The 108,924-nt window shown below is 38.3% G+C and carries 109 protein-coding genes, 1 tRNA gene, 3 pseudogenes, 1 riboswitch and 3 other annotated features (1 of these 117 only partly in view); of the genes and pseudogenes, 26 read left to right on the top strand and 87 right to left on the bottom strand.

What is annotated here, in order from left to right; all coding sequences use genetic code 11:
* Positions 1-150 precede the first annotated feature (150 nt).
* The 7 genes from M3600_RS09980 to M3600_RS09950 all read right to left on the bottom strand — a co-directional run bounded on the left by M3600_RS09980 (position 151) and on the right by M3600_RS09950 (position 7,946).
* Complete coding sequence (locus M3600_RS09980) at positions 151-531, bottom strand: hypothetical protein (protein ID WP_233313701.1); 381 nt, start codon at positions 529-531, stop codon at positions 151-153.
* A 213-nt stretch (positions 532-744) separates the two neighbouring features.
* Entirely contained in the window at positions 745-2,571 is a 1,827-nt protein-coding gene (locus M3600_RS09975) for a glycoside hydrolase family 2 protein (protein WP_251645674.1), read from the bottom strand.
* Between the two features lie 8 nt (positions 2,572-2,579).
* The gene (locus M3600_RS09970) at positions 2,580-4,328 is read right to left on the bottom strand and encodes a glycoside hydrolase family 2 protein (RefSeq protein WP_251645672.1); all 1,749 of its coding nucleotides are present in this window, start codon (positions 4,326-4,328) and stop codon (positions 2,580-2,582) included.
* Entirely contained in the window at positions 4,328-4,765 is a 438-nt protein-coding gene (locus M3600_RS09965; protein WP_233313698.1) for a hypothetical protein, read from the bottom strand. The genes M3600_RS09970 and M3600_RS09965 overlap by 1 nt, the downstream gene beginning before the upstream one ends.
* The gene (locus M3600_RS09960; protein ID WP_237941507.1) at positions 4,765-5,610 is read right to left on the bottom strand and encodes a carbohydrate ABC transporter permease; all 846 of its coding nucleotides are present in this window, start codon (positions 5,608-5,610) and stop codon (positions 4,765-4,767) included. The genes M3600_RS09965 and M3600_RS09960 overlap by 1 nt, the downstream gene beginning before the upstream one ends.
* 18 nt (positions 5,611-5,628) lie before the next feature.
* Positions 5,629-6,552: a carbohydrate ABC transporter permease gene (locus tag M3600_RS09955; protein WP_233313696.1), complete on the bottom strand. Its 924-nt coding sequence runs from the start codon at positions 6,550-6,552 to the stop codon at positions 5,629-5,631.
* Positions 6,553-6,677: 125 nt separating this feature from the next.
* Positions 6,678-7,946, bottom strand: coding sequence for an extracellular solute-binding protein (locus M3600_RS09950; RefSeq protein WP_251645670.1), 1,269 nt, complete (start codon positions 7,944-7,946; stop codon positions 6,678-6,680).
* Positions 7,947-8,162: 216 nt separating this feature from the next.
* Here M3600_RS09950 and M3600_RS09945 point away from each other — a divergent pair, with 216 nt between their 5' ends.
* Positions 8,163-9,098 carry an ArsR/SmtB family transcription factor gene (locus M3600_RS09945; protein ID WP_233313694.1) on the top strand — a complete coding sequence of 312 codons (936 nt, stop codon included), beginning with the start codon at positions 8,163-8,165 and terminating at the stop codon, positions 9,096-9,098.
* A gap of 170 nt (positions 9,099-9,268) precedes the next feature.
* On the opposite strand, the gene M3600_RS09940 is transcribed toward M3600_RS09945, so the two are convergent.
* On the bottom strand, positions 9,269-9,907 hold the full coding sequence (locus M3600_RS09940; RefSeq protein ID WP_396953800.1) for a YitT family protein: 639 nt from the start codon (positions 9,905-9,907) through the stop codon (positions 9,269-9,271).
* A gap of 208 nt (positions 9,908-10,115) precedes the next feature.
* Between M3600_RS09940 and M3600_RS09935 the strand changes: the two genes are divergently transcribed.
* Entirely contained in the window at positions 10,116-10,562 is a 447-nt protein-coding gene (locus M3600_RS09935) for an Lrp/AsnC family transcriptional regulator (RefSeq protein ID WP_251645667.1), read from the top strand.
* Between the two features lie 44 nt (positions 10,563-10,606).
* On the opposite strand, the gene M3600_RS09930 is transcribed toward M3600_RS09935, so the two are convergent.
* The 4 genes from M3600_RS09930 to M3600_RS09915 all read right to left on the bottom strand — a co-directional run bounded on the left by M3600_RS09930 (position 10,607) and on the right by M3600_RS09915 (position 14,064).
* Complete coding sequence (locus M3600_RS09930; protein ID WP_233313691.1) at positions 10,607-11,389, bottom strand: HAD family hydrolase; 783 nt, start codon at positions 11,387-11,389, stop codon at positions 10,607-10,609.
* A 130-nt stretch (positions 11,390-11,519) separates the two neighbouring features.
* On the bottom strand, positions 11,520-12,713 hold the full coding sequence (locus tag M3600_RS09925; RefSeq protein ID WP_396953802.1) for a class I SAM-dependent rRNA methyltransferase: 1,194 nt from the start codon (positions 12,711-12,713) through the stop codon (positions 11,520-11,522).
* A 119-nt stretch (positions 12,714-12,832) separates the two neighbouring features.
* Positions 12,833-13,441: an ATP-dependent Clp endopeptidase proteolytic subunit ClpP gene (gene clpP / locus M3600_RS09920; RefSeq protein ID WP_282581435.1), complete on the bottom strand. Its 609-nt coding sequence runs from the start codon at positions 13,439-13,441 to the stop codon at positions 12,833-12,835.
* The gene (locus M3600_RS09915; RefSeq protein WP_233313688.1) at positions 13,438-14,064 is read right to left on the bottom strand and encodes a sigma-70 family RNA polymerase sigma factor; all 627 of its coding nucleotides are present in this window, start codon (positions 14,062-14,064) and stop codon (positions 13,438-13,440) included. Before M3600_RS09915 ends, clpP begins: the two co-directional genes overlap by 4 nt.
* 212 nt (positions 14,065-14,276) lie before the next feature.
* On the opposite strand from M3600_RS09915, the gene M3600_RS09910 reads away from it, so the two are divergent.
* Positions 14,277-14,936, top strand: a complete 660-nt coding sequence (locus tag M3600_RS09910) for a DUF3885 domain-containing protein (RefSeq protein WP_251645688.1) — start codon at positions 14,277-14,279, stop codon at positions 14,934-14,936.
* A gap of 36 nt (positions 14,937-14,972) precedes the next feature.
* Here the strand turns inward: M3600_RS09910 and M3600_RS09905 are convergent, their stop codons facing one another.
* Positions 14,973-15,464, bottom strand: a complete 492-nt coding sequence (locus tag M3600_RS09905; protein WP_251645665.1) for a hypothetical protein — start codon at positions 15,462-15,464, stop codon at positions 14,973-14,975.
* A gap of 146 nt (positions 15,465-15,610) precedes the next feature.
* Positions 15,611-15,943 (bottom strand): PadR family transcriptional regulator, encoded by a 333-nt coding sequence (locus M3600_RS09900; RefSeq protein ID WP_251645663.1) that lies wholly within the window; start codon positions 15,941-15,943, stop codon positions 15,611-15,613.
* A 198-nt stretch (positions 15,944-16,141) separates the two neighbouring features.
* Between M3600_RS09900 and M3600_RS09895 the strand changes: the two genes are divergently transcribed.
* Positions 16,142-17,005 (top strand): YitT family protein, encoded by an 864-nt coding sequence (locus M3600_RS09895; RefSeq protein WP_251645654.1) that lies wholly within the window; start codon positions 16,142-16,144, stop codon positions 17,003-17,005.
* Between the two features lie 90 nt (positions 17,006-17,095).
* On the opposite strand, the gene M3600_RS09890 is transcribed toward M3600_RS09895, so the two are convergent.
* The 6 genes from M3600_RS09890 to M3600_RS09865 all read right to left on the bottom strand — a co-directional run bounded on the left by M3600_RS09890 (position 17,096) and on the right by M3600_RS09865 (position 24,467).
* Complete coding sequence (locus M3600_RS09890) at positions 17,096-17,995, bottom strand: AEC family transporter (protein ID WP_251645652.1); 900 nt, start codon at positions 17,993-17,995, stop codon at positions 17,096-17,098.
* A gap of 34 nt (positions 17,996-18,029) precedes the next feature.
* A complete protein-coding gene (locus M3600_RS09885; protein WP_251645651.1) occupies positions 18,030-19,277 on the bottom strand; it encodes a glutamate-5-semialdehyde dehydrogenase in 1,248 nt (415 codons plus the stop codon).
* Between the two features lie 14 nt (positions 19,278-19,291).
* The gene (gene proB / locus M3600_RS09880) at positions 19,292-20,380 is read right to left on the bottom strand and encodes a glutamate 5-kinase (RefSeq protein WP_237941516.1); all 1,089 of its coding nucleotides are present in this window, start codon (positions 20,378-20,380) and stop codon (positions 19,292-19,294) included.
* Positions 20,381-20,451: 71 nt separating this feature from the next.
* Positions 20,452-20,668 (bottom strand) — a binding site (T-box leader).
* Positions 20,669-20,725: 57 nt separating this feature from the next.
* Positions 20,726-21,502 (bottom strand): Cof-type HAD-IIB family hydrolase, encoded by a 777-nt coding sequence (locus tag M3600_RS09875; protein ID WP_285854767.1) that lies wholly within the window; start codon positions 21,500-21,502, stop codon positions 20,726-20,728.
* A gap of 154 nt (positions 21,503-21,656) precedes the next feature.
* Complete coding sequence (locus tag M3600_RS09870; protein ID WP_251645649.1) at positions 21,657-22,637, bottom strand: DMT family transporter; 981 nt, start codon at positions 22,635-22,637, stop codon at positions 21,657-21,659.
* Between the two features lie 117 nt (positions 22,638-22,754).
* Entirely contained in the window at positions 22,755-24,467 is a 1,713-nt protein-coding gene (locus M3600_RS09865) for an ABC transporter ATP-binding protein (RefSeq protein WP_233314744.1), read from the bottom strand.
* Between the two features lie 274 nt (positions 24,468-24,741).
* Between M3600_RS09865 and M3600_RS09860 the strand changes: the two genes are divergently transcribed.
* A complete protein-coding gene (locus M3600_RS09860; RefSeq protein ID WP_233313679.1) occupies positions 24,742-25,653 on the top strand; it encodes a LysR family transcriptional regulator in 912 nt (303 codons plus the stop codon).
* A 44-nt stretch (positions 25,654-25,697) separates the two neighbouring features.
* Here M3600_RS09860 and M3600_RS09855 read toward each other — a convergent pair whose 3' ends face one another.
* Positions 25,698-26,294 carry a DJ-1/PfpI family protein gene (locus M3600_RS09855; RefSeq protein ID WP_251645647.1) on the bottom strand — a complete coding sequence of 199 codons (597 nt, stop codon included), beginning with the start codon at positions 26,292-26,294 and terminating at the stop codon, positions 25,698-25,700.
* Positions 26,295-26,313: 19 nt separating this feature from the next.
* A complete protein-coding gene (locus M3600_RS09850) occupies positions 26,314-26,823 on the bottom strand; it encodes a GNAT family N-acetyltransferase (RefSeq protein WP_233313677.1) in 510 nt (169 codons plus the stop codon).
* 173 nt (positions 26,824-26,996) lie between these two features.
* Between M3600_RS09850 and M3600_RS09845 the strand changes: the two genes are divergently transcribed.
* Positions 26,997-27,302, top strand: coding sequence for an antibiotic biosynthesis monooxygenase family protein (locus M3600_RS09845; protein WP_233313676.1), 306 nt, complete (start codon positions 26,997-26,999; stop codon positions 27,300-27,302).
* 52 nt (positions 27,303-27,354) lie between these two features.
* On the opposite strand, the gene M3600_RS09840 is transcribed toward M3600_RS09845, so the two are convergent.
* Genes M3600_RS09840 through M3600_RS09830 form a run of 3 tightly spaced genes read right to left on the bottom strand, consistent with a single transcriptional unit; the run spans position 27,355 to position 29,586 of the window.
* Positions 27,355-28,614 (bottom strand): FtsW/RodA/SpoVE family cell cycle protein, encoded by a 1,260-nt coding sequence (locus tag M3600_RS09840; protein WP_251645645.1) that lies wholly within the window; start codon positions 28,612-28,614, stop codon positions 27,355-27,357.
* A gap of 4 nt (positions 28,615-28,618) precedes the next feature.
* Positions 28,619-29,026, bottom strand: coding sequence for a PadR family transcriptional regulator (locus M3600_RS09835; RefSeq protein ID WP_237941520.1), 408 nt, complete (start codon positions 29,024-29,026; stop codon positions 28,619-28,621).
* A gap of 2 nt (positions 29,027-29,028) precedes the next feature.
* Positions 29,029-29,586 (bottom strand): sigma-70 family RNA polymerase sigma factor, encoded by a 558-nt coding sequence (locus M3600_RS09830; protein ID WP_396953799.1) that lies wholly within the window; start codon positions 29,584-29,586, stop codon positions 29,029-29,031.
* A gap of 183 nt (positions 29,587-29,769) precedes the next feature.
* Between M3600_RS09830 and M3600_RS09825 the strand changes: the two genes are divergently transcribed.
* Both M3600_RS09825 and M3600_RS09820 read left to right on the top strand, forming a co-directional pair.
* Positions 29,770-30,024 (top strand): type B 50S ribosomal protein L31, encoded by a 255-nt coding sequence (locus tag M3600_RS09825; protein ID WP_233313675.1) that lies wholly within the window; start codon positions 29,770-29,772, stop codon positions 30,022-30,024.
* A gap of 94 nt (positions 30,025-30,118) precedes the next feature.
* Complete coding sequence (locus M3600_RS09820; protein WP_233313674.1) at positions 30,119-30,478, top strand: hypothetical protein; 360 nt, start codon at positions 30,119-30,121, stop codon at positions 30,476-30,478.
* 53 nt (positions 30,479-30,531) lie between these two features.
* On the opposite strand, the gene M3600_RS09815 is transcribed toward M3600_RS09820, so the two are convergent.
* The 3 genes from M3600_RS09815 to M3600_RS09805 all read right to left on the bottom strand — a co-directional run bounded on the left by M3600_RS09815 (position 30,532) and on the right by M3600_RS09805 (position 33,106).
* A complete protein-coding gene (locus M3600_RS09815) occupies positions 30,532-31,863 on the bottom strand; it encodes a metal-dependent hydrolase family protein (protein ID WP_237941522.1) in 1,332 nt (443 codons plus the stop codon).
* A 101-nt stretch (positions 31,864-31,964) separates the two neighbouring features.
* Positions 31,965-32,525, bottom strand: a complete 561-nt coding sequence (locus M3600_RS09810) for a TetR/AcrR family transcriptional regulator (protein WP_245399980.1) — start codon at positions 32,523-32,525, stop codon at positions 31,965-31,967.
* Positions 32,526-32,665: 140 nt separating this feature from the next.
* On the bottom strand, positions 32,666-33,106 hold the full coding sequence (locus M3600_RS09805; RefSeq protein WP_237941524.1) for an Lrp/AsnC family transcriptional regulator: 441 nt from the start codon (positions 33,104-33,106) through the stop codon (positions 32,666-32,668).
* A gap of 167 nt (positions 33,107-33,273) precedes the next feature.
* Here M3600_RS09805 and M3600_RS09800 point away from each other — a divergent pair, with 167 nt between their 5' ends.
* Positions 33,274-34,038 (top strand): SDR family oxidoreductase, encoded by a 765-nt coding sequence (locus M3600_RS09800; protein WP_233313670.1) that lies wholly within the window; start codon positions 33,274-33,276, stop codon positions 34,036-34,038.
* A 140-nt stretch (positions 34,039-34,178) separates the two neighbouring features.
* Positions 34,179-34,892 (top strand): DUF554 domain-containing protein, encoded by a 714-nt coding sequence (locus tag M3600_RS09795; RefSeq protein ID WP_233313669.1) that lies wholly within the window; start codon positions 34,179-34,181, stop codon positions 34,890-34,892.
* A gap of 67 nt (positions 34,893-34,959) precedes the next feature.
* On the opposite strand, the gene trpA is transcribed toward M3600_RS09795, so the two are convergent.
* The 8 genes from trpA to M3600_RS09755 form a co-directional block, all read right to left on the bottom strand.
* Positions 34,960-35,739 (bottom strand): tryptophan synthase subunit alpha, encoded by a 780-nt coding sequence (gene trpA, locus M3600_RS09790; RefSeq protein ID WP_233313668.1) that lies wholly within the window; start codon positions 35,737-35,739, stop codon positions 34,960-34,962.
* A 1-nt stretch (position 35,740) separates the two neighbouring features.
* Complete coding sequence (trpB, locus tag M3600_RS09785) at positions 35,741-36,943, bottom strand: tryptophan synthase subunit beta (protein WP_233313667.1); 1,203 nt, start codon at positions 36,941-36,943, stop codon at positions 35,741-35,743.
* 14 nt (positions 36,944-36,957) lie between these two features.
* A complete protein-coding gene (locus M3600_RS09780; protein ID WP_237941525.1) occupies positions 36,958-37,572 on the bottom strand; it encodes a phosphoribosylanthranilate isomerase in 615 nt (204 codons plus the stop codon).
* A 14-nt stretch (positions 37,573-37,586) separates the two neighbouring features.
* Positions 37,587-38,363: an indole-3-glycerol phosphate synthase TrpC gene (trpC, locus tag M3600_RS09775; RefSeq protein ID WP_237941526.1), complete on the bottom strand. Its 777-nt coding sequence runs from the start codon at positions 38,361-38,363 to the stop codon at positions 37,587-37,589.
* Position 38,364: 1 nt separating this feature from the next.
* Positions 38,365-39,387, bottom strand: a complete 1,023-nt coding sequence (gene trpD, locus M3600_RS09770) for an anthranilate phosphoribosyltransferase (protein ID WP_251645638.1) — start codon at positions 39,385-39,387, stop codon at positions 38,365-38,367.
* Positions 39,384-39,974 (bottom strand): anthranilate synthase component II, encoded by a 591-nt coding sequence (locus tag M3600_RS09765; protein ID WP_237941527.1) that lies wholly within the window; start codon positions 39,972-39,974, stop codon positions 39,384-39,386. Before M3600_RS09765 ends, trpD begins: the two co-directional genes overlap by 4 nt.
* Complete coding sequence (gene trpE, locus M3600_RS09760; protein ID WP_233313662.1) at positions 39,971-41,362, bottom strand: anthranilate synthase component I; 1,392 nt, start codon at positions 41,360-41,362, stop codon at positions 39,971-39,973. Before trpE ends, M3600_RS09765 begins: the two co-directional genes overlap by 4 nt.
* 79 nt (positions 41,363-41,441) lie before the next feature.
* Positions 41,442-41,676: a binding site (T-box leader), on the bottom strand.
* 45 nt (positions 41,677-41,721) lie between these two features.
* Positions 41,722-41,984: a binding site (T-box leader), on the bottom strand.
* A gap of 59 nt (positions 41,985-42,043) precedes the next feature.
* A complete protein-coding gene (locus M3600_RS09755; RefSeq protein ID WP_233313661.1) occupies positions 42,044-42,682 on the bottom strand; it encodes an MOSC domain-containing protein in 639 nt (212 codons plus the stop codon).
* A gap of 167 nt (positions 42,683-42,849) precedes the next feature.
* Between M3600_RS09755 and M3600_RS09750 the strand changes: the two genes are divergently transcribed.
* On the top strand, positions 42,850-44,145 hold the full coding sequence (locus M3600_RS09750; RefSeq protein ID WP_267913275.1) for an MFS transporter: 1,296 nt from the start codon (positions 42,850-42,852) through the stop codon (positions 44,143-44,145).
* An 83-nt stretch (positions 44,146-44,228) separates the two neighbouring features.
* On the opposite strand, the gene M3600_RS09745 is transcribed toward M3600_RS09750, so the two are convergent.
* The 3 genes from M3600_RS09745 to M3600_RS09735 all read right to left on the bottom strand — a co-directional run bounded on the left by M3600_RS09745 (position 44,229) and on the right by M3600_RS09735 (position 47,836).
* Positions 44,229-46,103 carry a PTS fructose transporter subunit IIABC gene (locus M3600_RS09745; protein WP_251645635.1) on the bottom strand — a complete coding sequence of 625 codons (1,875 nt, stop codon included), beginning with the start codon at positions 46,101-46,103 and terminating at the stop codon, positions 44,229-44,231.
* A gap of 78 nt (positions 46,104-46,181) precedes the next feature.
* Entirely contained in the window at positions 46,182-47,087 is a 906-nt protein-coding gene (gene pfkB / locus M3600_RS09740) for a 1-phosphofructokinase (RefSeq protein ID WP_233313659.1), read from the bottom strand.
* Positions 47,084-47,836, bottom strand: a complete 753-nt coding sequence (locus M3600_RS09735; RefSeq protein ID WP_233313658.1) for a DeoR/GlpR family DNA-binding transcription regulator — start codon at positions 47,834-47,836, stop codon at positions 47,084-47,086. The genes pfkB and M3600_RS09735 overlap by 4 nt, the downstream gene beginning before the upstream one ends.
* Before the next feature lie 273 nt (positions 47,837-48,109).
* Between M3600_RS09735 and M3600_RS09730 the strand changes: the two genes are divergently transcribed.
* Positions 48,110-48,460, top strand: a complete 351-nt coding sequence (locus tag M3600_RS09730; protein WP_233313657.1) for a hypothetical protein — start codon at positions 48,110-48,112, stop codon at positions 48,458-48,460.
* A 166-nt stretch (positions 48,461-48,626) separates the two neighbouring features.
* On the opposite strand, the gene M3600_RS09725 is transcribed toward M3600_RS09730, so the two are convergent.
* The 13 genes and pseudogenes from M3600_RS09725 to M3600_RS09665 all read right to left on the bottom strand — a co-directional run bounded on the left by M3600_RS09725 (position 48,627) and on the right by M3600_RS09665 (position 59,505).
* On the bottom strand, positions 48,627-49,178 hold the full coding sequence (locus M3600_RS09725) for a GNAT family N-acetyltransferase (RefSeq protein ID WP_233313656.1): 552 nt from the start codon (positions 49,176-49,178) through the stop codon (positions 48,627-48,629).
* A gap of 36 nt (positions 49,179-49,214) precedes the next feature.
* On the bottom strand, positions 49,215-49,943 hold the full coding sequence (locus M3600_RS09720) for an exonuclease domain-containing protein (protein ID WP_251645629.1): 729 nt from the start codon (positions 49,941-49,943) through the stop codon (positions 49,215-49,217).
* Positions 49,944-49,947: 4 nt separating this feature from the next.
* Positions 49,948-50,928, bottom strand: a complete 981-nt coding sequence (locus M3600_RS09715; RefSeq protein WP_251645627.1) for a DUF294 nucleotidyltransferase-like domain-containing protein — start codon at positions 50,926-50,928, stop codon at positions 49,948-49,950.
* Between the two features lie 118 nt (positions 50,929-51,046).
* Positions 51,047-52,312: an ammonium transporter gene (locus tag M3600_RS09710; RefSeq protein ID WP_233313653.1), complete on the bottom strand. Its 1,266-nt coding sequence runs from the start codon at positions 52,310-52,312 to the stop codon at positions 51,047-51,049.
* A gap of 328 nt (positions 52,313-52,640) precedes the next feature.
* Positions 52,641-52,721, bottom strand: a pseudogene (locus M3600_RS29345) (YjcZ family sporulation protein); the annotation flags it as partial.
* A 154-nt stretch (positions 52,722-52,875) separates the two neighbouring features.
* Positions 52,876-53,562 carry a thiamine phosphate synthase gene (gene thiE, locus M3600_RS09700; RefSeq protein WP_237941533.1) on the bottom strand — a complete coding sequence of 229 codons (687 nt, stop codon included), beginning with the start codon at positions 53,560-53,562 and terminating at the stop codon, positions 52,876-52,878.
* A gap of 17 nt (positions 53,563-53,579) precedes the next feature.
* Entirely contained in the window at positions 53,580-54,392 is an 813-nt protein-coding gene (gene thiD / locus M3600_RS09695) for a bifunctional hydroxymethylpyrimidine kinase/phosphomethylpyrimidine kinase (RefSeq protein WP_251645625.1), read from the bottom strand.
* Position 54,393: 1 nt separating this feature from the next.
* Positions 54,394-55,221 carry a hydroxyethylthiazole kinase gene (gene thiM / locus M3600_RS09690; RefSeq protein ID WP_251645623.1) on the bottom strand — a complete coding sequence of 276 codons (828 nt, stop codon included), beginning with the start codon at positions 55,219-55,221 and terminating at the stop codon, positions 54,394-54,396.
* A gap of 138 nt (positions 55,222-55,359) precedes the next feature.
* Positions 55,360-55,469, bottom strand: a riboswitch (TPP riboswitch).
* Positions 55,470-55,517: 48 nt separating this feature from the next.
* Positions 55,518-56,306, bottom strand: a complete 789-nt coding sequence (locus tag M3600_RS09685) for a TIGR03943 family putative permease subunit (protein ID WP_251645621.1) — start codon at positions 56,304-56,306, stop codon at positions 55,518-55,520.
* 40 nt (positions 56,307-56,346) lie between these two features.
* Complete coding sequence (locus tag M3600_RS09680; RefSeq protein ID WP_251645619.1) at positions 56,347-57,351, bottom strand: permease; 1,005 nt, start codon at positions 57,349-57,351, stop codon at positions 56,347-56,349.
* 131 nt (positions 57,352-57,482) lie between these two features.
* Positions 57,483-58,403: a CobW family GTP-binding protein gene (locus tag M3600_RS09675; protein WP_233313646.1), complete on the bottom strand. Its 921-nt coding sequence runs from the start codon at positions 58,401-58,403 to the stop codon at positions 57,483-57,485.
* 130 nt (positions 58,404-58,533) lie between these two features.
* Complete coding sequence (locus tag M3600_RS09670; RefSeq protein WP_233313645.1) at positions 58,534-58,713, bottom strand: H-type small acid-soluble spore protein; 180 nt, start codon at positions 58,711-58,713, stop codon at positions 58,534-58,536.
* A gap of 135 nt (positions 58,714-58,848) precedes the next feature.
* A complete protein-coding gene (locus M3600_RS09665; RefSeq protein ID WP_251645617.1) occupies positions 58,849-59,505 on the bottom strand; it encodes a hypothetical protein in 657 nt (218 codons plus the stop codon).
* Between the two features lie 209 nt (positions 59,506-59,714).
* On the opposite strand from M3600_RS09665, the gene M3600_RS09660 reads away from it, so the two are divergent.
* Together M3600_RS09660 and M3600_RS09655 are read left to right on the top strand one after the other, a co-directional pair.
* Positions 59,715-60,587 carry an SH3 domain-containing protein gene (locus tag M3600_RS09660; protein WP_237941540.1) on the top strand — a complete coding sequence of 291 codons (873 nt, stop codon included), beginning with the start codon at positions 59,715-59,717 and terminating at the stop codon, positions 60,585-60,587.
* 128 nt (positions 60,588-60,715) lie between these two features.
* Positions 60,716-60,949 carry a DUF378 domain-containing protein gene (locus M3600_RS09655; RefSeq protein ID WP_233313642.1) on the top strand — a complete coding sequence of 78 codons (234 nt, stop codon included), beginning with the start codon at positions 60,716-60,718 and terminating at the stop codon, positions 60,947-60,949.
* Positions 60,950-60,981: 32 nt separating this feature from the next.
* On the opposite strand, the gene M3600_RS09650 is transcribed toward M3600_RS09655, so the two are convergent.
* The 3 genes and pseudogenes from M3600_RS09650 to M3600_RS09640 all read right to left on the bottom strand — a co-directional run bounded on the left by M3600_RS09650 (position 60,982) and on the right by M3600_RS09640 (position 64,569).
* A complete protein-coding gene (locus M3600_RS09650; protein ID WP_251645615.1) occupies positions 60,982-62,277 on the bottom strand; it encodes a globin-coupled sensor protein in 1,296 nt (431 codons plus the stop codon).
* A 171-nt stretch (positions 62,278-62,448) separates the two neighbouring features.
* The gene (locus tag M3600_RS09645) at positions 62,449-63,771 is read right to left on the bottom strand and encodes a sensor domain-containing diguanylate cyclase (RefSeq protein ID WP_251645613.1); all 1,323 of its coding nucleotides are present in this window, start codon (positions 63,769-63,771) and stop codon (positions 62,449-62,451) included.
* Positions 63,772-63,938: 167 nt separating this feature from the next.
* A pseudogene (locus M3600_RS09640) lies at positions 63,939-64,569 on the bottom strand (polysaccharide deacetylase family protein).
* A 261-nt stretch (positions 64,570-64,830) separates the two neighbouring features.
* Between M3600_RS09640 and M3600_RS09635 the strand changes: the two are divergent.
* The 3 genes and pseudogenes from M3600_RS09635 (at position 64,831) to M3600_RS09625 (ending at position 67,413) form a co-directional block, all read left to right on the top strand.
* Positions 64,831-65,591 (top strand): annotated as a pseudogene (locus M3600_RS09635) (YqcI/YcgG family protein).
* Positions 65,592-65,896: 305 nt separating this feature from the next.
* Positions 65,897-67,081: an MFS transporter gene (locus M3600_RS09630; RefSeq protein WP_251645602.1), complete on the top strand. Its 1,185-nt coding sequence runs from the start codon at positions 65,897-65,899 to the stop codon at positions 67,079-67,081.
* An 89-nt stretch (positions 67,082-67,170) separates the two neighbouring features.
* Positions 67,171-67,413 carry a hypothetical protein gene (locus tag M3600_RS09625; protein ID WP_251645600.1) on the top strand — a complete coding sequence of 81 codons (243 nt, stop codon included), beginning with the start codon at positions 67,171-67,173 and terminating at the stop codon, positions 67,411-67,413.
* A 166-nt stretch (positions 67,414-67,579) separates the two neighbouring features.
* Here the strand turns inward: M3600_RS09625 and M3600_RS09620 are convergent, their stop codons facing one another.
* The 10 genes from M3600_RS09620 to M3600_RS09575 all read right to left on the bottom strand — a co-directional run bounded on the left by M3600_RS09620 (position 67,580) and on the right by M3600_RS09575 (position 80,896).
* A complete protein-coding gene (locus M3600_RS09620) occupies positions 67,580-68,122 on the bottom strand; it encodes a DUF1697 domain-containing protein (RefSeq protein WP_251645598.1) in 543 nt (180 codons plus the stop codon).
* 281 nt (positions 68,123-68,403) lie between these two features.
* Entirely contained in the window at positions 68,404-69,687 is a 1,284-nt protein-coding gene (locus tag M3600_RS09615; RefSeq protein WP_233313635.1) for an SLC13 family permease, read from the bottom strand.
* Between the two features lie 519 nt (positions 69,688-70,206).
* Positions 70,207-71,373: a sialidase family protein gene (locus tag M3600_RS09610; protein ID WP_233313634.1), complete on the bottom strand. Its 1,167-nt coding sequence runs from the start codon at positions 71,371-71,373 to the stop codon at positions 70,207-70,209.
* Positions 71,374-71,652: 279 nt separating this feature from the next.
* Entirely contained in the window at positions 71,653-72,657 is a 1,005-nt protein-coding gene (gene pdxA / locus M3600_RS09605) for a 4-hydroxythreonine-4-phosphate dehydrogenase PdxA (protein ID WP_251645684.1), read from the bottom strand.
* On the bottom strand, positions 72,605-73,939 hold the full coding sequence (locus M3600_RS09600; RefSeq protein ID WP_251645596.1) for a four-carbon acid sugar kinase family protein: 1,335 nt from the start codon (positions 73,937-73,939) through the stop codon (positions 72,605-72,607). Before M3600_RS09600 ends, pdxA begins: the two co-directional genes overlap by 53 nt.
* 9 nt (positions 73,940-73,948) lie before the next feature.
* Positions 73,949-75,112: an iron-containing alcohol dehydrogenase gene (locus tag M3600_RS09595; protein WP_233313632.1), complete on the bottom strand. Its 1,164-nt coding sequence runs from the start codon at positions 75,110-75,112 to the stop codon at positions 73,949-73,951.
* Positions 75,113-75,157: 45 nt separating this feature from the next.
* Entirely contained in the window at positions 75,158-76,057 is a 900-nt protein-coding gene (gene dapA, locus M3600_RS09590) for a 4-hydroxy-tetrahydrodipicolinate synthase (RefSeq protein WP_251645594.1), read from the bottom strand.
* 162 nt (positions 76,058-76,219) lie between these two features.
* The gene (locus M3600_RS09585; RefSeq protein WP_251645592.1) at positions 76,220-77,977 is read right to left on the bottom strand and encodes a sigma-54-dependent Fis family transcriptional regulator; all 1,758 of its coding nucleotides are present in this window, start codon (positions 77,975-77,977) and stop codon (positions 76,220-76,222) included.
* 255 nt (positions 77,978-78,232) lie between these two features.
* Positions 78,233-79,621, bottom strand: a complete 1,389-nt coding sequence (locus tag M3600_RS09580) for an MFS transporter (protein ID WP_251645583.1) — start codon at positions 79,619-79,621, stop codon at positions 78,233-78,235.
* Positions 79,622-79,696: 75 nt separating this feature from the next.
* Positions 79,697-80,896: an FAD-dependent oxidoreductase gene (locus tag M3600_RS09575; protein ID WP_251645581.1), complete on the bottom strand. Its 1,200-nt coding sequence runs from the start codon at positions 80,894-80,896 to the stop codon at positions 79,697-79,699.
* Between the two features lie 185 nt (positions 80,897-81,081).
* Here M3600_RS09575 and M3600_RS09570 point away from each other — a divergent pair, with 185 nt between their 5' ends.
* A complete protein-coding gene (locus M3600_RS09570) occupies positions 81,082-81,681 on the top strand; it encodes a TetR/AcrR family transcriptional regulator (RefSeq protein ID WP_233313627.1) in 600 nt (199 codons plus the stop codon).
* Between the two features lie 154 nt (positions 81,682-81,835).
* Here the strand turns inward: M3600_RS09570 and M3600_RS09565 are convergent.
* The 3 genes from M3600_RS09565 to M3600_RS09555 all read right to left on the bottom strand — a co-directional run bounded on the left by M3600_RS09565 (position 81,836) and on the right by M3600_RS09555 (position 83,981).
* A tRNA-Val gene (locus tag M3600_RS09565) sits at positions 81,836-81,907 on the bottom strand.
* Between the two features lie 155 nt (positions 81,908-82,062).
* Positions 82,063-83,412, bottom strand: a complete 1,350-nt coding sequence (locus M3600_RS09560; RefSeq protein ID WP_233313626.1) for an amino acid permease — start codon at positions 83,410-83,412, stop codon at positions 82,063-82,065.
* A 272-nt stretch (positions 83,413-83,684) separates the two neighbouring features.
* The gene (locus M3600_RS09555) at positions 83,685-83,981 is read right to left on the bottom strand and encodes a hypothetical protein (protein ID WP_233313625.1); all 297 of its coding nucleotides are present in this window, start codon (positions 83,979-83,981) and stop codon (positions 83,685-83,687) included.
* A gap of 155 nt (positions 83,982-84,136) precedes the next feature.
* Here M3600_RS09555 and M3600_RS09550 point away from each other — a divergent pair, with 155 nt between their 5' ends.
* On the top strand, positions 84,137-84,907 hold the full coding sequence (locus tag M3600_RS09550) for a serine/threonine protein kinase (protein WP_251645579.1): 771 nt from the start codon (positions 84,137-84,139) through the stop codon (positions 84,905-84,907).
* A 14-nt stretch (positions 84,908-84,921) separates the two neighbouring features.
* Here M3600_RS09550 and M3600_RS09545 read toward each other — a convergent pair whose 3' ends face one another.
* The 7 genes from M3600_RS09545 to M3600_RS09515 form a co-directional block, all read right to left on the bottom strand.
* On the bottom strand, positions 84,922-85,062 hold the full coding sequence (locus M3600_RS09545; RefSeq protein WP_233313623.1) for a hypothetical protein: 141 nt from the start codon (positions 85,060-85,062) through the stop codon (positions 84,922-84,924).
* 150 nt (positions 85,063-85,212) lie between these two features.
* Entirely contained in the window at positions 85,213-85,872 is a 660-nt protein-coding gene (locus tag M3600_RS09540; protein WP_251645570.1) for an MtnX-like HAD-IB family phosphatase, read from the bottom strand.
* A 202-nt stretch (positions 85,873-86,074) separates the two neighbouring features.
* Positions 86,075-86,497, bottom strand: a complete 423-nt coding sequence (fosM, locus tag M3600_RS09535; RefSeq protein WP_251645565.1) for a FosM family fosfomycin resistance protein — start codon at positions 86,495-86,497, stop codon at positions 86,075-86,077.
* Between the two features lie 190 nt (positions 86,498-86,687).
* The gene (gene kduD, locus M3600_RS09530) at positions 86,688-87,470 is read right to left on the bottom strand and encodes a 2-dehydro-3-deoxy-D-gluconate 5-dehydrogenase KduD (protein ID WP_233313620.1); all 783 of its coding nucleotides are present in this window, start codon (positions 87,468-87,470) and stop codon (positions 86,688-86,690) included.
* Positions 87,471-87,508: 38 nt separating this feature from the next.
* Positions 87,509-88,348 (bottom strand): 5-dehydro-4-deoxy-D-glucuronate isomerase, encoded by an 840-nt coding sequence (gene kduI / locus M3600_RS09525; protein ID WP_233313619.1) that lies wholly within the window; start codon positions 88,346-88,348, stop codon positions 87,509-87,511.
* 50 nt (positions 88,349-88,398) lie between these two features.
* Positions 88,399-89,412 (bottom strand): sugar kinase, encoded by a 1,014-nt coding sequence (locus M3600_RS09520; protein WP_251645559.1) that lies wholly within the window; start codon positions 89,410-89,412, stop codon positions 88,399-88,401.
* Positions 89,409-90,062 (bottom strand): bifunctional 4-hydroxy-2-oxoglutarate aldolase/2-dehydro-3-deoxy-phosphogluconate aldolase, encoded by a 654-nt coding sequence (locus M3600_RS09515; RefSeq protein WP_233313617.1) that lies wholly within the window; start codon positions 90,060-90,062, stop codon positions 89,409-89,411. Before M3600_RS09515 ends, M3600_RS09520 begins: the two co-directional genes overlap by 4 nt.
* Positions 90,063-90,223: 161 nt before the next feature.
* Here M3600_RS09515 and M3600_RS09510 point away from each other — a divergent pair, with 161 nt between their 5' ends.
* Both M3600_RS09510 and M3600_RS09505 read left to right on the top strand, forming a co-directional pair.
* On the top strand, positions 90,224-91,066 hold the full coding sequence (locus M3600_RS09510; RefSeq protein WP_311315896.1) for a sugar phosphate isomerase/epimerase family protein: 843 nt from the start codon (positions 90,224-90,226) through the stop codon (positions 91,064-91,066).
* Between the two features lie 66 nt (positions 91,067-91,132).
* Entirely contained in the window at positions 91,133-91,897 is a 765-nt protein-coding gene (locus tag M3600_RS09505) for an IclR family transcriptional regulator (RefSeq protein ID WP_233313616.1), read from the top strand.
* A 56-nt stretch (positions 91,898-91,953) separates the two neighbouring features.
* Here M3600_RS09505 and uxaC read toward each other — a convergent pair whose 3' ends face one another.
* From uxaC to M3600_RS09475, 6 genes are all read right to left on the bottom strand, one after another.
* On the bottom strand, positions 91,954-93,378 hold the full coding sequence (gene uxaC / locus M3600_RS09500) for a glucuronate isomerase (protein WP_233313615.1): 1,425 nt from the start codon (positions 93,376-93,378) through the stop codon (positions 91,954-91,956).
* Between the two features lie 9 nt (positions 93,379-93,387).
* Positions 93,388-94,524, bottom strand: coding sequence for a glycoside hydrolase family 88/105 protein (locus M3600_RS09495; RefSeq protein ID WP_311315895.1), 1,137 nt, complete (start codon positions 94,522-94,524; stop codon positions 93,388-93,390).
* A gap of 107 nt (positions 94,525-94,631) precedes the next feature.
* Entirely contained in the window at positions 94,632-96,131 is a 1,500-nt protein-coding gene (locus M3600_RS09490) for an MFS transporter (RefSeq protein ID WP_233313614.1), read from the bottom strand.
* 156 nt (positions 96,132-96,287) lie between these two features.
* Positions 96,288-97,778, bottom strand: a complete 1,491-nt coding sequence (locus M3600_RS09485) for a UxaA family hydrolase (RefSeq protein ID WP_251645556.1) — start codon at positions 97,776-97,778, stop codon at positions 96,288-96,290.
* A 50-nt stretch (positions 97,779-97,828) separates the two neighbouring features.
* A complete protein-coding gene (locus M3600_RS09480) occupies positions 97,829-99,301 on the bottom strand; it encodes a tagaturonate reductase (RefSeq protein WP_233313612.1) in 1,473 nt (490 codons plus the stop codon).
* Between the two features lie 157 nt (positions 99,302-99,458).
* Positions 99,459-100,457: a LacI family DNA-binding transcriptional regulator gene (locus M3600_RS09475; protein WP_233313611.1), complete on the bottom strand. Its 999-nt coding sequence runs from the start codon at positions 100,455-100,457 to the stop codon at positions 99,459-99,461.
* Between the two features lie 224 nt (positions 100,458-100,681).
* Between M3600_RS09475 and M3600_RS09470 the strand changes: the two genes are divergently transcribed.
* Positions 100,682-101,992, top strand: a complete 1,311-nt coding sequence (locus M3600_RS09470) for a prolyl oligopeptidase family serine peptidase (RefSeq protein WP_233313610.1) — start codon at positions 100,682-100,684, stop codon at positions 101,990-101,992.
* Between the two features lie 50 nt (positions 101,993-102,042).
* Here M3600_RS09470 and M3600_RS09465 read toward each other — a convergent pair whose 3' ends face one another.
* Positions 102,043-102,330 (bottom strand): hypothetical protein, encoded by a 288-nt coding sequence (locus tag M3600_RS09465; RefSeq protein WP_233313609.1) that lies wholly within the window; start codon positions 102,328-102,330, stop codon positions 102,043-102,045.
* 350 nt (positions 102,331-102,680) lie between these two features.
* Between M3600_RS09465 and M3600_RS09460 the strand changes: the two genes are divergently transcribed.
* The 3 genes from M3600_RS09460 to M3600_RS28910 all read left to right on the top strand — a co-directional run bounded on the left by M3600_RS09460 (position 102,681) and on the right by M3600_RS28910 (position 104,456).
* On the top strand, positions 102,681-103,025 hold the full coding sequence (locus tag M3600_RS09460) for a hypothetical protein (protein ID WP_233313608.1): 345 nt from the start codon (positions 102,681-102,683) through the stop codon (positions 103,023-103,025).
* Between the two features lie 78 nt (positions 103,026-103,103).
* Positions 103,104-104,042: an acetamidase/formamidase family protein gene (locus tag M3600_RS09455; protein ID WP_233313607.1), complete on the top strand. Its 939-nt coding sequence runs from the start codon at positions 103,104-103,106 to the stop codon at positions 104,040-104,042.
* A gap of 285 nt (positions 104,043-104,327) precedes the next feature.
* Positions 104,328-104,456 carry a hypothetical protein gene (locus M3600_RS28910; RefSeq protein WP_267913273.1) on the top strand — a complete coding sequence of 43 codons (129 nt, stop codon included), beginning with the start codon at positions 104,328-104,330 and terminating at the stop codon, positions 104,454-104,456.
* Positions 104,457-104,466: 10 nt separating this feature from the next.
* On the opposite strand, the gene M3600_RS09450 is transcribed toward M3600_RS28910, so the two are convergent.
* Complete coding sequence (locus M3600_RS09450; protein ID WP_251645554.1) at positions 104,467-104,781, bottom strand: CHY zinc finger protein; 315 nt, start codon at positions 104,779-104,781, stop codon at positions 104,467-104,469.
* A 157-nt stretch (positions 104,782-104,938) separates the two neighbouring features.
* Here M3600_RS09450 and M3600_RS09445 point away from each other — a divergent pair, with 157 nt between their 5' ends.
* Positions 104,939-105,709, top strand: coding sequence for a YhfC family intramembrane metalloprotease (locus tag M3600_RS09445; protein WP_251645552.1), 771 nt, complete (start codon positions 104,939-104,941; stop codon positions 105,707-105,709).
* Positions 105,710-105,756: 47 nt separating this feature from the next.
* Here the strand turns inward: M3600_RS09445 and M3600_RS09440 are convergent, their stop codons facing one another.
* The 4 genes from M3600_RS09440 to M3600_RS09425 all read right to left on the bottom strand — a co-directional run.
* Positions 105,757-106,347: a restriction endonuclease gene (locus M3600_RS09440; RefSeq protein ID WP_251645550.1), complete on the bottom strand. Its 591-nt coding sequence runs from the start codon at positions 106,345-106,347 to the stop codon at positions 105,757-105,759.
* A gap of 92 nt (positions 106,348-106,439) precedes the next feature.
* Entirely contained in the window at positions 106,440-108,122 is a 1,683-nt protein-coding gene (locus M3600_RS09435; RefSeq protein WP_251645548.1) for an ATP-binding protein, read from the bottom strand.
* Positions 108,123-108,300: 178 nt separating this feature from the next.
* Positions 108,301-108,621: an ArsR/SmtB family transcription factor gene (locus tag M3600_RS09430; protein WP_233313602.1), complete on the bottom strand. Its 321-nt coding sequence runs from the start codon at positions 108,619-108,621 to the stop codon at positions 108,301-108,303.
* On the bottom strand, positions 108,622-108,924 hold the 3' portion of the coding sequence (locus M3600_RS09425; RefSeq protein WP_237941562.1) for an SRPBCC family protein. It continues 132 nt past the right edge of the window; the window shows 303 of its 435 coding nt (coding positions 133-435); its start codon lies beyond the right edge, outside the window; the stop codon is at positions 108,622-108,624.

Genomic DNA, 108,924 nt, shown 5'->3' with positions numbered 1-108,924 from the left:
CGGTCATAACTTAAAGCACTTTTCAAATACTCTTGTACAATTTTCAGTTTGAAATTCCCACTATATTTAGCCATAAAAAACACCCCAAAAGTTAGATTTCAACTCTAACTTTTGGGGTGCAGCACTTACTGCCAGACTATTTTCTGTCTATTATGATAATGCACCGATTTCGGTCATTTCCTTTATCTTAGCCAAGTCTTTAGCATATAGCTCAAAACTTTCTTTATCCATTTTATCCAATGATTCATTTACCTTAAACTGAAGATAGTTGCGTTTTAATTCCATATCGATAATGGAAACGATTTTTTCTTCGTTAATGAAATCCTCCAGCTCCTGGACAAACATATATACAGTATAATCATTGATCATTACAAGCATCAGCCAACCTAGAGAATCAACATATTTCTTCTCATCTGTAACAGTAATAATATCCCCTTTATGTAAATCAATAAAAAATGTATGGTCAGGTCTAGGACAAGTACATTCTACCATATATTGAAACGGCTTAGTTACCAAGAATTGATTTTGCATATAATTACACCTTCCTAGCTCTTTTTTATTATCTGTTTTTTTGGTTATTCTCATTGTAAATGAAAATGATTATCAGTGTCAATTTATTTAAACAAAAAAATTCTCCTTTTAAAAAGGCGACAAAAAATTAGCAGTGAAGATATAAAAAACCTGAGTCTGATTTATAATCAAACTCAGGAGGTAGTCAAGATAATGGATAGATAACTAAGCTAATCAATCTTTTCGCTGTTTTAATACTACAGGAAGTCTATTTGGGTAAAATTGATTATTAATTTCCCTTAAAATAGAAAGATCACATTTAGGTTTGCGGTTATACGTAAGTATCCCATTTATTTCTTGTTCCACATCTGTTAACTGTGTATAACAGTAACCCCATAACCCTTTCGATTGGTAGATAGCCTCCATAATGCGCCGATAATCCCGGATATATTCTTCTACCGTTTCAACCGAAGTATAGCCCCAGCCTTTTTGATCATCCACTTTAAAGCCTATTCCTCCAAACTCTGTCAGCATAATTGGTTCGCCTTGATGAGAATATCCATTTGCATAAACTTGCCACTTACCGTGTGCATATGATAATAGATTTTCAACAGAAGAGAGTGCTTCTTTAAAATAACGATACTTATCCTTTTCATCATGATTTCCATGATTATAATTGTGAATAGCACATATATCTGTAGTAGTAGCTTCCCAGCCATCATTAGAGATGACAAGCCTCGTACCATCAATAGCATGCAGCATATGATACATTGTTTTGGAGAATTGTTGCTGCTTTTTGTCAGCGTGAATATTAGGAACTCCCCAACTTTCATTTAACGGAACCCAGGTGACAATGGACGGGTGATTATAATCTCGTTCTACAATTTCCACCCATTCCTTCATAAGCCTCGTAGCCGCTTTTTCTGTATACACAGGAGCAGAAGCACACTCACCCCATACTAAGAACCCTAAAGTATCCGCATAATATAAGAACAAGGGATCTTCTGTTTTTTGGTGCTTACGACAACCATTAAATCCTATCTCTTTCGCTAATTCAATATCTCTTTTAAAATCACTTGCTGAAGGTGCTGTCAATAATCCTTCTGGCCAATAACCTTGGTCCAGGACTAACTTTTGATAGTATGGCTTATTATTTAAAAACACCATCCCATTTTCACTATGTACTTTTCTATATCCGAAATAAGATTTTATAGTATCAAGTACGTGACCAGCATCATTAACCAATTCTAGTTTTACATCAAAAAGGTTTGGATTTTCAGGTGTCCACGCAAAACCTGCATCATGGAAATTGGATCGAAATATTTTATTCTGCATGATATCAATTGCTCTTTTCACATTATGACTGTTTAACTTAATCTGATCCTCTGCAATCATGATATCTTTATAACTAATAGTGTAGTTTAAGAATCTATTTTCTTCTATTAAGTTCGTAAAATCACTGATAAGAAGATCTATCGATACCATGCCATGATCAAAATCAGAGGTGAACTTTACACTTTCAATATGTTCTTTATCAAGCTGCTCTATCCAGACTGTTTGCCAAATACCAGTAGAATTGGTGTACCAAATCCCCCTCGATTCCTTTTCCCAAAACTGTTTCCCACGAGGAATGGTTTCATCATCAAATGGATCATGCACAAAAACCGCGATTGTTTGTTTTCCCTTAACTAGCTTATCTGATATGTTAAAATGAAAGGACGTATGTCCCCCTTCGTGCTCTCCAACAAATTGCCCGTTCACATAAACTTTACAATAGTAATCCACTGCACCAAAGTGTAATAACGTCTCCTTATCATGTGGATGATCTAGTTCTATTTCTTTTTTATACCATATATATTCGTGAATTGTGCGGTCATTTATGCCGCTTAACTCCGATTGATAAACAAAAGGAACGTTTATTTCTCTAGTTAGTTTCTCCTGATTAGCATACTTTTCTTTCCAGCCTTCGTTCTTATCATCAAACTCGAATTGCCATTTGCCGTTTAAATTTATCCATTCAGATCGTACAAATTGAGGTCTTGGATACTCTGCTCTACTCATATTGCCTCCTACGGTTTCAGTCTTCTTGTATTTACTTCGCTTACTCTGCTGACAGATACTTTTGGCTTTCGATCAATAGTAAGCAGCCCATTTAGTTCCTGTTGTACATCTGTGAGCTGTGTATAACAATAGCCAACCACATAGTCTAAATCCTGAATCGCATAATGAATTTCTTCAAATCGTTTGAAAAACGCTTCCTCATCCTTCACTTGATTTCCATAACCCCAGCCTTCTTCTGTTTGGAAAGCAATCCCGCCAAATTCAGAAATAATGATCGGCTGACCTTTATAGGCATAATTTTCAGCAAACGGATAGAAATCTTTGTTGAATTGCATCTTATTTGATAAAACATGTTCTTTATTTTCATAGCGTTTCGTAAATGCTTTGCCGAATTCTTCATAATCATGAAGCGTAATAATATCAGAAATGGTATGCTCCCAGCCGTCGTTCGTTATCACAGGGCGCATTTGATCATAAGTTTTCGTCATATAATAAATACTTTCGGTAAATGCTTGTTGTTTCCTATTTACATGAATATCGTGAACTCCCCAAGATTCATTGAAAGGAACCCATGTAATAACACTAGGATGATTGTAGTTTTGCTTCACAATTTCCATCCATTCTTGTGAGAAGTTCTTAACTGCTACATCATTAAATGCATATGTAGAGCCCACTTCTACCCATACTAGCAACCCATATTTATCTGCTAAATATAAAAAGCGAGAATCCTCTACCTTTTGATGTTTTCTAACTCCGTTATATCCAAGCTCTAACACTTTTTGTATGTCTTCCTCTAAAGCTTCTGTACTCGGCGGCGTCATATCAGAATCCTGCCAGTAGCCTTGATCTAGAATAAGGCGTTGATATAATTCTCTATTATTAAGCAGTATCTTATTTCCTTCTATTGATATCTTTCTCATGCCAAAATAAGAATCCACTGTATCAAGTAATTCGTTGCCTTTATATAAATGAAGCTGAAGATCATACAAATGAGGGTTCTCTGGACTCCAAGGTTTCATGGTCCAAGGATCTTTTCTTTCCAGCACACTTCCCCGCAGTGAAGCAGAACCATCTATTATATTTGCAGTAAAAGAATTAATAAACCTTCCATCAAAAAGAATCTTTGCTTCTACAGTATATCCATCTGATTCAATCGGAAGATTTTTTGTATCTATTTCAATCTGAATTTCTTGTTCATCAAATAAAGGAGTGATTTTTGCATGCTCTATATAAATAGGAGAAACATATTCAAGCCAAACTGATTTCCATATCCCTGTTGTTTGTACATACCAGCATCCAAAGTTCTCCTCTCGCCACCTCTGCTTTCCTCTTGGCTGAGAACAGTCCTTTGAATCATACACTTTAACACTCAATTTATTTTCACCGATATGAACTTTCCCCTGTAAATTTACTGAAAATGCATGATAACCGCCTTGATGCTGTGCAGCAAGCTTACCATTTACATATATAAACGCCTCATAGTCTACTCCTTCAAAATGAAGAATAGGGTGTTTCTCTAAATCCTTTATATTAAATGTTCTTTCATACCAAACTATTTCATGATGTTCTGTTTGATGAATGCCACTTGCCTTTGTTTCATAAGTGAAAGGCACTTCAATCACCGTTCCCTTAGGAAACTTTTCATACCACTTATTTTTTTCGCCTTCTTTCTTATCGTCAAAGGCGAAATCCCATTTGCCATCTAAGGAAAACCATTCCTCTCTTCTAAACTGAGGATTAGGATGTAATTCATTCATTAGTTTATACCTCCAATATGTTGATTACTTTTCATCATTAACTTCTTGATAGACTTGTTTTTAGCCAACAGTATCATCCCAGCAGACATGTATAAGACAACACTGATGATATCCATAATGATGTAGCTCATAGCTCCACATACTAAAAACCACACTGCCACTTTTACATGAACTTGATCATCTTTAATATATTTTTTTGCACAGACCAAGTTAAACATGCCGACTCCGATAAGAATGGATCCAAATATTGCGATAAATATATAGATACTTCCAACAACTGATTCCAATGCTTTCATATAAGCAAAGCTCGTGTTTTCAATTAGATTTGCACCTTCTACTTTTTTCAAAGTTCCATACACTAAGATCGTAAATAAACCATCAATTATCTGCCAAATCCCAGCTATTCTCACTAAGTTTCTTTCCAATCTTCTGTTCATTAACCTTTCACTCCAGCAGATAGAGACATAGAATCTAAGAAATACTTTTGAGCAAATAAGTAAAGAATGAAGGTTGGAACAATCGCAACAATCGCTCCTGCCATTAATAAAGTAGGCTGCGCCTGATACATCCCTTGAAGCAATTGAAGCCCTGGTGTAATCGGCATTTTTTCCACATCATTAAACACGATTGATGGCCATAAAAAATCATTCCAAGAACCAGTAAAAGAGAATAAGGAAACGACTAACAGCACTGGTTTAATTAAAGGGAGAATTACCCTTGATAATATTTGAAAATCATTCGCACCATCCATTCTTGCTGCTTCATCAAACTCTGTTGGTATATTATTCATAAATTGTCTCACTAGGAAAATATTAAAAACGCCAGCAGCTCCAGGAACGATCATGGCGATTGGAGAATTAACCCACCCTAATAGATCAATAATTTTATAAAGGGGAATTAAATTTACTACTGCCGGAAACATCATCGTTGCCATTAAAAACGCAAACAATCCATGCTTTCCTCTAAAATTTAATCTACTAAAAGCAAAGGCAGAAAGTGTAACAACAAGTAATACTAATAAAGTGTGAGAAATGGAGATAAATAAGGAATTCGTAAACCAGCGCACTAACGGCGTACTTGCATTATCTACTAAAAGAGAGGTGTAATTGGATAGCACCCATTCGATTGGTAGAAATTTAAACCCAACAGATTGTAGTTCAATTTCCGATTTAAAAGAAGTTACGATTCCCCATACTAAAGGTATAACCCAAATAACTGACATCGCGAGCAAAAAGATAAATGCAATGATTTTTGGAAATGGATTAACTCTCTTTCCACTCATTTCAAACCCTCCTTCACTTTAATTCTTCCTTTCTCTTAAGAAAAAGAACTGCAAGGATGCAACAACCATTATGCACACGCCTAGAATAACTGCCATTGCTGATGAAATTCCTGCGATAGATTGGCCTGAACCAAATGCATTTTGCTGAATATCCATTAAGAGAACCCTTGTCGAGTCAGTCGGCCCTCCACCTGTAAGCATTAGCGGCTGTCCATATACATTAAAGTGTGCAATAGTAGTAATTACTACGGTATAAAGAATTTGTCCTCTTATACTAGGAAGTGTGATTTTAATGAATTTCTGAAATGGTGATGCTCCATCAATATCTGCAGCTTCATATAAATCTTTAGCAATGCCATTTAATGCTGCTTGATAAATAATCATATTGCCGCCGATAGACCACCAAACAGTTAAAATTACTAATGCAATCCATGCATAGGGTTGTGTTCCTGTCCATACCGTTTCTAAATTCAGGATATTATTTATTGGGCCATATGTGACGTTGAACATTAAAGTCCAAATAATCACGACCGCAGAAATCGCGAATAAAGATGGTAAATAAAAAAGTGATTGAAAGAACTTCCATAAAGCAGGTTTAGTATTTAAAGCTGCTGCAAGGCATAATGGCACAAGGATACAAAACGGTACAACAAAAAGCACGAATAAAAACGTATTCTTCAAGCCTGTATGTAGCTGTTCATAAAAGATAGAATCAGATTGCAGTAATATTTCCTTATAATTATCAAGGCCAATAAACGTAGGGGAACTTATTAAATCCCATTCTGTAAAAGATATATAGATACCAAAGAAAACAGGAATCAAGAAAAAGACAGCAAATATTAGCAAATGAGGTGTTAAGAAAATCCATGGTGTAACAGACACTTTTTTGGACCTCTTATTTTTGACTTGCTTCACTTGTTTTGTAGCAGGAACAGTTTCCATCGCTCCACTCCCCCTTTTTTTCTATGTTTGAATAGAAAAAACATACTAAACTCGCAATATCAATAGTTAAAGCTTACCTTCTGCTGTATACAAAAGGTAAGCTTCTACCTTCTATTTTCTCCAAATCATTTATTCGATTTATCTTTTTCAACCTTCGCAGATACTTCTTTTTGCATTTGCGTAAGCGCTTTATCAACATCCAGCTTTCCAAAAACTACATCGCCTGCTTGAGCATCAAGCGCTTCTGAAACATAGCCATTGTACTTATAATCAAAAATTTTCAAAGTTGCTTGTTGCTCTGGTGTAGATAAGAAAAATGCTTGCGGCATCTGTTTATACTCTTCCTCTTCTAACAGTGATAACGTGGCAGGATTTTGCCCGGACTTCGCCCATTCCATTGAATTGTCTCTAACCCAATTTAAGAACTTCATGACACCTTTTGCTTTTTCATCACTGCGTGATTCATCTTTAAACATGACAAATTGATGGGAGGAAGACCAGTTAACTGTTTTTGACAAGTCATCAGATACCTGCGGTGCATTAGTTAGTCCCCAATTTATCTTGCTTTGCTTCACTTGGTTTTGCATCCAAATTCCTTCAGGCAAAAAGACTACTTTTCCTGTTAAAAACATTTGCGTAGGATCTTCCCCATCCTTTGTTGTATATCCTGTCTTCACTAATTCCTTCCACAAGTTAAACGTATCTTGAGCTGCTTGATTATCTAACGTCGGTTGTATACCATCCTCTGTTAGAACCCCACCGTTTTGTGCATACAGGGATAAAAAGTTCGGTTTTAACCAAGAGACACCGATAGATGCAATCTTATCTTTTTTTGAAACTTCGCCTACTTGCTCTATTTCAGCAAATGTCACAATATTGTCGTCTAACGCTGTCGGCAAATACTTATTCACTAGGTCTTTATTGTAATAAAGTCCAAACGTATGTATATCTAGCGGTATACTATATCGTTCAGATTCGATTTCTCCAATATTCCAAGCTTCTTGCACATAATTTTCTGCTTTAATCTCTGGGTAATCTGTTAATAAATCATTATAAGAGGTTAACATATCATTGTCTTTAAACTGCTTAATACGCTCTGCATGAACAATTGTTAAATCAGGTATATTCTTTTCGGAGTTCACAATAGTTGGAATTTTTGTATACATATCTGTTTCTTTAAGAGAGATATTCTTAATCTTATACTCTGGATTTGTCTTGTTGTATTCATCTACCATTGCTTGCATGTTTTTCCCATCAGGCCCTGTAAACGGATTCCAAAAGGTGATTTCATTTTTAGCGCTACTACTTGCACCTGAACTACTACAACCTGCCATAAGTCCAATTGCTAAACCTAACACACCTAAAAGCTTCCACCGTTTTTTTGAAGTACCCATCCGATTTCCTCCCCATTTGATTAATTTATATATTTAACCAAATAGTTAAATATATAAATATGTTCGTCTTACATTTTTAATTTAACAACAAAAGAAAGCGTTGTCAATGTTATTTTATCAGCTGTTATAGAGTTTTCTGTTGAGGTTAAACATGTGTAATGTTACAATAAAAGTACAAGCAACTATTTAATCTTTTGGTTAAGGAGATGAGCATTTATGCAAATTCAGGTTTCTAAAGATTACTTCCATGTTTATCAAGCTCTCGCTAGTGAAACGCGCATCGAGATTATCGAACTATTAGCGGTTAACCAAGCTAATATTTCAGATTTAGCTAAACAATTAAATATAAGTCCAGCTATCGTTACACGCCATGTGCAGAAGCTAGAAGAAGCTGGGATTGTAAAATCAATTAGAACTGCTGGTAAGTCAGGGTTACAAAAAATAGTGGAGCTCGCAGTAGATAATATTGACATACATTTTCCTAAGAAAATATTTAAAGAATATTCCCTGCATTTAACCGATTTAAAAATTGGCCATTATACGGATTTCCAAGCAAAACCAACATGTGGAATTGCATCAGAAACGGAAATAATCGGCAAGCCAGATGACCCTAAATATTTTATGGATACAAAAAGGGTTGATACACAGCTCCTATGGTTGTCAGAAGGATTTGTAGAATATAAAATCCCAAATCTCCTAGGTCCTAACCAAATACCAGAAATGGTAGAAATCAGCATGGAATTAGCTTCCGAATTCCCTTTATCTAACAATGTTTGGCCAAGTGATATTACTTTTTATTTAAACGGTGTAAAACTTGGTACTTATACAGTCCCAGGAAACTTTTCAGATGTGCGAGGTCGATATACCCCAAGTTGGTGGAATGATAAATTCAGTCAGTATGGCCTGCTGAAAACAATTCGCATCAATAAAATCGATACAGGTATTGATGGAGAGGCTTTATCTAGTGTAACTATCGATGACATCCAATTAGATCAATCACCATTTTTAACACTTAAAGTTGCAGTCGAACAAGATTCAGAAAAAGTAGGAGGGCTCACTCTTTTCGGGGAGCACTTCGGAAACCATAAGCAAAATATTCGAGTGGGAATCTATTATTTAGAAAAAGAAGTACAAACTTTAAAAATCCCTTAAGCGTAAATGTGTAGACTGTTTTAATAAGAGGTCTAATCCTTAGTAAGGAGAAAGAATGATTTTTAGAGGCGTGTCACAGTGATGTTACACTTCTAAAACTGCCTTGAAACAAAAAAAGCACCTTTAGGTAGACTTTTTCAAGAGCCTGCTAAAGGTGCTTTTTCCCTTTATTACATAGTACTTGTTTCCAATATCGGTTCCTTTTTTGATACTTTTACAGTAGTCTTATTATTGCGTTTTGCTATTTGTTCCTTAAAGAAGCTCATCATAGTAGACACAATTAGCACAGATAATATACTGTATAAGCCTCTCACAACCCCAATACTGTACATGCCAATAAGAATAACTACCGTGTCAAAAATAAAGTTTGTTTTTCCCATATTCCAGTTAAACTGCTTCTGCAGTGTAATGGAGAGAATTTGTGCTCCTCCTAGGGATGAGCCATTCATAAATAGAACAACAACACCTGCTCCAATAATGATTCCTCCGACAACTGAACCGATGAGCGGATGAAAAGTTAGAGGCGGGAAATACGCAGAAATCAGGGATGATAATACAGTGACTGTTGTTACTGCCAAAATCGTTGAAAATGTAAATTGTTTGCCCATTTTTTTATAGGACAACACATAAAACGGAATATTTATGACCGTGAACAAAACCGCAAACGAAATGGGCATTAAATAAGAGGCACTTAAGCTTAAGCCTGCCGTTCCGCCCGTCACAAGGGAAGAGCTTTTGAGCACATACAAGCCTAATGATGTAAAGAAACAGCCGGCAATCATGATTAATATTTTTTTCAAACAAAACACTCCTAATATGATAAAATATTGAGTTGGGTATGAGAGAGGATGGCGAAATCGCCAAAATTCACAGGTAAATTTGGTGGTTATGTTACATATTTAATGATAGAATAAGAAGGAGCATTTTTACATATCAAAAAGCATATATTAAACAAAATTAACCTTAAAAATGAAGCGAATAATCTATATATAATTTCAATTTGCAAAGGAGTTAAAAATGGATAAGGTAGACGTGCAATTATTAAAATTATTGCAGGAGGATGGAAGAATAACGGTAAGCGATCTTTCTAAACAGCTTTCTTTAAGCCGGCCAAGCGTATCAGAACGCCTCCTCCGCCTGCAAGAAAGAGGAATTATTCTTGAATTCACAGCAAGAGTCTCTCCTGCAAAGCTTGGCAGGGAAACACTTCTGTTCATTCAAATAAGTGAACTGAAGGAAGATCCCCATAAGTTTGAGGAGTTTATTAAGACAGAAGCGGATATATTGGAATGTCACCGTGTGACTGGACCGATTAGTTATACAATAAAGGCTGCTGTATCTGGAATTGATGGCATGCGGATATTGGTCGACCGGTTAATACCGTTTGGCACCATCAATACTTCGGTTGTACTGGCATCACCTGTTCCATACAGACATCTGCTGCCAAAGGAAGACAAGGAATAAAAAAAGAAGCTCATGTTAGGCAAATGCCTTCATGAGCTTCTTTTTTAGCCAATCTCTTTAAGAAGAGGAATCAGCTCCAGCAAATCTTGAATTTCATATGTTGGATGAACCGTTTCTGGCGTTTTCTCTTCTCTGTTAATCCAAACCGACTTCATTCCAACTCTTGATGCGCCAAGAATATCTGTATTAAGATTATCCCCGACCATAATGCAGTCACTGACATCTAGACCAAGCAAGGAAACGGCATGCTCAAAAATAGCAGGATCTGGTTTACCTTTACCGAAATCACCTGAAATAACAATTTCGTCAAAATATGGTGCAATTTCAGGCGTAATTGTTAATTTCGTGTTTTGCAGCCCTGGCGAACCATTTGTTAAAAGCAGCAGCTTGTACTTTCCTTTAAGCTCATCGAGCACTGCAAATGTTTCTTCGTATACGAAAGGAGATTCTTTGCGAAAAGCAGGAAATTGTTCTGCTAAATATGCTCCGAATTCCTTATCATCAATTCCCATCGCCAAAAGTCCATTCGTCCAAGCGTCTTTACGATACATCGGAACAATAGCCTTCATTTTTTGGAATGATTCATGCTGATCCGCAAACTCTCCCCATAGTCCTTCAAACGGATTGATGCCAATCATCTGTGTAAACGCATATGTTTCATATGCTTGATATAAGCTTTGCGCTTCTTTTCGGACTGCTTCTTCTAGGCTGGAAGCTGCAATTTGGTATTTGTCTTCAGCAAGCTTGCATGTTTTTTCAAATGCTTCTTTAACACTGCGTTTATCCCAAAGGAGTGTATCATCTAAATCAAACAATATTGCTTTCACTTTTTCCAATCCCCATTCCATATGTACTAATAATCAATGCTAAATATTAGATTACTAGGTAAAGACATTTAAGTAAACAGTGATTTGATAAAGAAATTTTGCTTTGTTAATCAATAACTATTTTGAAAAACTATTTAAGCTTTTTAATAAACACAACTTTTAAATAATTGCTTTCCTTTAAATGACGAATATTCGCAAAGTCCTCCGGTAAGCCAAATTCCTCTAGAATCGTATAACGATCTTTTTGTTTTCCGAAAGCTTCGTGGATAAATTGTTTAAACTTCTTCATATCAAAGGTGCTGCAGTTTGTCGAAGCAACGATAACACCTGATTGTTTCGTAATACTGATTGCCTCTTTCAAAAGATTAGCATAATCCTTCGCTGCACTGAAAGTATGCTTTTTGCTTCGCGCAAAGCTTGGCGGGTCAAGGATGACCATATCAAATGCGAGCTGCTTCTTTACGGCATACTTGAAATAGTGAAAAACATCTTCTACTACAATCTTCTGGTCTGTTAGACTGATATCATTGTATTCAAAGTTCAGTGAGGTTTTGGCTCTGCTTCTATTTGCTAAGTCAACACTTGTTGTGGATTTGCTTCCACCAATGGCTGCTGCCACAGAAAACGCACCTGTATAGGAGAACGTGTTCAGCACATCCTTGCCTTGTGCATACTTGTCGCGAATTGTTTTCCGAACTTCACGCTGGTCAAGAAAAATCCCCGTCATTGCCCCTTCATTAAGGTCTACAGCAAAGTTCATGCCGCTTTCTTTCACCATAATCGGGAACTCTCCTGGTTCTCCGAATGTAAAATCATCGCCTTCAACATATGTACCGTTCGTATCAAACCGTTTCTTCTCATAAATGCCTTTAAACTCAACATGCGTATCGAGTGCTTTAATAATCCACTCCTTATATTCGTAAATCCCTTTGCTGTACCATTGAATCAGCAAGTATTGATCATATTTGTCGACAGTAAAACCGCCGATGCCGTCTCCTTCCCCATTAAACAGGCGAAAAGCAGTCGTTTCATTATCATGATATAATGCTGCTCTTCGATTATTTGCTGCTTTAATTTTCCCTTCAAAAAAAGAATAATCAATCGCTTCCTGAGGATTAGTTGTGAGGATCCAGCCGATCCCTTTATTTTGAATGGCATAATAGCCTCTGCCAATAAATTTTCCTGCATTATTTTTCACATCGATAACTTGGCCCTCATGTAATCCTTTTATTCCACGAAGAGAATCTTTGTACAAGAGCGGGCTGCCATTGCGAATGCTTTTTTCAAATGCTTCTTCTATTGTTACTTGCTTTACTGTCATGATTTTCACCTTTTATCTTCCTGCAAAATAGTCAATCCTTATTATAGCGTATCGTTTGGGAAAAAACGAATCAGCCAATAAGAAAAGCTGCCTGTTGTTCACAAGCAGCTTGTTAGTCAAATTTATTTAGGCAGGATAATCTCATCAATAATCCCATACTCTTTCGCTTCAAGTGCAGACATGAAATAGTCCCGCTCTGTGTCATGAGCTATTTTTTGGACATCTTGCCCTGTTCTGTCTGCCATGATCGTATTTATTTGCTCGCGCAGTTTCAGAATCCTTTTCGCTGTAATTTCAATTTCTGTCGCTTGCCCGCGCGCACCACCCAAAGGCTGATGAATCATAATTTCACTGTTCGGCAATGCATATCTTTTCCCTTTCGTACCTGCAAGCAGCAGCAATGCACCAAACGAAGCAGCCATACCTGTGCAGATGGTACGCACATCTGGCTTAATATATTGCATCGTATCGAATATAGCAAAGCCTGCTGTAGTGGAACCGCCTGGTGAGTTAATATAGAGGGAAATGTCTTTATCAGGGTCTTCTGCAGCTAAAAACAAGAGCTGTGCGACAATATTATTGGCAACATGGTCATTAATTTCATCTCCGAGCATGATGATGCGGTCCTTCAAAAGTCTTGAATATATGTCATAGGAGCGTTCTCCCCCGCTTGACTGTTCAATCACATATGGAATAGCGTTCATTTTTTTGCCCCTTTCTTCATTTGCTATGCTGCCATTTGCAGAATCGGCCCAGCATTATGCCGTTTTGAACTCGAATGATGAAGCTTTTGAGCTGTCAAAATTTCTTTAATCAAAATATCGGGATTTTGCCGTTTTAGCGCTTCATAATAAAGGCTGCTCGCATCTTTAACGTCATTACCTTCTCCGCTATGCTGCTTGTGCATTTGGTTTCTGGCTCGAAACAAGATCGACTTTATTGCCGTTTCTGTCATTTGCAATACTTCTGCTGCTTCTTTAATACGATAGCCAAAGCCTTCAATCAGCAAAAAAACCGCTGCTTGCTTATTAGTAAGCTTTTCAGCTACATGCTCAGCAAGCATCATCTTTTCAGCAGCAGATTCATTCTGCACTGCTTCCGTTTTCATGGCGTGGTTTTGCTCCAGCTTTCTTTTCCGAAGTGTATCAATCCAGTGATTTTGAACAATTTTCTTTAATAATGCTGGCGTTATATCACGATCACTGTATGATTCAATTGCCTTTATGAAGGCATCATGAATAATATCTTCCTTTTCCCATTTATTCATCGAAAGGTATTGGCAATACTTATTTAAGCTGTCGTAATGCTTTTGCAGATTGCTGTTTTGCCATTTTTTTAAGTGTTGCTTGCTCAAACTTAATCCCCCCTTTTTTCAGGTGTCATACTTTGAACGATTAAGCAGGCAAAAAAGATACGGGGCAAAAAAATTCTTTTTTGCAAAGCTTATTTCTTCTATATATTATACCGATGTATAACGATTCTTGCTAAAACAGGGTATTTTTAACAGCATGAAATATTGTATGATAATAAGAAAACAATCGCTATTATGGAAAGTGAGCAATGGACATGCACCTTAATGACTATCTCCAGGGAAGGTTTCGAACCCTCGCATTGGTACCTAGTATTTATCATCAATGGGATATTGGCATTCACTTTACCCTTGGAGAAAATATCTATCCATTAAAAGAAAATGGTGACATGAATCTGGAAGGATTTCAGGTAATCTATCAGCAAATATTTGATATTTTTAATGACTTATTCGAGCAGGACGATGGTTTATTTCTTGTCACAAATATCTATAAACGAACAAAAGAAAAAGCTACAAATAAATTGAAGGTATTTCAACCATACGTTAAAGACAAGGATGCTTTATACCGCATCCATGTAAAAACATTTCCATATCCATTTGAACTAGAGGAAGCTGAACAATTTGAGATGCAACAGTTTTCACTATACTGTAAACAGAGCGACTTACATTTAGCTGGATTGCTAAAGGGAGCTTGTAATGAGGATTTTCCGCTGCAGCCTAGATTCGGAGGATACGACACTGGTTATCCAGATGTCTTCTTTGTGAATATCACAAAAGATATTATATTCTTTATCTATGATGATCGTGGCTGTGAAGTAATAGCACTGGATGCCGAACGGCTTCGTCCGCTGTATGAAAAGTATGATGATTGGATTGAAGATACTGATAGAAGTAAGATGGAGCAAACATTTACATAAAAAAATTCTGCTTTCCTTTATAGGAAAGCAGAATTTTCAAATCGATTTTGTTGTTCCGTAGCGAAATCCTAAAATCGATACTGGATAGAACAGAATCGTGAAAACAATACAAACGGCTGTAAATTCATTTGTCAGCAGCGGGGCAAAAACAGCTGGTGGAATGATGCGCAAGACGACCATCATCATCAGGAATAGATTAGGCATAAGCGCTATGTAAAAGGTTCGTTTAAACAGTTTTTTTCCACCAAGACCAAACTCTTTCCCAACTTCAAACCTTAGTAACAGCCAATAAAATAAATACAAAAATATTATTAAAAACGGAATGCTTGTCAGGAAAAACCACAGCTGTTTCACGGTTGGGCTTGGAATAGAATGATAAAAAACGGTTAAAATTAAGCCTGCTGCAAAAAAGATAAAGTTGCCGAAAAAGAAAATCCACTTTGTTCTGGAAGCAGTTATCGTTCTCTCCTCACTAAACAATGCTGCCATATCTTTTGGCTTGCCGATTCTTGCGATAACTTGCTCCATCGCTTCTGCTTCACTGATTCCAAGACTTGAAATCTCTGCGATTAAGTCTGTTAAATGCTGTTATTATTCAAGCAGGATGTCCTCCACTCGTTCATGATTTTCTAAGCATGCACGGAGGATATCCAAATACTCCTGTTTGGAAGAAATCATAACCCTCTTCTCCCAATTACCTTATCAATTGTCTGCACAAAGCTTTTCCATTCCTTCGTTTTTTGCTCGAGTATTTCTAGGCCTGTCTCTGTTATGCGATAATATTTCCGGGCAGGTCCCTTTTCAGAGTCCTTCCAGAAAGATTCCACATATGCCTGCTTTTCCAGCTTATGAAGCGCTGGATATAATGTACCTTCTTTCACCTGTAAGGAATAATCACTGCGGCTTTCCATTTCCTTCACAAGCTCATAGCCGTACATTTCTTTTTCCGCTAATAACTGCAGCAGAATCAACGACGTACTTCCCTTCACCAGCTCCCGGTTGAACATTTCTTTCACCTACCTAGAATAATAATGTACTGTATATTCTATATCTTTCCATAAAAACTTGCAATGAATTTTATGTAAAAAACCCGTAAATTAGCGGTTTTCAAAAGAAATTATTATATAACCAAAACTGGAATATTTTTTCACTTTCTTGGCATTATAAATATGTTACTTCCTTAACTTCGGGAGGGTTCAAGACAAATGGGAAAAACACATAAAAAAGAAGGAAAACTACATTTAATTATCCGGTATATCATGCTAATGATCGGTGCGAGCCTCGCTGCGGCAGCGATTGAATTATTTCTTATCCCAAATACAATTATCGATGGGGGTATTATCGGCATCTCCCTAATCATTAATTATATGACCAATTTCAGCTTCGGAATCTTGGTGCTAATTATCAATATTCCATTCTTGTTCGCCGGCTATAAATATATTGGCAAGAACTTTTGCATCTCCTCGTTGTTCGCTATTATCATGCTAGCTGTAGTCGAATCAGCGTTGCATCATGTTCAGCCATTTACAACAGAGCCCCTTCTTGCCACGGTTTTTGGGGGACTGCTGCTCGGCACAGGAGTTGGACTCGTGATTCGCAATTCCGGCGCCTTAGACGGCACAGAAATACTCGGCATTCTTTTATCCAAAAAGATGCCCTTTTCTGTCGGCGAGTTCGTCATGTTCCTAAACGTGTTTGTGTTCACATGGGCCGGCTTCGTGCTTGAATGGGAACAAGCCATGTTTTCCATCCTTACCTACTATATCGCCAGCAAAGCAATTGATGCTGTCATTCAAGGATTTGACGACACGAAAGCAGCAATGGTCATCACAAACGAATACGAAGAAATAGCCGCAGCATTGTCAGACCGCCTTGGCAGAGGTGTGACAAAACTAAAAGGCAAAGGCGGCTATCTCGATCAAGAAAAAGAAGTGCTCTATGTCGTGTTCACCCGCCTTGAAATTGCCAAATTTAAAAGCATCGTTTTGGAAATTGATTCAAATGCCTTTATTACGATTATGGATACACAGGAGGCGCATGGAGGGAAATTTAAGAACGCGATACATTAAGACAGCCTTGTTGGTGGATTAGGCTGTCTAAAAAAACAAAACCTTGATGGAATAAATATCCAATCAAGGTTTTGTTCATCTATAAAACTACTAAACAATAAACAACACAATCGGCAGTGTGACAATACTAGCTAATGTACTAAACAGCGTTGCTGTTGACACAAAATCCGGTTCTGTTCCATATTGGAGAGCATACATCGTTGTATTGGCGGCTGACGGCATTGCAGCTAATACAATCATCACTTGTTTAAGCATATCATCAACTGGGAGTACTAATGTCATGCCCCATGCAATCAATGGTGATACGATAAGCCTTAAGGTTAAGGCAAAGGATAATGGCTTGACTTGGATTTTTTTGACGGATATTTTTGCTAGTGTCATCCCTAAAACGAGCATGACTGTTGGGATAGCTGCATCTCCTACCATCTTAATGGCATCAAGCATGGTTGCAGATAGTGGGATATTTAGAAAATGAAAAATCACACCGAGGAGTGCGCCATACATAATCGGCACTTTCAGGACTTTCTTCCATGTATCATTTGCGCCTTCATTGTCTGCTGATCCTTTTGCGGCATAATAAACGCCGATTGTTGCCATAATCAGCTGCTGAATTACCATCAGGATAACGGCGTAATGAAGGGCTGGCTCTCCAAATGCGAACAAGACAAGTGGAGTGCCATAGTTTCCATTATTCATGAAGGCAGATGACAGGATCATCCCGCATGTTTTTTTAACGTCATACCCTCTTAGCTTTGCGACAAAATAAATGATGCCAATGATGCCGAATACGAGTGCTAATGCGTAAATGGCCATCATGAGATAGTCTAAATTAAAGGTTGTTTCGTAAAAAACACTAAATGATAATAACGGTGTCATTAAGTAGACCGTCATTGTTGTAATCGACTTTGTATTTATATGAAGAATTTTTTCACCGACAAAGCCGACAGCAAAAATAAAAAATATTGGCAACAGGACTGTTACAAACTGCATTGGTATTCGCTTCCTATCTTATGAAATAAACGTATTAGTTTCTGATTTGGCCGTTTCCATATATATAGTATTTCGACGAGGTCAAAGCTTTTAGTCCCATTGGTCCTCTTGCATGGAGCTTTTGTGTGCTAATACCGATTTCTGCACCATATCCAAATTCAAATCCGTCTGTAAAGCGTGTGCTTGCATTATGATAAACAGCAGCTGCATCTACACTGGATAAGAAAATTTCTGCATTTTCACTGCTTTCAGTAATAATTGCCTCAGAATGCTTCGTGCCGTACTTATTGATATGTGTGATCGCTTCTGTTACATCATCAACAATTTTCACACTGATTTTCAAGGCGGAATATTCCGTATACCAATCCTCTTCCGTTGCTAAAATGGCATCAGCCCAGTCATTTGTAACCGTACTGTCTCCGTAGATTTCCACACCATGGTCTGCTAATGTTTGCAGCAATTCTTGGCCGTATTGCTTATACCAGTTTTGGTGAATTAAGATTGTTTCCAAAGCATTGCAGACAGATGGACGCTGTGTTTTGCCGTTAAGACTGATGGAAAGTGCCATTTGTTTATCCGCATTTTCGTCGATAAATAAATGACAGTTTCCAGCGCCTGTCTCAATGACAGGTACAGATGCCTCTTTAACTACTGTATCAATCAGGTTTTTCCCGCCTCTTGGAATAAGAACATCCAAGTATTCTGTTAAATGGAACAGTTCTTTTGCTGTTTCTCTGCTAGTATCTTCAATAAGCAGGACTGCATTTTCAGGAAGAGCTGACTTCTTTAACGCATCATGAATAGAACGCACTAAAGCAATATTGGAGCTCGCTGCAGAAGAACTGCCTCTAAGCAGGATGGCATTGCCTGTTTTTATCGACAGTGTTGCTGCATCTACGGTCACATTTGGTCTTGCTTCATAAATCATGCCCATCACACCGATTGGCACTGTTTTTTTGCGGATAAGCAAGCCATTTTCTTTTTGGATTTCTTCCAGTGTTGCCCCAATTGGATCTTCAAGTTCAATGAGCTGTCTTATCGCCAGCGCCATGTCTTCTATCCTTTTTCCATTAAGCATAATTCTGTCCAAAACAGATGCTGACAATCCTGCCTTTTCTCCGTTGATTAAGTCTGTTTTGTTTTGCTCAATAATATAGGCTTGATCTGCCAAAAGCTGATCTGCAATAAGCGCAAGCGCCTCATTTTTATCCTTAGTCGTAAATTTCCACAGCTCCCTGCTTGCCTGCTGCGCTAACTGCCCTTTCGTTTGCACTTCTCCCATTTGTACGACCCCCTTTAGATTTTCACCCAGCTATTGCGGTGGATAACTTCTTGCAGCTGTCCCTCTTGTTTAGGTAGATTTCCTGCCAGTATTTCATGGAGTTCTTGTGAGCCGTAAAGAACTTCCCCTTTACCGATCAATCCTGATGTGCCAATCACTTCGACAACATCACCTTTTTCGAATAATCCTTCAATTTCATAAATGCCTGCCGGAAGCAAGCTGCTTCCCTTTTGCAGCAAAGCTAGTTCTGCCCCTTCATCCACATATACTTTTCCTTCTACTTTGGAATGGAGGGCAATCCATTGTCTATTGCTGGTAATGGCACTTAATCCTTCCGAACCAATATAGGTCCCATCTCCGTTGCCTTCAAGGATGGTTAAAAGCTTATCTTCTCCGCTCCCGCTGCCGATGAACACTTGTACGCCTAGACTAAGAGCTGTCTCTGCAGCAATCAGCTTCGATTTCATCCCGCCAGTTCCTACTTTTGAGCCGCTGCCTTTCGCTCCTTCTAAAAATTCTGGTGTTACTTTTTCAATATAATCAAGACGTTTAGCATTTGGATTGTCTTTCGGATTGCTGTCGTAGAGCCCATTAATATCTGTCAAAATTATCAGCTGTTCTGCGTGGATTAACCCGCTTACAAGTGCTGAGAGCATATCATTGTCACCGAATGTAAGCTCTTCAACTGACACTGTATCATTTTCATTGATAATCGGCAGGATACCTCTTTCCAAAAGCTCTGACAAGGTGGAGTAAGCATTGCGGTAACGCTCCTTCTTGCTGAAATCATTTCTTGTCAGCAAGATTTGAGCAGGTACGATACCGTATTCTTTTAAGCTCTCTGTGTAGTGCTGAATCAGCAGACCTTGACCGACTGCAGCAGCAGCTTGTTTTCCTTTTAGCGTCACTGGACGCGACGGGTATCCTAGCTGCTTGAATCCAGCTGCAACTGCACCAGAGGAAACAAGTATTACTTCCTTGCCTACTTTTTTTAACGCTGCAATACTTGCGATATGATCCTTTAGTTTAAGCTGATCAATTTCTCCCTTTGAGTTGGTGAGCGAACTGCTGCCGATTTTCACCACTATTCTTTTTCTGTCCAAAACGATTACCTCCAACATCCCGTATCATTTATCTGTTTGACTGTAATAAAAAAAAGCCCTTTTCATCCTATAAAAAGGACGAAAAGGGCTTTTCCGTGGTACCACCTTAATTGGACAAAAGACAATGCTCTTATCCCACTTTGTCTGATAACGCCAGATAACACGCCTAGTTTTCTAGGACTCGAAAGGCAGGTTCTGCGGCATGTCGTCATGGAGCCTTTCAGCTTATAAGCTCCACTCTCTTTTACGAATGGTTATCGCATACTATTCCTTTCTCTTCGTTCGCTTCTTCTTTTTTATTTATTATAGCAGTTATTTTTTTTGTTTCAACATAATTTCTGCAGTTTATTTTTCTAATACTGGCTCTTGCTCAGCCTGTAATACCCATTTGCGAATAGCATACGCCACGCCATTTTCGTCATTTGTTTTTGTTGTAGCATTAGCCGTTTCTTTCACGATATCTTGTGCATTGCCCATCGCCACACCAATGCCTGCCTCTTTAATCATGCTGATGTCGTTCAAGCTGTCTCCGACTGCCATCACTTCAGCCATTGTAATGTCAAGTCGTTCACAAACCGTTTTTAGCCCTTTGGCCTTGTTGATGCCTAAAGCGTTCACTTCAATATTAACAAGCGATGAATTGCTTATTTCAAAAATATTTCTTGCCTGCAGTTCTTTCAACACTTCATTTCTAATGGCATCATCGTCAATATGGTAGCCGAACTTCAGCCATTCGATTGCGTCAATATCCTCAGGCATTTCGTTATTCCAAAGCTTGCCGCAGCTGATGGCCCAAGTTTTCGTACCATGTTTTTGCGCAAGCTCCCAAAGCCAGCGCATTTGCTCTGCTTCAACTAAATTCCGTTCAATTAAATTGCCTTGCCAATCCCATATTTCACTGCCGTTTACTGTAACTAAATATGTTTTAAGAAACAGACTTTCCGCATGATCTTTGCATGTTGCGATTGATCTGCCTGTGCTTAAGACAACATGAATGCCGGCATCTTGTGCCTCTTTGATTGCTATGCGGTTTTCCTCAGGTATTTCGCCGTTGCTGTTCAATAATGTGCCGTCCATATCAAGGGCGATCAGCTTTATTGCTTTGTTTTGTTCATTGGTCATTTTTGTTGGTCCTCCAAATCTAGTTTCTTAGAAGTGATAGCCAAAATCATGACTGTCATTCATTACGATCATTGTTGTTACCATTCCATACAATAGTATACATATACCTGCCTAATAAGTAAAAAAATTTCAATAATTAACAAAACTTTAATAATCAATTGAAATGATGCGCTTCTTTAGCTAATTTTAGTTTTTTAATATTGCGGGAAAATATACTATGCAATACCATGCCAATAATCACAATTCCAATTCCAAGCAGGGAAACTGGACTCGGCAAACCTGCAGAAAGAAACACCATTTCTCCAATTAATGCAAATAGCACTTCAAATGACTGTGTTGCTTCAACAGCACCAAGCTTCTGCATATTATCCTTTGCTAAATCTGTAGCTGCAAAAAAGAGAATCGTCGCAACAACACCTGAAAATAAAGCTACAATTCCGGATTGGTATACTTGCATAACAGACGGTAAACCTGCAGTCATCCATCCATAAACAGACAGAATAAGCCAAAACGGCAGGCTAGCAATCGTCATGCCAAGCACTCGCTGAAAAACATCAAAGCGGCCACCTGCAACCTCCATCATTTTCCGATTGCCAAGGGGGTATGCAAAGGATGCAATGAGTATTGATATGAGACAAAGCAGTGCTTGGGACAGGGATAAGCTCCTTGCAAACTCAACCTGCATAAATACGATTCCAACAATTATTAAAAGGGAAAAGCCTAAGCTTTTAATGGGGATTTTTCTTCTTGCATGGACAATAGTTCCGTCACTTGCGGCTATTTGCTCCATAAACAACGGTGCAAGCAGTGTTCCTGAAATAATCGTCAGCTGCCATGTTCCTGCAATTAACCAGCCTGGCCCATAGGCGGATGCAAAACAAATAAACGAATAGAAAATCCCAAATCCGACAGAACTCCACAATATCCATTTGAGAGCATTATTACGAAGCTCCAGCAAAATCGGCTTTAAATTCCCTCTAATTAATACAATAATCACTAAAAAGGGAACCATAAAAAAGTAGCGCAGGGATGCACTCCATACCCAGCTTCCCCCATTCATCTCCATCGCTTTATTCAAAACAAACGTAAAAGCAAAAAAGAAGGCAGACGCAATGCCTAACATTATCGGTCGCATAAAACAGGCACCTCCATAAAAAATTACTTATAACCAATATATCGCATATTAAATACTAACTTCAATTGCTATTTTTGCAAAAAAAAGAAGATGCCTTCTAAAAAGGCATCTAAAAAGTTAACGCTGGTATTGAACACGATGAAGATTAGCGAAAATACCGCCTTTTTCAATCAGTTCATCATGTCCTCCTTCCTCTTCAATCCCGTTTTCGGTAACAACAACAATGCGGTCAGCATTGCGGATTGTTGCGAGTCTGTGAGCAATCACTAATGTTGTACGGTTTTTCGCAAGTTCATTTAATGATGCTTGAATAATTTGCTCTGTTTCTGTATCAAGGGCAGAGGTGGCTTCATCGAGAATAAGTATTGGCGGATTTTTCAAGAACATTCTCGCAATCGCCAGCCTTTGCTTTTGTCCTCCCGACAGCTTCAAGCCCCGCTCTCCTATTTGTGTGTCATAGCCGTCTGGAAGCTTGCGGATTAAATCTTCCAAGTGAGCTCTTTTTACTGCTTCATGTATTTCTTCGTCTGTTGCATCTAGTTTTCCGTATGCGATATTTTCTTTTAATGTACCTGTGAACAGGAACACATCCTGCTGAACGATCCCAATTTGAGAACGCAAGGAATGCTTTGTCATATCACGGATATCCATGCCGTCAATTTTAATGGCTCCGCCGTTCACATCATAAAACCTTGGCACTAATGAACAAATTGTCGTTTTCCCTGCACCGGACGGACCAACAAATGCAACTGTTTCGCCCGCTTTAATGTTCAGACTGATTTGGTCTAAAACAGTTCTGTTATCATAGCCGAATGTCACATTATTAAATTGAATGTCCCCACGCAATGCAGGCACTTCCACTGCATCTTTGCGGTCTTGAATTTCAGGCTCTGAATCAAGCAGATCCAAGAAACGTCTAAATCCAGCCATACCTTTCGGATACAGCTCCAGCAATGCACTGATTTTATCTATTGGCTTTTGCAAAATGTTAACATACAGAATAAATGCAACTAGCTCACCGTTTGTCAGCTGGCCATTAAATGTCAGCCATGCTCCATAAACCAATACTACTAACGTGAAAAAGCGCATTAGCATATAAACAGAAGATGAAGTTAAAGACATTACTTTGTATGCAACGATTTTCGCTTTTCTGAAACGTTTATTATTAACAGAAAAACGCTCCATTTCATAGTCTTCGTTCGTGAAGGATTGGACAACACGCACACCGGATACACTGTCTTCAACGCGGGCATTAACATCGGCAATATCGCCGTACATATGCCTCCATGCTTTATTCATGCTCTTATTGCAGTATGTGATCAGCCAGACGAGCACAGGCACGATGAAAATGACGATTAACGCAAGCTTCACATTAATGGTCAGCATAATCCAGAAGGCGCCGACAAATGTCATGATTGCTATAAACAAATCTTCAGGACCATGGTGGGCAAGCTCGCCGATATCAAACAAGTCATTTGTAATTCGGCTCATAACATGACCTGTTTTTGTATTGTCAAAGAATTTAAAGCTTTGCTTTTGGACATGATTGAACAGCTGTGCACGCATATCTGTTTCAATATTAATTCCAAGCTTATGTCCCCAGTAGTTAACAATATATTGCAAATAAGTGCTTATTAAATATAATGCCAGCAAGCCGCAGCTTACAGAGACGATGGTACTCCAATTTCCCTCAGGAAGGAGCTTATCGATAAACCAAGTAACAGCCATTGGGAAGGCAAGTTCCAAAATTGCCACAATGACAGCGCTCGAGAAATCAAGAATGAATAATTTCTTATGCGGTAAATAATAAGTGAAAAAACGCTTTATCATCATATGCTCCTTTTATATAATTTTAACAGTTCTATTTGAGAATCATTATTGATTATAGATGTTTACTCCTATTTATTCAAGGAAAATATTTTCATTATCGAAATAGTCACAATTTATTTTCAAAAAGCTGGAATCGGTATAAAAATAGTAAATTTTCAGTATTTTTTGAATTGTTAAAGGATTTATCATTTATTTAAGCGAACTAAGTATATACTAAAAAAATGAAGATGCGAAACGAAGACTTCAAATCTGGCAGAAGGAGAGTGTGAGAGGATTGGATTATCATTTATTGACATTTGTCACAGTTGCTGAAAAGAAGAACTTTACTCGAGCTGCCGAAGAGCTCCATATTACACAATCTGCTGTAACGCTTTCCATAAAAGCTTTGGAAAAGAAGTATGAAGTGAAATTCTTCGATCGTACGAACAAATACGTTCGGCTTACTCGTGCTGGTGAAATATTGTATTATCATGCCAAGCGTATCCTAAAAGAGTATGAACAGGCGGAAGGCCTTATTGATGACATAACGAAGGTTGTGAGCGGTCCTCTCTTAATTGGGTCTAGTTATACATTCGGTGAGTATTTACTGCCCAGATATATTTCTGATTTTATGAAAGTACACCAATTAATTGAACCGAAAGTCTCCATCAGCAATTCTAGCAGCATCATGAAGCAAGTTCTTGATGGCAGTCTTGATATTGGCATAATTGATGGGGAAGTCAAAAGTCACCCTCACCTGCATATCACTCCCTTTGAACAGGATGAACTGGTAATTATCGTAGGCACTGATCATCCTTTAGCAAGCTTTCGTACGATTGATCTGGAAAGCCTGTACGGTGAAACATGGATCTTACGGGAAGAAGGTTCCGGAACGAGAGAGGTTATTGACAAACTGTTTGAAAAGCATGCCTTTTCTCCCCTTATTTTGAGATCGTTTGGCAGCACGCAAATTATTAAAGAGTCTGTTGAAGCAGGGATTGGCATTTCGATTGTTTCTAAGTTTTCGATTCAAAAAGAACTTCATATGAAAACAATCCATTCCATCCGGCTTAAAAATGAACAGATTAACCGAAACTTCTCCTATGTCATCCCAAAAACAGATATCCACACTCGCTCTGTTGAATTGTTTACCCAATTCTTAAAATCCAAAAATGGGTTCTCACTTGAAGCAATTTCTTATAAATAACAAGGGAAAAGAAGGCTTCTGCAGTAGAAGCCTTCTTTTTTAGCTTATTCTGGCAAATCATACTCCATTCTTTTTGCTGTTATGGCTTTTTCATCTGCTCCTAATAATCTTTCCACAAGATGGAATGCCATCGTTATCCCTGCAGAAATGCCGCCTGAAGAGACAATTCTGCCTTCATCAACAAATTTAACGCCTCTAACCACTTCCACTTTGGGGAAGGTTTCTGCGAAATTATCGTAGGAAGCCCAATGTGTCGTCGCCTTTTTCCCATCCAAAAGCCCTGCTTTTGCAAGCAGCAAGGCACCTGTACAAACAGAAGCCACAAGCTCTGCCGTTTTATTTTGCTGTTTTATCCATTCCATCAATTTCTCATTATGTATTTCTGTCAGCCTTGCTCCCGGTCCGCCAGGGATGATGATTATATCAAATGCTGGGGCATTTTCGAAGGAATAGCTAGGCAACACTTGCAATCCGTTCCTCGCAGCAATCAGCTCTCCTGTTTCTGAAACTGTTTCTACCTTAAATGGTTTCCTATCATCACGATCCTTAAAGGAGGCTACTGACAGCACTTCAAAAGGTCCTGCAAAATCAAGCACTTCCACATCATCAAATAACAGTATTCCTACACTTCTTGTTTTCATCCCTGCAACTCCTTTTCTCTCAACTACTCGAAAGATAGAAAATCATATGCTGTTCATCAAAGTATTGTCCATCCACCTTTAATGCGTTCTTTTCCAATCCAAAAACAGTGAAGCCGAATGATTCGTATAAGGCAATTGCACCTGCATTTGTGGAAACGACAGCCAGCAGCAATTGCTCAATATCATACCTTTTTGCTAGAGTAATTACCTCTGTCAAAAGCCGTTTGCCAATCCCCTTGTTCCGAAAATCATCTTCTATAAAAAATGACAGCACACTTGCCTTATGCTTAATTTTTTTATAGGTTTCCTTTTGAAGGGTGATGCTGCCAACAAGGCGTTCATCCATAAATGCACCTATAGTAACCCTTGTTGGGTCCTTTAAGAGAGCTGTAATCCTCTTAATGGGATAGAGGCGTTTTTGTTCTTCTTCCACGGTTAATAAAAAGGCATCTGGATGCTGCTTTAATGTTGTTAACCGCAAATTCCAGTAATCTTTTGCGTCCTTTGGTTTAAGCACCCTTACCTGCAAAACGAATCCCCCCTTTCTTATGTTGTCATATGATTTTTGTTCAGGAAAAAATTTTTGCTAGGTTTCTAACTTAATAATTCCATATTTCTTATATGCTTTCCTTCTATACGATGAATTTTCTGATAAATTTATGGTACGATAGTAAAAAATTAATTTCAGAGGAGTTTTGCTTCATGTTTATTGTTCAGTCAACCTTTCCAGTCCCAGATGAAAAGGCGCTTGAAGTCATTGAAATCTATAAAAACCGTTCCCGATTAGTAGACAAAAACCATGGATTTATCCGCTTCCTTCTGCTCCAAAATGAAAAAAACAAAGGAGAAATTACCGTACATATGGAATGGGAAACGAAGGAGGATTACTTAAAATGGGTCAGGAGCACAGAGTTTAAGGATATTCACGAGCTTGAGAAAAAATACCCAGATAAGGAATTAGCCTCGGTTATTCCTACTGTTAAACAATTTGCAGTCGTTGCTGAATAAACTTCTACATTAGAACACAAAAAACCGGCTGACATAATGGCAGCCGGTTTTTTTAACTAGTTAAGACTAGATTCTTCCTGCGATATACGCTTAATACGATTCCAATTAATAGAGAATTTAAAACGGTTGGTGTTAATCCATAGCTAATAAAGGGCAGTGACATGTAAATAACCGGGACTAATCCTAATATCATGCCAATATTATAGATAAATTGTACAGATAGCAAGGAACATACACCCAAAATTAACAGTTTGCCAAATTTATCTTTTATTTGGGTAGACAGAACAATCATTCTCCACACCAACAGCAATATTATCACAAATACAAGACTAGCAACGATCCAGCCATAATAATAGGTGATATTGGCTAAAACCAAGTCTGTGGACATTTCAACTTGATTAAACTGTACACTTGAATTTCCAAACCAGCCACCTGATGAACGGATATCTTTTAGCAATAAGTATATATAGCCTTCATTCTCTGCGTAGTTCTCAGGGTGTAAAAATGACAGTATTCGTCTTTTTAGGTCAGCACCAGCGCTAACAAAAAATATAATGATAAAGGTAAGCAGTAGACCTAAAGAAACACCAATGGATGGATATAATGTTTTGTTATTAACTGAACTAACAACTATTAAAGTAAGCACCAACAAGGAATATAGAAAGATATCTGTTAAGTTAGCCAGTCCTACGAATAATAAAAATGACAGCAAATAAATACTTATTACAACCATTCTCTTCGGTTTATCTTTAGATAGATAGATTGCCCAAAACACTAAGAATACAGGCAAAAGACTTGCACCGCTTATTGTAAAAGACAGGAAGCGGATAACGAAAAGTCCGTTAACCGTCGTACTTGGGAAAAAGTTTAAAGCGAGCAGTAACACGAAACCTGTAATAAGAATCAGCCACCCAAAATTCTTTATCTTGCGGTAATCAAACAGCATTACCGAAAGCGCAATGAAAATTCCTAATATAATAAACATTATTTGATTGCTAACTACTGAAAAATCAGCTTGTATATGAAGTAACGGTAGGATTCCTATTAGAATAATAGTGGTAAATAAACAAAATAGTTTCCAATCAAATAAAGGTCGATAAAGCTTATTAAAGTATGAACCAAGTTCAATCGGGCTGCCCATCTGCTTGATAGCTTGTTGTTCCGCTTCTTTTTCAGTTGCCCCCTTTCCTATTAATTCTGATTGGGACATTTTCAAATGATAACTCAGCTCTTTGCGGACAGCTTCTTTCGCATCTTTTGATTTTATATATTGCATTACTTCTAATAAAAAAGATTCCTTAAGATTAGTCATCTTATTACCACTCCAATATTTCTTTTAAGCAGTAAGCTTTACTACTTTCTTTTTCGAGGTTTTTTAGCAGCTTTAAGCCTTTTGTGTTAAGTTGATAATATTTAACATCAGGTTCATTCCAATAAGTACGCAAGTAACCTTTATGCTCAAATTTATGTAAAAACATGTAGAGATAGCCCTCTTCTGTTTCAAACTTTCCCATTCCTCTTGCACGGAGAAGTCTGCTTAATGCAAAACCAGTTCGTTTTTCTTTTAATAATTGAAATATTGCTAAAATGACCTCTTCTTCTGAATTGGTTGAAAGCTGATTTACTTTTCGTCTAATACTTCCTTTATGCTGTTCTGTAAACTGAATATCTCGTAACACTGTTTTTTTCATCGCATTTCTTAAATTCTTTAATCGATCATCCATTTTCATCCCTCCAAGCTTATCTTTAACAGTTCTTTAGCTCGTTTTAACCTTGTCTTAATCGTATTTTGATTCACATCTATGAGGCCAGAGATTTCTTTAATCGATAATTCCTCAAAATAATATAAATAAATTACTTCCCTATATTTGTCCGGCAAATGAAACACTGCTTTAACTAACTCTTGATCTTCATCTTTCTGGATAACTTGGTTTTCCACCTCTTTCTCAGCGCTTGGAATATGCCGTACTTCTTCTTCTGAAAAAACAATATGCTTATGATGCCAACTCCTTAAATAATCTTTACAATGATTAATAGCAATTCTCCAAATCCATGATTTTAAGGAGGATCTTTTTTGATATTGATCTAACTTTTGATAACATTTCACAAATATTTCTTGCGTTAAATCTTCTGCAATCTCCCTCCTGCCTACATATGAATAGGCAAGATGCAATAATGACTGGCCATATTCATCCATAAGTTGATTCAATAGCTTTTCTCTATTTTGGATACTCAAATCTCCATTGATACTTTCTTCCAATGCACACTGCTCCCTTCCACCCATTAGACGATTCTCACTTAAAGGAAGTTTTTGTTTAGTATAAAAAAATGCGATACTCTAAAAAAACTATGTTACCAATGGTTTGGTCGATTTAATTCATGGTATAGGATATATAATGCACATCACTTGCAAAACGTAATGATTTCGATTATCATGAGTAAGTAGTAAAAAATATGAGGTGATAATATGAAAGCAAATATACATCCAAATTATGAAAAAGTCGTATTTATGGATACGAACAGCGGCTTCAAATTTCTGACAGGTTCGACGAAAAAATCCAATGAGACTATTAAATGGGAGGATGGCAATACTTATCCTCTTATTAAAGTAGAGACTAGTTCAGATTCACATCCATTTTACACAGGTAAGCAGAAATTTGCAGATAAAGGCGGAAGAGTGGATCGCTTCCTGAAAAAGTACAATATGAAAGAAAACAATTAATGGAAATTGTTAATGGCTCTTTGGTAAATCGTAATAGTTACGATAATTCTTTACTACTGATTAGTATCTGCTTAAATAGCAAAGGTTGCCTATAATGAGAAATGAAAAGTGGATGGAGATACTTGAAAGGAATTTCGTCAACACACTGCCACCGTTTAAGAAAGCAGTTTACCAATATATTGTAGATAAGGAAGAGTCTTTAGCACAGAAAGCTGATTCAAAAACACAGTTTCTATCACTTCTTAAAGAGCAGCTGCCGCATCAAGAGGCAGCCGCTCACTTTAAGATGACATTAACGGAAGTAATCAGCTTAATGCACGAAACGGAAGATGAGATTAGTGAGGTTTTAGAAAGCAAAGCAAAAAAATATCAGTGGATTGACTGTACAGATGAAGTGAACGGCAATGGATTCAAGAAAACGGGCAATAGCCAATATTTTCTTTGTCTCTCTTAGAGCCCTCACTTATATTAGTAAGCTGAAACCAGAAATTTATATTTCTGGTTTTTTTATTCGTTGCTCCATACTAAATCTAGCAAATCATCCACTTCCTTCATTTTATTTACGTTTGGATTTTTTATAAGTTGACCATTTACCATTACCATCGTTATATTTGATAAAGTTTTGATATTTTCTAATGGATTATGGTCCATTACAATTAAATCTGCTCGTTTTCCCATTTCAATCGTTCCAGTTAGATGATCTATGCCGAGAATTTCTGCATTTGTTTTTGTTGCCTTTTCAATTACCTGCAGTGAATCGAGCGACGTTTTTCGCATAAGATGGTCCAGCTCGCGCCACATATCATAGTGTGTCACAAATGGCATTGCTGCATCTGTACCAATCCCCATTTTTATCCCATGTTCTACCGCCTGCCTTACACTTGCTAGCATCGAATCGTAAACAAGCCGAGAGTTTTCTTGCACTGTTTCGCTCACTTTCGTCAGACTCAAATCCAATTTTGCGCTAGGATAACCAGCCTGCAAAGTAGGAATTAACGCTGTGTAACCCTTTAAGGCTCTAGGATTACATTTATACAGACTGATAATTTCCTCATCCATCTCCGCTCCATGTTCTATCGTATCAACCCCTCCCTTTAGTGCAACTCTTACTCCTTCCGTACTTTCCACATGTGCGGCAACACGTATGCCGATTTTATGAGCTTCCTCACATATGGCGGCAACTTCGTCCTCTGTCATTTGTAACCGGCCAGCTTCCCCGACCATTTTTGCATCTGTAACACCGCCGGTGACACAGATTTTAATTAAATCCACCCCATGTTTAACATTTATTCTCACATTTCTTCTCGCCTCCCACGGAGAATCGCCGACTAAGGCTAAATAAGGTGCGCCGTGACCGCCTGTTACACTTAGGAAGTAGCCTGCTGTAAGTAGGTTCGGACCTACGAACTTGTGCGCATGAATCTCCTCCCTCAGCTCCACATCTTTATAAAAGAATTCACCTACGCTGCGCATCGTCGTTACACCAGAATGCAAGGCGGTTATGGCATTTTTTTTCATCCGTTTTTTTAAGATTCTTCTTCCTATCGATGTATCCAAAAGATGGTGAAACGCAAAATTTAAAAGCTTTTCACTTACTGACAATGTAAAAGGCTTTCCGTCTGCAAACAGATGTACATGGGCGTTGATAAGGCCAGGCATTACATAGTTCCCTGTTAAGTCTATGCTCTCATAATGACTTGGAACAACGAGATTGCTTGTCTTTTCGATTTGATGAATTCTCCCTTGTTCGTTTACTAATATGGTCATATTTGTATCTGCAAATTTTTTCCCATCACCATAGATTATATGGCAATTATGTAAGGCATATCCTGTCTTCATGAGTGCTTCCTCCCATTTTTCAAAAATGAATAGTTTATTCATTTTTAGTTTTTAAAATAGTGATTCACCTTAAACTAAGTGAATCACTTTAGTGTACAGTATTATTCATTTAAGCTTTTGAGTCCATGCAGCCTGTATATGCTAAGCACCTCAAATATCTGCTGTCTGCTTTCTATGCTCATCTCTCTCTTTAATAAGTCTAAAATCATGTTGACGAAACTATTAGCGAGAATATTCAATAAAATAAAATTATCCTCACTGTTTATTTCATATCTTTTGTACGTACTCTTAACGTACGGCATTTTAGTTTCCATCATTAAATCAATCAGCTCGTTTTTGGCATTGCTGTATTCCGTTCCTTGATTTTTTTCAAAAATAATCACAATCTGCTGATGATATTGGGTTAATAGATTAATCTGCTTTTGAAAAATATCTGTCCTTTTCTCCGTCCTCGCCTCATCAAACAATGTCTGGTTATCAAAATGAATGCTTTCAACTAACACCTTTTGCAAATAATCGACTAAGGATGGTGGAACGACCGAATAAAACAAATCGTTTTTATTTTTGAAATACGTATAAATATTTCCGACTGAAATTTGAATTTCTTCAGCGATATCGCTCATTTTTGCATTCAAAAATCCTTTGTTAAAAAACACTTTCAAGGCGGCAGCTTCGATTTGTTTTTTTACTTCCTCTTTTTTTGACTGGATAATAACCACCTCTTAATAATGAATGGTGTATTCACTATTAATTTAGTTTAATTCTTGGTTGCTGTCAAATAATTGTAACTGGATGTAGAAAATCAAAAAGAGATCTTTTCCTCAAACTCACTTTTCATAACGATTATGGGTTGTGATAATCCAAATCTCATTAAAGAATCTAAAAATGAAGCAAGAGAATCAAGTGAATCGGTCCTTACTTTTAGTAAATAGTTGGCTTCCCCACTGACACGATATAAATCTACTACTTCAGGCGCCACTTCACAGTATGTGATAAAATCAGCGCACTTGCTCGTTTTAAACATGATGAACGTTAAGATATTTTTATTAATTTTAGAAGGTTCAAACTTTGCTTTATAACCAGCTATTACCCCTTGCTCTTCAAGCTTATTAATTCTTTCTTTGACAGCTGGCTGCGTCATGGATATAACTCTGCCGATTTCAGAGACAGGTATCCTTGCGTTTTCAAATAATAAATTCATAATTTTATAATCTGTTTCATCCAGTTTTACTGTATTTTTCATGGTTAGTTCCCCTTCTTTATTTTATAAAGTAATTACGGCAATATGTCTTTAAAATCACAAGCCAAATGAGTTTTCTTTTTATAATTATATATTTAGTTTTCTGATAATTCCAATAAAATATAAGTATGCTTTAAATAATAATTCACATTAATGGGGCGTGATTATATATGAAGAATTTACAAGACAAAATAGCTTTAGTAACAGGTGCCAGCCGTGGAATTGGCCGTGCAATCGCCAAAAGGTTAGCAGATGACGGGGCCATCGTTGCTGTTCATTATGGAAGCAATCAAAAGGCTGCTGATGCTACGGTTAAGGAAATTATCGCTGCAGGCGGTGATGCTTTCTCCATTCCAGCTGATTTACAGTCTTTGCACGGAGTAAAAAAACTGCTGCAGCAATTAGATGAAAAGCTGTTAGAAAAAACTAGCTCCGTCTCATTTGATATATTAGTAAATAATGCAGGTATTGGAACGCAAGGAACCATTGAAAATACAACAGAAGAAATCTTCGATGAAATCATAGATATTAATATTAAAGCACCTTTTTTCCTCATACAGAATGCCATACCAAGACTAAGAGAAAAGGGACGCATCATTAACATTTCATCTGCAGAAGTACGGATTGGTTTAACAGGGTCGATTGCCTATGGTTTGAGTAAAGGAGCGCTTAACACGATGACACTTCCATTAGCAAAACACCTTGGTGAACGTGATATAACAGTTAATACTATTATGCCTGGGTATACAAAGACAGATATCAATTCCAAGCTGCTGGATAATCCGGAGATTAAAAAGTTCGCCACTGAATCCTCCGTATTCCACCGCTTAGGTAAAGTGGAAGATATTGCAGACGTTGTTTCATTTCTTGCTTCCTCTGACAGCCGTTGGATAACTGGCCAAATTATAGATGCTTCTGGAGGATTTAGTCTATAATTCCCCCCTACCTCTAGTTAACTGTTTGTTATATCGGTATATCTATTCCGATTAACTAGTAAAACTTCGACTTTATTTATCGGAATTTTCCTCCTATAATCTATAGAGACACAACTAAATAGATAGATAGGATGAACATAATGATTTTACTGGGAGCAATAGTTAATGGAGTAGGTATCATGATTGGTGCACTACTTGGCAGTGTCCTTCGCCGTATACCTAACAATATGAAGGACGCTGTTATGAATATAATGGGTTTGTCTATTGTCGTATTAGGAATTCAAATGGCACTTAAAACGGCGAATTTTACGATTGTGATTTTGAGCCTTTCGTTAGGTGCAATTATTGGTGAATTATTAGCGATAGAAGATAAAATAAGCAAGCTTGGACAATGGATAGAAGCAAAGGTTGGTTCTGACAAGCAGGGAAGCATCTCACAAGGCTTTGTTACAGGTACGTTAATATTTGCAATTGGAGCAATGGGGATTATTGGAGCTCTCGACAGCGGGATTCGCGGCAATCATGATGTTTTATTTACAAAATCGATTATTGATTCATTTATCGCACTTATATTGACTTCCACTTTAGGAATCGGCGTTCTTTTTTCAGCTGTTCCTGTTATTATTTATGAAGGGCTAATTGCTGTTTTTGCAACCCAGATTGATCGTGTGATTCCGCAGCAATTAATGGATCAATTTATTTTGGAAATGTCAGCTACCGGCGGGGTTATGATTATGACGATTGGCTTAAATTTAATAGGGCTGACCAAATTTAAAGTGGCAAATCTTCTGCCTGGAATTCTCGTAGTTTTATTGCTTGTTTCCATTATGTATGGTTATAATATTTATTTTTAATCGCTTTTGAAATCAAACAGGCAGAAAGTATTTTCTGCCTGTTTTTCATATGGATGAATTTTGCTTCTTAAACAGAAACCCTCTTGCTGGCTGCTATTAAGCTTCTAATTCCTTCTAAATCATTTTTCTCAAATAACTCAATAATTTTGCTGCCGACAATAACGCCGTCACAATATTGCGTCATGTCTTTCACATGCTGTGGGGTGGAGATGCCAAAGCCTGCCAACACTGGAATAGGGCTGACTTCTTTCACTTTAAGCAGATGCTCTCCTAGCTGTTCTTGAAAGACTGTTCTTGCCCCAGTGATTCCTGTTACGGTGACTGCATATAAAAAGCCATTGCCTTTTTTGGCTATCTGTGCAATTCTATCTAATGAACTTGTTAATGTTACAAGTCGGATGATTTCGATGTGATGCTTGTCAGCAGCAGCTTGCACTAGGCCTTCTTCTTCAATTGGCATATCTGGCACGATTATGCCGTTAACGCCTGACTCTTCGCATGATTGAAAGAAATCCTCAATGCCATAGGCAATGATTGGATTTAAATACGTCATAAAAACAATCGGGATGGTTGTCGTTTCCCGGAAGGAAGTTAATGTTTGAAACACTTTCTTCAATGTTGTTCCTGCTTGAAGTGCCCGAATTCCGGCAGCTTGAATGATCGGTCCGTCTGCAACAGGGTCGGAAAACGGAATCCCAAGCTCGATTGCTGTTGCTCCGCTGCTTTCAAGAAATTTAATTTTTTCCTCTAATGTGTCTAGGCCGCCATCGCCTGCCATAATATATGGAACAAAGGCTTTGTCGCCATTCTTTTCAACTTGTGCAAAACGCTCTGCAATTGTCACCATCTTATTGATTCACTCCCATTCTGTCCATTACTGTATTAACATCTTTATCGCCTCTGCCAGATAAGCAAACGACTATCGCTTCCTCTTCGTTCATTTTAGGTGCATGCTTCAAGCAATAAGCAATTGCATGAGAGCTTTCTAATGCAGGAATAATTCCTTCTAGTCTGCACAGCAGCTGCAATGCTTCAAACGCTTCATCATCTGTGACCGATTCATAATTCACTCTGCCGATATCATTTAAATAGCTGTGTTCTGGTCCAACGCCAGGATAATCAAGTCCTGCCGAAATGCTGTGCGCTTCTTGAATTTGTCCATCCTCGTCCTGCAATAAATACATATAAGAACCGTGAAGCACTCCGGGTTTGCCTTTCGTTAAGGATGCAGCGTGTTTATCTGTATCTAGTCCGTGTCCTGATGCTTCTACACCATAAAGAGCAACATCTTCATCCTCAATAAATGGATAGAACATGCCCATCGCATTGCTGCCGCCGCCGATACATGCAATCACTGCTTCTGGGAGTCTTCCTTCCTTTTCCAAAAACTGTGCCTTCGTCTCTGTTCCGATGACGCTTTGGAAATCACGGACCATCATTGGAAATGGATGTGGTCCCATAACAGATCCAAGTATATAGTGGGTGTCCATTACATTAGTAACCCAATATCTTAGTGCCTCATTACATGCATCCTTCAATGTCGCACTTCCAGAGGTAACACTTTCGACCTTTGCTCCAAGAAGCTCCATCCGGAATACATTCAGTTTCTGTCTTCTAATATCCTCTTCGCCCATAAATATCGTACATTCTAAACCGAGCAGCGCACAGGCAGTAGCTGTTGCAACACCATGCTGGCCTGCTCCAGTTTCGGCAACGACCTTTGTTTTACCCATGCGTTTTGCCAAAAGCGCCTGGCCGATAGCATTATTGATTTTATGTGCTCCTGTGTGGTTCAAATCTTCTCTTTTTAAGTAAATTTTCGCTCCGTTTAAATGCTTTGTAAGTCTTTCAGCATAATAAAGGGGTGTTTCTCTGCCAACATAATCCTTCAGCAAATAATTTAATTCCTCTTGGAATGCCGGGTCTTTTTTTGCCTCGATATAAGCATTTTCCAATTCAACAACTGCTGTCATTAATGTTTCTGGAACATATCTTCCTCCATAAATACCGAAATGTCCTGTGCTGTCTGGATATGAATAGTTAACTGTCATGATTGTCGCTCCTCCTATTTGTTTACTGCTTGAAGTGCTTCCTGTAAAAATCCTTCAATCTTCTGCAAATCCTTTTTCCCATCTGTTTCTACACCGCTTGATACATCGAGCATAAAGGGATCGACCATTGTCTTCGCCTGGTTTACATTGTCTTTATGTAAGCCTCCTGCAAGAATGACTTTTTTGCCTTTAAAGTCATAGTTTTTTACGATATTCCAATCAAACGCTTTGCCATTTCCGCCAAAGTACCTCTCCCGCGCACTATCCAACAGGATATAATCAGACTGAAAATCCGCAATTATTTCCAAATCGCTTTCTTCCTTTATGCTGAACGCCTTTATTACTGGCAATTCAAAGGAAGATGCATATTCACTCGATTCATCTCCATGAAGCTGAATGACATTAATGCCTGAAATCCGGACAATTTCATCGATTCTTTCTCTTGTTTCATTGACGAACACCCCAACTTTCCAGATGTCATCAGGAAGCTTATCGATAATCGTTCTGGCTGTTTCCGGCTCGATTTTCCGTTTGCTGTCTGCAAAGACAAATCCGATAGCTTTCGCTCCATTTTGAACGGCGCAAAGTGCTTCTTCTTCTGCTCTTATCCCGCATATTTTGACATTCATACATGGTCACTTCCTTATATTTGGACTTTCATGCTTGCTAATGTTTCTTTTAGATTAGCAGCTTTCATAAAGGTTTCCCCGACTAGTATTGCATTTGCACCTGCAGCAACAACTCTGTTTATATCCTCCTGTGAGGCAATTCCGCTTTCGCTCACTAAGTATCTGCCAGATTCCTTAATAGTTGGCGCCAAACGTTCCGTAACTTCTAAGGAGACGTGGAATGTTTTTAAGTCTCTGTTATTAACACCGATCAGCTGACAGTCCGTTTGAAGGGCACGCTCAAGCTCCTCTTCATTATGAACCTCCATCAGCACCTCCAAGCCGCTTGCAACTGCATACTTGGAAAGGCGGTTCAGCTTCTCATCATCAAGGGCTGCTGCAATTAACAACACAAGACTTGCGCCCTTTGCTTTAGCAAAATCTATTTGAATTTCATCAATGATAAAGTCTTTGCATAAGACAGGGATAGGAACTGCAGAGCTGACACGCTCCAAGTCCTCATAGCTGCCTTTGAAGAACGGACCGTCTGTTAAAACAGACATACAATCAGCACCGTATTGCGCATATTTTAAGCCTTGCTCTTTTGGATCAACACCAATATTGATATCTCCTTTTGAAGGGGAAGCTCTTTTAAACTCAGCAATAATCGCAAGCTGATCCGTGTTTGCCAGTCTTTCCATAAATGATTTTCTCGCCATTGTAGGATTTTTTTGTATTACAGCTTTTTGCTGCTTAAGCTCCTCAACAACTGCTAGCTTTTTGGCGATGATTTTATCTAGAATGGTTTCCATTTTATATCCCTGCTTTCTCATATAATGAACTGTTCGTTACTAACTGTTCGAGTTTTGAAAGAGCTGCCCCACTGTCAATACTGTGTCTGGCAAGCTCGATTCCCTCTTCGATGCTCATTGCCTTTCCTGCAGCGAAAATACCTATTCCTGCGTTTAACAAAACAGTGTCTTTATATGCACCTTTTTCCCCGTTGAGCACTTTAAGCATGATCTCTGCATTTTCCTTTGCGTCTCCGCCGCGGATTGCTTCATTGTTGTACACAGGCAGATTCACTTCCTCCGGTCGCAGAATTACCTTTCGAATCTTTCCTTCTTCTAAAATAACGAGTTCATTGTCTCCTTGCAGGGATGCTTCATCCATTCCGCCAGCCCCGTTAAGGACAACGGCTCTTTTCCGTCCTAATTTTTTCAAGCTTTCAGCAAAAACCTCTGTGTAATCTCTTCTGTATATGCCAAGCACCTGTGTTTCCAGCTCAATAGGATTCGTTAAAGGACCAATTAAGTTGAAAATTGTCGGAATGCCCAACTCTCTTCTCACTTTCATGATTCTGCCCATTTTCGGCTGTACATGCTGTGCAAATAAGAAGGTAATGCCGATATTTTTTAGCTGCTGTTCATTCTGCTCTGGTGTGACATTTAAATGGATGCCTAAATGCTCCAAAACATCTGCACTGCCAGTCTTGCTTGAAACACTTCTATTGCCATGCTTTGCAACTGGAATGCCTGCTCCTGCTAACACGAAAGCAGATGTGCTGCTGATGTTAAAGCTATGAGAGCCATCGCCACCTGTTCCGCAATTATCGATACAGCCACCTACATTTTCGAATTTTAATGTCTGTTCTCTGACTGCTCTAACTAAACCAACGATTTCGTCAACCGTTTCGCCTTTTAGCTTTAACGCCGTTATAAATGCTGCCAATTGACTGTCTGTAACGCTATCTGTAAAAAAGGTTCTCGAGACGTCAAGCATTTCCGCTTCTGTCAGTGATTCATGATTCATTAATCTTTGTAAATAACTCTTCATCTCAATACTCCCTTTCTTGTTTCTGTAATAAAGTTGGCAAGAAGCTGCTTGCCTGTGTCTGTTCCAACTGATTCTGGATGAAACTGAAATCCGTATACTGGGTAGTGCTTATGTTTAATTGCCATTATTTCTTGATCGTCATGAGATACTGCTAACACTTCAAAGTTTCTTGGCAATGTGTCTTTTTGTATAACAAGTGAATGATAACGCATCACTTCAATCGGGCTAATTAATCCGGCAAACAGCGGGTCATTATTTACATCTGCCAAATAAGAGGTTTTCCCATGCATAATATTTTCTGCTCTTACGACCTTAGCCCCAAAAGCTGAGCCAATCCCTTGATGACCGAGGCAAATTCCTAAAATCGGAAACTGTTGATGTAATTTCTGTATTACTTCAATCATAATGCCGGCATTTTCAGGGCGGCCTGGACCTGGAGAGAGTACAATACTAGCAGGGTTCAGCTTCTGTATATCCTCCACTGTCAGCTCATCATTGCGAACAACCTTCACTTCTTCGCCTAATTCTCCTAGATATTGATACAGGTTATACGTAAATGAATCATAATTATCGATTAATAAAATCATGATAGTCCCTCCAAAAATACCTTTAATTTATGGATTGTCTCTTCGTACTCTTTTTCAGGGACGGAGTCATATACGATGCCAGCACCTGCTTGTATATAGGCTTTATCATCCTTAATAATCATCGTCCTTATAGCCAGTGCAAAATCCATGTTGCCATTTTGGGAGAAATAGCCGACTGCCCCAGAATAAATTCCTCTTTTGACCCCTTCAAGCTCATTGATAATTTGCATTGCTCTAATCTTCGGGGCACCAGAAACTGTCCCTGCAGGCAAGCATGATATGAGTGCATCTACGCTTGACTGGTTATCCTTGATTTGGCCGCTCACCTCTGAAACGATATGCATCACATGCTTGTATTTTTCAACCTTCATATATTTCTCTACTTTAATGCTTCCGAAATGACTGACCTTGCCGACATCATTTCTTGCTAAGTCTACAAGCATTTTATGTTCAGCCAATTCCTTCTCGTCTTGCAGTAAATCTGCTTCAAGCTCTATATCCTCCTCCGGTGTAGCTCCTCTAGGTCTTGTTCCGGCGATTGGATTTGTAATAACTGTTCCATCGCTCGCCTTTATCAAACTTTCAGGTGAGCTGCCGACGATAGCATAATCAACAAAATCGAGATAGTACATATAAGGTGATTGATTTTTCACTCGCAGCTTTCTGTAATAAGAAAAGCTCGAACCTTTAATATCTGCTGACATCCGCTGAGAAGGTACGACTTGAAAGATGTCTCCTTCTGCAATATATTGCTTCGCCTTGTTTACTTTTTCTACAAATTCCTCTTTAGTGACAGTTGCTTTAAAAGCAGACAGCTGAACATCTTCTGTACTTTCTGTATACTGTGACTGAATTTCCTGCTTTCTTGTTTCGAGCCTGTTCTTCAACTGCTCTTCTGTCGTTTCGTCTGTTAAAGGAGATGCAACCAAATAAACAGTTTGTTCTAAATGGTCAAAAATTACGAAATCTTCAAAAAACATTAAATGCACGTCTGGCAGCTTTAGCTCATCCTTCGCCTCCGGACCAATATTTTCGTACTGCCTAATATTGTCGTAGCCGACATAGCCGACCGCTCCAGCATTTATCGGCAGTCCATATGGCAATTGAAGGTCTTGAACTGGAAGGAGTTTTTTGACAAGATCCAAGGCTTTTTCATCCACTGTTTCTACGCTGTCTTTTCGTTTCACTGTTGTAACTGGCCCATTGCCAATAAGTTCAAAAACAGGATCGCTGCCTATAATCGAAAACCGGCCTGATGCTTCATGCTTTAAGGAACTTTCTAACAGGAACTTTTTTTCTCCAGTTAATTTTTGATAAATACTGATTGGTGTGAGCGTATCGCCTTCCAATTTTTCGATAATCACCATTTGGCTGCCTGTCGTTTTCATTTCTTTACCTCCGTCTATGTGTCCTCTAAAAAATCCAATAAAAAAGTCCCCTATTATTACAGACATAAAAGCTGCAATAATAGAGGACGATTAGTTAAACCGCGGTACCACCTCAGTTAGAGTGAAAAACACTCTCTCTTTTCGAATACAAATAATATTCTATCCTGTTAACGGTGGAAACCGGCAAGCCCTACTAATTTGTTCAAACCCGCACTCTTAAGTCCATTCAGCTAACTGTTTGGATCGGTTTTCACCAAACCACCGACTCTCTTTACCAGACATATTAGCTTACTACTCTTAATCATTGATTTTAGTATGAAATTATTTTTTTGAACGCAAAAAGGGTCTCTCTCCTGTAAAAAAAGGACGAGAGACCCGTGGTGCCACCTTCATTAGCTTTGTTAAAAAGCTCACTCTAAGAAATCATGCACTCAAAGATTCTTTGGCGCATATTTCGGTCTCTTGTAACGATGAGACATTTCGCTAAAGCCTACCTCTTGAATATCAAGTTTCGGTTTAGAAGCTCAGAAGTCCATTCACTATTGTGTAACACTGATTCTCACCAACCATCAGCTCTCTTAAGTTCCAGTCAATAGTTACTACTCTTCGTCATCACTCAAATTTATGTTAAACCAATCATAAAATACGCCGATCTTTATGTCAAGGAATTTTACATAATTTTTATTTCTGCAATGCTTTTTGGAAACGGTTCGTCCAGTCAGCGGCAAGATCTTCAAGCTGCAGCATCCGCTCTACTTCTTTTTTATTATTCCGGTCAAGGAGCATTACTTTCGTAGCATCCCATACAGAAATTTCCTCTTGTTTACGTTCAAGCAATATTAGAGGCGAAGACGATGAAACGGTTCCTTCTTTTAGAACCTTCAGAAAATAGCCTGTGTAGCATGTTTCTACTATCTGACCTAAAAATGTCGGAATGTCATTGTACTTGGATATCGTACTGCACGGAATTCTTCCTTGCGTGACTTGGATAACAGCATCGCCAACTGAAAAAACATCACCAATATATGTATTCTTTTCAAGCATGCCTGTGCCGCAAATATTTTCCCCGAAAACTGGCGGTTTTAATACAGTGTTAAACTTTTTTTCCCAATTTTGATAATGCTCATATGAATAAAAGCATACAGCCCTGTCTCTGCCACCGTGAAATTCTTCGTTAGCAACACCATCGCCGTCAAAGCCGTCGAATGATAAAAAACATTCTTCTAAAACCGTTTTACCAATGGCAGTTGAGACATCTCTGCCGTTCCAATCATAATTCTTTGGCTTGCCCACACTTAAACAGATTATTTCTCCCTTCATCTTATCCTCCCAAGTGTTTTTTAATTATTATAACGCTAATCCTTTTATGCGAACAGAGCTTTACATAACTTGCGTTCACAGTATTTCCTAAAAATCTCAAGTGTAAATAAAATCGTACAAGTACATATTATTAGTAGTCAGCACTATTTAAATCAAGGAGAATTTAAATGGATCACATAAATGAGGAAAAAGGCTTTTTCAGTTTTAGTGATGAACATAAAAAAAAGGATAAAGCAAACAAAGATACAGCTAATAAGGGTAAAGATGTAAAAGTTACAAAAATGTCTGTTTTGTCTATTTCTTCCATACCATTAGTAATGACGCTTGGAAATAGTATGCTGATACCAGTATTGCCAAATATCGAGAGTCAACTTGGCATCTCGTCTTTTCAGGTGAGCATGATTATTACTGTTTATAGTATTTTGGCGATATTGCTCATTCCTGTAGCCGGTTATTTATCCGACCATATCGGCAGAAAGAAAGTCATTATTCCAAGCCTAATCATTGCCGGAATTGGAGGAGCGATTTGCGGCTTTGCAGCATGGAAAATAGAGAACTCTTATTGGATTATTCTTGCAGGCAGGGCATTGCAAGGCATAGGAGCCGCAGGAGCATTCCCGATTGTATTGCCTCTTGTTGGTGACATGTTTAAAAAAGAAGAGGAAATAAGCAGCACATTAGGTGTGATTGAAACAGCCAATACTCTAGGTAAGGTGCTGAGCCCTGTGCTTGGTGCAATCATAGCCGGAATTGTCTGGTTTATGCCATTTTGGGCCATACCTGTATTTTGTCTCATTTCCATCCTTCTCATCATGATTTTTGTTAAAGTGCCTGGAGGTCCAAGTGAACCGCCGCCTTTCAGGGTGTTTATCCAACATACGAGAAAAGTAATGAAAAAAGACAAAAAATGGCTTTATGCTATTTTTTTAATTGGTGTTATCATCATGTTCGTCCTTTTTGCGGAACAGTTTTACCTATCAGACATACTTGAAAAAAAATATCATATAAAAAACATAAAAAAAGGGATGTACTTGGCGATACCACTTGGAGCACTTTGTCTGACTTCATTCATTACAGGAAAGAAAATTAAAAAAGACCAAAATTTGATGAAGTGGATTACTTTCACAGGCATCGTGTTCATTATTATTGGGACAGTTGCCCTCAGCTTTAATGATAATTTATGGTATATCATCTCCGTACTAACTATTTCAGGAATTGGAATTGGCGCAAGTCTTCCCCCATTAGATGCCCTCATTACAGAAGGGATTGAAAAGGAAGAACGCGGCACCATCACAAGCCTGTACAGCTCGATGCGCTTTATTGGTGTCGCAGCAGGGCCTCCGATTATGGCATTGTTAAGCAAGGAAATGGAAAGTCTTCAATTTTATATTTTAGCAGGCGTTGCCTTAATCGCTGCACTTGCTGTGTTATTCCGAATAAAAGCAAAAGGAAATGCCCATTAAATCGGCACTTCTTTTGCTTTTAATATCGTTTTGCTACAAAAAAGGAACCTGCTAAAACTGCAGGTTCCTCCCTAAATTAATTATTATTTTTTCTCTGCGACTGGCTTCTTCAAAATACCTAGAAGGATTGCTCCTACAACAGCACCGATAATTACTGCCAACAAGTATAGCAGCCAGCTGCCATCCACAAGACCGAATACGAAAATACCGCCGTGTGGTGCTCGTAAACCGATGTTGAACAGCATTGATAATCCACCTGTGATTGCTGCACCGATTGCAACAGATGGGATTACACGCAGCGGATCAGCTGCTGCAAATGGAATTGCACCTTCTGTGATAAAGGAAAGACCCATAATGTAGTTCGTTGTACCAGCATCTTTTTCTTGCTTTGTAAACTTATTTTTGAAAATAGTTGATGCTAATGCAATTGCAAGCGGCGGAACCATTCCACCAGCCATTATTGCTGCCATCGGCTCATAAACACCGTTAGCAATTAGACCTGTTCCGAATACATATGCAGACTTATTGATAGGACCACCCATGTCAATAGCCATCATTGCACCAAGGATAATACCAAGCAGTACAGCGTTAGCTGTGCCTAGTCCTGATAACCAGTTTGTAATAGCCGTGTTTAGATCGCCAACTGGACCGATTACAACATAATGCATGATTAAACCTGTAATTAAAATACCAAGCAGTGGGAATAATAGAATTGTTTTAATACCTTCAAGAGATCTTGGCAATACTTCCAGTGCCTTCTTAATTCCGATAACTACATAACCTGCAAGGAAACCTGCGATCAAGCCGCCTAAGAAGCCTGCACCGCCATTTGCTGCCATAAGACCAGCAACCATACCTGGAGCGAAACCTGGGCGATCAGCAATGCTCATTGCAATAAAGCCTGCTAGAACTGGAACTAGCAAGGAGAATGCATTGTCTCCGCCGATTAGCTTCAAGACTGCTGCAAAAGCATTATAGCTTGGGTCGGTTTCAACTGATGAGTTATAGCCAAACATAAAGCTGATAGCGATTAAGATACCGCCGCCGACTACGAATGGAAGCATGTTAGAAACACCATTCATCAAGTGTTTGTAAATACCTGCACCGCCTTTTTTGCTGCTTTCTTCAGCTTCTTTAGCACCAGAACCACCTTGATAAACAGGAGCTTCCTGCTTTAGCGCCTTGTCGATAAGCTCTGCCGGTCTTCTAATACCATCAGCAACTGGTGTTTCAATGACATGCTTGCCTTTAAAGCGCTCCATTTGCACCTTCGTGTCTGCTGCAACAATTACTGCTGTAGCGTTTTCAATTTCTTCTGCCGTGAGGACATTTTTCGCACCGCCTGAGCCGTTTGTTTCAACTTTAATATCAACACCTAGCTCTGCTGCTTTTGATTTCAAAGAATCAGCTGCCATATACGTATGTGCAATTCCTGTTGGACATGCTGTAACAGCAACGATAAAGTTCTTTTTATCAGCAATGTTTTGCTCCTCTTGTTCCTCTTCCTCATCATAGCTGTCGATGATGTCCACTACATCTTGTTCTGTTGCAGCAGCAAGCAGCTTAGCTCTGACTTCTTCCTTCAATAGAATGGTAGAAAGTCTTGATAATGCTTCGAGATGGGTATTGTTTGCACCATCTGGAGCGGCAATCATAAAGAATAAATGTGCCGGCTGACCATCTAAAGATTCATAATCCAGTCCACTTACAGAACGGCCAAATGCAATCGCTGGTTTTTTAACAGCACTCGTTTTCGCATGAGGAATCGCGATTCCTTCACCGATACCTGTTGTGCTTTGCTCTTCTCTTTTTAAGATTGCTGCTTTATATTCTTCTTTATTTGCTAACTTTCCTGCTGTGTCTAATTTTGCCACCAATTGATCGATAGCTTCTATTTTTTGTGTTCCTTCTATATTTAAAAGGATAGTATCACGCGTCAGCAATTCTGTTATTCTCATCTGTAACGCTCCTTTTCGCTGATAATGTTAATTGAGCTTACAGCTTATGCATCCATCTGGATACACAAGCTGTAATCATTACTTCAGTATTACTTGCTCAAGCAAGCTTTCGACTTTCTCTTTCGTGCATAAACCGATAGAGAAGGCTGTTGCGCTGCCCGAAGCAATACTGTATCGGAATGATTCTTTTAAATCTTGTGTCTCATTGTATTTAGCAAGGAAACCGGCAACCATGCTGTCTCCTGCTCCGACTGAGCTTTTGACTTCGCCTTTTGGCACAGTGCTAATAATTGTTTCGTGCTGGTTAATCAATACTGCACCATCTCCGGCAAGGGAAACAATAACATTTTGTGCGCCAAGCTCTAGCAGTTTCTTCCCATATGGGATAACATCCTCTGCTGTTGTAATGGTTGTATTAAATAAATCTCCAAGCTCATGATGGTTCGGCTTGATTAAGAATGGATTATACGGAAGCACCTTCTTCAAAAGGTCTCCTTCTGCATCCACTACAAAAGATACATCGTTCTCAGAGCAGATTTTTACGAGCTCTTCATATGTGTTTGCTGGAAGTGTAGACGGTATGCTGCCTGCTAGCACTAACATATCTTCCGATGTCAGCTTGCTGATTTTTTCTTTCAGTTCTGCTAATTTCTCTTCAGAAATTGCCGGGCCTGCTGCATTCAATTCTGTTTCATCTGCAGCCTTCACCTTCACATTAATTCTCGTATCTTCTTCTACTTCCACAAAGTCAGTGTCAATCGCTTCTTGTTTAAGCTGATCTTTTATATAGCTGCCAGTGAATCCGCCGACAAAACCAAGTGCTTTGCTTTGTACACCCATCCTTTGCAGTACTTTGGAAACATTGATGCCTTTTCCTCCTGCAAACTTGCTCGTGCGCTCTGTTCTGTTCAATTCTCCTAAATTCACTTCGCTAAGTTCAATGATATAGTCAACAGATGGGTTCAATGTCAACGTATAAATCATGCTGTCACAACCTTTATACTAGTTTTTTTGCTGTACATCTCTAAAATCTCGCCATCATTACCGTTTGTAATGATAGATGCTTCATGGATGTCGGCAATCTTTGAAAAATACACTTCAGAAAATTTTGTGTCATCTGCTAGGAAAAACGCTTCTCTTGAAAGCTCAATCGCCTTGCTCTTAACCATTGCTTCCTCTTGATCAGGAGTAGTATATCCAAATTCAGGATGAATACCGTTTGTTCCCATGAAGCATTTATCAAAGCGGTACTGGTTTAAGCTTAATAGTGCACCTCTGCCTACAAGTGCGTTTGTTCTTTCCTTTACATATCCTCCGATTAGATAGGTTTGGATTCCTGAGGAAAGAAGTTCCTTCATATGCATCAGACCATTTGTCACCACGACTATTTTCTTTGTTTGCAAAAAAGGAATCATCTCCGTAACAGTGGAACCAGCATCCAAATAGATACTTTCGCCTTCTTCGACAAGATTTGCAGCATATGCTGCAATCATTTTCTTTTCTTGAAGGTTTTTGGCTGATTTTTCATCCATGCTCGGTTCGTTCATTTTTCCTTGCAGTCGTGCTGCGCCACCATGAACTCTTTTTAAAAATCCTTCTTGCTCTAATTGTGTCAAGTCTCTTCTGATTGTGCTTTCAGAAGTTTCCGTCGCGTCTACTAAATCCTGTATTTTAACAATGTTTTGTTGTTTTAATAATTGCAAAATCAGTGAATGTCTTTCTGGTGTTAACAACTGCCCACATCCTTTCTTTTAATGAACTGGGTTTGTTGTCGATAGACTAATAATACTGTAACCGATTTCAGATTTCAAGCATTTTCTTTCAAAAACATTCAAAAAAAATCATATCTTGATAGTTTTTGAACGTTTTATTATTTTTTATAATATTTGCAGATTTCCGATTATACGCTCGAACGGTGTCGAAACTTGTAATCTCATTGCAACATTCTACAGTTTCTCCTATAATTAATAACAAGATTCACCAAATTTCTTAAAGAGGAAAACTATATGAAAAAACTTTCTTATTATTATCTGGAGTTCATTAAAATCTTAGCGACAATCGTTATCCTGTTTGCATTATTTGGAACGATAAATGATGTCATCATTCAACTGATTAGTGGAACGTCTTTTCCTGACACATCCATGTTCCAAGGAAAAAGCTATTTACTGCTACTTTTCATAGCACAGTTTATTGGTTTTGCGATTATTACAGTTGTCCTATATGTAAATATCATTTCATTTGTTGGATTTAACCAACAAAAGGGACGTAGAAAATTTCCGAAAACTTGGGTACAAAAACTGATTATCATTGCACTCCTTTTAATTTTCGCTTTTTATATTGTGCTTCTGTTCCATTAAGAAGTAAATATTTGCGCTAAATTGCTGAATATGATACTATCAAATCAAGATATAGGTAATTCTATTAAAAAATTATCTATATATAGTGATATCCTTCTTAATTATCCAATCTTTCCGCTTCCGATGAAGCGGTCTTTTTTTGTAAAAAAAAGGACCGAGTCTTCTTTTACAAAGATTCGGTCCTTTTTCTTTCCTTATATTCTGCTTTCGTTATCGCGTAATAAAGACTCGTAACAGTCATCTCTTCAAAAGCCTTCAGTTGTTCCATTTTTTTATACCTGTAAGTAAAACCGCATTTTTCCTGAACCCGCCCAGACCTGTCATTGAAATCAAACCGGCCGCACCAAATCACATCTGCATCCAACTGATTAAAGCCATGCTCAAGGATTAATTGAACCGCCTCCGGCATAATTCCTAATCCCCAATAATCAGGGTGGAGCGCAAACCCAATTTCCAGCTCTTTCAATCCGGAGCTCTTCTCTCCTTTATATGAATGCAAACCAATACTGCCAATCACCTTGTTTATGTCAGGCAACAAAATCGCATAAACTTCTGCTTTCATTAAAAACAACCGAATAATCTGCTTGCTTTCTTCTTCTGTTCTATGGGGCTTCCAGCCAGCGTTTGGGCCAACTTCTTCTCTTTGCGCATATTCGAAAAGATCGCTTGCATCCGCCAGACTCCAGCTCCGCAACAGCAGTCTGCTGCTTTTTAGCATGTGTTCCCACTCTTTTCTTGTATGTTGTTTAAAAATTTATCTTCTAGCTAGCATTTCATAAATATCCTGCAATGTAACACAGCCTAAGTCCTGCGCTTTTTTTAAATAGCGCGTCCAAAGCTGCGCAGTCAATCTCGCATCCCCAAGAGCATGATGCCGGTTATTTGCCGGGATGCCATTTAAAGAGCACCAATCCTCCAGACTGACAATTGTTTTATTTGGTTCAACAATTTTAAACAAAAAAGCAGTATCAACAACACGGTGTTTAAATGGTGTCTTGAATTGCTTCCAGCACGCAGACTGCATAAAGTTCTTTTCATGTGACGAATGATGAGCGACAAGTGTATCATTTTCAGCAAACGCAAAAAACTTTACGAGCGCCTCTGATAACAAGGGCGCTTCTTTTGTGTCCTCATTTCGTATTCCTGTTAGTAACGAAATTTCTTCAGGAATAGGACCATTCGTATTTACCAATGTGTAAAATTCTTCCTCTGTCACTGTACAGCCCTTTACTTTAACAGCACCAATCGAAATAATCTGGTCGCCCTTATCTGGGAAAAAACCGGTTGTTTCTATATCAAAAACTACTGTCTCAATGTCCTTCAACGCCAACTGGGAAGCAATTTCGATTTTCAATTCCTTTTGAAGCTGTCTCATAAATGCATGCTGCTGGGAATTTAATGCCCCTGTTCCTTGATTAAACACATTAGAATTCATCTTGCCATATAAGTCTCTCATATATTGAAAAAAAGATTCCACACCCACATTTTCACCCTTTTTCAATTAGCCTTTTCACTTGCTGATATAGCTTGATTCCTTTTCTCAGCAAATGCTTTACCTCTGTTCTTTCTTCCTTTGTCAATTGGTTAATATTTAAGAAATGGACATCACTGTAGTCCTTATCATCCTGAAATGAAGCTGTGCGATAGGTGAGAATCCGCCGAAAATAGCGCTCATATTCTACCATTAACGGTTCATAGACACCGATCTTCTTCAAATCTGCCATCCTGCCTAATGTAGAGGTAGCGATAACTCCCTCTTTTATCGCAAGCAGCCTAATTGAATTAACATAAGGCAAATACAGCGTATTCTTCATATGCAGTGAGCCGCGATGCACTCCTGTCCGCTCCACAAAAAACTGGCCAAAAATGCCGACTCCTTTTTTAATTCTCATCACATTATTTAAAAATCTGACAAGCAAGGCAGGATGCTGTTCCCTGTACGCATGGATAACGGATCTTAGCTCGTTTACAAACTCTTTGTTGCCGATAAGTTCTCTACTGTCATAAAAAATCTGCAAATAACGAATTGATTCCCAATTCTCCATTTCCATCCATTTGTTCAGCTGTTCTTGCCATTCTGCAAAGGATTTACACCAAATAGGATTGCTGCTCATAACATTGCCTTCACAATAAGGATAGCCGACCGTGTTTAGTGCATCACTCACCATCTTACCGAGAGCTAAAAAGTATTCTTGCACAAAAGGAGCATCCTTTTGAAAAATCATCCCATGATCTTGATCACTAATGACACCTTGCTCCTTCCTGCCTGCACTTCCTGTTACAAACCAGGCAAAATCACAAGGCGGTTTTCCATGCTCTTTTATAAACTCCTCATAAACAGCACCAAATGTTTCTGTTAAGATTAAATCATGCTGGTTGTTAAGGGTTTCATTCGTTAAACGATGAAGTTTCTTAAAACCTTCCTTCTCTCTCTTTAACTCTAATAATCTTCCATTATATGAGCACATCCACGCACTTCCTTGCACATATATAGTTAATAATATTTTAGCATATTTTTTAAAAAATGAAGCTTATAAGAAAGGAGAAGCCTCACTTTTAAAAGTGAGGCTTGCTTTATGTCATGTATTAGACGCTTTTTGACTCATCCTTTGGCAAGAACACTTCTGGATAACCGTATGTTCCATGCTCACTGATGTCTAGACCCATAATCTCCTCTTCTTCTGTTACGCGCAGTCCACTGATCTTTTTAATTACAAACAAGATAGCAAAGCTGACAACGAATGCGAATAATGCACATGTTACAACACCTAACGCCTGAACACCTAACTGATGGAAGCCGCCGCCGTAGAATAAACCTGGCTGCCCAACAGTAGCTAACTCTTTCGTTGCGAACAACCCAGTTGACAATGTTCCCCACACCCCTGCAGTACCATGAACAGATAGTGCAAAAATCGGATCATCAATTCTTCTGTTCTCAAAGAATCGAACACTGTAGAAAACAAGAATTCCAGCAATTAAACCAATTACAACCGCACCCCAAGTATCAACGAACGCACATGATGCAGTGATTGCAACAAGCCCAGCTAATGCTCCATTAAGCGTTGTTGTAATATCTGATTTTCCTAGGACAATCCAAGAGATTAACAATGCAGAAACCGCTCCGGCAGCTGCAGCTAAGTTTGTATTCAAAGCAACAAACCCGAAGAATCCATCTGCAACAGAAACTGTGCTTCCAGCGTTAAACCCGAACCAGCCGACCCAGAGAATAAGTACACTCAATGCCGTATACACTTGGTTATGACCGAAAATCGGATTAGCAGAACCATCAGCATTGTATTTACCGATACGAGGCTTTAAGAGAATAGTAGCAGCAAATGCAGCCATCGCACCTGTTAAATGCACAACCGTTGATCCAGCGAAATCCTGCTTCCCGTGTTCAGCAAGCCAGCCGCCGCCCCAAATCCAGTGCGCAATGACCGGATATACAATGGCAGAGAATAGAACGGAGAAAATCAAGTAAACTGATAATTTAGCACGTTCTGCAAAACCGCCAAGTGCAATTGTTAAGGAGATTCCGGCAAATGCAAGCTGGAATACGAAGAATACTGAAGTCTGCAGCGCAGCATCCGGAATTTGTTCACCAGAGTAGAAGAACTCTGACATTCCAACAAAAAAGTTTGCATTTCCTCCAAAAATAAAGCCATAACCGACAGCCCAGAAAACTAATGAAGAAATTCCGAATGTGAAGATTGTTTTGCCGGCAATATGACCAGCATTTTTCATTCTTGTGGAACCCGCTTCCAATAATATAAATCCGCCAATCATAAAAATAACTAAAATTGCACCAACCATCGTCCACAAGCTGTTCATCAAAAATTCTAAATTATCCATTAAGTCATTTTCCCCCTTTTTGTGATTTAGTTTACATGAAGTGTCATATAATCTAACACTTGATAAACCTTATTTTACCGATATAAAAAATTCTGTCAATATTTTTTATAAATTTAATTTTCTAAAAACTTAAATTATTTTAACTAAGCTTCTCTTTCCCTATCTCTAATACGCTTTCCAGATATTTATGTATAAAACTTACTGCATAGATGAAGATTCAACAAACTGTTAACAGATGGTATTCCATGCTATCCCAATCACCAACTTACGTAACAAAAGTTGACATAAACAAAAAAAGCCAGCCTTTTCAGGCCAGCTTTAAAAATTATTAGCAAATCAATGTTGCACCAACAATGATTAATAGTATAAACAATACAACGATCAACGCAAAGCCGCCACCATAACCGCCGCAGCCTCCGCCGTAACCATATCCGCCATATCCGTAACCGTACATAGAACATCTCCCTTTCTGATTTCGTATTTGCAGCTTTTTTCGTGTTTCCTTTGCTGCTTGCTACAAAATCATCTTATGCGGTAAATGTCTATTTGGCTGGGTGTTTGCCTTAATTTTCGCTAAAAACCTTGTTTTTTTCAGAGTGATTCGATACTGCTGCCAATACACGCTCTGTTTGGAGCTGTGGATTGTTTGATGCGCTGATTTCGGAAATAAGTGCGACACCGTCGCCGCCTGCTTCCATTACTGGTGTGGCATTAGCCGCGGTTATCCCGCCAATTCCAACAATGGGTATGTCGGTATTTTGTCTCCTTACATCCTTAATTAATATTGTACCACGCACTTCTTTTGCATCTTTTTTTGTATTCGTTGGGTAAATGGGGCCAATCCCTATATAATCAGCACCTGCTAATATTGCTGCCTCTACTTCCGCGAGACTGTGTGCAGACACACCAAGAATTTTATCACCGATTTTTTCTCTGACAGAATGTGCCGTTTCATCATCCTGACCAATATGCACACCGTCTGCATTTAGTTCTACTGCTAAATCTACATCATCGTTAACAATGAATGGAACTTTATAAGATTTACAAAGCTGCTGAAGCTTTTTGGCAAGCTCCTTTTTAGCAGAACCAACGAGGGCATTCTCTCCTTTTTCACGGAACTGGAACATAGTGATGCCCCCTTTCAGCGCTTGTGTAAGCACTTCTTCTGGAGGCAGCTTGCTGTTATTACTGCCCATAATAAAATAAAGCTTCATCAGCTGCTTCATTTCCTGCACTGTGTATTTCTCCATGACCTTTCTCCCTTTCCCTACTGTAATGATGATGCACGCATCTTTGCATAAGCCCAATGATTAGTTGGGCCATGCCCTTGGCCTATGTTCAAATCATGCTTTATTGCTAAATAAACAAATTCCTTGGCCGTCTCAAATGATTGGCGAACAGACAGCCCGTTTGCCAGAGATGCTGCCATTGCTGCTGCAAAGGTGCAGCCTGTTCCGTGCGTGTTCTTCGTATTCAGTCTTTTTGAGTCAAGAGTAAAAAAGACACTGCCATCATAAAGCAAATCAACAAGGTTATCCCCATCACCGTGACCGCCCTTTATTACAACATGCTTAGCACCCATGCTATGAAGCAAAACAGCAGCTTCCTTCCTTTCGTCCATACTGCGAATCGACAAGCCTGTCAGAACTTCGGCCTCAGGGATATTCGGTGTAATGACTGTTGCTAATGGGATAAGATGCTCCTTCAAGGCGGTAACTGCAGCATTTTGCAGCAAGCTCGCTCCCCCCTTTGCAATCATAACAGGATCTACTACAATGTTCTTCCATTCATATTGCCTGATTTTTGCTGCAACAAGCTCGATAATACCACTGTCAAAGAGCATACCCGTCTTAATAGCATCTGTGCCGATATCTGTGGCGACTGCGTCAATCTGTTTTTCAATTGATTCCAAAGACATAGGATAAACAGCAGCTACTCCTAAAGTGTTTTGTGCTGTTACTGCTGTAATGGCTGACATGCCGTACACACCGAGCTCCTGAAATGTCTTTAAATCTGCCTGAATACCTGCACCGCCTCCAGAATCTGAGCCGGCAATTGTCAAGGCTATTCTTTGCTTCATATCACTCACCTGCTTGCATTGTTATTTTTTTATAGTTCCTAACATCCTCTTCAGCAATGCTGTATAACGCATCTAAAAACGCTGTCTGAAAGCTGCCCGGGCCAATTTCCGGCTTATTATCTACAACTTTTTCAGCGGCAATCCCATAAACAGCCAGACCGCTAGCTGCTGCAAGGAGCACGTCTTGTTCCACAGCGATAAACGCAGCCAAAACAGACGATAGCAGGCAGCCTGCGCCAGTCACTTTTGTCATGATAGGATGACCATTGCCAACATAATAAATATCCTGCCCGTTTGTCACAACATCCTTCTCTCCTGTAATACATACAGGTGCACCGATTTTTTGCGAGGCTTTAACAGCGATTGCTGCATGATCATCTAAGGAAGAAACAGAATCCACTCCTCTTATTTCTGCTGCCATTCCGGCAACATTTGCAACCTCGGCAGCATTCCCCCTCAATAACGTTATATTAACCTCTTGCAAAATACGCTGAATGGAAGTGGTGCGAAAAGCCGTTGCACCAGCTCCAACTGGATCTAGAATTACTGGTGTATTAGCAGCGTTCGCTGCTTTTCCGGCAATAATCATGCTTGTTACATTGTCAGCATTTAATGTACCGATATTTAACACGAGAGCATCTGCTACTGATGCCATATCTGCAACCTCTTCTTTCGCATAAGCCATCACAGGAGAAGCGCCAATTGCCAGCAATCCATTTGCAGTGAAATTGGTGACAACTACATTCGTGATATTATGGATAAGCGGCGTTTTCTCTCTTAATCTGGTAAGAAGCTCTTCTGCTGTTGGGTTGTGTTTTACTGATGTCATTTTTTCTTCCCTGCCTTCTAGTATTATTTCCAAACAAAAAAGCTCATGTTTAAAGTAACTCGGAAAATGTCGTTAGACCTTCGGGAGTTTACAAAAACATAAGCTTAAAAACGAAAAAACACTTTGCCTAAACAAAGTGTCTATTATTATGTACACTCCCTGCGCTGGCATTATCCAACAGGTTCATACGGTCGATGACAGTTAGTCATCCTCTCAGCCTGATTCCACAAGCTCCCGATAAATATTTTATTACTATTATCTTATAAGAACAGTGAAAATTTTGCAAGATTATCAAACTAGAAGAGATATAAATACTCATCCTTTGGCGCCTCATCAGCTTTGATGCTGTCCACTTTAATGGTCGGCATGGCACCGCCGTCGATTTCTTGTTTTACAACCGTTCCTTTTATTTCATACCAGCCATTTGTTTCTGCGGATTTAAGATTGCCATTAAGCATATAGCCATACACTGACAAATCGACAATACAATGTGTCATGACATATCTTGCAATCACTGCCTCATTTTCTGCAAATCCATCTTCTCTGTAAATAAAACCTTTCATCACAATCTGTGTTCCTTCCACATCATCCAGCTGATTATTTAGCACATCCATTACTTGGAAATAATTCTCATCATCGACCTCAATATACTTCTTGTCATTTAGAACAGCTGCAAGCTCTATCGCTGAATCCGTTCCTTCTGCAAGCTTCGTTGTATTTCCTTCATGAGCTGTAAGCTTGGCCAAGGCATCATCATGCAAGGAATAGTCGCTTAACGAAAAAAACAGTACAAGAGGACTTAAGAAAAAGAGATACGATAAAGTGAGCTTCCACGGCGGAACATTTTCATCACATACATCACAGTCACAATCTGCTCCTTTTAAGTTACTGTTTAACAGGCGAAAAAAGCCGAGCAAAAACAATAGGCCCATCGATATAAGCAAAAAGGGAAGCATCTTAGGTGCAACAAAGGCAGTAAGCATATTTTTCACATACAGCTTAAATATAATGAGACTAAACCCGATCATAATAATTCCTTGCATTTCATTTGAAAGCTGCCACATCGGACTCCAACGTAATCTCATTTTTCATTCCTCCTTTATGACAGTTTTTGGACAATGCAACTCACATAAAATGACCTGCGATTATGGACAATGCAAAAACAATAACGGAAACGACTAAAATAAAGACTGCCACAAATTTAAATTTAAAGGATGCAAGCATAACAAGCGTGTTTTTAAAATCAAGGATTGGTCCAAATACAAGGAAGCCAAGAATCGCCTCTGGTTGGAATGTCTTCGTAAAGGAGACCGCCACAAACGCATCTGCTTCCGAGCATAATGACAGAATATAAGCTAAAGCCATCATAACAGCTGTTCCTTTAAAAACATTTTCCCCAGCCAGTCCATATAAAGTCTCTTGCAAGTATACTTGGGCTATGGCAGCAAACAACGCACCAATAATAAAATATTTAGCGACCGCAAAAAACTCAAAGCATGTGTGATGAAGAATTCCCTTCCATCTAGAATCTCCTTTATTCACATTTACAGGTACATTGCCGACTAAATCTTCCTTATGCATTTTTAAAACATTCTTTTTGGAGAAATAGGCATGCATGATAAAACCGACAATAACAGCGGCAACAATACAAACAATAAACCTTCCATAGACAATCGGCATATTTAAACGGAAAGCATAAAAGGTGCTTCCAAATACGATAAAGTTTAAAATCGGCGCACACATCAGTAAAACGACACCTACATGGACCGGGACCCCTTTTTGAATAAGTCTCCGGACTACAGGAATGATGGCACATTCACAAACAGGAGTAATACATGCTGCAAGTACACCTACAAAAATTGCAGCAATTGGATTTTTAGGAATAATTTTGGCTATCATCGCTTCTGAAACATAAATATTGATAACCGAGGAAGCAATAGCACCAAGCAGGAGAAAAGGCAGGGCTTCTAGGAAAATCGCCAGAAAAACGATAAATATAGACTGAACATCCTCCGTTAGCAGTTGTTGGACAACTGGTAGAGTTGAGACATCTCCGAAGAAAAATAAATACATCAGGAACAGGAATAAGGCAAAGACAATAAAATCTTTTATACTAGTAGGAATGGACATATCTATCTCCTTTAAAAAATTGATATACCTGCTTGTCTATCTTTCTATCATCTACTCTATGCTTATCCTTCTTCTATTATGTCTTTCCTTCCAAAAAGAAATGTCTGCAAGGAACCCTTGCAGACATTTCTTTATATATGAATTTCTTCTTTTTGCAAATCATTGCCTATCAGCACAATTTCTCCTGCAGCTGCAGGCCGCCTTTTGCCAAGATTTTCCCATTCCATTAAACCTGAAGCATATTGGAAATGATACCATTGATTATCTTCCTTGTTTTGCACAATTCCTTTTGCTCTGTAAAGACGCTCTTTATTCTGCTCTAATAATTCCGCAATTTCTTTTTTGGATGCCTGCTGTTTATACGTCAGTTTGACTGCCTTTATATGATGATGATGGTGATGTCCTCCCAAATCCTCTGCAGGAAGCGGAATGGCTGTATCGCTTCCATCTAAATAGAGAGTAACGCCATCTCCGTATGCTGTATGGATAATTGGTGCATGCTTATTGTATTTCCTGATAATTTTTTCTGCTTTTTCAACTGCTGTTTTTTCATTAACCTGATCCATTTTATTTAAAACTATTAAACTTCCTCTTTCAATCTGTTCCTTCTGCAGCTGTCTTACTTCCTTGGAACTCGAGAAGATGCTTGTATACTCTGCGACATGCATGCTGTCTACAACACAGATGCTTTCCTTTAACTTGAAATCGGCAGCAAACCGCTCCTCTTTAAAGGTGTCGATTATCTCTGACGGATTGGCCACGCCAGTCCCCTCAAGGAGAACGACCTCGATTTGCTGATCACGTGCCATTACGGCAACCTCATCTAAAGTCGTGCGCAAATCATCCTTAACAGAGCAGCATACACAGCCATTTAGCAGTTCAAACAGCGACTCACTTTCAAACAAATGCTTTTCTAAATTGGCATTTCCTAATTCATTAAGGATGATTGCATATTTTTTATTTATATTCTTGAAATGCTGCATACACTTTAAAAGAGTGCTCGTCTTCCCGCTGCCTAAAAAGCCATTAATTAAATAGACATCTGTTTTCATAAATTCCTCCTATAAGCACAAATCTTTTTCAAAATGTATGCAGCAGCAATCATTTTTAGTACTGGAGTTTTTTTACACAAAAAAAGCCCGACAATGGGCTTTCCTCTAGTAATTGTGTATACTAAAGCCTTTACATTTCTTTTAAGCTTTCAATATCTACTTCTGTTCTTTCTTCTATGCCGCCCACTAAGTGTACAATGGCCGTCTGATCTTCCTCTTTAATCTCATCAATCCAGATGGATACTCCGTTATATTGGACTTCGATTTCTGCAGGAGAAGATAAGATCTGTTTCGCTCTATTGATGTCCACTTTTTCCACCTACTTTCTTCATCAGAGATTGCCTGCTTAGCTAATTTTATGAACAAATGGTCCATTTGGTTCCAAAAATGGTCATATGCTCCTTTAACATTATGTGATTATTCGTTTTTTTCTATTCAATAAATTTCAATCACTAATTTCTTTATAAACGGTGCCATCGGTATCTGTAATCAGAATTTCAGATTCAATTTTATCTATGCCAATCACAATAAAAGGATTCTTTTCAAGCGAATTATTATAATTGGTGCGAATTTTTATTTCTGTTCGTCCATTACTGTTTTCCACATCCAATAATTCTATCGTGTTTCCTCTCATTTGCTCACCAAGTGTTAAAAATATCCCTTTGCTTCCTTCAAGGATATTAAACATCTTATAACCTCTTATAGATGGATTTCCCTCGATATTATGCAAATGTGTAAGCAGACCTTGACTCTCCACATTCCCTTTGTCGACAACCCAGTAGTTCACTTTATCAAAATAAGTGTACGCCGAAAATACGACTGCGTATAACAGTACAATTAAACAAAGAGTTTTTTTCCAAAAGGAACTCTTTCCTACAATAAAAAAAATAATCGCCATGGAAATGACCCCTATGCTCACTATTCCAAACGGCATTCCTTCAAATCCACCTATAAGAAGGATAGAAACAAGTAACAAGATAATCCCCCCACATAAAACGGACAAACTTCTTTTGACGTTAGGGATACCTTTTCCATACACATATGTAACCAAATAAATGATAATGCCAATAATAAAACCGATTAGTAATAAAGTTGATAACACATTTTCCCCTCCTAGTATAATAACGAACAGATATTTACATATTACACTTCCACTACGCTAAAATCCATAATTTGGACAAAATGTAATAATTAAGTTCACGCTACTGCGGAGAAAATTTTTAGCATAACTTGGAATAAAACATATACTTTTTTCCTAGTTTTTATGATAAAATCTTTTTGGAAAAGAGAGAAAAACTAGGGGGAAGAATATTGAAGAAACTTTTCAAAAAGATTTCATTTCTTATTGTATTAGCATTAGCAGCAAATCTTTTATTCCAGACTGACTTTACAAAAACAGCAAGTGCTGCCTCATCTTACACTTATTACATAAAGTCAACTGCAAATCTATACAGCAGTACAAAAAGCAACGCAAAAAAGCTGAAGTCTATCCCAGTTAACACGAAGCTGACTACAACCAGCGCGAAAAAAGACAAAATGTATAAAGTGAAATTCGACGGCAAAACAGGTTATGTGTATGCATCCAAGCTTTCAACAAAACTTACAAGTGTGACGCTTTACACAAAAGATAACGCCAATTTATATGACAACACATCTAAAAAACAGAAAAAGCTAATATCCATTCCTGTAAACGCTAAACTTGTCACACAATCGGTGATTGGCAGTAAAATGTATAAGGTAACGTATGAAGGAAAAACTGGTTATATTTATTCTTCTAAGCTTGCAGCAAAAAAAGTTAGCAAGGTGCCTTTCGGAAAAACTGTACGTGTTGGCAATTTTACAGTGAAGATAGACAAGCCGATTAACGAATATGGGGAGAGCTATCTATTCGATGGAAATAACAGTTATATCGCATTGCCTGTAACTATTACTAATTATGGAGCAAGGGATTATATTGGCTGGCTTTCTGAAGGTTATGTCAACAACAAATACTATGATGTATTTGATAATTGGTACTTTGCAGTTGATTATGAAGATGAAGAACTAGAAGGTTCCGAGATGCTTTCAAAAGGAAAAAGCTTAAGTGGTTATATCACTTTAAAAATGGCTAAAGGTAAAAATTTAGAGTTTATATATGCAGACAATTATTACGAAAATTTTATTACCTTCTATGGTAAAAACTAATTTTATCCCCCCTTCCTTTATGAGGAGGGTCTTTTTGGATACATTTACCTTTTCACAATATGTTTCACTTTCCTCCATACAGTGTAAATACAAACTAAGAACGAAATACACTAAAAGGAGGAATAGTCATGACAGCATTACAGAAAACAGCATTAGTTCTAACTATTATCGGAGCAATTAACTGGGGATTAATAGGATTCTTCCAATGGGATCTTGTAGCAGCTATTTTCGGCGGACAAGATGCAGCATTATCAAGAATTGTTTATGGACTTGTCGGAATCGCTGGTCTGATTAATATCGGTATGCTTTTCATGTCACCAAAGGAAAAGACATCTGATCAACATGTAAGAACAAACCACTAAAAAATGAGGCTGGCGCTGCCAGCCTTTTTTGTTTATTCCATCTCTTTAGCAATCCATGTTAATTTGTCTGCAGATACAGCCACCTCTTTAAAATCGCTGCCCATTTCATTGATGAGCTGTATGAAAGAAGCAAGTTTTTCATCTATCCTGTTGTTTTGCCCTTTTGTTTCACACATTGCTTCTAAAATATGCTGGAAGTGCTCAGCTGTTTCCTGCATACTTTTATTCCCTTTTGAGATTTCTTCCATGATTTTATCTAAAGAGCTTGTCAGTTTTTCTGTTTGTCCATTTGTATTTTGAATCAAGGTGGCCACATTGGCGACAGATTTCTTCGTATCATCAGAAAGTTTTCTCACTTCTCCAGCAACGACAGAAAAACCTAATCCATGTTCTCCGGCCTTTGCTGCTTCAATAGCTGCATTTAAAGACAAGAGATTGGTTTGTTCCGCAATTCCTTTCACAATATTAATAATTTCAGCCATTTGATTGGTGATAGACAGCAAGACATGCACATCTCCTGTAATTTCATTGACTTTATGGTGAATATTTTCCATTGTGGCTGCTTGCATGTTAATTTGCTGTTTGCCTTGTAATGCTCGCTCCTCTGCCAAATTGGATAAGTCTGCACCTTTTTTTGCGAATATAATCATGTCGTTAGACTGACCAACAAGGTCCTGAAACGATTGATTTGTTTCCTCAGAGATAGCAGCAAGATTTTCTGAAGCCTCTGCTACACTTTGGCGAATAAGCAGCTTTTCCTGTTCCCCTTCCGCTTTAATTCGGTCTGATTCTGCATCATAAGCCTCAAGAACTAATTGCTGTTCCAAGTTTAAAATTTTTGACACAGCCCTAATTAACGGCATATGCTCCTCTTTATTTGGGAAATTATCTTCAATCAACCCAAGCAAGGACAGCAGCAAATCTTGAAATGCACACATATACCATTTCGTCTGCAGTCCAATTTTGACATGAACATGAGCAATTCGTATCCGTTTCTCCAAAAACTCACGATTGATTTCACCGGCAAACATTTCACCTATATGTGTTCGCAGTGTTTTTTTTAAGCGCTCTATAGAGCTGTTATCTTGAATGATTCCAAGCAAAGACGGCTCATTTTCTAAATTTTTATAAAATCTGTCTACAATTCCCTCGATATTATTCAGCACATAGATATGCATCCTTTTAAGCTGGATTAAATCCTCTGCTGTTAAACCTATCATCTGAACTTGTTTGTATACCTCACTGTTTCTAGCAACCTTTAATTCCACATCCCCTAATGTGAATTGTTCAGCTGTTTCTCTTTTCGCTCTTTTTTTCGTTAAAAACAAAGACCCCACCCCTACTTTTTTCCTATATTACACTTAGAATACCATATGATTTCCAGAAGATAAATATCCGGTTATTAACAACTAATAGGTACAAATGTTCATTTTGTTCCTGTTTAAAATTCAAATCTACAAAAATAAACCAGCTTCAAAAAAAGGAAGCTGGTTATATTTTCATACTAAAGCGGATTCTGAATAAAACTGGTATTGACCTCTGCCGTTTTTCTTTGCTTCATATAGTGCTGTATCGGCCATATTCAACAGTGTTTCAATCGTTGACCCGTCATTAGGGTAAAGAGCAACACCCATGGAGGACGATGTTTTTAATACATGGTTCTCATCAATTGCCCAAGGCTCTTTTAAGCTTTCACATAATCTGGAAATGATTTTTTCTGCCTCTTCTTTACTATTCAGCCCTTCAATAGTAATAACAAATTCATCTCCGCCTACTCTAGCAATACTGTCTGTTAACCGCAAATTTTTCTCTATTCTTCTGACATACAGAGCAAGCAGCTTGTCTCCAATTTCATGACCGTATGTGTCATTAATTTGCTTAAAGAAATCAAGGTCAAGAAAGGCAAGGGCAAGCATTTTATTCGTTTGCTCGGACTCTGAAATAAGCCTTGGCAAGTTTTTCATTAAAGAGCGCCTGTTCGGAATTTTGGTGAGGTAGTCCTGATAAGCCATTTCCTCGAGCCTGTGTTCATACTCTTTTCGTTCCGAAATTTCTCTGGAAGCTAAAATGATATAATCAAGTTCCCCGTCGTCTCCTCTTACACAAGAGCCATTTGCTTCAAACCATCTGTATTGACTGGCGGCATCTATTAGTCTAAATTCAAATTTATAATCAACATGTCTCTTTTCCACTACACGATCAAGCCGTTCTTGCATTTGTTTTGCATCAAGTTTGTGGAGAAATGTAAATAAGCTTTCTCCCTTTAAAGGACAGCTGTCAAAGCCGAGAATTCTCTTAAAGGAAGGAGAAACATACTGAATGGAGCCTGCACTATCAACAAGCAAAATAATATCCTTCATCTTTTCCGTAATAACCCGAAATTTCCGTTCACTTGCATGCAGTAATTGCTCTGATTTCTTCCGGTCTGTAATATTGCGAGATACGATAATTAGGTGACTGCGCTGTCCTTCACCATCAAAAACAGGGGTTTTAATGACTTCCCACGTATTTTCCACACCATTTTGATCAACTAATGATTTTTCCATTTTAAGAGAGCTGCCTTTCTCCCAAGCCAATTCATCTGTTGCGTGATTACGAATAAATTTATCTCCCATTTCTGGTATAAGCTCGGCAAGCTCTACATCTGTTTTGCCTTGATAACAGACACCAGCTAGCCGGTATGATTCAATGACCTTCTTATTTGTGAGAATCCATTTGCCGGCACCGTCCTTTACGACAATAAATTCCTCTATTAAATCAATTAACAATCGAAGCTGGGGCTCTTGCAGTTTTAAAAAAGACAGATGCTGTGTGAAGTCCATAAAAATTTCCCCTTCTGTATCTCTACCAAATAGTTCTTTAGTACTAAACATTATATATTTGTCTATTATATGAGCGGAAAAACTGGATAGCAATCTTTATTTCCTTTGTAAATTAATCCAATTTAATACTGCTAGTGTATCCTGTTTCTTCTTATATTTATTATCGTCTAACTGCCTGCTTCTTGAAGCTCATTTACTGTTACGAATATATATCCATCCTTTGATAATGCATCAAGTATCCCTTCTGTTGTATTCCATTCCTCTCCAGTCTTGTCATACATCGGATGAAGAAGAATAATCGATCCTGGTGTGATATTTTCCTTCACATATTGTATCTTGTCTTTTGCTGACTGATAAAACTTGTCAGGCTCTAAATTCCAGGTGATCGTTTCCCTGTTATTTTTTTCAAGAAATATAGGTAACCCAATTAGTTTTTTTCCGTATGGAGGGCGAAAATCAATTTCCCCTTCAAAGCCTGTATCTCGAATTAAGCTATCTGTGCTTTCTATTTCTTCCTTTATATAGGAAGGCAACTTAAAAACCATCCTCTTGTGAGAGTATGTATGATTTCCAATTTGATGGCCTGCATCTGCAATCGCTTCTCCTAATTCCATGTTCTGTTCTAGTTCACTTCCTATTAAAAAAAAAAGTCGCCTTCGCATCATATTCCTCTAATAGCGGCAGAAGTGCTTCGACATTGTTTGTCGGTCCGTCATCAAATGTCAATGCCACTAGCTTTTCCTCCGTATCGATGTGATTTACGATACTCCCAACCAATTGAACAGTGCGTGAATTCATCAGTTTGTAGGCTCCATACACAACTAACAGAACTATTAGTACTAGAATTAAAACAAACGCAAGCTGATTTTTCCGCAATTCAATCACTCCTAATCGCCTAAATGACAAGCAATACTATACATTACCTATTCTTGACCAGCTCTGATAAATCCTCCAACCGAAAGGTCAAATTTATACACGAAATGTACAGACCTAAGTGGACATATTTCCCTTTTGTTCCCAGTTGAATAGAGTATTAGTACCAATTGTGAGGTGATAATGATTAACATTCTATATAATAAAGACTCCTTGCCGATAAACAGCTTAACTAAATGTCAAGAGAAGGCATTAGAAGCTTTTGAAGCGAAGATGACGGATGTGGATAAACCCTTCCCTTGCATACCTGCGGTTATTGGATTTAGAAAAAATCAATTGCGATACGGATTTATCGGCGATCCACGGGTAGAGAGCAGCAGTGTGGAGCTCGGAGAACTGCTGCTCTCTTATACAGAACAGTCCAGGTCATTCGGAAATTATACCTCTCTGATCATTTTCTTCGAAACACCTGATGAGTTAAAAACCGATTGCGGTGTAGAACAATATGAGGAGCTTTTTTGGCAGCAATTAAGCACGCTTGCTGCACTCGATAAAATGGAATGGCCAGAACATATTCCTAAAGACCCGCATCATTCGTTATGGGAGTTTTGCTTTCATGGCGAGCAGTACTTCATGTATTGCGCCACACCTGCCCACAAAATCGGCAAAGCAGATATTTTCCAACTATGATGTTTGCGATTACGCCAAGGTGGGTCTTGAAGGAATTCACTAAAAAACCAACTTTCGCTGAGCGGGTGAAAACAAAAATTCGGCAAAGACTTAAAAACTATGATAAAATCGGCATCCACCCTTCCTTAAACACATATGGAGAGACGGATAATCTAGAATGGAAGCAATACTTTCTCCGCGATGATGAAACAGCCCCCATGAAATGTCCCTACCATCGAATTTTAAAAGCATTACGGATAGAAGAAAAAGATAAGTAAAATTTATAACAGGTCTCTTCCTCTATGGAAAGTGACCTATTTCTGGTTAGCTGGATAGATTATTCCTACCTAAAGCCCTGTCCATTTTGCACTGAACTCTCTAACTAATTTTCAAAGCGAAATTATTGAACATTCATTTTCTTTTGTATACTCTGATATATATATAGATAGTCTCTACATAGAAGGTATAAATACGAAAGGTGAAGTTGTCTTACTCTTTAAAACTTAACGTTAACCACTGCGGTGCAAACTTTGTATTTCAATCTACTGACTAGACAGATAATTCGGAAAGGAGATTTTCATCCATGCAAACTATACAAAGGAACCAAGCATCGCTTATTTTATGGATTGTGGTGTTTTTTTGGTTCGCTCAATATGTATATATCCCTTATCAAACTACCTATCTACTGCTAGCCCATATTTCGAGTAATGTAGTAGGTGCTATTATCGGTGCATATGGAATTTCACAACTTGCCCTACGATTGCCAGTAGGTATTCTTGCTGATCTTAGCAGTAATCATAAGCTTTTTATTATTTTGGGAACATTTTTTGCTGGTACTGCTTCCTTTTTTCGAATTTTGTTACCAGATGAAACGGGCTTTTTAATTGCAAATATATTATCAGGGACAGCAAGTGCAACTTGGATTTCCTTTATGGTATTGTATATGAGCTTTTTTAATAAAGAAGCTCAGACTCGCGCAACGAGCAAGATCATTATGGCTAATAACACTGGGATATTACTAGCATTTGTCACTAGCACCTTCTTGTATGATACTGTCGGCATGATGGTGATTTGCGCCTTTAGCTTAGGAGCTGGCCTTATCGCATGTCTGCTTGCCTTTTTCCTTCGTACAACAAAACCGACCAATCAACCTAAAGTTTCTGTAATGGAGTTATTACAGGTATTAAAAGATAAGAACCTTTTACTTTATTCCTGTTTAGCATTAGTACAGCAAGGTGTGCAAATGGCTACAACCATGTCCTTTACAAATCAAGTTATCCAGGAATTGGGCGCCAAAAATATGGAAATTGGTTTTTCCTCTATCATCTATATGATTTCTGCTGTTTTTTTTGCTAAGCTTGCTTCAACGAAATTCCTTGAGCTGCTCACAAAAAAACAGTGGATCTATTCCAGTTTTTTATTACTTGGCATTTACTGTTTGCTAGTGCCGCAATCTAGTTCCGTTTTAATGGTTTGTTTTTTACAATTAATCCCTGGCATGGGTACGGGTATCTTATTTTCGCTGTTAACTTCTGAGGCGCTCCAATCTATTCCTCAGCAAAAACGCTCAACTGCAATGGGCTTCTTCCAGGCTGTCTATGCCGTTGGGATGACAACTTTCCCGATTATCAGCGGCAGTGTTTATGAGCATGTCTCTATGAAAGCAGCGTTTATATTTCTAGCTGGTACTTGTTTTATTCCCTTTATCATCTCCTTGGTTTTCTCTCGTAAGAAAGCTAGAAAATCACATAAGAGAAATGTGTCTTAGAAGGATAAAAGCTGTTGTTATTATGTATGAATACGTTAAGGTTTAGATAGCATAATCAAATAAGAAAGATTGAAAAAAGGAGGAAAAGGATGAATTTATATGATTATTTAGCAAGCATATTTGACGAGAAATGGGATAAAAACCGACTAGTGGATTATGTTGGTCAAGGACAGCATGAAGAAGTTAAAGATGTCTTAGACAAAGTTAAAACCTTAGAAGAATGGGGTCAATTTGCAGCACATGTTGCCACTGACAGAGGAATAAATATCACTGAAATGGAGTCTTATGATGTTGCTATTATTTTTATAGAGGAATTGCTGCAAGAAGATTAACTAAGTATAATCTATGAAAAATCTCTGCATAACTACTTAAACAGCAATGAATAGGCAGGAAAGAAGCGGTTCATCTTTTTTTGAACCGTTTCTTTGTTCGTATCCAAGATATGTCTTTTCCAACATAAAAATCTTGAATAATCAATGTAACTTGATCATCTGCTAACTAACTGTTTTGTTGCAATAGTTCATATATCTTCCGAGCGGTGTTGACATTTCTAACAGTAACCTGTTTATATAACTTTGAACCAACGATCTTTACCATTCCGCTTTTACTTATATTTTTCTTTTCTGCGGACCATAAAATGGCACCGGGAACATATACCACTCTGTCAATATCTGGTTTGATGACTAGGTTTTTTAGTACAGATTCATCATCGATTTCATCCCATAAAAACAATACATCACTTTTCATGTCTTTGTCATTTCTCCAAGTGTCTGGAATAGAATGAATGATTGCTTTGAAGTCATCAAAGCTGCATATTAATACATTAATTTTCAATCCGAAATCAGAGTGAATCGCTTCCTCCAAAATGCGTGATAAATCCGTTTTTGAAGTGCTTATCGATGAAAAAATGATATTTCCTGTATTGATATATGTGACCAGATCATTCATCCCTGCTTGTTCAAAAGTCTGTTTAAGCAGCTTCATGTCCATTTTATTTTTTCCACCAACATTTATCCCGCGAAGAAGAGCGATATATATCATAGTCATCTTCCTTTCGAATATTTACTTATTAACTCATTATATCTAAATGACTATACCGGTTAAACTTCTCTTTTGTTGTAAAAGCGAAAGTTTCTTTTGTAGAAGAAAGCCGAAATGCTCCTTTTCTATATAATAAAAAATGTCTAATCCCATATGCATCCTAGGTTTAGACATTTTCACAAATGTGTTGAATCCGCTTTCAAACAATGGCGCTCTTTAACATTCACAATTTAAATATAATTCTATCGCTTCTTTTCTTCTCTATTCCAACTTACGCCTTATCAGTTTACAGGGAACATAAGAATAGCACCGACACATAGTGCAAAGATACGAATTAGATACATAGGTACTGTAAATAACCAGAACTGTGGAAGCTTATATTTACCCATTCCTAAGATCATCGCAGGCATACCATCGACTGGCATATATCCGCCGTTCCATCCAGATACTACAACTGCAATTGCGGCCGCAGCAGGATTAAGTCCCAAACTAATGCTCGTTGCAATAGCGATAGGTGCAAAGATGTATACAGCACCCATATTTGAACCAGTAAAAGTAGCACAAGTACTAGTTAGAAGTGCGAAAATAAAGATAAGAAGGAATGGATGAATATCTGTACCCAATGAATTCGCCACAAAGTCACCAATCATTGCTGTAAATCCAGAGTTAGCCAAAGCGTCAGCAACGCCGATAACGCCAGCCATCATAAGAATTACAGGTGCACCCATATTATCGCGGACTTCCTTGAAGTCAAGCACGTTAATTATTAGTAAAAATGCTCCTGCAAGGCCAGGAATTACATAGGCGGCATTGCCCAACACGTTCATAAGCATCATACCAATTACACTTAGGATAAATGCTGCGATGGTACTGTATTCTTTCCATGAAGGCATCGTGACAATTTCTGTCGTAACCGCGACTTCACTATATCCAGAATCTTCTGTAATCGGATGATCTGGTAAAAGACGATAAGCAATCAAACTCCATGCTAAGAAACCAATAGCCAAAATAAAATTCACTACAGCAAATTTTGACATAGAAATCCCGCCAGTATAACCTGCTGTTTCCAGTACGCTTACCGTAACACCATATAAGAGAGCTACATTGAAAGGGAGTAAAGGATGGTTAGTAGCAAATCCTAAAGGCATCATCAGTTTGGACGTAGGCATTTTTTTATTATAAGGGATTGTAGCTATCAACGATAGAATTAGTACATAGTAACCAGTAGAACCGGTACCTGCTAAACTAGCCCCAAGCATAACTACTACTAGTAAAAAAGCATAGCTTTTATAACCGCCCTTATTCACTAATTTGAGCATAGAAGATTGAACCTTACTAATCAAGCTAGTCTTCATTAGTCCTGCCATAACAACCATAAAACCAGCAACCATGATAACGCTTGGATTTACGAAGCCGGCGAAAGCCTCCTGAACAGTAGACAAACCGGTGACTACTAGCAGAAGGGAGGCCAGGATTGGTGGTGCGCCGAAGGCAAATTTATCTGACATGATCATGACAATCATCAGAATCAAAATACCAAGGGCAAGAATCATTTCCATTGTCATTTTTTGTTTCTCCTCTCTTAAATAATGACAGTATGCTTATATTTCAAACTATCAAGGTCTCTAAGTCTGCCTTAAACAGCTGCTTATTTCTGCACACCAAATTCTGCTCGGTAATGCGAACATATTTCTCAAGGTTAAGATAGCTAGGCAGATGAAATGCACCATCAGATGTTTGCATCAAGTAATGCCATTCATGCTGGCGGTTATTCTCTGTCTTATCAGCATAAAGAGCTTAAACATCAACCTCAAATAGTCTGATTAGAGCAGTCTTGACCAAGTACCTTTTCCTATATTGGAAAAACAATAGCATGTAGAAACCTGCTAAGATGTTTAACAATCTTAGTCGGCGTTAAAGTCTTAAGCTCCTGTCAGGGAGTTACAGCGGTATTGATACTAACCTATTATGTTTACGCTTACAAACAAACGGAAAAAACATTCTCCTTTTATATCAGTCCCCTACTCTGTTCACTCATTAGGTAAGGGACTAATTTAAGCCTGTATAGAAAGGAAACTACCAATCTAACTTATTTCTCCCGATGTAGGATTGTAAACTCCTTCATTTTCCCGTTTTTCACCATAGATATCTTGAATTGAAAAACTGTTATATTTGACACATATTCTATTTTTATAAGCGTAGACTAAATGTAAAATCCCTTTTACATCTTGATAAATCGTAGGATATTCAAATTGTGAATTATTCGTTTTATTCTCTGCTCCGATGAAACCTTCTGCGTGTTCAATAATTCGACCGATAGGCCAAGTATTTCCGCCATCTTCAGACACAGACACGACTACTGGGTTTCTTAATCCAGGCCATGCTACTTTGCCTTTTTCAGGGTTTTGAGCTGAGTTTGCATTATAGGCAATTGCGATGGCATTGTTATCAAGTTTGATTGCACTTATACTTGAATTATTATTTGGTAAGATGGTTGGCTCAGGCACTGTCCAAGAATCTCCATAATCTGTTGATTCACTTCTATAAATATAATCAGCAAATCTACTTCTCATAAATGCCACTAAATGGCCATCTGCTAATTCTATAACATTAGCATGTACTCGTCCGTTACTGTCAGGCATGCGTACTTCTTTCCATGTTAATCCTTCATCATCTGATACTTGAAATACTGTAGGATCGTTTGTAAGTCCTAATTCTGAATCCTCACAAACCCATGTGCTGAATATCCATCTACCATTACTTAATACTTGAATAGCTTGTCGAGCAAATGTCCCTTGTTGGCTGAACAATACTTCTGGTTTTGTCCAATTTTCACCATTGTCGTATGTTTTCTGATATTTAATAATGGATGTAAACTGCATATTATCTTTATCTGGTTGGCGACCTTCCTGAGATGTATAGATTAACCATACTGATGAATCAGGTGCTTGGAAGAATGATGGGTTTTGCTCACTGCGAGTATCATCTTGCGAAATAATTTTCGGTTCCTTCCACTCTAGCGTATCATGATTAAATTTCGATAATACTATGGAAATATCAGGACTGCCTTCAAACGAACCTGCAAACCATGCACATAATAAATCTCCATTGTCTAGCTTAATAATAGTTGGTGCATGTGCTGTTGAAAAAGGCCCTGATGGAATGAGAGAAAAATCAATATTTGTATAAGCATCATGATATAATTTACCATTTGGAATGGACTCATTTATTACTAATTTATTATTACCCATACTAATCACCTTATCTTTTTAATTAAATTTCTATTTTAATATCCGCTCTTCTAGGATAAACAGTATTTGCTATGCAGGTACCCTTTAAAAGTTCTCTACCAGACTATTATCCACCATAAGTAAGGGGTTACATATTTACATACACTGTTCTATTGAATTTTGTATCGATACCATATGGGGAACTTAAAATTTCCTAGTTGCTAAAAATTAAAATAAAGCCATTTACTTGAGGAAATTACACTTTAAGTCCCCTTGTACTAATTAATAGGTATCAAATTCTTATTTGCAAACTTCTTTTGGCGACAATTCAGCGGCAGATTGGATGGCTGCGAGCATACTTCTTTCATCAGCTATATTTTTTCCAGCAATATCAAATGCAGTACCATGATCTACAGAGGTACGAATAACTCCGCCATTTAAACCAACCGTTATATTAACACCCTCTTCTAATCCTAATACTTTTATTGGCACATGGCCTTGATCATGATAACAGGCGACGACCAAATCAAAATCACCACGAACTGCACGGAAAAACACGGTATCAGCAGGGTGTGGACCGCTTACATTTATTCCCTCAGCACTTGCTTGCTCAATTCCCGAAACTAGTTTTTCTTCCTCTTCCCCTTCACCAAACAAGCCATTTTCACCTGCATGTGGATTGATACCGCAAACCGCAATTCTTGGATTTGTATAACCTGCACGTGTTAATGTTTCATGAGCAAGCTTTACTACTTTATACGTTCGTTCTGGTGTAATCGACTGAACTGCTTTAATCAGACCAACATGTGTGGTCAAATGAATCACTTTCAATTTAGGTGATGATAACATCATCGAATAATCCACCGTTTCCGTTAATTCTGCAAGAATTTCGGTATGTCCTGGATATAGATGTCCTCCCTTGTGAAGCGCTTCTTTATTTAATGGTGCGGTACAGATTGATTGTATCTCTTTATTCTTTGCCAATTCAACAGCTGTCTTTAAATATTGAAAGGCTGCATCTCCTGCTTGTGGCGACAATTCTCCAAAAGGCAAGTCAGCAGGTAGTAAATCCAGATCCATACAGTCAATTGTACCGAATTCAAATTTGCTATCAGTGACAGATGCAACTGCTGCTACAGTTAATGGTGCTTGAGTAATACGAATGGCTCTTTCAATCATTTTCGCGTCCCCAATCACAACTGGTCTGCATATTTCGTACACAGCTGGATGGCCTAATGCTTTCACGATAATCTCAGATCCCACTCCTGCGGCGTCGCCCATGGTAATCCCTATAATCGGCCTCATCATAATCCCTCCCATGAAGTTTATAAAGTGCTTTTAACATGACTTCCTTTGAGCCAAAGTTCCCAGCCTTTGTAACTATAAAAAATTCTTTATCAGTGGATACCCGGCCAAGCGGGATACCAGATTCTACTTCATCCAGTAATATAAATTCTTTTGCATTTAATTGTAGGAAAACTTGCTGAGCAGTATCTCCACCAGTTAAAAATAAATATTTTAAATCATGAATAGAGATGATTTCTGCTGCTAATTCACCTAATCTCATGGAAATAATATTGCTAATTTTAACAGCATCATATCCCAGTTGCTCGCCAATGTTACGGGTTTCATTCACATTATTCGAAGAGTATAAAACTACATTTTTCCCTTGAAATAAAGCCTCTTTAGCCTCAGACAGAATTCGCATTAATTCCATTGCCTTTAATTCTTCGTCCTGTAAGACTTTAGCCGAATTCATTTCCAGTCCAACCGTTTCCGAATTGTTCAAAAGATGCTGCAGCTGGATTCTGCCTGTTTCACTAACACTGCCAACAACTAAGAGAACAGGTTCAGTATGGATAGGCAGAGGAAGCGTTTTTTCGACTTGTTTCATCCCGTAAATCTCCGGTAAATAATTCATTAGACCAGCAGAACCAACCCAAACGACGGAGAAATCAGTCTGGTGAATCAATTCGACAAGTTTTTCCAAATCAGACTCTTGCGCAGAATCAACTGTAATATAAGAGATCTGATTGTTCTTACAGGAAACCAATTTTTCCATGATAGTGTCATGCCCTTGATGAATCTCTTGAAAGGTAATATGCTCTACCTTCCGCTTTGATTGATTTTCTATCAATCTTTTAATCTCTGAATCCCGGACAGGTGTTTTTGGATCCTTTGCCACCTCGGTATTCTCCAATTTAACAGAATTTAGATAATGAATCCCATTGATGACTTTACGCCCATTCACTGGAAAGGCAGGAGCAATGATCACGAAATCCGGGGAAAAAGAATCAAAGATGGCATTGATTTCCTCCCCAATATTCCCTCTCATGGTCGAATCAATCTTTTTATAGATTACGTCTACTGGATCTGATTTTATCGTGTCACATACCTTTTTCACGCTTTCATAAGCCTCATGCCCGGTAACAGAGCGGCTGTCTGTATTGTAAATAACTGCGTCATAGTCACTCATTTTTTCAGAATGTTCCTGCACCATTACGGACACCTTTAAACCGAAACGAATAAGCTGCCCTCCACAATCACTTGCTCCCGTTAAATCATCCGAAATAACTGATATTCTCATAATCTAGCATTATAGCAGCTGGCGATAAATCGCTTCAATATCTGCTACACTTAATTTTTTTGGATTATTATTTAACAAACGGGTGACTTGTGAAGCTGATACAGAAATTTCCGGCAATTCTTCCTCTTTAACACCATAGCTTTTAAGATCTTGAGGGATTTCTAACACATTGGTCCACTCAACGATTTTTTCGACAACTTTTTCTGCCACTTGGCTATTGGAAAGACCTTCAGTACTGATTCCCATAGGTTCAGCAACTAAAGCCAATCGGTCCGTTATTGCATCCATATTGTATTTCATGACATGTGGAAGGAGCATAGAATTTGCCACACCATGAGGAATTTTATATTTTCCGCCTAAAGGATAGGCCAAAGCATGTACGGCTGCTGTTCCTGCACTTGTTAAAGCCATCCCGCCATACATAGACCCTACCAGCATTTTTTCTCTTGCATCTATTGATTCTCCATTTTGATAAGCTTCCACAATGCTGGAAGAGATTAAACGGATTGACTCTAATGCAAACATATCACTGATTGGATTTGCCTTTGTTGAAATAAAGGATTCTAAAGAATGAGTAAAAGCATCCATTCCTGTTGCAGCCGTGATTGGCTTAGGTAATTTTAAAGTGAGCACAGGATCAAGGATAACTAGTGTCGGAAGTAAATACTTACTTACAATACCAACCTTTAATTCTTGGTCAGGTAGGGTAACGATTGCATTTGGTGTAACTTCAGCACCAGTTCCGGAAGTGGTTGGAATTAAAATTGTCGGAACTCCTGGATTCGCCACAAGGTCAGTCCCCAATAGCTGCTCAACGGATGCATCATTTGTTTTTAACACAGAGAGAATTTTTGTTGTATCAAGAACACTTCCCCCGCCAATACCAATTAATACATCATAATTATTACTTGCCGTTGCTTCAAAAACTTGTTCAATATTTTCTAATGTTGGTTCAGGTAAAATATTTGTATTAGTATCAACAGATATTCCTTTCTCTTTTAACGGATTGACTATTTGTTCAACAAAACCTAAATCCACCATCGGCGGCTGTGTAATAATCAGTGCTGATTTCACCTCTACTCCTAGTAGGTTTAATTTTTCTCCAAGCAACTGAAGTGAGTTTGGACCTGCGACAATATTTTGCGCAGTTTGAAATTGATAAATCGTTTGCATTTCCATCCACCTTTCTAATTTCATTATGATTGTGTTTTACTATCGTTATTTAACAATCGATTCTTTTCGTTGTTTATACCAATCCACCATTTCAGTGACTATTTCTAGCGCATCTCCTGATACTTCAGATACAGGCATTTTTGGTGGACCTACTGGAACACTGTAAAGTTCTACCGCTTTCTTTAATACAGAAGGCAAGGTACCATGTTTAAAGGTGTCACGAAGAGGCTGTAGCTTTTCTTGATTTTCCTTCGCCGCTTCTATATTTCCTTCTAACCATTTGTCGTAAATTGCAACTACTACATCCGGAACCATATTGGCTGTCGCAGCAACTGCTCCTTTTCCACCAGCTTGTAAGGTTTGGAGAATTAAAGAATCTGTACCAGCAAAAACCGAAAAATCTTCATCCTTTGTTGCATTAATGTAATTCTCAATGTTGGCAAAGTTGCCGCTGCTATCTTTGATTCCGACAATATTCGGTACTTTAGCTAGTCGTGAAACAGTTTCTGGCTCAAGATTAACCCCTGTTCTAGCCGGGATATTGTACAGTAGAATCGGCAAGGAAGTACTCTTTGCTACCTTTTCAAAGTGAACAGCCATTTCCGCTTGTGATGGCGATATAAAGAACGGAGTAATCACGGACAAAGCATCAGCGCCCAACTGCTCCATTTTTTGTGATAAATCAATCGTTTCCTCTGTACTATTACCGCCTGTACCAACGATTACAGGTACTCTTCCATTTGCTTCCTCAATGACAATTTTGGCAAATGTTAATTTTTCTTCCTTATTCAGCAGGTGAAATTCCCCGTTTGTCCCAAGAATGAAAAGCCCATGTACACCTGAATCAAGCAAATGGTTTGTTAATTGTCTTGTAACAGAATCGTTGACTTTTTGTTCTATCGTTAATGGAGTCAACATAGCTGGAATAATCCCTTTTAGCTCCATATCCTTCCACCTTCCAATTCAATTGTTTATTTTTTAAACAGTTATAAGAACGCTTACATGTTGAATTATAGATTATATTGTTTATTTTCACAATATTTATCTTAAATAAAATAATAAAAACATCAAAACTGTTTAATTTTGAAACAGTTTTGATGTTTTTATTTACAATTCCTTCAATTTTCGCCATAAAGTTGTTCGGTTAATGCCCAGCCTCTCAGCTGTTTTAGTTTGGTTCATACCTTCTTCCTGCCAAACCTGCCTGATAATTCTCTGTTCTATTTCCTCTAACGTACCTATTAGGTTTAGCTGAGCCATTTCCGTTTCTTTTAACTTTGTATTTAAAATATGACTTATATCTTCTTTTTCAATAAAAGGTCCATTTGCTAACAGCACCGTTTCATTTATCACTTGTTTCAATTGAGTTATGTTTCCTGGCCAGCTATAATTCTCTAATTCCTCAATAGCTTCATTCCGAATCCCTGCAATTTGTTTGCCGTATTTTGTATTCGTTTCATTAATAAAAATACGAGCGAGATGATCAATATCTTCTTTTCGCTTTGATAACGGCGGAAGAGTTAATGTCAGTCGGGCAAGCAAAAAATATAAATCACTTGAGAACGCACCAGTTTCAATCATGGTCAAAATACTCTCTCTTGATGATGCAATAATAGGCGACTTCAGGTTATGCTTTATAAGAAAAGACAATAGATCCTTTTGAATCGATAAAGAAATGGTATCGATATTTTTGAGAAAAATAGTTCCATTCTCATTGGAGGCAAGCAGACCTTCATCCTCCAACAACCATTTCCATTGTTCTTCATTTACAAGAGAACAATTTATTGTCAGCAGGGGTAAAGTATGTTTGGAACGATGGAAATGGATATAATGAGCTAATTTCCCCTTCCCTGTCCCTTTTTCACCGCTGATCCAGATCGATTCCTTTTTATCACTAAATTTTTCAGCTGATTGAATAATCTTTTTCATCTGGTTATTTTTTATAAAAGAAGATTTAATCGGGCTGGAATTCATCACTGAAGAAATAATGGTTATACCATCAGAAAGCTTTTTTTGAGTAGATGTCACTCTTTGTAACCGGAACAAAACTAGCGGAAGTTCAAATCCTTCCAATTCGGTCCCCTTTACCTTCCAAAAGACATTATCACTTTCAATTAGAGAGGAATATTCACCTTTTGAAATAACTTCTGTCACTGCCTCCTCGATTTCGACAGAAGCTTTAAAGGTTTTTTTAAATTGTTCAGTGAAACATGTATTAGAGTAGACACTATTAAACTTTGCATCAAACACAACAAAGCCATCTTCTTCTTGAAGAATTTGTTCGGCAATCGATAATTTTCTTCTTAGTATGGAAAAATAATGGTGTATTTTTTTTGCATTTTGAAAAGCCTTTAAGATGCTTTCTTTTCCAGACGTAATTAATACTCCATTTAATCCAAGATTTTCTGCTTCCTTCACAGTAATGGCATCACCAATAATGACTTCATATCCTTTTTTCAGCAACTGCTTTAACGTTGGCTGTACTTCCTCCTCCTTAGAAATAACAAACGGGGAAATATCCATTTCAAGTAGTTGGCAAACTGTTGCTGCTCCTTCCGATATCGGCGGAAAGCCAACAATTGCAGCCTTACCAGGATAGTCTTTTACAAGGGTTAACACTCGGAGCATGTCATATCCGGAAACTTCAATTTCAATAACAGGAATGGATACTTTCTTTTGGATGAGTTCTGCTGTCCCCCCGCGGCTGATAATAATATCAAACCCTTGTTCAGCTGCGCGGCTGGCAAGCTTAACTCCTTTCTCTAAATCTCCAACCTCTACATGTATCTCAAAATCTTGATTACGTCCTAATTCTATGATTAATTCTTTTAACCCCTCATAGGGGGCAATCGCCAAAACCTTCATTTAACATCACCTTCTGTTGCATTATTAAACAACCTTTATCTTTACTATACCAAAAATCAAGTTGAATTGTTTATTTATTAAATAATTTCTTAGAAATTTGCGTTGATTACTAGAAATTTTGCTCATAAACAAAATAGGCACTTTCTTGAGATATATTATCTCCAAAGAAAGTGCCTATTGTTAGTATCTAGTTATATTCAAGTTAACAAAGAATTTACATCTAAGTTTACTCTCTCCTTATTTATTTTAAAAAACTTATACATTTTCTTTTAGATATCTACTATAAGTTTTCTTACCAACAGTAAAAACAAAGATACAAAACATCACAACTACAATCACTGTAAGCATGAGATAAATATCACTATAAACAGCTGCCTGTTTTGCCAAGTTAAACATATTTAAGCTAAGAAAGCTGGTGCCTCTAGTAATAGACGTTCCCATTAAAGTCGTTGCAATGGAGCTTGCGATAAAGTTTGTCAGCATAAACAGCCCCATACCTACTCCAGTTTCCGCTTTTGGCAATACATGTGACACCATATTTGCAAGGGTCATTTGGAAGAATGACTGCGCTATATAGCCAAACACGAGAATTACCATAATGAAATAGGGAGATTTTCCGACAAGCCATATTAAATTAATAAAACAAACAAAATAGGCGGTTACTGCTATATATCCTAAAAAGGCTGCGCCCCTTTTATCGGCAAGCGATCCCCCTCTTTTGGATAACAGCGCTGTTAATGCGGCACCTGGAAACATTATAAGACCACTTGTAAAAGCATTAATATGATAAACATCTGAAAGAAATAGCGGCGTTAAGTACGGTAAAGCAAATCCAATACCAGAGCTTAGTGCAAATAAGACAAGAATTATTGTGTACTTTTTATTTTTAAATAATTCTCCTCTTATAAAAGGGTCCTTTGCTTTCCTAATTCTCCACATTAATAAAATAACGAATAGGATAACAAATAAGAAGTAAAACATTTGGTTTGACGAAATTCCTAGTAAAAGTAAAGTAACCATTCCCCCCAGAAGGATAGCTCCTACCCAATCTAATTTAATATCACTTCCTGATTGATTATCAAGCGTACTCCTAAATAAAGGGATAAAGACGATTGGCAGAATACATAAAGCAAACAGATAATGCCAATGGAAAGCAGTTGTTAAAACCCCTGAAATAATCGGGCCAATCGCAACCCCAAAAGATAAACCAGCTGATGTCATCCCTAACGCTCTGCCGCGTGTTTCTGGTGAAAAATAACGAGCTGGAATAATCATCGCAGACGCAGGAAACACAGATGCACCCATAGCTTGCATAACTCTTGAAATAATAATCAAGGGAAAGCTACTAGAGAGAAATCCTAATAAAGATCCTAGCGAAAAAAGTAATATCCCTATTGTTATCAAGTTCTTTAACTTATATTTATCAGCTAGTTTTCCGTAAGATACGGAGCCAAGGGCATAAACAATCATATAGCTTGTGACAATCCAACTTGATTGTGAGGAAGTCAGGAAAAGCTCCTTTGTTATTGCTGGCAAGGCAACATTAAACATAGTGGCACTCATGGATGAAAACACGAGCGAACATGCTAAAATAATCAGCAATTTCTTCTTTGCTTCTTCTGAAATTAATTGATAGGTATCCATTATCCACTCCTACTTTTCGATTCCTATCCTATTGCTCTTTTTTTAAGAAAACAACAGGATAGGAATGATGATTAATTATTTATACACAGGATTAAATTTTCTTGCTAAGTCTATATTTGAGGACATCTCAAAGATTGGGTAATCGTGTAAACGCATCTCTTCTTCGTAGTGAGATATCGCATTTTTCCATTCTTTATTCTGTTTTTCCATTTCTGCTATTTGCTCTGCTAGTATACTGGCATCTCTTAAAGCTAGGTTACAACCAGCTCCAAAGCTTGGCGGCATAGCGTGAATAGCATCACCGAGTAAAGTGACGCGGCTTGTTGGCCAAGGGTCTATCGGATTAATAGACCTAACAGATAAGAGGGAAACTGTCTCTGGTTGTAATCGTTCAACTAAGCCTTTTAAAACGGGATGCCAATTCTTCGTAAAATTTAGCATGATTTCATGATAAACCTTAGAATTAGACTGTCGAAGCTCTTCGTCCGTTAAGCTCAAGTGCCTTGCTGAAACATTTAAAGTTATCATTATGTAATCATCTACAGGTTCAAAGATTGAATGAGGTGCCAGTTCTTTGGCAGCCTCTATTACTGGTCGTCTGGCTTCATATGGACCAATTGCCATAAATATTCCCTTATCATCCATTACACTTGTAAAACCATCAAATAAAACCTCTGGCAGAATCTCCCTTAGCTCACTAGTTAAAGGTGACTTCGAGTAAAATGCTCTTGCACCAGTATCCACCGGTGAAACTCCAGGCAGCAATTGAGTTCGGACAGCTGAATTTATGCCATCAGCAGCAACAAGGATGTCTCCCCGCACCACTGTCCCATCTTCTAAATAGGCCCGCACTTCCTCTTCATCTTGATCAAACCCTACTATTCTCTTGTTAAAATAAACATCTTCTTCCAGACCACTAAGTAATATTTGACATAAAGTTTTTCTATTTACAGCAGTGTGCGGAAAATCTTTATCATTGGGAGCGCCAATATGAGGGCGAACTCCTACTTCATTTAACTGCTCATCAATCAAGACAGCCATTTCACGACGAGGATTTTTTCTAGATGTTTGTATATATAGTTGGTATAGATTTTCTGGCAAGCATTTTTTTAATGCTTCACCACCATCCATATTCATATGCAAGCGGTAACCAGATTTTGCTACATCATCTTCTCGTTCAAATACTGAAAATCGTATTCCAGCCTTCTTTAGCGCTTGGGCTAAACATAATCCCCCGATACCCCCACCAGCAATTAAAACATGTAATTTACTCAATCCATTTCCCTCCTTGTTTAAACACCTATCCAACACACTGTATGTTATAATTCAATGTGTATATTAATTTTACAAACTACTTCATCCAAATAAAACCATTAAAATGGGTAAAAATGTATTTTAAGCAACATATTTTTGCATACCGTTTTATAAATAGGGAAAATAATTCGAAAGTAGGAGTACGAATGGAAAAGGTAGATAGAAGAATTACAAAAACGAAGAAAGCTATTATTTGTGCATATCTTACCCTATTGCAAACAAAGGGAGCTGACTCTATTTCTGTAAGTGATATCACAAAAAAGGCGGATATTAATCGCGCCACATTTTATGCTCATTATAAAGATAAATTCGATTTACTAGAACAAAGTATAAAAGAGGTACTGGATGATCTAGAAAAGGCAATTGAAATACATAATGAAGCTAAAGAATCATTTAGTCTCAAAACATTAGAAGAGATATTCAAAGGAATCTTAACAAATATTTATAAACATAAAGATTTTTATACTGTTATGCTTGGAAAAAATGGTCCATTGATTTTTTCCGAAAAACTCCAAGAAATATTCTATGAAAAAACAGTAAAAGGTTTAACAACCGTTCATCCCGAGGGAGACATTGACTTATTAGTACCTCAACAAATCTATCTTAGTTATGTTACTTCTGCACAATTTGGTGTGACTAAGTATTGGATAAAAAATGATTATATGGAGACTCCTGTTTTTATGGCCCAACAACTTCTGTTGTTATATAAACTCGGCGGCGCTAGGATAGCAGAATATTCGGAGTAAATGGTAATATCATTGGCTGGGCAGAACATGCAATACTAAAAGCTTGATTACAAGACAGCAAACGTCTAATCAAAAATAGCGAAGGATTAGACGTTTATTACTAAAAAAACGCAAAAAAAGACCACTTCCTCTATGGAAAGTGATCTCTTCTTGATGATCCGAGAGGGATTCGAACCCCCGACCCCATCCCTGTCAAGGATGTATTCTCCCGCTGAACTATCGGATCTTAATATGTATGAATCTACTAATTTATCAGCTCTACTTGCTTGATGTATTTATAATAATGGAAGTTTGTCCGAACGTCAAGATAAACTTTATTTTATTGTAAAGTTTCCATAAAAAATTAGAAAAGGCAGCGATCCGCTGCCTTTTCTCCTTCTTTTACTTAGCTGCTTTTTTACGGAATTGATAAATGACAATCAATAGAATAAACCATACTGGTGTCACAAATAATGCGATTCTAGTATCCTCTGCAAAACCTAGGACAACTAAAATAAATGCCAAAAATGCTAGAATAACATAGTTAGCTGCTGGGTAAAGGGGCATTTTAAATGGGTTCCCTTTCGCCAATTCCGGCTTTCTTTTTCGATACAACATATGGCAAATGACGATGATTGCCCATATGAATAGGAAGCAAACAGTTGAAATACTCGTAATCAATGTAAATACATCTTCAGGCATAACATAGTTTAAGACAACAGCCACTAATATAACGACTAATGAAAAGTATAGTGCATTTGCTGGCACACGTCTTTTTGTCAGCTTAGTCATTGGTGCAGGTGCGTTTTCATTTTTTGCTAATGAGAATACCATTCTGCTTGTACTAAAGATGGCACTGTTACATGCTGAAGCTGCAGATGTAAGGACAACAAAGTTGACTACTCCGGCTGCTGCTGCAATTCCAACTGTCAAGAACACTTGAACAAACGGGCTTTCTGCTGGATTAATGGCATTCCAAGGATAAATCCCCATGATAACAAGCAATGCCCCAACATAGAATATCAAGATCCTGATTGGAATACTGTTGATTGCTTTCGGTAGAACTTCTTCTGGCTTTTCCGTTTCTCCAGCAGTCAATCCGACAAGCTCAATTCCAACAAAGGCAAATACAACCATTTGGAAGGATAGAATAAATCCATTCATACCGTTCGGGAACATGCCGCCATGACTCCATAAGTTAGAGAAACCTGATGGGCCGGCATCTGTTGTGATTCCTTTAAAGATCATAAATAAACCGACAACAATTAATGCGAGTATGGCAATTACCTTAACTAGCGCAAACCAAAACTCCATTTCTCCGAAAAGCTTAACTGTTGCTAAGTTCATACATAGAAGAATTACAAGCAATATTAAACCTGGCACCCATTGCGGTACAGTGGGAAACCAGTATTGTGTGTACAATCCGACTGCTGTTAAGTCTGCCATCGCGATTGTAATCCAGCAAAACCAATAGGTCCAGCCCGTTATAAATGCAGCCATGCTGCCAAGATAATCTTGTACAAAATCAACAAACGAATGATACTCCAAATTAGAAAGAAGCAATTCTCCTAAAGCTCTCATAATTAAAAAACAGATGATGCCTGTAATGATGTAGGCAAATAAAATAGATGGTCCTGCTAGGTGGATAGACTTCCCTGAACCAAGAAATAATCCTGTTCCGATTGCACCACCGATGGCAATCAGCTGAACATGTCTGTTCTTTAATCCTCTCGCTAATTTTTGTTCCTCCATGATTATTCTTCACACTCTCTTTCTCTGATGTTAGCAAACAACCACTTCTATATTACATGATTGTTTATACAAAACCATGTCCTATATATTCTATATGAACAGGAAAAAAACATTCTTTTTTGAAAATTTTTTTATGTATTATGCATAAAAGAAAAAGTATAGCATATAAATTTTAGGTTGCCTATTTCTTTTTCGGTAATTTTTTGCATGAAAAAGCATTGCCATATCGTGACAATGCTTTTTCATTTTGTTGGCAGCCTGGTAAAAAGAACTCAACCCTTTTGACTGCTCTTTTTATAGAGTAAAAGACTAATAACGAGTACATTTCCTGCTGCAATGGCCAAACTATAAATAAACAGGATAATCCCCTTGCCGATTAAATCTGGTACAATTTGATGCCAAATTGCCCCGCAAATGGTTAAAATAATGGTGCTTGCCAAGATTGATGCGGTGATTGCAGCTATAATCCCCTTCTTTTTAAGCATATTCTTGCCAATTCTCCAGGAGAAAAAAAATGCTGCAAAGATGAGCCCGTAAAATAGAAAATGTGAAATCAAATAACTGTCCAATGTATCACCTTCTTATCTCCTTTAATGTATCTTATTAGAGTTTAAAGCTTGCTATTCCTAAAAAAATCCAATAACCTGCTAATTACTTTCTAATATCATCACTGTGAGTAATTTGCTACAATAATCTTAAATATTAGCTCTTAGGATGTGTAGGAATGAATTGGAAGTTTCTATTGAAATGGATATATGACCGCCCGTTAGAGAAAGGTGCTTTTCTTGGCGATACTTATAAAATTGATAAATGTGTTGGTATGGGTGGATATGGAATCATTTACAAATGCACAAATATAAAAACTGGCCAACAATATGTAGCAAAACAATTGCGTCCAAGTAAAGCTTTGAAGTTAAAGGAGCGGCAGCGCTTCCTCTCTGAGATAGATTTACTAGCTAGTCTTCACCATAAGCAAATTCCCCGTTTGGTTGATACCATTCACTCAGACAAGGAAGCTTTTTATATAATGGAGTATGTAGAAGGCTTAAATATAGAAGATTTGCTTTTTTATCAAAAGCAGACCTTTTCCGAATTAGAAGCATTGAAGCTTATTGACAAGCTGTTAACAGTTGTTGATTATTTGCATAAGGAACATATATTTCATGATGATATCCGTCCACCTAATATTCTATTAAAAGGAGATAATCTGTATTTAATAGACTTTGGGCTTGCCAAAAAAGTCAGCGATTCAAAAGCAGCGCTTGAGCGAAAACAGGATGACTTTTACGATATTGGAGAATGCCTTCTTTTTTTACTGTACTCTACTTATACGGGTAAGCGGAAAAGAAAGGGAAGCTGGCTTGATGAGCTTGTCCTAAATGATGCCACTGTAGAGCTTTTAAAAAAGCTGCTTGGCATAGATGAGGGCTATCCGGATGTACCAAGTATACGGGAGGATCTTGACCGGACAATAAAGAAACTCTTGCTCCTTTAATAGAGCAAGAGTTTTTAGTTAGCTGCTGCTATAGCTTTTACGCTTGTAACGGTGGCTGCCGCCGTATCTGTCGTATTTTCTTCTGCCAGAACTGCTGCTGCTGCGATTGTATCTGCGGCGACTGCTGCTGTATCTTCTGTGTCTGTGACGATCACTGTGGCTTCCCGAAAATTCTTGGATTTTACGAATAAACTTTTTAAACAAAAGCTCACCCCTTTCTACACTTTAGTAACACCATCATATTGTATTTACATCATAAATACATGATATTAACAATATCTTTACATTACCTTAACTTTTAATTATTATTTCACTTTGATATCACCAGTTTTTACAAGTTCTGCTTCAATTTCCTTAAAAGAATCAAACGGGATAAAGTTTATTCCTTTTTCTGTAAGCAGGTCCTTCAGCACATCCCTTGCGAAAGTAATATCAGCAAATGCAGCCGGATGGGAATCTGGCTCACTGTCTCCAGCAAAGTAAACTTTGTCATATTGTCTTTTAAGCTTTTGAATAACGATGGACTTGTCAATTCCGTACCGTTCGGAATACTTCCAATCCTCTTTATTAATATTCAAGTGTATATTTCTATCCTTAAACACACCTTCATTAGAAAGAATAATCACCTGCTCTAATCTATACTTCTCCACAATATGCTTTATGTAATAATCTGTTCCCGCACTCAATATATAAAAGTCCCCTCCGCTTTGCTGGACGGCTTTCACAAATGCTGGTACATGCTCATCAATCGGGATACCGTGAACATCGCGAATGATTTGGTCCTCATCCTGGTGAATAGCGGAAAAAACAGTGCTTAAAAAATCAATATCCTTGATAGCCCCGTTTTTCCATTCCTTATAAAGTTCCTTACCCTCAGGAAAATACTGATCAATAACAATCCAATAAAAATCCTTTTTTGATATAGTTCCATCGAAATCAGATACAAAAGCCCATTTTTTTGTCATATTATATCCTACCCCTCTTATATTAGTGTGTTTGTCTCGATATATCCCAAAACCAATAGGTATTGGAATGTAATTTATTGAACTCCATGACTATCATTCTCCCATTTGTTTCAGCTCTTCTAAGTAAAAAACTGATGCGGCTTTTTTCGGCACCTGACTGTTTCCTTTTTAAATCCGGCAACTTTGCATATGCTTCTCTTCCTTAATCATAAAATTTCATATGCTGTTTATGCTCTTTATAATAATTTAATCTATCCTGTAATGTACCTGTATGAAATTCAAACTTATGACCATCTGGATCAATAAAATAGATGGAGTTTTTATCTTTTTCATCCCGCGGTCGACCAGACAGAATTGTTACATTTAACTCTGTTAGCTTTTTATACATCGTGTCCAATTCATCTTCTTCGATAGAAAAAGCGATATGGGTATAAGATGCTTCGATTTCTGTTCGGGGAATATCTTTTTCTACATTTAAAGCAATCCACATACCATTCAAGTCAAAATAGGCTGTCGTTCTGCCTTTGACGAGCAGTTTTGCATCAAACACATCTTGGTAAAAAGCAATTGACTTCTCTAAATCAGAGACAGAAAACAATAGATGATTAAGACTTTTTATAGCCATTTGTTAAATATATACCTCTTTCTTATGCCAATTATTTTGTCCAAGTCATTTTATTACGTGTTCTGCAGGTAAAACCCACTTAACATGTATTCTTTATCACTGTATCGAATACCTTTTTTTACGAATTCTATACAAAACAAAAAAGACATTTTTCAAAGCACAGATTGAAAAATGTCTTTTTTTTTTGTTGTTATCTTGCTAACCAGCCGCCATCAACTGCTAAAATATGGCCGTTCATATAGTCGGAAGCTTTGCTTGCCAAGAAAACGATAACGCCCATCAAATCTGCTGGATCTGCCCAGCGATTAGCAGGTATGCGCGATAAGATTTCCGCATTTCGCTTTTCATCAGCCCGAATTGGTGCTGTATTGGCTGTTTTGATATAGCCTGGAGCGATAGCATTAATCTGGATATTATATTCAGCCAGTTCATTAGCAAATGCTTTTGTAATACCAGCGACTCCATGCTTGCTTGCTGTGTAAGGCGGAACGAACTTTCCTCCTTGGAATGACAGCATGGACGCAACATTGATAATTTTTCCGCCGCCTTGCTCCTTCATGATTTTTGCTGCAGCCTGGCTCAAGAAGTAGACAGCGTTCAAGTTAATGTCCATAACTGCATCCCAATCTTCTTCAGAATACTCAAGCAGCGGGGCACGTCTTATTGTTCCTGCATTATTGACTAAAATATCAATTTTACCAAACGCTTCTTGACATGCTTCAATGGATGCCTTTGCTTGTGCTCTGTCAGTCAAGTCAGCTTTATGAAAAACTGCCTTTCTGCCTTCCTTCTCAAGCAGTTCCTTTGTTTCGTCCCAGTCATCGTTATGGGTAACAATGAATACATCAGCTCCTGCTTTTGCAAGAGCAACTGCATAGCCCTGTCCTAAACCTGTATTTCCGCCTGTTACAATAGCCACTTTTCCGTCCAGCTTAAAATAATCTAAAGAAAATTGATCAAATTGCGTCGTCATTATCATTTCCTCCTATTTTTCGCATCGTTTTGGTTTTATCAGCGCAAATCTTCCATTTTTACATGGTCCATATCCGTATACGTGATGTTTTCCCCGCACATTCCCCAAATAAATGTATAATTGTTTGTTGCTGTTCCAGTATGGATGGACCAGCTTGGCGAAATAGCTGCTTGCTCATTACTCATAACCAAATGTCTAGTTTCTGAAGGCTGCCCCATAAAATGGAACACACGAGTTTGCGGCTCCATATCGAAATACAGGTATACTTCCATTCTTCTTTCATGTGTATGGCATGGCATCGTGTTCCAGACACTTCCAGGTGACAACATCGTCAAGCCCATTTGCAGCTGGCAGCTTTCGCAAACATTAGGATGCACATATTGATAGATTCGACGTTCGTTAAGTGTTCCAGGCTCTCCCGCTTGCAGAGGCTCAATTTTATTAATATCAATTTTAACAGTTGGATATTGATGATGAGCAGGTGTTGAATTGATATAAAATTTTGCTGGATTTTCCGGATCATCTGAACGGAAAATTACTTCTCTAGTTCCTTTTCCGACATACAGACCATCTCTTTTTTGCATGTCATATACTTCTCCATCTAACGTGACAGAACCATTACCGCCAATATTTATGATACCAAGCTCACGGCGCTCTAAGAAATATTCGACTCCTAGTTCTTTATCGAGGGTTATAGTCAATTCTGATTGCGCTGGAGTTACCCCGCCAAAAATCATGCGGTCATTATGAGTATACGTTAGGCAAACTTGACCTGGTGTGAAGATAGTCTCAACGAGAAAATGGTTTCTCAAATCTTCCGTCGTATATTTTTTCATGTCCTCAGGGTGGATAGCATAACGAGTATCTAATTCTGTCATTTTCAATCGCTCCTTAAAATGTTTTTATGAATCAATACAAAAAAATGATATTAGCGGGAAATTCTTCCTGAGCCTGATTCTATGAATCTCTGAACTTCCTCTTTCGTAAATTGGCTGCAGTCGCCATGAACTGTGTGTTTTAAGGCAGATGCCGCAGCTGCGAATGTTACTGTCTTTTCATAATCCATTTTCTCTAGCAGTCCGTTTAAAATCCCTGCTGCAAATGCATCCCCGCCACCAACCCTGTCCACTATCGGCTGAATATCATGGACTTTCGACTGATATAGCGTCCCATTTGCATAAAGATTTCCTTGCAGTTCATTACTAGAGGCTGAAATATTGTTTCGGAAAGTGGACACCATTACCTCCAAATTCGGAAAAATTTCATTGATTTTCCGGTAATAATACACAAGTCTTTCCTCTTTTGACAGAGTATGATCAGCTTCCTTGATGCCGAGAAGAAAAACTGCGTCTAATTCTCCGCATGAACAAATATCCACATAAGGCAATATTGGCAGAATGGCTGTTGCGGCCTCTTCTTGACTCCATAGTGTTGCTCTGTAATTAAAATCGAAGCTGGTTTTAATTCCTTTCCTTTTGGCCGTTTTTAAAGCTTCCAAAGTTAATTCTCTTAAATCTTGTGACAGCGCCAATGTTATGCCAGAAACATGGAATAATGATGCACCGTCAAGGATTTCCTCGAAGATTAACTCACTAGCAGAAAGATTGGCAAAACTAGAATGCTTCCTGTCATAAGTTACCCGCGGACTTCGTTTGCCAATGCCTGCTTCCAAATAATATGTGCCTAACCGTTCACCGCCTTGCAGCAAATATGCTGTTGACACACCATTTGCCAAAAGATGCCGCTGAACTCCTCGTCCTAATGCATTATCTGGAACTTTGCTGACGAAATATGTATCATGCCCGTAGCCTGAGAGAGCAATAGCGACATTCGCTTCCCCGCCTCCATAATGCATCTGAAGTGTATCTGCAGAAGTTAAAAGTTCACCTGGACTTGTGGAAAGCCGCAGCATGATTTCTCCTAACGTGACAACCTTCGTCATTGTGCTTTTCCTCTTGCTTCTTTAACCTTTTCGACATACTGCCTTGCATAGGCGGTAACTTGCTCGAAATTGCCCTCTTTAGCTGGTGCTACCAAGTTGCCGCCTACACCAACAGCAGCACAGCCGTTTTCAATCCACTCATGAATATTTTCCAAGCTTACACCGCCTGTCGGCATAATATTCACATGCGGAAGGGGAGCTTTTACTGCCTTTACATAATCCGGTCCAAAAGCGCTGCCTGGAAACAGCTTGATGATGTCAGCACCATATTCAAGGGCCTGCTTCATTTCTGTTACTGTCATGCAGCCTGGCATATAAGGGATTTGATACAAGTTGCATAGTTTAGCAGTTTCCTTGTCAAAGCAAGGACTGACTATAAATTGCGCGCCAGCCATTATCGCTAATCTTGCCGTATGGCCATCCAAAACTGTTCCTGCACCAATCACTACGTCCTGGTTATTTCGGTAGCTTTCCACAAGCTCTCTAATCGCTTTTTCCGCATCCTTGACAGTAAATGTCACTTCTATTCCAGTAATTCCGCCGTCCACACATGCAATGGATGTCTGCACCGCTTCTTCAGGGGTATCAGCTCGGATAACAGCGACAACCCCACAATCTGTCAAAACACTTAAAGTATTCGCTTTATTCATCTTGCACCTCCGTCAATAATCTTGTATAATTTCTTATAAGGAAATCCGATTTATTATTTGGAAACACAAGTTCATTATAGCTGTATTTGAAAACGAATTCAAGAAAAAAGAAAACTTTGCCTGTTGAAATCTATTTATCCAATTGAGGGAGGAAAAGGAAAATGATGAATTTAGGTATTAGGGCTCATGATTTGAGCAGCCATTCATTGGAAGGGCTTGCAAAGGAAGCTTCAGCAAAAGGATTTTCTGCTGTGCAATTAGCATTAGCAAAATCATTTCCAGATTTACATATACAAAGAGGCAGCCTCTCATCTGGTCTTGGATCTCATATTAGCCGTGCTTTCTCACAATCCGGCATCCAAATTGCTGTTCTCGGATGCTATATTAATATGATTCATCCACTTCATGAAATTAGACACCAGGAATTAACAAGATTTAAAGAGCATCTCCGTTATGCAAGAGACTTTGGCTGCAGCATCGTCGGCACGGAAACAGGTAATGTTAACGAAGTGATAGAATACACAGAGGAAAACTTCACAGAAGAAGCGTTCCAAAAGGTTGCTGTCAGCGTTAAGGAACTTGTTGCTGAAGCCGAAAAATTTGGCGTAATTGTCGGCATAGAAGGTGGTATCAACCATCCCATTCATACCCCAAACTGCATGAGAAGATTGCTTGATATTATTTATTCCAATAATTTGCAGGTTATTTATGATCCAGTCAACTTCATCACTTTGGATAACTACAAAACCCAAGAAAAATTGTTCCAGGAATCAATAGAGCTATTCGGAGACCAAATTGCCATTGTCCACCTTAAGGATTTTATGATAGAAGACGGAAAAATAACCACCGTTCCTGTTGGAAAAGGGATGCTGGATTACGAAAAGCTGTTTTCGGTACTGAAGAAAAACAAGCCATATATGTATTATTTAATGGAGTCGACAGCTGATCCTCATATCGAGGAAAGTGCGAAATTCATCCGAAACGTGTACAATAGTATCAACTAATGCTTGGATAAGGGAAAAAACAGTCTTGTCTTTTTCCCTTCCAGCTTTGAAAAAGGAAGGAAGACAATGGAAAAACAACTTTATGGAACGGTTTTGCTGAAAGCAGACAAAATTTTGTCCTACTTAGCCGGCTGCCAAGAAGCACAAGCTTTATACACAATTGCAAAAGAAACAGAACTGACTAACTCGACTGCCTTAAAAATACTCGAAACACTTAATTATATTGGCTATGTATATAAAGACAGCGAAACGAAGAAATTCTCTCTTGGCCCAACTATTATAAAGTATGCAAACAAGGCAATTGAGCAGCTGGACATAAAAGAAATTGCCCAGCACCATTTAGAAGTCTTGCAGGAGGAGACGACTGAAACAGTCCATCTAGGCATACAGGATAAAGCCAATATCGTATATATTGCTAAAATTGAAAGTAAAAATCCAATCTGCCTCTATTCCAAAGTAGGTAAAAGCATTCCAATGTATTGTTCTGCAATGGGCAAAGCAGTGCTTGCCGATAAAGGCGATGAGGTGGTGGACTCATATCTCGAAGACAACGAGCTTGTCAAAATGACAGAAAACACGATTACTACGAAGGAAGGCTTTCACAACGAAATTGCTAAAATAAGGGATATTGGCTATGCCTTTGATAACTGCGAACATGAAGAGGAAGTATTTTGTGTCGGTGCATCTGTCACAATTGATGGAAAAAACTATGGAGCAATCAGTGTGAGCACACCTAAATACAGGGTTACCGAGCAATTTGAACAGCAAGTTATTGAAGCTGTGCAAAAATGCCAAGCAAATATCATTAAGGATATAAAAGCCTCCTTATAAAAGGAAGTTATATTAAAATAAAGGCTCTTGCTGCCCTAAACAGCAAGAGCCTTTATTTATGGTCTTCTTTCTACTCTATCCCTTAGGCTGAAAAAATTAACGGCATTATTATAAGAAATATCCTGAACAATTTTACCGAGTAGCTTCCTATCATTAGGCGCTTCTCCTAGTTCTACCCAATTGCCGATAAGATTGCATAATATACGCCTGAAATAATCATGGCGTGGATAGGACATAAAAGAGCGGGAATCTGTCAGCATGCCGATAAAGGTACTTAACAGACCAAAATTAGATAAAGAGGAAAGCTGCTTTTCCATCCCATCTTTTTGATCATTAAACCACCAAGCAGTTCCAAACTGAATCTTCCCTTTTATGCCGCCCTCCTGAAAAGAGCCGGCCAATGTTGCCAGTACATCATTATGTACAGCATTCAAATTGTACAAAATGGTTTTCGGCAAAGCATCCTCTGACTCTAGTTCATTTAACAGCCTAGAAAGCTTCTCTCCATAATTCCAATCACCGATAAAATCAAAGCCGGAATCCGAGCCAAGTCTTCTTACCATTTTCGTATTAGGGTCCCTTGCCGCACCAATATGCAGCTGCATTGTCCATCCAAGCTCCGCATATTTTCTTCCTAATATAAGCATAAGCTCTGTTTCATATTGCTCCACTTCAAAATCTGACAGCTGTCCGCCATTCAGTCTTTTCGCAAATATGGCCTCCATTTCACTTTCCGTTGCTTTGGCAAACGGAATGGTTGTAAAGGCGTGATCTGAAATAAAGCAGCCATTTTCATTAAAATGCATAATCCGAGCCATGATTGCATCGACAAACTGGTGAAAGCTATTTATGGATAAGCGGGCGGACTTTTCCAAAGTTTGCACATATTCATGAAAGTCCTCTCTGCCAATTCTCAATAGTCTGTCAGGTCTGAATGTCGGGGTAACGTTTGTACTAAAAGCACTGTTTGATAATGCCTGATGATGCTCCAAAGTATCAGCAGGATCATCCGTCGTACAAATCCACTCCACATTAGATCCTGTAATAAGACTTTGTGCGGAGAATGCCTCACTGCTTATTTGTCTGTTGCAAGCATCATAAATTTCTTGCCAATTCTCTCCTGACAGCTGCTCTTCTATCTGAAAGTATTTTTTCATTTCCATCGCAGACCAATGGAGCAGAGGATTGCCGATTGTATAGGGAAGTGTTTCTGCCCACGCCTTAAATTTTTCACTGTCTGAACGGCTTCCTGTGATTAACTCTTCATTAATCCCAAATGTGCGCATCGCCCGCCATTTATAATGGTCGCCGCCAAGCCATATTTCCGTTATATTCTTGAAGCGTTTGTTCTCTGCGATTGCTTTCGGGTCTAAATGGCAATGATAATCAATGATAGGCAGATCCTTCGCATAGTCATGGTACAGCACTTTAGCACACTTGTTATTAAGCAAAAAAGTCTCCTCATCCATAAATCGCTTCATAATATCCCCCTATTTCCGTTTTTGATTAAGCCATTCCATCTCAGCACTTGCTAAAATAAATGGTCCGACTCCTTTATGGTCATTTGTAACAATCGGTTCACTGATATAATAAGCGAAAGACCCATCCCTCTTATCAGCACCGCCAAGCCCGCCGACATAACAGATTTTATTAACATTAATATAGCCTTCTTTTGTTTCTGTAATAAATTCGTCGAGAATGCCTTCATAAACTTTTTCTGCAACTGCAAACCATTCGTCACCGAGATAGCCTTGGCGCACACCTTTGGCGATAGAATAAAGAAACATGCAGCTGCAAGAGGATTCTAAATAATTACCTTTTCTAGTGCCTTGATCCATAATCTGATACCAAAGCGAAGTTTCTTTATCTTGCACCTTCATAACAGCTGCAAGAACTTCCTCAAGCATTTCTATTAATCTCTGCTTTTGCGGATGGCTGCTTGGCAAAAAGTCCAGAACATCCACAAGCGCCATCGCAAACCAGCCGATTGAACGGCCCCAGTAATGCTTTGACAGTCCTGTTTGTTTATCTGCCCATGGCTGTGCTCTCATTTCATCATAGGCATGATGCAGTAATCCTGATTTTTCATCCTTCGTGTTCTTTTCACACAGCAGAAATTGATTGATGACATCCTCCCAATCTTCTTCTTTCCCGAAGAAATGGACATGTTTACCGTAAAATACAGATCCCATATATAAACCGTCAAGCCACACTTGGTAAGGATATATTTGTTTATGCCAGAAAGATCCTTCCTTCGTACGGGGATGGCGGCGCAGCTGTTCTCTTAACAGGTCAGCGGCCTTTTTGTATCTTTCTTCCCTTGTTTCTTTATACAAATCTAGAAGAATTTTTCCGTTATTAACATGATCAATATTGAATTCCTTTAAGCTGTATTTTGGAATATTGCCGACCCCGTCGACAAACAAATCAAGATTTCGTTGAATATAGTCTAAATATTCTCTGTCACCCGTCTGCTTCCATAGCAGGTACATTCCTTCCAGAACGACGCCGTCTTCGTATTCCCACTTCATCTTCGGGTTAATTTCCGGCTTTCTTTTCATCACGCTTTTCGCAGCTTTTGCTCCCCAGCCGTTATAAGTTTTCTTCTTTTCAAACGTTTTCTCCACCTTTACTCACCTCTTGTTCATTTTATGTTCACGTTAACATTTATATTTATAGTGTAAGAGTTTTCAAGAATTTTTTCAACAATAAACTTTTCTGCCTGTCGTTATTTCTAAACCGTTTTCCTGCTTTGATAGCCGAGCGAATTGTTTCCAAAGCACTGTTCATACTTAAAGCCTGTTAAATATTCCACTATTTCCTTCGTTTCCTTGTCTACTTCCTGTTTGGAACCGCCATTGTTGATTCTTTCTATTTCTTTTATAATCATCGCATGTGTTTTGCTGTCCAGTTTCATCTTGTATGTGACTAAAATAGCGATTATGGCAAGCGTGATGACTCCAACGGCAAACACCCATACAATGGCATTGACAGCAGATTCAGGCTGTGCCGCATTGCCGGAAACAAAGCCGAATTTCTCCAAAATCCATCCTAACAAAAAGACGATAACAGCGCGAACAAGCTTTCCTGCAAATGTCATTGTGCCCGCATATATTCCTTCCCTTCGTCTTCCAGTCACGAGCTCATCAACGTCAGCTAAGAATGTGTATACTGTCCATGGAATATAGTAAACACCGCCAGTACCAAATCCGAAAATAGCTGTAATAACAATGATCAAAATGACAAGATTAGAAGATCCAGTTAAAAAAAGCGCCGTATAGCCTATTACACTAAGAACAACAATCGTTAACGCCATTCTATACGGCTTGGCAAAGCCCATCTTCAAACATATCCCGATAAAGATTGCTGTTGAAATCAATTGCAGAATAGAGTTCATGCTGTTTAGATTGGATACAACCTCCGAGCTTTGTCCTAATCCAAAAATAATAAAATAAGTAAACGCAGAAGCGAACAGCCACTCTGCCCCAAAACCAAACAAATACATTCCTAAATGATGCCTGAAGGTTCTGATTTTGAAAGTAGACAGCATATCAACCACAAGCTTTTTCAAAGATTCAAAGAGATTGCCGGCGCTGTCCTCATTCTTAATACTCTCAAGCGGTCTCTCCCACGAGAATAGATATAGCGCAAGCATGGCTAGCATCATAATGACTCCATACACGATGCCTGTGTAAAAAAATGGCTTCGCCACATCTTGTCCATATTCTGCGATAAAACGTCCTGGTATGAATGCTGCTAAAAAGCCCGCGATTTTACCGAAGATAGCCTTATAGCCTGTCAGCTTTGTCCGCATAGAGAAGCTGTCTGTCATCTCTGTAGCAATCGTTTCATAAGGAACCATGATTCCTGTATAGATCAATTCAAACAGTATATATGCAGATAAATAATACCAGTATCCGAACCCTTCCATCCAAATCATTGGATACACTAGCATAAGGGGGATTCCGAGTAAAATAAAGAATCGCCGTCTGCCAAATTTGCGGCCGAGCTTTGTCTTATGGAAATTATCTGTTATAAATCCCATGATTGGATTGCTGATCGCATCCACTATACTTGCGATTGAAAAGATGGAGGCTGCCTGAACTGCAGACAAACCGCAAAAAGTAGTTAAAAAATACATCAGCCACGCTCCGCTGATAGCGAGTGCTCCACTTCCCAATAAGTTACCGCTTCCATAAGCAAGCTGATGTGTCAGACCTATCTTTCTAGCCATATTGCCTTCTCTCCCTACATGTATTAATAATTCTTGTTCAAAAAATGTTAACGTTAACATTTTTTATTATAGTAGATTGTTCACCGTTGAGCAATCGATGTCATCTTATTGTCACAAAATATTTTGGAAGGTGTGAAAATTTCCACACCTTCCATCCTATAACGTTACACCATCTTTAAAAATAGCAATTTCTCTAAAGTTATTTTTCTCGTGATTTACCTGCATCCCGCTGGCAACATCAATAATATAGTTAATAAACTCCTCAAGGACGGCCTCTTCCTCTACATCCTCAAGCAGGCTGCCCGCATTAAAATCAATCCAGTGTGATTTTTCTTGATAAAGAGGTGTATTTGTCGACACTTTAATCGTTGGTACAAAGCTGCCAAATGGCGTTCCTCTCCCTGTTGTAAATAAAACAAGCTGGCAGCCAGATGCACCTAACGCAGATGTTGCCACAAGATCATTCCCTGGAGCACTTAGCAGATTTAGACCGTGTTTAGCGAGCTTCTCTCCATATTTCAGCACATCTACGACTTTCGCTGACCCTGCCTTTTGGGTGCATCCAAGTGATTTGTCTTCAAGTGTTGTAATTCCGCCTGCTTTGTTCCCTGGAGAAGGATTTTCGTAAACAGGCTGGTTGTAACGCATGAAATACTGCTTAAAATCATTGATCAAAGCTACTGTTTTTTCAAACACCTCTTTTGTATCAGCCCGCTCCATTAAAATCTTCTCTGCACCAAACATTTCTGGCACTTCCGTTAACACAGTTGTTCCGCCTTGCGCTATTAAAAAATCAGAAAAGCGTCCAAGCAAAGGATTTGCGGTAATACCAGAAAAGCCATCTGAACCGCCGCATTTCAGCCCAACTTTTAATTCGGATAAAGGAACATCCTCCCGCACGTCGCTTTTTGCATTTGTATAAATCTCTTTTAACAGCAAGACGCCAGCATCTATTTCATTGGACACAGATTGGGAGGACAAAAATTTCACTCTGCTCTCATTGAACTCTCCAAGGGAGTCTTTAAAATCTTCAATAATATTATTCTCACAGCCTAGTCCTAGCACTAATACACCGCCAGCATTCGGATGGGTTGCTGCATTTCCGAGAATTGTCTTAGTATACTCATGGTCATCTCCAAGCTGAGAACAGCCATAATTATGCTTGATTACTTGAATGTTTTCAAAAGGGGAAATATCGCCGACTTCACGGGTGAATTCCTTTACAATTAAGTCAGCTATCCCGTTAACACAGCCGACTGTGGGCACAATAAATAGTTCATTGCGAATACCGACAGTGCCATTTTTTCTCCTGTATCCTTTAAATGTTTTATTTACCTTTGTATACGGGTTATCTCTGATTTGCCGAGAATAGCTATATTCCTCGATGCCAGACAGATTTGTTTTGGTGTTATGTGTGTGCACCCAACTGCCTGCCAGCAAATCTGTTGTTGCATGGCCAATTGGAAAGCCGTATTTGATAATATCACTGTTAGCAGCAACTTTTTCAATAGTGATTTTGTGCCCATATCCAATATCCTCTGTTAATGTCAGTTCCTTGCCGTCTACAACCAGCTTAGTGCCTGCTTTTAAGTTTTTTAGGGCAACTATACAATTGTCCCTTTCGTTGATTTTAATAAAATCCCGCATGTCTACTCCTCCATTTATTTAAGTATTTAGACTACTTTCCAGACAGCTATTTACAGTGATTTTTTATTTTCCATGCATGCTTGAAGGGCATTTCTTATTCCGGAAGTTTCCATCATCATAAGATAGTCTGTAACAGTGTCAGCTAGGCTTTCGATTGCACTTAAGTCCTGCCCCCACAACGCTTTCTCTCCTAAAACGGAGGTGACAAAGCTGTAAAGAGAGGTACGGGTTTCGTCCACTGTACTCCATTGTTTATCAAAAAATGAGATAATTTCCTTATCGTCACGAAGGATAATTATATCTTGACCCCGTTTGCCTTTGTAAAAGGAGAGGAGAGCGCAGAACGAAAAAACTAACTTCTGTGGAAGCTCGCCCTTTCGTTCTGCATACTCCAATAATGTCGGCAAATCTCTTGTTCTAAACTTTGAAATAGAATTTAAGGAAATATCCATAACATAGTGGGTAATATATGGGTTTAAGAAGCGGTCGATAATGTCGTTCGCATACATGATTAGCTCCTCTTCAGGAAGGTCAATTGTCGGGATAATTTCTTCGAAGATCAGGCTCCTGACAAACCCGCCGATCTGCTCATCAAGCATCGCTTCGCCCACCGTTTCTTGTCCGCATAAATAAGAAACCGGTGTTAGCGCTGTATGTGCTCCATTTAAAATCCGCACCTTTCTCGTTCGGTATGGTGTCATATCATTTACGATGAATCCATTAAGTCCTGCCTCCTCTAAAGGTAATTCTTTCTTCAGCCAATCAGGTCCCTCAATAACCCATAAATGATATTGCTCTCCTACTACGATAAGGCTATCCTCATACCCTAATTCTTCGGTAATTTCCTTAATGGAATCCTTCGGATAGCCTGGAACAATCCTGTCTACTAAACTCGAGCAAAAAATTGTAGGTTCTGTTAACCATTCAACAAAATCACTTTCCAATTTCCATAATTCCGCATATTGAAGGACGATTTTTTTTAATTCTTCTCCATTCCTGTCAATTAATTCACATGGAATAATGACAACTCCCTTATCCTTGCTTCCTTTAAAATGCATGTAACGATGATACAATAATGCTGTCAGCTTCCCTGGAAAGCTGCTTGGAGGTGTATCTGTATACTTGTCTTCAGGATTATAAGCTATGCCTGCTTCTGTCGTATTGGAAATGATAAAGCGCAGCTCTGGATTTTCTGCGAGTTTTAAAAATTCATCGTATTGCTGATACGGATCAATCCCTCTTGAAACTGCTTCAATTACTGTATGCTCTCTGACGGCCTCGCCATCTTTAATGCCTTGAAGAAATAAAGTATAAAGTCCGTCTTGGTCGTTCAGCTTGTAGACTGTTCCGTTTGCACGAGGCTGCACAACTGCTACACTGCTTTTAAAATCTGCTTTTTTATTCATCTTATCTACTTGCCAATCTACAAAGCCCCGCAGAAAATTACCTTCGCCAAATTGAATGATTTTCTCAGGGTATCTCCCAGACTTTTTCGTCCAACAATCTTTTATGCTGTTATTCAACTAAAACGCCTCCTTTTTATGCACACGTTAACATTTTGAGTGAAGCCAAATAAAACGTATACAAAATTAATATACATTCGATTTCCATTTCTATCAACCTTTTACTAATAAAATATGAGCATAATCATCCGATTATGCTCACGTGAACATTTTTATATTATATATTGAGTACAGAATCTCGGACAATCAGTTCTGTTTTAACGAAAACACTTTCACCAGTCTCATTTGGATCATTAATAAGTTCAAGCAGTTTTTTCGCTCCTTTTCTGCTGATCTGCTCAATCGGTCTCTGAACAGTTGTCAGCTTTGGTGTTACATATTGGGAGAATGGGCTGTTGTCAAAGCCTACAATCGAAATATCGTCAGGCACATGCAACCCCTTTGCAAATACTGCATTAATCGCTCCGATAGCCATATCATCATTGGAACAAAAAACAGCGCTTGGTGGATTGTTTAATCCTAAAAGTTTTTCCATTGCTTGATAGCCGCTTTCCATATCATAGCTGCCTTTAACCATATACCGTTTGTTTATGGCCAAGCCGCTTTGCAGCAATGCTTGCATATAGCCATTTTTTCTTTTTACTGCTGTTTTAAAGCTTTCTTTCCCTTCAATAATCCCAATCCGTTCATGCCCCTGCTGTACTAAGTAACTAGTTGCCTCCATTGCACCAGATTCATCATTGGATAGAATATTCGTAATGAAAGGATCATCAATTTCCCGATTTAGAACAACTATCGGTATATTTTGGTTTTGCACATGCTGGATGAATGCATCATCGTCATCGCTTTGGCTCATCAAGACAATACCGTCAAACCTTTGGCTGTTGATTGCCGCTAAATCTTTAAAGTCATCTATTCCTCTGACAAACAAATTATAATTCTCATCTATCTCCCCATTTACTCCTTTTATTACATTGGCAAGAAAGCTTGCCGAAGTCCCATTTGATATGCTCGTAAAGAACAAGCCGATGGTATAGGATTTCTTCAGGACAAGACTTTTGGCACTATAATTAGGCACATACTGAAGCTGTTCTGCCAGCTCCAAGATTTTTTTTCTTGTATCTGGTTTTATTAGAGGGCTTCCATTTAGCGCTCTAGAAACAGTCGTATGTGACACGTTTGCTAATTTAGCAATATCCTTTATCGTTACACCCAATGGTATCACTCACTTTTTCATGGTTTCTCTATTAGTTTACTTGAATATTTCAGCAATGGTCAAGACAAGCAAAAAACAAACTAATGCTTCCGTACGATGACTTTTTACTATATTAATGGGTTAACTTGCTAAAATAGGCTTTTTATCCCTTATCACAAGTCTGCCAACATGATAGCATTATTTTTGTAAGCGTTTCATAAACATAAGAGAGGAGCTGCTAAAACATGAACAAGTACATAAAATCTGCATTATTGTTTACTTTAGGCTTCATCTTAGTTTTCTCTTACAGCACTGGTGCAAGTGCTGCACAAAAAGGGAAGAATAATACTTCTTATCGCACAGTTATCGAAGTGAAGGATTGGGGTCCAGCAGTAACCAAGCTAATTGTAGATATTGGAAAAACTATTCCCCAAAACAGCGTAGATAAAGACACTTTTAAAGTACATGTCACAAGGAGTGACAGCAGGCTTGCCAATCCCCTGTTAGAGGAAGGTTATAATAATGTTACAAATGCCTTTGTTTCCGACAAAAATGGAAACGCTGCCAAAAACGGCAAATATGTAGTTATTGAACTCGAGCACGGCCCAACTGTGACAATAGGTGCGGCGATGAACTATGACTTTGCAACAGGCTTAAACGAATGGGTTGATTTTAGTTATGAAATTCAACAAGCAAAGGATATTAAAACTAAAGGTAAGTCGATTTCCGGCCTTCTTGTCACTTCATACAAGGGGACAGAAAATGGCCTGGTAGGTGAATTTTCTTTAGGAAAACATTCAGCTGATGGCACTACATTGACATATGCTGATTTCGCCCCTGCAAAGGATAAACAGAAAAACCCGTTAATTATCTGGCTGCATGGCGGCGGTGAAGGCGGGACGGATGCCACCATCCCTATTTCTGGAAACAAAGCAGTGAATTTTGCTTCTGACGACATGCAATCCATTTTTGGTGGTGCATACGTATTGGCACCTCAAGCTCCAACTTATTGGATGGATGGGCTGACAGGCAGAGCAGATGGCACTTCCAAATATTCAGAAGCATTGATGTCTCTCATTGAAGAATATGTTAACAAGAATCGTGACATTGACAAAAATCGTATTTATATCGGCGGAGCTTCAAATGGTGGCTATATGACACTGCTTATGACTCGTGATCACCCTGGCTATTTCGCAGCAGCCTTTCCTGTGTGCGAAGGTTTAAATGATAAATATGTAACAGATGAAGATATTACAGCTCTAAAAGAAACACCAACCTGGTTTGTAACAGCCAAAAATGATACAACGTTGCTTCCAGAATTAAACACATTGCCAACATACGAAAGGCTTATTGCCGCAAATGCACAAGATGTCCATTTAAGCTTATATAACGACGTCCATGACACATCCGGATTATACCGCAATGCAGATGGAAGTGCTTATCAATATGATGGTCACTGGTCTTGGATTTATGTTTTTAACAACGACCCTGTAACGGCTATTAACGGTAAAAACATGACGATTATGGAATGGCTTTCTTCCAAAACATTGCAATAAATAAAAGAAAGCGGCTGTTGCCCAGCCGCTTTCGATACCAATTTAAGTATTTAAGAAATCACTTTATATTTTTTATTTATCTTAAATGCTAAAATCCGCAAAAATTCAGATACAGTCATTCCTTCTACATGCCTTGAATACCATGAAAGCTTTACACCCATATCTTCTCCATCATGTCTCACACCGATCGGTTTATAGCCCTTCTTCCCTGATGTGTCTGTATAATCGAACTCTATGATTAGCTCTTTTCCCTCTGGTGTCTCTAATTTCACTTTATATCTCGGATGATTATACTCTGGCTTATACTTTACACCTTTGATTTTTGCTTTTGTATTCATATAGTCTCCTTTATGAAAAATTATTTTTCCATTCCCTTTAGATTCAGGAATGAATGGCCAACCTTCATAAAAATAAACTCTGTAATGAAATGGAATGGCTGGTCTAAACTGCATAATCGTCTCTTAAGCAACAGCAAAAATTTTTAAGAGAATAATAGCGGTGTTACAGAGCCAAAGAAATAAAAGAAAAGGATAAAGACCATAACACCCTTTAAGCCGTACTATTTATATATATGACTCTCCCTTACTTATATGCCTGCTTTTTCCAATCATAACGTTTTACTGTTTCCTCTTATCATCTTCTGTTAAAATGGTATAATCATTATTAGTCTATTTTTTTGGAGGAAACAATGATTAATGCAATTGGTATAGTAGACTTTAACTATAAGCCGACACAAACTTCTAACTATAAACTGCATGTGTCGAAAAAGATTAACGGAGTAAAAAATAAGTTTTCTGATAAATACGAGGTGCTTTCCGTTTCTGAACCCTTTGATTTAGATGGAGATATTCACGTTCGTGTGTCCTGTTCTTTTGAAATATATTTGTCTGAAATAGCTTATTGCCGAACGATAGATGATTATGTCAGCCATATATTTCCTACATTAAAGCAGCGTCTATCTTCTAAATTAATTTCGACAAAAGTGCATACTCTTACAAAAATTCATACTCCTGATGAAAAAAATTATTATTAAAAAACCCTTTTTCAGTTCCTGAAAAAGGGTTTTTTTATTCGGATATAGAAATAAAAGGCAAAAGAAAGGAGTGTTTGCTTGAAACATATATTAACTTTAAAGCAAGAAAATTTTCATGGTTCGTTCAGCAAGGACTACCGCCCTGTACTGACAGTTGAATCAGGAGACAGTATTCAATTACAAACTTTAGATATTGAGTGGGGCTTTTCTGAATCAGAAACTGCTGAATACAAAACATTCATTTCCAGTCAGCAGGAAAAAAAGCCCGGCCATCCAATGATTGGACCAATTGCTGTTAAAAATGCGCAGCCAGGTATGGTGTTGGAAATTAAAATAAATGAGATTGTCCCAGGCTGGTACGGCAGAAATTGGAGCGGCGGTATTAAAAATTGGCAGAATCTCACACTTGGGATTGCAGACGAAGAAAGGATTCAGCTTGACTGGAAGCTTGACTCACAGCAAATGACAGGCAGCACAAATATAAATGGAAAAACATTTACAGTTGCTCTTAAACCATTTATGGGAGTAATGGGAGTGGCGCCAATGGAAGAAGGCGTGCACGCAACACCTCCTCCCCGTTATTGTGGCGGAAATATCGATTGTAAGGAATTGGTGAAAGGCAGCAGCCTGTTTTTGCCTGTTGCTGTTGAGCATGCCCTTTTCTCTATAGGCGACGGACATGCGCTGCAAGGGGACGGAGAAATTTCTGGTACTGCAATTGAGTGTCCGATGGAACTTGTTGACATTACGCTTATTGTTAGGAATGATATGAAGCTGAAAGCACCCATTGCAAAAACACCCTCAGGCTGGATAACACTAGGATTTAATGAAGACTTAAATATCGCAGCAGCAGATGCCTTAAATGAAATGATTTCTTTCATGCAAAATACATACCAAATCAACAGAACAGAAGCTGCTGCCTTAGCAAGTGCCGCTGTTGATCTGCGGATTACGCAAGTTGTCAATGGCGTAAAGGGAGTGCATGCCGTATTGCCTTTCGGCGCAATAAGATCATGACTGGAAAAACATGCTGGAACATACGTATGTAAATCTAATTCAAAACCAAACTATTTATATCCTTTATTGATTAATAGTTTGGTTTTTTGTATTTTCGGTTTTAATACATTATTTATTAACTTAGGGGATTGAAGTGAAGGACACTGATTTACATAGGTTATATTTGTTTTGTCTCTTCTTTTCCATATTTTGAAACTTTTTAAAAATCAGCGCGTATTACTTGTATAAATAGTTAATATACAAGTAATACAAATATAACGAAATCACAGGAGGCAGGTTAAAGAAATGAAACTAAAAAAGAAAAAGGAAAAAAAGGATCGTGCTGACGCGGCAGAATTAGCAATGGAATTAGCTGAACCCCTTTATCTTCTCGTGCGGTTTCTGTTTCGGGCTATCGGCAAGTGGCTGAATTGAATTAATATTATTATTCCGCTGCAAAGTATAAATGATGATGTAAGGAACATCTGTCATTATACTTCGCACCACAAACAGTACAAGAGCTCATTTCCTTGTACGAAGCAATGGAATGCTCTGTATTGCACACACCACAAAGAATAGCCTTCTCCGCAAATTTATTTTTCGGCCAAACTTGAATTTTGTGATCTGCTGCCTCTTCATGACATTTATAACAAGGATAGTATGTATTACAACAATAGAATTTAATGGCGATAACATCAATAGCACTGTGATAGTGCTTGCATCTCGTCTCATTATCTATCGTAAATCCGTGAACTTGCATAGTCTTTCCTCCTAAAGCAGAACTGATTATATTATACAATGATTTTTTAGAATACTTCCATTCCAATCTCTTTAAGAAATACCCATTAGTAATTGACACCCTTTTCTTTCTGTTATACATTATATATAACAGATAAATAGAAAGGAGAGGAAAAGTTATGTCTACGATTCTTACAGGAGTCTTGCTACAAATTGTGCTAACTGTCATTATTCCCATCATCCTCTTAATTGTGCTGCGTGTTAAAAACATGTTTACCTGGAAAGCTTTCGGAGCCGGAGTACTCATCTTTATTTTGTTTTCACAAATACTAGAAAAGCTTTTGCATGTAGCTGTCCTTGCCCCATCAGGAATTGCATTGAAATGGACAGACAATCCTTATATTTTCGCAGTATATGGGGCATTTGCGGCGGGAATATTTGAGGAAGTCGGCAGATATTTTGCGTTTCAAGTAATGTTAAAAAACAACCGGTCTTACAGAGACGGACTTTCCTATGGGCTCGGGCATGGCGGAACAGAATCGGTTTTAATCGGAGCTTTTTCTGCTGTAAATACGTTAGTCATTTATTTTCTTATCCAATCTGGAAGTCTTGAGCAAACGCTTGGTGCTTCTCTCCCTGAGGGACAGCTGAATCTCATCAAGGAACAGCTTGCCAACGCAAGCATATGGCTGTTTGCTGCAGGCGGAATGGAAAGAATATGTGCCATCGCCCTTCATATTGCCTTGTCTATCCTCGTTTTACTTTCAATAAGGGAAAAACAATGGAAGTATTTAATGTATGCGATTCTGTTTCATGCTGCTGCTAACTTCCTGCCAGGCTTATACCAAGCGGGAGTCATCAAAAGCCTGCTGGCTGTAGAAGCAATTCTTTTCAGCATTGCAGTAATCTCTGTCATTTTCACTTACCGAATAAAAAACAGATTTCATTAACTAAAAAAAAGAAAATTCTCTTTAGCACGCAGAGAATTTTCCTTTTTTTATGTCAGCTGCGGCCTAATACTACTCATTTCCTTTTCCGCATTCCTTAAGCTTACTAGCCATAGATCAGCAAGTGCCATGCCGTCCATTAGTTCTATATTCAGCCCCTTAGCATAAGTGATTGCCTTAGGCGTAAAGGTGCCAGCTGTTATCACATAACCGCCTGCTGCACGTTTTTTTATGATGTTTGAATGAATCAAGGCAATTTGTTCAACCCCGACTTCCTGCTGATTGCTATTAATTTGTCCTAAGTACAGCCCATCTTTTGTTTGGTGCTCCAAGTTTACACCCGTTTCATCTGTATCATTCAGCACCCAAGCTGTGCCACCTCTTGTTCTTTCCAGCAGGTTTGCAGCAAATAACTCTAAGGTTACTTCCTCTTTCACCCAGACCGGACTGCTTGTAATTTGCTTATCAGCTGGAAGAAAACGCAGAAACAAACCCATTGCTAACGTTTTTCTTATTTCCTGACTTGTATGGAGATGCTGTAGTATCAGACTGTCCTTATAATTCTCCTGCTTTTTTGTCCAGAAAAAATGAATGAAAGCAAGGACAATCAGTATACCTGCAATTACTTCGAAAAATAGCAAAACTGTTCCCTCCTTATTCATAAGGATAGACAGAGAGAATATAATTATACAAAAAATCACAAAAGGTTGTAAAAAGCTGCTGCCTGAAGCTTTTATGAATCCAATGGAATGCTCACCGTAAAGGTTGTTCCTACTCCTTTTGCGGAATAAAATCGAATATGTCCGTTATGCTGTTCAATAATGTTATAGCAAACCATTAAACCGAGACCAGTTCCCTTTTCCTTTGTTGTATAAAATGGCTCCCCTAGCCTGTCTTGAATATCTTCAGGAATGCCCACACCATTATCGATTATCTCAAACAAAGCATGTCCATCCGCTTCCTTGGCATAGACCATAATTTTACCGCCATGAGGCACTGCTTCAATCGCATTTTTTATGATATTCATAAATACTTGCTTCACTTGATCTCCATTACATCTGCAAAATAACGGCTTGTCCATTATTTCAAAATGAAGCATCACATTCTCCATATTTGCCTGTGATTGCATAAAGGTACAGATATCATATAAAAGCTTGGACAAATCCATCACTTTAATTTCTGTCGACACTGGCTTTCCTAGCAATAATAATTCACTGGAAATTGTCTCAATCCGATTAATTTCAGCATCTAAGATTGGATACACATCTTTAATGTTTAAGGACCCTTGTTCTGCCAGCTTCATAAACCCTTTAATAGCTGTAAGCGGATTTCTGATTTCATGGGCAATGCTTGCAGCAAGCTGACCTGCAATTTCCAGCTTCTCATTCCTTATCATCAGCTCATGATTTTCTTTACGTTCCTTTATGTTTCTCGCAATATGAATAATCGTTTCCTTATCCTCAAAAACGAAGGGAAACGACAATACTTCTACATCGACTTTTTTGCCAGTCATTGCTATTAATTTAACTTCACATGTAGAAAATCGATCCTTATTAAGAACATTTGCAGCCTTTTGCTTAATCTCTTCATGATAGGCTGGGTCAATGATATCCCATACTACTTTATGTTGAAGATTCTCCGTGTTTGCTTTCATTAACTTTAAAGCCGATTTGTTTGTATATGCTATATTGCCACGTGAAGTGATAAAAACGGCGTCAGGCATTTCTTCTATAATTCTTGCATAATGTGATTGTGCAATTCTCAAGGAAGATATAGCAGTCTCATAAATCATTTCCTTCCGAATGGAAGGATGCAGATTCTCTTTGTCATAAAAGCTTGATACTACAAACTCATTATCAGACATAATGTATTGATTAAATTTCATGATCTCCATTTGTACCGTTGCTGGCAGCTTCATCCCATCAAATGCACAGATGCCAAAGCTGTTGACTTTTTTGATAAACTGTTGGGCACAACCTTCATATTTCGTTAGCTTTTCGAGCAAGTTAACCTGTCCGTCAAGCCAAATCACCTTTCCCCAATGCCTAATTGGTTTTCCAGTTTTTAAAAGGGGACCTATCGTTTCTGAGAATTTCCGAAACATTCTGTCAGGATTAAGCGGCCTACTCGGTTCATAGAAGTCCTCATTATCTACAAAAAGTATAGATTCCAATTGTGATTTAGTAATACCTTGGATTTGGAGTTTAGCAACAACGATGGAGCGGACTTTGTTGCTGTCTATAAAAAGAATCCCTTGATTTAATTCAATTCCGGCAGTTAAAAAAGACAGCGCATTATCTATGTATTTTTCAAACTCTGCAGATACATATAAAATATGGGTACCATTTCTGATTTTTGTATTTTTGCTAAGAGCTGTTTCAGGAGGAATATTATGTCTAAAGCTGTTAATTGCCATCCAAGTCCCCACTTTCTTATGTAGCGTGTTTATAAACGTAAAAATGAATTTTTGATATCGCTTACTTTTCCTTTTCCTTTTCTATCATACATATTTTTTGGTAATTTTCCTAGTACATTCTGATTGCAGTGAAGAATTTCACCAAAAGGAAAAAGGCGCCTTTTAAGCGCCTTTTTTGTTATTCTTCCTCTATTAAATGCTTAAGCACAGACAGTTTATTGTGCCAGAACTGTTCGTAATAAGAAATCCATTCTTGAACCTCCGCAAGGGGTTCCGGCTGAAGAGAGTAAATTTTTTCTCTGCCTGCCTTTTTTGCTGTGACAAGTCTTGCATCTGCCAGCACTTGCAAATGCTTGACAATTGCTGTCCTGCTTACTGGAAACTGGCTTGAGATTTCAGAGATTGGCATATCCTTTTCAGACAATAGCTTCAGCACATGTCTTCTCGTTGGGTCGGCAATTGCTTGAAAAACATCTTGTTTTACAGCAGAAGCTGTCATTTACGCTTCTGCTTCCTTTTTCAGCTTTTGAACAATGCCGCCCCAGCCTTGGTTCATTCTATCGCGGATTATAGCTGACTTTTCATTTGCCTTGCCAATTAATTCGTCATTAGCCTTCCATCCACCATGCACAATAGTAAATTCTGTTTTTCCATTTACCTCTTGCAGGGAGAATGTGACAAACCATCCTTCCGTATCCCAATCAAATGCAAGCTTATGAGGAGGATTTAATTCTGTCACCTTACAAGGTGACGGTCCGAATGGAGATTGCAGATGAAATTCATGGCCAAGCTTTGCCTCAAA

Origin of the sequence: Niallia sp. MER 6, assembly GCF_023714395.1 — a bacterium.
Lineage (GTDB): Bacteria > Bacillota > Bacilli > Bacillales > Cytobacillaceae > Niallia.
This window is presented reverse-complemented; position numbering and strand designations above follow the sequence as displayed.

Bases quoted from the DNA above. Each gene is read 5' to 3' on its own strand.
- M3600_RS09980 (WP_233313701.1), bottom strand. From the start codon at position 531: ATGCAAAATCAATTCTTGGTAACTAAGCCGTTTCAATATATGGTAGAA.
- M3600_RS09975 (WP_251645674.1), bottom strand. From the start codon at position 2,571: ATGAGTAGAGCAGAGTATCCAAGACCTCAATTTGTACGATCTGAATGG.
- M3600_RS09970 (WP_251645672.1), bottom strand. From the start codon at position 4,328: ATGAATGAATTACATCCTAATCCTCAGTTTAGAAGAGAGGAATGGTTT.
- M3600_RS09965 (WP_233313698.1), bottom strand. From the start codon at position 4,765: ATGAACAGAAGATTGGAAAGAAACTTAGTGAGAATAGCTGGGATTTGG.
- M3600_RS09960 (WP_237941507.1), bottom strand. From the start codon at position 5,610: ATGAGTGGAAAGAGAGTTAATCCATTTCCAAAAATCATTGCATTTATC.
- M3600_RS09955 (WP_233313696.1), bottom strand. From the start codon at position 6,552: ATGGAAACTGTTCCTGCTACAAAACAAGTGAAGCAAGTCAAAAATAAG.
- M3600_RS09950 (WP_251645670.1), bottom strand. From the start codon at position 7,946: ATGGGTACTTCAAAAAAACGGTGGAAGCTTTTAGGTGTGTTAGGTTTA.
- M3600_RS09945 (WP_233313694.1), top strand. From the start codon at position 8,163: ATGCAAATTCAGGTTTCTAAAGATTACTTCCATGTTTATCAAGCTCTC.
- M3600_RS09935 (WP_251645667.1), top strand. From the start codon at position 10,116: ATGGATAAGGTAGACGTGCAATTATTAAAATTATTGCAGGAGGATGGA.
- M3600_RS09910 (WP_251645688.1), top strand. From the start codon at position 14,277: ATGCACCTTAATGACTATCTCCAGGGAAGGTTTCGAACCCTCGCATTG.
- M3600_RS09905 (WP_251645665.1), bottom strand. From the start codon at position 15,464: ATGGAGCAAGTTATCGCAAGAATCGGCAAGCCAAAAGATATGGCAGCA.
- M3600_RS09900 (WP_251645663.1), bottom strand. From the start codon at position 15,943: ATGTTCAACCGGGAGCTGGTGAAGGGAAGTACGTCGTTGATTCTGCTG.
- M3600_RS09895 (WP_251645654.1), top strand. From the start codon at position 16,142: ATGGGAAAAACACATAAAAAAGAAGGAAAACTACATTTAATTATCCGG.
- M3600_RS09890 (WP_251645652.1), bottom strand. From the start codon at position 17,995: ATGCAGTTTGTAACAGTCCTGTTGCCAATATTTTTTATTTTTGCTGTC.
- M3600_RS09885 (WP_251645651.1), bottom strand. From the start codon at position 19,277: ATGGGAGAAGTGCAAACGAAAGGGCAGTTAGCGCAGCAGGCAAGCAGG.
- M3600_RS09875 (WP_285854767.1), bottom strand. From the start codon at position 21,502: ATGACCAATGAACAAAACAAAGCAATAAAGCTGATCGCCCTTGATATG.
- M3600_RS09870 (WP_251645649.1), bottom strand. From the start codon at position 22,637: ATGCGACCGATAATGTTAGGCATTGCGTCTGCCTTCTTTTTTGCTTTT.
- M3600_RS09865 (WP_233314744.1), bottom strand. From the start codon at position 24,467: ATGATAAAGCGTTTTTTCACTTATTATTTACCGCATAAGAAATTATTC.
- M3600_RS09855 (WP_251645647.1), bottom strand. From the start codon at position 26,294: ATGAAAACAAGAAGTGTAGGAATACTGTTATTTGATGATGTGGAAGTG.
- M3600_RS09845 (WP_233313676.1), top strand. From the start codon at position 26,997: ATGTTTATTGTTCAGTCAACCTTTCCAGTCCCAGATGAAAAGGCGCTT.
- M3600_RS09840 (WP_251645645.1), bottom strand. From the start codon at position 28,614: ATGACTAATCTTAAGGAATCTTTTTTATTAGAAGTAATGCAATATATA.
- M3600_RS09835 (WP_237941520.1), bottom strand. From the start codon at position 29,026: ATGGATGATCGATTAAAGAATTTAAGAAATGCGATGAAAAAAACAGTG.
- M3600_RS09830 (WP_396953799.1), bottom strand. From the start codon at position 29,586: ATGGGTGGAAGGGAGCAGTGTGCATTGGAAGAAAGTATCAATGGAGAT.
- M3600_RS09825 (WP_233313675.1), top strand. From the start codon at position 29,770: ATGAAAGCAAATATACATCCAAATTATGAAAAAGTCGTATTTATGGAT.
- M3600_RS09820 (WP_233313674.1), top strand. From the start codon at position 30,119: ATGAGAAATGAAAAGTGGATGGAGATACTTGAAAGGAATTTCGTCAAC.
- M3600_RS09815 (WP_237941522.1), bottom strand. From the start codon at position 31,863: ATGAAGACAGGATATGCCTTACATAATTGCCATATAATCTATGGTGAT.
- M3600_RS09805 (WP_237941524.1), bottom strand. From the start codon at position 33,106: ATGAAAAATACAGTAAAACTGGATGAAACAGATTATAAAATTATGAAT.
- M3600_RS09800 (WP_233313670.1), top strand. From the start codon at position 33,274: ATGAAGAATTTACAAGACAAAATAGCTTTAGTAACAGGTGCCAGCCGT.
- M3600_RS09795 (WP_233313669.1), top strand. From the start codon at position 34,179: ATGATTTTACTGGGAGCAATAGTTAATGGAGTAGGTATCATGATTGGT.
- trpA (WP_233313668.1), bottom strand. From the start codon at position 35,739: ATGGTGACAATTGCAGAGCGTTTTGCACAAGTTGAAAAGAATGGCGAC.
- trpB (WP_233313667.1), bottom strand. From the start codon at position 36,943: ATGACAGTTAACTATTCATATCCAGACAGCACAGGACATTTCGGTATT.
- M3600_RS09780 (WP_237941525.1), bottom strand. From the start codon at position 37,572: ATGAATGTCAAAATATGCGGGATAAGAGCAGAAGAAGAAGCACTTTGC.
- trpC (WP_237941526.1), bottom strand. From the start codon at position 38,363: ATGGAAACCATTCTAGATAAAATCATCGCCAAAAAGCTAGCAGTTGTT.
- trpD (WP_251645638.1), bottom strand. From the start codon at position 39,387: ATGAAGAGTTATTTACAAAGATTAATGAATCATGAATCACTGACAGAA.
- M3600_RS09765 (WP_237941527.1), bottom strand. From the start codon at position 39,974: ATGATTTTATTAATCGATAATTATGATTCATTTACGTATAACCTGTAT.
- trpE (WP_233313662.1), bottom strand. From the start codon at position 41,362: ATGAAAACGACAGGCAGCCAAATGGTGATTATCGAAAAATTGGAAGGC.
- M3600_RS09755 (WP_233313661.1), bottom strand. From the start codon at position 42,682: ATGAAGGGAGAAATAATCTGTTTAAGTGTGGGCAAGCCAAAGAATTAT.
- M3600_RS09750 (WP_267913275.1), top strand. From the start codon at position 42,850: ATGGATCACATAAATGAGGAAAAAGGCTTTTTCAGTTTTAGTGATGAA.
- M3600_RS09745 (WP_251645635.1), bottom strand. From the start codon at position 46,103: ATGAGAATAACAGAATTGCTGACGCGTGATACTATCCTTTTAAATATA.
- pfkB (WP_233313659.1), bottom strand. From the start codon at position 47,087: ATGATTTATACGTTGACATTGAACCCATCTGTTGACTATATCATTGAA.
- M3600_RS09730 (WP_233313657.1), top strand. From the start codon at position 48,110: ATGAAAAAACTTTCTTATTATTATCTGGAGTTCATTAAAATCTTAGCG.
- M3600_RS09725 (WP_233313656.1), bottom strand. From the start codon at position 49,178: ATGCTAAAAAGCAGCAGACTGCTGTTGCGGAGCTGGAGTCTGGCGGAT.
- M3600_RS09715 (WP_251645627.1), bottom strand. From the start codon at position 50,928: ATGTGCTCATATAATGGAAGATTATTAGAGTTAAAGAGAGAGAAGGAA.
- M3600_RS09710 (WP_233313653.1), bottom strand. From the start codon at position 52,312: ATGGATAATTTAGAATTTTTGATGAACAGCTTGTGGACGATGGTTGGT.
- thiE (WP_237941533.1), bottom strand. From the start codon at position 53,562: ATGGAGAAATACACAGTGCAGGAAATGAAGCAGCTGATGAAGCTTTAT.
- thiD (WP_251645625.1), bottom strand. From the start codon at position 54,392: ATGAAGCAAAGAATAGCCTTGACAATTGCCGGCTCAGATTCTGGAGGC.
- thiM (WP_251645623.1), bottom strand. From the start codon at position 55,221: ATGACATCAGTAAAACACAACCCAACAGCAGAAGAGCTTCTTACCAGA.
- M3600_RS09685 (WP_251645621.1), bottom strand. From the start codon at position 56,306: ATGAGATTACGTTGGAGTCCGATGTGGCAGCTTTCAAATGAAATGCAA.
- M3600_RS09680 (WP_251645619.1), bottom strand. From the start codon at position 57,351: ATGTCCATTCCTACTAGTATAAAAGATTTTATTGTCTTTGCCTTATTC.
- M3600_RS09675 (WP_233313646.1), bottom strand. From the start codon at position 58,403: ATGAAAACAGATGTCTATTTAATTAATGGCTTTTTAGGCAGCGGGAAG.
- M3600_RS09655 (WP_233313642.1), top strand. From the start codon at position 60,716: ATGACAGCATTACAGAAAACAGCATTAGTTCTAACTATTATCGGAGCA.
- M3600_RS09645 (WP_251645613.1), bottom strand. From the start codon at position 63,771: ATGGACTTCACACAGCATCTGTCTTTTTTAAAACTGCAAGAGCCCCAG.
- M3600_RS09630 (WP_251645602.1), top strand. From the start codon at position 65,897: ATGCAAACTATACAAAGGAACCAAGCATCGCTTATTTTATGGATTGTG.
- M3600_RS09625 (WP_251645600.1), top strand. From the start codon at position 67,171: ATGAATTTATATGATTATTTAGCAAGCATATTTGACGAGAAATGGGAT.
- M3600_RS09620 (WP_251645598.1), bottom strand. From the start codon at position 68,122: ATGATATATATCGCTCTTCTTCGCGGGATAAATGTTGGTGGAAAAAAT.
- M3600_RS09615 (WP_233313635.1), bottom strand. From the start codon at position 69,687: ATGACAATGGAAATGATTCTTGCCCTTGGTATTTTGATTCTGATGATT.
- M3600_RS09610 (WP_233313634.1), bottom strand. From the start codon at position 71,373: ATGGGTAATAATAAATTAGTAATAAATGAGTCCATTCCAAATGGTAAA.
- pdxA (WP_251645684.1), bottom strand. From the start codon at position 72,657: ATGAGGCCGATTATAGGGATTACCATGGGCGACGCCGCAGGAGTGGGA.
- M3600_RS09600 (WP_251645596.1), bottom strand. From the start codon at position 73,939: ATGAGAATATCAGTTATTTCGGATGATTTAACGGGAGCAAGTGATTGT.
- M3600_RS09595 (WP_233313632.1), bottom strand. From the start codon at position 75,112: ATGCAAACGATTTATCAATTTCAAACTGCGCAAAATATTGTCGCAGGT.
- dapA (WP_251645594.1), bottom strand. From the start codon at position 76,057: ATGGAGCTAAAAGGGATTATTCCAGCTATGTTGACTCCATTAACGATA.
- M3600_RS09585 (WP_251645592.1), bottom strand. From the start codon at position 77,977: ATGAAGGTTTTGGCGATTGCCCCCTATGAGGGGTTAAAAGAATTAATC.
- M3600_RS09580 (WP_251645583.1), bottom strand. From the start codon at position 79,621: ATGGATACCTATCAATTAATTTCAGAAGAAGCAAAGAAGAAATTGCTG.
- M3600_RS09570 (WP_233313627.1), top strand. From the start codon at position 81,082: ATGGAAAAGGTAGATAGAAGAATTACAAAAACGAAGAAAGCTATTATT.
- M3600_RS09560 (WP_233313626.1), bottom strand. From the start codon at position 83,412: ATGGAGGAACAAAAATTAGCGAGAGGATTAAAGAACAGACATGTTCAG.
- M3600_RS09550 (WP_251645579.1), top strand. From the start codon at position 84,137: ATGAATTGGAAGTTTCTATTGAAATGGATATATGACCGCCCGTTAGAG.
- M3600_RS09540 (WP_251645570.1), bottom strand. From the start codon at position 85,872: ATGACAAAAAAATGGGCTTTTGTATCTGATTTCGATGGAACTATATCA.
- fosM (WP_251645565.1), bottom strand. From the start codon at position 86,497: ATGGCTATAAAAAGTCTTAATCATCTATTGTTTTCTGTCTCTGATTTA.
- kduD (WP_233313620.1), bottom strand. From the start codon at position 87,470: ATGACGACGCAATTTGATCAATTTTCTTTAGATTATTTTAAGCTGGAC.
- kduI (WP_233313619.1), bottom strand. From the start codon at position 88,348: ATGACAGAATTAGATACTCGTTATGCTATCCACCCTGAGGACATGAAA.
- M3600_RS09520 (WP_251645559.1), bottom strand. From the start codon at position 89,412: ATGACGAAGGTTGTCACGTTAGGAGAAATCATGCTGCGGCTTTCCACA.
- M3600_RS09515 (WP_233313617.1), bottom strand. From the start codon at position 90,062: ATGAATAAAGCGAATACTTTAAGTGTTTTGACAGATTGTGGGGTTGTC.
- M3600_RS09510 (WP_311315896.1), top strand. From the start codon at position 90,224: ATGATGAATTTAGGTATTAGGGCTCATGATTTGAGCAGCCATTCATTG.
- M3600_RS09505 (WP_233313616.1), top strand. From the start codon at position 91,133: ATGGAAAAACAACTTTATGGAACGGTTTTGCTGAAAGCAGACAAAATT.
- uxaC (WP_233313615.1), bottom strand. From the start codon at position 93,378: ATGAAGCGATTTATGGATGAGGAGACTTTTTTGCTTAATAACAAGTGT.
- M3600_RS09490 (WP_233313614.1), bottom strand. From the start codon at position 96,131: ATGGCTAGAAAGATAGGTCTGACACATCAGCTTGCTTATGGAAGCGGT.
- M3600_RS09485 (WP_251645556.1), bottom strand. From the start codon at position 97,778: ATGCGGGATTTTATTAAAATCAACGAAAGGGACAATTGTATAGTTGCC.
- M3600_RS09470 (WP_233313610.1), top strand. From the start codon at position 100,682: ATGAACAAGTACATAAAATCTGCATTATTGTTTACTTTAGGCTTCATC.
- M3600_RS09465 (WP_233313609.1), bottom strand. From the start codon at position 102,330: ATGAATACAAAAGCAAAAATCAAAGGTGTAAAGTATAAGCCAGAGTAT.
- M3600_RS09460 (WP_233313608.1), top strand. From the start codon at position 102,681: ATGATTAATGCAATTGGTATAGTAGACTTTAACTATAAGCCGACACAA.
- M3600_RS28910 (WP_267913273.1), top strand. From the start codon at position 104,328: ATGAAACTAAAAAAGAAAAAGGAAAAAAAGGATCGTGCTGACGCGGCA.
- M3600_RS09450 (WP_251645554.1), bottom strand. From the start codon at position 104,781: ATGCAAGTTCACGGATTTACGATAGATAATGAGACGAGATGCAAGCAC.
- M3600_RS09445 (WP_251645552.1), top strand. From the start codon at position 104,939: ATGTCTACGATTCTTACAGGAGTCTTGCTACAAATTGTGCTAACTGTC.
- M3600_RS09435 (WP_251645548.1), bottom strand. From the start codon at position 108,122: ATGGCAATTAACAGCTTTAGACATAATATTCCTCCTGAAACAGCTCTT.
- M3600_RS09430 (WP_233313602.1), bottom strand. From the start codon at position 108,621: ATGACAGCTTCTGCTGTAAAACAAGATGTTTTTCAAGCAATTGCCGAC.